Here is a 115,343-nt window from a genome sequence, read left to right on the forward strand (position 1 = left end):
AGTAAAAATAGTACACAATTTAACCTATATCGCACAAAATACGACATACAAAAGAGCAGTGTCTTCATAACAGAAGCACTGCTCTTTTGCATTATTTGTACTATGTTTTGATCCTATTGATATATCAGGATTGCATGACAAACGTCTGTGACTTACTTCTTATCAACGAATCCGCCAGTCAAACGAAGTAGCGCTTCTGGAATCTGCAACCCTTGCTCTCCAGTCAGCTTTTGCATCAGTTCGTATTCATCATCAAGTTCGTCTGCATGCTTGATCGACTCGATCTCATGACGCAGCTTTTCCATTTTCAAATCCAGGGCGGTTGCGGAATCGGCAGCGTCTTTGAGTTCATTGGTCAGCTGCTCTGGTACAGAACCTTCGTATTTGTAAAAGATTTTGTGCTCCAGACTTGCCCAGAAGTCCATCGCAATCGTACGAATCTGCACTTCCACATACACCGATTCTTGACGGTCGGACATAAATACCGGAACCTGAATGATCATATGCAGACTACGATAGCCATTTGGCTTCGGATCGCGGATGTAATCCTTGATCTCAATCACCTGAATATCCGACTGATTCTTCAGCATATCGCACACCCAGTAAATGTCTTCGGTAAACGAGCAAGTAATTCGCAGACCTGCGATATCGCGTACACGCTCACGAATATCCTCCAGACTTTGCACGCCGCCTTTACGCTGAATTTTCTTCAAAATGCTATCCGGCGATTTCACGCGCGACTTGGTATGCTCAATTGGATTGTATTCGTGTAATGAGAGAAACTCGTCGTTCAAAATCTCGATTTTTGTTTCCAGCTCTTTGAGCGCAAATTCATACATCATCATAAAGCGAATGACGTTCTGGCGAATATGTTTTAATTGTTCGATTTGGTTATCCATTTCATTCTCCTGTTTGCTCATCTAGTTTCGACATATAATTGATTCATAATAACTAATTCATAAGAAAAATACTTATATATGTAGTGTACCTAAATAATTGGCTATTGAAAAGTTTTGCTTTGTGATTGGTGTCTTGATTGGGTAGTAGAGAGCGCATGAAGCAACAGATTGGCTCATCTTAACAAACTGCTACATATTTGCAGTTCAGAAGCAGGTATGTTATTTTGATAGCGGATACATAAGTCATCTTTATGGTGCTTAGACGTGCAAAAAATGCAAGTCAGCACAAGATCATGAAGTATGAGATAAGGAGGAGCAAGTAATGAGTATAATCAAGCATATGGTGACATTCTCGCTTCACAGTGGCAGGAATAACGAGCAAGCAGAAGCATTTCTGCGTATGAGCAAGCAGGAGCTAGCAGACATTCCGGGTGTGCAGCAATTTGAAGTCTATCGTCAAGTTAGCGGCAAAAACGATCATGACTACATGTTCTCTATGGCATTTGCCGATCAGGCAGCATATGAGGCGTACAATCAGCATCCGGTACATGTGAATTATGTAAAAGAGCGCTGGGACAAGGAAGTCCAGTCGTTTCAGGAGACCGATGTCGTGCTGTATGAATAACAGCCGCAATTGTTAGTACACAATCGATAATGCTATAGAAACAATCGTTGAGCAAGGTAGTATCCAGATGATCCAATCTGACGGATGCTACCTTATTTTGGTTTGCCATCTATCGATATCTGGATGATCAAAGCTTCATTGAGCACTATTTTATCATCCATAGCTTCTTTCCTTGTGATATCGTATAAACACACGATACGATCCGCGAGGAGAGAGAATCATTTATGATTAGAAAAAGTAGCATTATAGTTGTAGTCCTGCTCAGTATAGCTGCTCTTTGCACGGCTGCCGTCTGGGCAGCGAATAACAAAACTCCGATCAAGTCATCGACTTCGGCAGCTTCATTCGCTCGTCAAACTTCACCGATTGTGCTTGGCTATTACGCCGACGCTTCACCAGAAGCATTTACCAAATACCATAACTATATGAATCAAGTATCCACGGATACGCTCAACACAGATGCAGAGGGCAATCTAGTCGGTACAACGCCCAAGCAAGCCGTACAGCAAGCACGCAATTGGAAGATGGGCACATTTGCGTTAGTTTCCAACTATGGTGAAACAGATTGGGACTCTGACGCCGCACATCAAGCAATCACCGATCCTACTGCACGCAAAAAGCTGATTGCCAGTCTATTGCAAACAGTCAAACAAAACCATTATACCGGCGTTAATCTGGACTTTGAATCGTTGGTGCCAGAAGATCGTGGCGCACTAAGCGCCTTTGTACGCGATACAGCCAAGATAATGAAGAACAATGGATTCCAGATCATGGTATCCGTACCTGCCAAGCAGCAGGACGATCCTGAAGATGGTTGGTCTGGCGCTTATGATTATGCAGCGATAGGCAAGGTAGTTGATTGGCTTCAGGTTATGACATACGATGAGCATGGAACTTGGAGCGAACCGGGTTCTTCCGCAAGCTTGGGCTGGACAGAAGCATCACTTGCTTTTGCCGTCAAACAGGTGCCCGCCCGTAAAATATTGATGGGACTGCCTGCTTACGGCAATGATTGGAATGTGAAGCAAACAGCAGCCGGAGATGATAGCGACAATGCGATGCTGCCATGGAATGAGACGAAGTCGTTACTGACCAAGTATCAGACAACTAGCAAACGTGATCAGACATCCGGCTCCATGATTGCACAATATACAGATAGTAATGGCGATCCGCATGAGGTGTGGTACGAAGATGCAATCAGTATCAAGCACAAAACCAAGCTGGTTCAAGCATATAAACTAGCTGGTGTGTCCATGTATGCGATTGGTATGGAGGATGAATCCTTCTGGAAAGCTGTGCAGGCAGGCTTGCACAAGTGACGTAATTACTCAACAGACATGTTGGAATCAACTAACAAACTACGCATATCCTGAACATTTTGCATCGGTGGTTTGCCGTATAATCTTGCATACTCACGGCTGAATTGCGATGGACTTTCATACCCAACCATGAACGCAGCGTCCGCCGCCTGTACCGCTTCGGTCAACATCAGACGCTGCGCTTCCTGCAAACGAATCGTCTTCTGATACTGCAACGGGCTCATCGTTGTAATCCGTTTAAAATGCTTATGAAACGCCGAGCTGCTCAGATTCACATCCCGGGCAAGTTGTTCCATCTCTAGCGGCTTATTATAATCCTGTTTAATCGACTGAATCGTTGTCGCAATTCGAGAAGAATAACTATCTGTAACCGCAAATGGATATAGAACATGCCCTTGCTCACTTTGCAACACCCGGTATACCAATTCCCGAATGATAAGTGGAGACAGAACAGCGATATCGTCAGGATGATCCAGTAATTGTAGGAGCCGCACTACCGTATTCAGTATGGAAGATGACATCGCATTCACTGTAATTCCTTGACCTGTTTCGGCTTGAACAGGGAGTGTATGGTCCATCATACTCACAACATCCAGGATCACATCGGTATCAAAGCTAAGTTTTAAACCCAAATAAGGCAACGTAGATGATGCTTCGCTAATCCGCCCCATAATCGGCAGATCGACCGAAGTGATGAGAAAGGTGTGAGGATCGTAGCGGTACGTTTGATCAGCGAGCATAGCTGTTTTAGCGCCTTGAGCGACGATACAGATCGAAGGCTTGTAGACGGTAATTAACGGCTCCGATACTTCTTCGGCGCGTACGATAGATAAGAGAGGGATGTTCGTCTGGTGCGTGCCTGTTGTAGGTGTATTGCGTATAATCGTCTGCTGAAGCTCATGTAACGCATGTTGCAGACGCTGCTGTTCATCAAATGGTTTCATAATCAGATGCTCCTGTCGAGAATGACTTATTGTATTATAAAAACAGCGAACAAAAATAGGCAAGCGACATACAGGATTAATCTATCGCCCCTTTTCCAAAACACTCTATACTGTTTACAGACGATCACTACAGAGTGGATCGAATCTTTCGATATAGAGGAGAGTATACATTATGGGAACAACCAGAACAGCAATTGTAACCGGAGCGTCACGCGGCATTGGACGGCAAATTGCGATCCAATTGGCTCAGTCAGCTGTAAACGTTATCGTTAATTACGCATCCAGCAAGGAGAAAGCTGACGAAGTCGTTCATTTGATCCAAACTGCTGGTGGTGAAGCTACCGCTATTCATGCAGATATTAGCAAAGTCAGTGAAGTAGAGCGATTGTTCGCTGAAACAATCAAGCAGTACGGAGCCGTTGATATACTGATCAATAATGCTGGAACGATGAATATGGCAACACTGGATCAAGTTACAGAGGAGGAGTTTGACCAGCATATTGCCCTCAATGTCAAAGGTACGTATTTTGCCTGTCAGCAAGCGATGGAGCATATGCAGGAGGGAGGCACTATTATTAATTTCTCCACCTCTGTATCTGGTGCTATGTTGCCGGGATATAGTTTGTACGGTGCCACCAAGGGGGCTGTGGAGCAATTGACACGTCAACTGGCAAAAGAATTTGGACCGAGAGGCATTACAATCAACAGCATTGCACCAGGGCAAGTAGCAACCGATTTGTTCTTAAATGGCAAATCCGAGGAACTCGTTAATTCGTATCGCCGTATGAACGCATTTGGACGATTAGGCGAACCAGAAGATATTGCCAATGCCGTAGAATTGTTGATCAGCGATAAAGCACGTTGGATCACAGGACAAACGATCCGCGTGAACGGTGGATTTAACTAATTACATTGAATGAAATGGGCAATTTTAATGTTTTTCTTTGCTTTTTGTGCAAAATGCAGTATGATAATCTCAATTAAATGAAGTCACGAGGAAGCACCTCGCTTATAGATATTCCTATATCTATGGCGAGGTGCTTTTTTGTCTTCTCGGAGGCGATTGATTTGACAACAACTAAAAAAGTAGATTCATCACCATATCAACCAAGTAAGCTTACGAATAGCAGTCGGTATGTATTCCGACCCAAACTGATTCAAACATCCCTTTGTATGCTCATTCTCGCATCTGCATTTGGTCCTGTTCCTATAGCTTCAGCAGCAACTGTAGCAGCTGATATTACATTGCTGAAGCCGAATACAAACTCGGTATACTTGGAGTTTTCTGTACCGCTAGCTGATTCTGATGTTCTGTTCAAAACTGGGTTTGAAAGCGGAGATCCACAGCTTAAACTAGATTGGCATGGTACAGGAAATCAAACCTACATAGATACGGGAACATCTCGTGGAACAGCGTTACAATTAACAGATATTATGTCTACGAATAAAGGGAATTTTTATGATACATTAGCTGGGCAAACGGGTGGACAATATAGCATTTCACACTACGGGATTACATCCATTAAAGCTGATAGTAAATTGAGTTTACAATACGATGTGAAATCAACAGGAAGCACCAATAACGTACGTCCATTTTTCGGGAATTTTTGGAAAAGTGTTGGAGAAAAAGTTGTTGATAATTCCGGGAATATTGTTAAGTTTAAAAATGCAACATCGTTTACTGGGTCTACAGCACCGACCAAGTTTTATGTAACAACGGATAGTGGTACTGTGAATTTGGTCAATGGCGCAGTCTATACATTGAGTAGTTCTTCATATAATGATTACAAATGGGGATATTTATATTATACGTTTAATAGTACGGATAATAGCATGACGCTTCGTACAGATGCAATGACTCGTCCATCGACAGTTAGTATTGGCGGAACAAATATATTCTCTACCGGTGAAGGAGAGGCATTTGCTGCTGAAGCACCACTTATTCAATTAGCCAATTATGGAGATATTTCGGTTTACAATGAACGAAATGGTACAAGGGACTGGGAAACACTTAACAATAGTTTTGATTTACCAACTACAAATTACAATCCAGAAAAATATGGGGCTGAATTTAATATATTTTGGCAAACAAATGGTCAGCTCCAGATGGATAATATCAAAATCGGCTATGCTGAAAAAGCGATCATCTACCGTAACGGCGATCAAATCTATTCTGGTTACGATTCTAACTATACCGATACAGGTGCCACCGATCATCGTGGCCCTGATCCGGTTCCAGACGAGTCATTAACGTATAATTATTCCAAACAAACTAAGCAAGTAATCGCTTCCTGGGCACCAGCCACAGATCGTGGTACATACTACAATTATCAAATTCAAGGGCAACTACGCGATGGTACAGTCGGAGAAGTTCACCCTGCACAAACTGCGCTCGTGACTTCAGGCGTCAAAGGCTACATTGTAACGACAGACAAATCCTTTACAACGCAAATCACATCAGGTGCTATCTCGACAACAACTACATCGTATACGTTTACGCCAACTGAAGGCGATGCTTACATCCATATCGCTCCCGTCGATTATGAAGGGAATATTGGCGAAACCAAAACAATGATGCTTTTGGATGGCGATCCACCATTATTAACGTTAACACCGTCGACCCTTGCTCCTACGCAATCAGATGTGCTGATTTCAGTCGATGCATCAGATAATACTACGTGGATTACCAATACAACACTTCCGAATGGTGCAACTGTAATGTCAGGCAATACGTCATTTGTAGTGAATGCAAATGGAATGTATACCGTAACAACACAAGACTTTTTCGGTAACACGACTAGCAAATCCATTACTGTATCGAATATTGATCGAGATCGCCCGGTTATTGCTTTTACTCCCAATGGTTCAGAATGGCAACCGAACACGCTGGACGTTGATGTTCTCACAGAGGATCGCACGCTGAACACCGTAAAGTATGTAGTGAATGAGGAGAGCACACGCCCAGACGAGAATGCAGATTGGAGCCAAGGGAGCGAAACGTTTTCGGTTAGCTTGCCAGCAGCAAAGGAGGGCGTATGGTATATACATGTGGTAGCTACAGACGCTGCTGGTAATGAATCATACAGTCGTTCAAAATCATTCAAAATCAAAGCTCTGCCAGCACAGTTGTCTAATGATGAAGTTCATTTACATTCGTACTCCGCAGACAGTATTACAGGTGTATTGCCGGTTCATTCCGATCAGTCGTATGAAATTGAAAATACCACAACAGGAACAAAGATGATCATTCCAGCAGGAAGTTCTACATTTGCAGATACGAATTTATCTGCCGGAACAATTTACGACTATGTGATTACACCTATTAATGCTTCAGGTAGAGGTCCAAGTACAACATTCCGTTATCTTACACTTCCAGCTGCTGCGACATTCGATGGAGCCTATGCGCATTCCGAAACATCGGTTGAGGTCAAATTGGAGCCTGTACAGTCGGCAACTGAGTATCTCTATACACTTACCGATGCAAATGGGGAAATAGTATCCGTTGGAACGATGGATGTAAGCCATATCTTTAGCGGATTGCTTCCTAACAACAAATATACAGTAAGCACACAAGCTATAAACTCATCCGGGCAAAGTTTGGAGAGCCGCTACACATTTTTAACATTACCGTCATTATCTCATCTTCATGTAGTAACGGTCGGAGTGGATCATGCCAAGTTATCATGGGATACGGTGAGCGGCGACGTTTACTACGATGTGAAGCGCAACGATCAGCATCTCGTGACAGTGACGGGTGAAACGTATTCTACTGTTTCAGATGTTACATATCATCAATATGAACTAGTTTACACTGGCTCCAATGTATCGTTTGGTGATTATCATCTTGCTTCGGGCACAGCTTACAATTATGCGATAGCTGTAACAAACGAGACCGGGCAAAGCAATTTTAAAAATGTATCGTTATGGACGTTACCAGATGCTCCCGATCTCTATAAAAGAAATACGGCAACAGAAGCCGCTACATATGCTTGGAATAGTGTTCGCGGTGCTAAAGGGTATGATGTATACCTAGATGGTGCCAAAGTAGCGGAGACCGATCGTACCACTTATGAATTTACGCATCTCCAACCGGGGAGTGTACATTCTGTAGCGATTGTACCATTTAACGATTTTGGTACAGGAGAGGGTGCTCATGCCTCATTTATTACGTTATCTGCGCCTGCTACTGATTTGCAGCTGAAGAACATCACTTCTACGTCGGCTACTGTCTCTTTTGCGCCAGTAGAGGGGGCTGCTTCTTATATCGCAACAGTGAATGGCTTGGCATTCACAAGCACAACGTCAGAGATTAATCTCATTGGACTAACTGCTGGGGAAAGCTATACCATTCATGTTCAGGCGATGAACGAAAGCGGCGCATCCACGCAAAGTACCATTTCATTTCAAACATTGCCACTTGCACCACAAAGTAGCCAAATAACATCCAATACGAATGATGATTTCAATCTATCGTTTACCCGTTCCTTTGGCGCACAATCGTATCGTATATATGATGGATATGGTCAATACATTGCTACGACAAAGGATCTGGAAGTCACACTTCCAAGCCCTGGCGCGGGTATCTCAGCTTTATTTGGTATTGCTGCTGTAGGTAAGAATGGAGAAAGTTCAGATCTTCGTTGGATCACATACCAAGGAGCGGCAGTTCCATCTGAAGAGCAGGTAATGCATCTCCAAAATGTAGAGCATGATTCAGTAACCATTACGTGGAAACCTTTTAAAGGGGCAGTATCTTACAATCTCTATCATGCAGATCAATTAATCGGGAATGTGGAAGACAGTCTTGTCACTGTTGATCAGCTGCTGAGTAGTACGGAATATAATGACTATGCAATCCGAGCTGTGAATGCAACCGGTATATTGAGCAACGTATATCATGTAGCCTTTGAGACTAAGCCATATTCGAATTTCGATCTGAACGTAGCAGAGATTACAACATCAACTGCGACCATTAACGTTACAGATGGAAGGGATTCCGATATATATGTGTTCGCAAACGAAAAGGGTGAAATTCAACGCTCTCAATCGAAGACACTGACCATCCAAAATTTGTCTGCTGCGCATAGCTATACAATTAAGATTTGGTCTGAGAATGAATCCGGTGTTAGATCGTTTATTCATTCTATCCATTTTAAGACGAAAGAAAAAAATATAGGGAATGTATCTACTGCGATATCACATCCTTCAGTAGGGCAGATTCATGAGCAGGACGAAGAAAGTCCACAACAGGATATGACGGAGAAGCGTTCGCTTCCCACTGTTCCTGCTGAAGATTACAGTACTACGGTTATTCGATTTACAGATGTAATATCCAGATACTCTGAGAATGCGATTAACTTTCTGGCGGATCGCGGTATTATTAACGGCGATGACACCGGCAAATTTCATCCTCAAGCTGGAATTACACGCGCAGAGTTTTTAAGTATGTTACTGCGTTCCAGAGACGAACAACATGAAGTGCATGCAGCAACATTGCCAAGCTCCCATATGTTTCATGATATTGATGGAAAATGGTATACAGCAAATGTACAAAAAGCAGCAGAGATGAAATACATCAGCGGTTATCCAGACGGTACATTCAAACCAGATAAAATTATTACAAGAGCGGAAGCAGCCAAAATCCTGCAAAATTTTATGAATCAAGAGCAATCCCAATCGTATGAATTCACAGATAAAGGAAATATTCCATCATGGGCCAAATCAGCAATTGATCAATTAGGCGGCGAGTTGTTTATCGGTTATGAGAATGGTCAGTTCAAGCCTCAGCGAAAAATCACGAAAGAAGAAACAGCCGTGGTGATCTATCGATTGTTAAATAAGTAAAAGAGTGCGCTGCATGGAATATGCAGCGCATTTTTAATAATATAAGTGTTTGTTTAGTAACATAAGATGGATAAGCTAATTTAGAGTAAACATAGAGTATATACATAACCCTCTGTAAATTTCGGATGCAATATCAGTCGTATTATTTGGTATACTTGAGAAAAGAACGCTTACAATGAAATGTTTCATTTTAACAGAGTTTAGGAGGAGTAGAGAGTGAACGAAACTTTTACTGTATTACGTAATGGTGTGAAAATGCCTTGGATAGGTCTTGGGGTTTGGACAGCAGAACGTGAAAACGCAATAGAGCCAGTAAAATATGCACTACAAAACGGATATCGCAGCATTGATACGGCAACCGCATATCGAAATGAGGATCAGGTTGGACAGGCTATTATAGAATCTGGCGTAAGCCGAAAAGATATTTTCGTCACAACCAAAGTGGCAAACGGAGATCAGGGATACGAATCCACATTAGTAGCATTTAATAAAAGCCTTAGAGCGCTGAAAACAGATTATCTGGATTTATATTTGATTCACTGGCCTGTAGAAGGGAAATCTCTAGAAACATGGAGAGCATTAGAAGAGTTATATCATCAGAAGAAAGTACGCGCAATTGGTGTTAGCAATTTTGAGATTGCTGATCTGGAGCAGTTAAAAGCAGTTGCTACCGTTCAACCTATGGTTAACCAGATCGAATTTCATCCTCACTTGATACGTAAAGAACTTAGTGTATATTGTAATCTTCATCAGATCCAGATGGAAGCATGGTCTCCACTGATGAAAGGGATACTGAGTGACGAACCAATTCTTCTTGAGATTGCAAAAAAATACAATAAATCAGTCGCTCAAATTATCCTTCGCTGGGATATTCAAAGTGGGTTTGTAACTATTCCTAAATCGTTTAATAAAACCAGAATAGTGGAGAATCTTACTATTTTTGATTTTATGTTGACAGATGAAGAAGTAGTAAACATTGCTTCGCTGAATAAAGATGAAAAACTACCAATACCTGACATGAGTAAGTTTCGAGACAATTGACCATGTAAATGGATTCTATAATAAGTAATGGCGATCATATACAAATTTGTGATTGTCATTACTTATTATAATTTAACTATATAAATAGACTGTACTAGAAGCTTGCAATGTTTAGTATGGCTTGAAATCAAGTGAGCGAATTACATTTTTATAGAGTTAGATTGCTAATTCGATTGAAGATAAGTAAGGATATGATCAGTTTAAGTTTATTTGATTCGACACATAAGAGTTGTAATAAATAATAATAAAAATACGATTATAAAGGAGATTATTTTACTATACAAAAGTTATTAAAGAGTTTGGAAATGAGATCAAGAATCTATAGCTAGTTTTTAATTTTATGCATACATAATCACAAAACTCGTATTTTGTACATATGTATAATTTAAGAATCAAAGTCCTATATCACGGTTTCTCAAGAATTAGTTTATCTCTCAGTCTTCGCGTCTTAAAATCCTCATTTGAACTTTATGCACGGCTTTGTTTAGCCAGTATGTCCATAAGAACTTGTCGAACACTGGACAACGCCCTTATAACGTTAAATTGAAATTGTATATTTTCTTAGTTTACATCTGAAACTGATACTATGGTGTTAATGCTTGCTGTTGGGCTGTATATCAGTATATCCCTATCTTTCTTTCACAGTAGCGAATGCTTATTTGATCTGTATTTAAAATATCTGCTTGAAACGAAACTTATTCAATGTCTATAAGAGTTTTAAGAAATCCATATTGTTCGAACTTTTTTGCAATAAGCATTCTAAACCTTCTCTTACTCTAACATTGCTATCGTTTTCATTTCATATCTCTTTCTCATCTAAAAATGAGCAAAAGTAAAGGAGCCAATTAATTCTCTTTCTAACGAATTTATTGGCTCCTTTAACCTTTATTGTTAGGATATGTTCTCAATTGAGTCGTGATTAAATCATAAATTAATTCGTAGGACTAACTATACACTCCCTCCATTCTTCTACTTATTTAAACACATTTTCTCTTTTAATTTTAACCCAAAAATTTACAAAAATTTCTTCTTTTTGTTTACTTAGAAATTAAGTATTTAAATTATTTAAATTTTCTTTTCAAACTATATATTAATAGATTATACTACATCAAGTTCATATAATATTTCAGATTCAAAAGGAGCAAAATTATGGTATTTATTAAAAGAATCGTTTCACTCGTATTGGCTATGCTGATGATTGCGCAGATCATCGATCTATCTGTACCAATAACTTCTATAAGTTATGCAAGTTCATTACCGGATACAAAAAGTGCCCAAGCCAAAATGATACACTGGTTGGCAAAACAACAGGATAAACCAGAGTATGAAATGAATATCCAATTTTCAAAGAACTATTCTGAATCGTATTTAGGAGAAGTCACAGGTAGTGTAGAAGTAAACAAATTAGCTTCAACAGCTTGGAAACCTTATCCATATATTGCTTTATCAAGCGCTTATACAGTGGGTGAATCTTCATCGATTCATGGAGTATGGACAGATGTCAGTAATCCAAGTGAGTATAAAATCGCTATATATGATAAAACTGATATTGAATATTTTAAAAAAGAAGTATCTTTGAATTCTGATGGCTCTTGGAATGCTGGAGATTTGACGATTCGCGGAAGTTTGATGGTGCATCTTATGGATTCCAACGGAAAAATTGTTTGTAGTTTGGGCGATTCAAAGGTGAGTGTGAACTCGGAATATGAAGTTCGGATATATGCCGTATCTGACGTACCATACCTACAAGCTAAAATTCCTTTAAGAAGAGATGGAACGTTCGTCTCCCAGCCAGTTCCCGTATTCAATTCTGACCATGATATTATTGATTATTATCCGACAGTACATAAAGGTACTAAAGTAGCGAGTCTTATTGAAATAGATCATCAAGAAATAGTTACGTCTACAGAAGTCCCGATTTATAACCTTGTACGATCTTTCCAAGTTCCTAATGATGATCCTGATCGATTTTCTAACATCAATAGAAGAAGCTGGATTTATGATGACGCTCTTGCCGTTATAGCTTTTTCTATGGCTGGCGATCAAGAAAGAGCATCAAAAATTTTATCTTCTCTTCAGGTTTTGCAGGCAAATGACGGTTCTCTAGAGTTTGCATACGACGTTTATTCAGGCAGAATGGACACCGTTAAAAGATCCGGTGCGATAGCCTGGGTTGGATATGCCGCTATTGTGTATGAAAAATATTTTGGCGATTCAACATACCGCCCTTTTTCCGAGAAAATCGCAGATTATTTACTTACCATGCAAGATAAATCGACTGGAAGTTTTAAAGGTGGCCCTGACGTAAATTGGTATTCGACGGAACATAATATTGATTGCTATTTCTTTTTTCGAGATTTATATGAATTGAGCAAAAAACCTTCTTATTTCGATGCTGCAAAAGCGGTCCGCGATTCGCTTACAAAAAATCATTGGGTGTCATCCGAAAAGCGTTTTTATCAAGGATTGGGAGATGACGCCTATGCTCTGGATACGAGTTCATGGGGAGGGATTTTTGCCCATGCTATCGGCGATGAATCTATGGCACAAGCCTCAATGGATGTCACAAATCAATTTTATTTGAGCGGTCAAACTCTATCTTCTAGCACTGAAAAAGACTCATATAATACTTCTTTTGTCTCCCCGGCCTCATTATCAGGGTACAAACCTTACTTAAAAAGTGCATCGTATCCCGATGCACCTGATATCGTTTGGTCTGAAGGGACATGGGGCGTTATTGCATTAGGTTTAAGATTGAATCAAGATATGAGTTCTTTGACTCAATCCATGCTAAATATGCAAGCGTCCAATTCTAACGGAGCAATGGTTTATTCGAACAAAGGATACGCTCCCTACCCTTATCAATTTCATGTCTGGTCTTCGGTTGCTGGTACAGCCTGGGGATACATGACGCTCAAAAATTTCCAAGGATTCTGGGAAGAAGACTCGGGTAGTTTTAAACAAGAAATCGAAGACCGCGAAGCAGAGGAGTTTGCTGAAGAAGTATTTCGGTCCTACTACCCTTCGTCTGGAGATGATTCACTGTTAAGAGGTGCATCACCTTGGTTATCTGCAAATACTAAAGTCACCCCCGAAGTAGCTTTAGAGGTTTTAAGAAATCTGTCTAAAGGCGAGCCAGCTTGGAAACCAGAACTTTCAAATAATGGAGGTTCAGCATTTTTCACGCTAGAAGGCAACCCTTATACTGGTATTGATAAAACGAAAGATTTTCAAATTGATGTAAAAATCAAAATGCCGGAACAGGCGCTTATTTTTGATGAGCCTGCTTTACTTGAGATATATAATAAATATAAAGATAAAGATTCTACCAAAGCTGAAGCCGAAACAAAAGTTAAAACCTTCAGATTACAAAAAACTGGTATATCTTTTGATATAGATTTGACCGCCAAAGAAAAAAATTCAGTAGTAAGAATTCAGCATAAAATTGCGGAAAGATTAATGTGGAATGAAGTGGGAGAAAAAGTTAGACTCTCTACATCCAAAGTTGGAGAAGTTATATTAAATGGTAGTCTCTTTTCGAGAAAAGGAAATGGCAAGTTTGCAATAGTCGCAGATGCTTCGAAAATTGAAGTGGACGGTGGTATCAAGAAGTTAACCGAACTTATAAAGGAGCGTGGAATTGTAGCAGAACCTGCATTGATTGAATCTGCTGAAGCTTTAGCCAAATCGCAGCAATGGACAGGTACAGGGACAGAGATCGTGCAAAATGTTTTTCGTTATGGAGGCAAAGTATTAATTGTAGTGGGTGTAGGATCTGATATTTATAAGGTCTATGTGGCAGAGGACAAAGTGAAAGCTATCGTTGAATCTGCGGGTGGTTGGACAGGAGCTACTGCTTCAGCAACTGCTTTTGCGGCCTGGTGGACACCTGCGGATATAGCCGGGCCTTGGGCTTGGGCGGCACATGGAGTAGGGACTCTTGCAGCAGGAGGCGTTGGCTATTGGGTCGGATCTGAAACCTCAAGAACGATTTATGAACTTGTAGCGGAGGAATAATGTATTGAAAGGAGATTATGTATGATAAGAAACGATAGAGATACCATTGTAGCGGGTATCGAACATTTATGCGATGGAATTGGTCCATTCCAAAAAATGGATACCTTTGAGGATTATCTTCAAATGCAAACGGATGTCTACAATACGTTTGGCGACGATTCGTTCGATATTTTAATTGACATTTTATTAAATCCTCCCGATTTGGGACGCTTTGATCCAAATGATTTTGAATACGAATTACAAGAAGCTATTACCGCGATCGGTCGTAGAAATCCTCGTTATGCTTTAGATACACTCAATGATCTGCTCGGTATAAAAAGTATAAGGCTCGTCCTGATCAATATCATTGGTGGATTGGAAAATGAAGATGGTTTGCTTCTATTGGAGCCTTTATTGCAGCCGTCAGCAGAGGTGGATCCCTTGTCGGAAGATGAACTCATAGGTTTGGCTTGTGCGTTCCGTGAGATTAGAGGCGAGAAAGCTATTGAACTTTTAGAAAAAATGAAAATAAAATACTATAATCATTCATCTGATCTATTGCAATATATAGAAGAAGGGTTAAAGGCACTTTAGCAGCGTGTTTTAAATTGCGGAAGAACTTTGAACGTTCATCTTTTAGTGTATAACGTATAATATAGCAGTTTAAAAGACCTCATTTCCTACTTATAGTGGAAATGAGGTCTTTTGCATGAATGTAACAATTAAAATGATCCTTCCCATCGACTGAGGGAATCGCTTGTTTCATAACTTGACTACGAAGATACATATATGTATCTTCAAAAATATTCTTTATATTAGCGTCAACTTGCTGTATCCCTTTTCTGCGTTTATTAGCATTGGCCTAACGTAAGAATAGGTTAATCCTGTATTGGAATCGGTATAGTTTTCAAAATAATGAAATGTATAGATTGCAATCGCTCTTAACTGTTTGTTGAAAGTAGCTTTTTCACTGCACCTTTTGCAGGTGTAGCTGAAGTGAATAACTGAACAACTTTACTTTTGTCATTATTATTTCCTTTCAAAAAAATGCCTAATTCAATACACTATACGTTCATATTTATGCATAATTTAGACGTTTAACCATTTATTTATATTTCAAAATAAGTGTATTTAAGGTATATAGATACTTTAAATTAGATCTGGATTACATTTCCATACGTTATTCTGCAACATCATACAAATGAATCTATGTACAATGACATACTTTTTCCGCTGCCAAAGTTGTACCCGTAGCATGATAAACAATTTCTCAAAACCTGTACATAATGAGATAAGTATCACCTGTATGATCTGTATGCGCAAACAGCTAATTGCACAAAACCGCATACGGGAATACATACTCTCATCATGAAAGGCTGTGTGTTATGAAATTTATTCGTTATCATTGGAAACAAAGTTGTTATGTAGGAATCATTCTCGCACTGCTGATCACCTCTTTTAACATTCCAACGTCTACGGTTGAAGCAGTTCCCGGTCCACGTCAAATGGAAAATTTGGGACGCGGTATTGTTGCCGTTCGCAGCGGCTATAATGTATTCATCAGTTGGCGCTTACTTGCTCTTGATCCTGGCAACATCGGATTCAATGTGTATCGTGTTTCCTCTCCCCCCGTAAACACTACGGTTACTGAGAATGTTTACGATTCGATTCCTCCGACTGTAGCGGATGTATATGATGATTCTGTAGATATGGCTTCGTTATCAGTAACCAATGCTGCATATTCATTACCTGCTGTCAAAATTAATCCTGATGTGCTATTTAAAGGTACAAACTACACAGATACAACAGCAAATCGCAAACTCGATAATACGTATTTTGTTAAACCAGTCATCAATGGTGTAGAGCAACAAGCAAGCGATACCTTTACACTTGCCGCCAATGCAGCTAATCAACCATTAATCACAGTTCCTCTGAAAAAAGGTGCCCAAATTCGCAATGTATGGGTCGGCGATCTGGATGGTGATCACGAATACGATTATATCGTTGACCGCGTGTCCACTACCCCACAAACCTTAGAAGCTTACAAGCGGGACGGTACACTACTATGGACAATCGATATGGGACCTAATAGCAGTGACAAGAACGCGATGAAACCTGGCTCTGCCGCGATCGATGTCGGTATGCTGGATGGAATAAATGTATACGATCTGGATGGTGACGGTAAAGCAGAAGTCATATTGAAAATCGCTAATGGTGTAAGCTTTCCCGATGGGACAGTCTGGACAGATGATAATGATAAAAAACAATGGCTTGCCGTTCTGAATGGCATGACAGGTACGATCCAAAATACGTCTCCTTTGCCAGAAGATTATATTACGAATGGCTCACTGGCGGTTCAACTGGGAATCGGTTATCTAAACGGCACAACGCCAAGTGTTGTCGTCATGGGCAAAAATCGTCGTCCAGATCGCAACTTCAATCTGTTATTTTCTGCATACCATTATGATGGAAGTCGTCTTACGATGGACTGGAAATGGCTACGTGGATCACAGGCAGCGTCGGATGGGCACCAGATGCGCATTAGTGATGTAGATGGCAACGGTACTGACGAGATTGCAGAGGTTGGCTTTGTGCTTAATGGAGATGGTACGCTTCGGTATTCCCTTGCCAAAGACAATGTTGGACATGGAGATCGCTTCTATATCGGTAAATTCGATCCCAATACGCCCGGTCTTCAAGCATATGGAATTCAACAGCTGAATGCCAAAGGTCTGCTCGAATATTATTATAATGCCGATACTGGCAAGATGTACTGGCAACATAGCCAGGAACCGCCTGCACCTGATGTCGGACGCGGCGATGTAGGCGATATTGATCCGCGTTATCCGGGCTATGAAGTATGGTCGTTCTCTGGCATCTATAACGGAACGAATAATACGCAGATTACCGGGCCGGGTCAACAACCTTGGCCTGCGCTTCGACTATGGTGGGATGGCGATCTGTCGAGCGAAATTTATAATAATACTCGAATTGAAAAATGGAATTATGAAAGCAATTCGACTACCCGATTAGTCACTGCCTACAAATATCAGAATGCGATTCAAAATAGTCGCAAGTTCCCTGTTTTTTATGGAGATATTATGGGCGACTGGCGTGAGGAAGTGGTACTCGTGGATCGAGATTATTCTAAACTAATTATTTTCACGACCTCTACTCCAACCGATCAACGAATCTACACATTGGCGCAAAATCCGGCGTATCGCAACAGCATGACGATCAAAGGGTATGTGCAATCTCATTTAACAGATTATTATCTTGGGGAAGGTATGAGTACACCGCCGACACCGAATATTCGGCTCACTCCTTGATGTAATTACAAAAGCCCATAGATCAGGTCGTAACTGCACCTGTCTATGGGCTTCATCATGTCTATCTGTAAGCTTTTATCATATCATACGATTCTCTTACATACTATGCTTTACCGAAGCTGCCATAATATCACCGTAAGCCCAGTACGATGTTGGTACATCGCTCCATTTGGCTGTTGTCGGTGTATAGGCTGGACGATCCAGTAATTTGTTGATCAACGTAACTGCTTCGGCACGGGTGATCGGTTGGTTTGGACGGAATGTACCGTCAGCATAACCAGTCAGAACTCCTTGTGCCTGTGCATTCGTAATTGCTTGCTGTGCCCAGTGACCGTTCACATCGCTAAATGTAGACGATGTGCTCGTATTGGATGTCCAACCATACACATTGGACAGCAATTGTGCCATTTCAGCACGAGTTACTGCTTTGGATGGTTGGAATTTGCGATCGCCGGTTCCTTTTAACCAGCCTTGTTGTACTGCTGTAGCAATATCACTGGCTGCCCAGTTTACTGTTCCCAGATCGGTAAAGGAAACATTGCCACCACCTGCTGATTCTTTGCTCATCATCGTACGACTGAGCACGGCAGCGATTTCGGCACGGCTTACACTTTTGCTTGGTTGGAAGGTGCCATCCGGGTAACCTTTCATATACGGATCGTATTCGCTTGTTGCGCCGTTATCTGCTGGCGATGTAACAGGCGACATTTTGAAGCTGTACTCTACAATCGTTTGACCGACATGAATGTTACCGTCTTTGATATAACTGTCTGTGCCGAAGGTAGCTTCAGCATTGTCTTTGCGGCTGTCAAAAGCGAGATAGCCGTCTTTTTCACCCAGAATGTAATAGTCGCCTTCTGGATAAACCATCCAGCCGTATTGTCCATCTGCATTGCTAGATTGAGGGTCTTTGTTCATATTCGGTGCAAAGTCTGGCAGTTCCGGCAATGTAACCATCGTTCCTGGCGTACGTCCTTTGGAACGGTTCAGCACGGTATCTGCCCAGTACAAGGTAACTTTTGCGCCTTCGATCACTTTCCCTGTCGAAGCATCGGTAATGACACCATATGGGTCAATCAGTGTCGCATCAATCGTGACCGAACCGCTGGAGCTGATACGAATCGTTGCCAACTGTCCTGCCAGACGCTCGCCATTCGGTGCAATCACACTCAGCGCAAGGCGATACGTACCAGATGGAACACTTGGAACGCTAAAGCTGCCATCTGTATTCACTGTAAATTCAGGTACATTCACAGCTTCACCATTGGCGTTGTACAATTTGCCGAGCAATTTCAGGTTTTTACCGACTTTATCGGTAATTGGTGCATTGCTGACTCCACCGTTACTTGTATTCGTAATGACGACTTTCGCAGTATCTCCAGAAATAGAACCTGATGAAGATGAGGAATCCGTATCTTTGGATTTCACTGTTTTGAATGTAACGGTATCTCCGTAGATGATACCGGCAGGTGTCTCGGCATACGCACGTACATAGTAGTTCGTGTTTTCTTTCAATCCAGTCAGATCTGTGGAGAAATAACCACCAGAGTTGATTGGGGCTACAACTGTGAATGTCTCACCAGAGAAGTCGGCACTTGTTCCGTACACGACGCCCGTTACGGTCGCTGTATTCGAGACATTACCACCTACAGTTGCCGATGTTTTCGTAATATTCGTTGCTTCCGCAGTATGAATGGAAATTTGATTGTATGCACGGAAGTTCAGAACAGTTACTTTGCCTTGCTGCGTGCTATCTACGATCGCTACATGTGGCACGCCATTGATAACTTGAATTTTCAGTTCGGACGCAGTACCTGTTGTGAATGTTGCTTGACCAACGGTCACCCATTGCTGTCCACTGAACTTTTTGACCGTGATTTTGCCAGCGTTGCTGCTGTCGGCATACGCGATGTAGGCGACATTTTTGCTGTCAAATGTCAGGGCAAGCAGTTGAGCAGGGCTAGATGTGATGGAGCCTGCACCATAGGAGTACCAGCCTGAACCGTCATATGCGACTTCTTTGACTTGAATTCCATTGGCATCTTGATATGCGATAAAGGAACTGCCGTTACTATTCGTAGTCTGAGTTAACAAGGAGATTTGTGTGCCGGTTTGAGCTGTCGTTTTCCACACATTGTTGCCTGACACATAAGCCAGATGCAGTTCTCCATTTTGTGTAAAGTTGATCGTTGCAGGACTGAGATAGCTTTGCGAGATGAAGAGCGACTCTACTGTTCCCTTCGTGAATCCGCGCTGACCAATATTTTCCCATGTGTTACCGTTATATCCGATGACCGATAACGAACCTGCTTGATCCTGATCGGCAAATGCAAGTAGCGGATAGTTGTAAATGACATAAAAGTCAAACAGTGTCGATGAAGATACAGTGACATTGGTAGCCAGCAATGGAGCCCAGCTAGTGCCATTGAATTTGGACACGACCAGTTTGTTCGTTTCTTTATCCGTATAAGCAGCATACAGGGTAGTATTGTCCGCAGGGTCAAACTTCACAACCGTACGACCACCGACCGCTTTGTCGGAGAATCCTGGTGCACCTACATACTCCCATGATGTGCCATTGTACTTCATAACCGAGATCGCATTGTTATGATTGGAATCGGCAAACGAAACATATGCTTCTCCGCTAGCATTCTGAGCAAAGGAAAGCCCTTGTGCTGGTCCAGCAAATCCTGCTGGTCCTACCAGTTGCCAGAGATACGGAACAACCGTTACGGTCACTGTTGTTGTCAGATTCTTCGGATTGTAATATCCGCAATACGATTGAATCGAATTGCTAATAGATGGCGAAGCCAATGACAGCTCAAAGCAGGACGGAGTTCCTACGAATGTATATGTTCCCGGATCGCCTGTAAAAGCTGGTGTACCGCTATCCCATTTCACTGGAGTAACAGCCGACTTGCCATTGTCAAAGGACATGTTTAAATTTTTGGTGAGCAATCCTTTGACTGTCGACAAGGTGGAGCCTTGCGGAACCGTGATATTTTTCGGTGTTTCTGTAATAGCTGTCAAATTCGGATAATCGACAAAAACATCCAAACGAGGGCGTACATAATAATTAGACGCGTATTCGACGGAACCGTCGCTTGGTAACGTCAATTCGCCGTCAAAGGAGCGATATCCACCGGATTCTTTTAAAATCCAGTCCTCAATACCGGTGTATGAATCATAATCGGACAAGTCCCATGTTACCGGGAACGCGCGAGTCGAATTATCATCCAGTGTAACGGTAATCGTTGGAGGAAGAGTCAGACTGTCCTTGCTAGTCATGTTCGGTACGTTCAGCTGTGGCGGATCTTCTAGCGAAACGATCTGATACACTTTCATCAGTGTAGAGAAGTTCTGGATGCTGCCCAGCACCGTATGCTGAGAAGAATCTGGATACGTCACAACCGCACTTGCCTGATAATCGTAGCTTGTTTGTGGCGTCAGTCCAGTAGCACTACCGGAGAAGTCGCCATTGGGTGAAACTGTGATCGACGATGCTGCCACTGCATTGGAAGGACGTGTTGTGACGCCATCTACATGCGGCCAGTAATAAATCGTTTCACTACTGGCTGTATACGTATTACTCTGTACGGTGACATTCGCATTCAGTGTAGTTTGTGAGCTTGTAATATTCGTTGCCAGTTCGGTATATACATAATTGCCTACCGGTGCTGCCTCCGCTGTACGACTTGCTCCGATATTCAGTCCGCAAGTCAATAACAATACAACTGCCAGTGTAAAACTTAATCCCTTTTGAATACGCTTTACCATTTACTCATCAGCCTCCATAGCGATATATAATCATGTAGATCGACTCATCCTGCGCGATAAACGATGCTATGTTATGAATGTCGGTGCCGTCCCCTTCTTTCTATAATGGAGTCAACTAGAATCAGGTATATGAACAGATACCATACACATACCATTTTTTTACATAAAAGAATCAGATAAACTGGTTTAAACAACGAATTACGTATTAAAATAATTGCATAGCAGTCTTGTGGATATAGATCGATCCACTCGCGAGTCGTGTACATATGTATCTGCTGATGATTTCATCGGAAATATATATTTCAAAATGTATAGCAATTTATAAATATTTTGGAAAATTAACGTAAAAAAGAGCAACTCCTGTTGAAGTTGCTCTTTATGAATAGATGATTGTAGATTGTTAGTGGATTCCTCTTCGTCATTGATCGATTGATCGACATACAAGACAATCTTGGTACACGTCAAGAAGAGGTAGGAGTCTGTTCTGCTTCTGCCTGTTTACGTTCAGCACTAAATTGCTCGAAACGTTCAGGATGTACGACTTTGCGCATCAAATGCATCGGTCCTTCCCCTTGCCATGCATCGCGAACACGGATACTTTCATACCCGCGCCGCTGATACATCGGCAGCAGCCACGGATGTTTCTCTGATGTTCCCAACGTTACAGCAGGTGCCCCCACCTCATCACGGATAATCTGCTGCTCTACCCAATCTAACAGTTTACTACCAGCCCCGGTTCCTTGTACATTCGGATCGACAGCGAACCACATAATAAACGGCAGTCCCGTAGAATCAGTCAATTCCTTGAAGCGTTCTGGATTGGCTAGTGTGATCGTAGCGGTAATCAGACCCCCCTGCTCCAGCACATAGCACTTATTGTGGGTGATATTCTCCTGAATCATATGCACATCCGCATTAGCGGCTGGCCAGCTTAATCCTAATTCGCGAATCGTAACATACGCTTCGTATATAATCTGCTGCACGCGCTCTGCATCGTCCAATGTTGCCAAACGGTATACATCACTCATGGTGTTCACCTCATCATTCCGATGATCTTGATCGGATTATTTATATTCTAATCTATCACTACTATTCGAGCTGGGACTAATTGAATATTTCGAATGAGCGATAGAATATATCAATACATTATACGTTATTTGATGCTTCTTTCGCATAAATGTGCAGCAGCATGTCCTGATCATGATTGCCAAACCCGGCTCCATACAAGGTCAATCCGCCGACATGCTCGGCATCTTCCTCCACTGCAAGTCGCAGCGTCCAATACGGTTCGTACACATTCAGATCAGCAAGCGTGACATCTGACATCCACTCCCCATCTATATATGTACCCATATGATCGATTGTAATGACTTTCAACAGACCGTATTGATTCAGATTGCGATGCCACCATGATGGTGTATACCGTCCACGTGCCGCTCTGCCAAAGTCAGCCGGACTTCTCCATCTGCCAAGCGGAATGTGATTGAGGGTAAATGAAATATCAGACAGCCACGTATCTCGTAATCCGGGCGCTTCAGAAGCAATCTCAACGATCCACTCAATCTTCTCCACCTGCTGTGATGATGTTAAACGATTGCGCACTCTATATTCCACATAGCCGCTCGCAAACCATATAATAGCCGCTTCCACTCGCTCTGGATGATGAAAATATGACGGATCATCCCAGATGCCTAGCTCCTTTTCCCATGTACCAATCCCGCACGTAGGCTGAATATGGCAATCGGTATAATGCCCAAGCGGAATCACATGCTCAATGCTGTGAAGAGATTGCTCGATCGCTGGCAAGGTGATATGAATATGCTGCTCCGACAGAAAACAAAGCTTGTGCGTTCCGCCATTACGACGTACTCTGCGGCTGCCGATCAGTTGTGCCTGTTCCAGCTTACTCACATGCATCGTTACGATCGATGGGCTGAGCTTCAGTTCATTGGATAGTTGTTTGAGACTCATTTCGCTGACGGTAAGTAGCTCCATGATTCGCCAGCGGACGGTACTGGCAAGTGCTTCGTACAAACGGATAGATGATGCGTCGCCGTTGGCTTTCAGCGGTCTTCACTCCTTTTTAGGAATAGGAATATTCTTTTACTTAGCAAGAGCTGTTGAATTCACATGTATATGAATTTAACTCAAATTGATTGCGATAACAAGCGTTATGCTCTTGAAAGGTGTGTGTTGCTGGTGTTTAATGTGTTGAGGTTGCAACCGCTTAATTCCAAATATTTAACTAGGTAAATAATAGTGAAATGGTACGCATACCATTTTAGAAAAGAGAGGTTTTTATGCGCTATAACAATCCGGTTATGAAAGGCTTTTATCCTGATCCGAGTGTTTGCAAGGTGAATGATACGTATTATCTCGTATGCAGTTCGTTTCAATATTTTCCCGGTGTTCCTTTGTTTGAGAGTACCGATCTGATCAATTGGCGGCAGATTGGGCATTGCTTGACTCGCAGCAGTCAGGTGCAATTGAACCAGATTAACAGCTCTGGCGGTGTATTTGCACCTACGATTCGTCATCATCGCGGACGCTTTTATATGACGACGACCAATGATACGACGCGTCATAATTTCTACATATGGACGGACGATATTTACCGAGAATGGTCGGAGCCGATTGAAGTCGATCAGGGCGGGATTGATCCTGATTTGTATTTTGAGGAAGACCGGACGTATTTTATGAGTAATGGACAGGATGTTGAAGGTATTCCTGGTATTGTACAGTGTGAGATCGATATCGAGACAGGACGCAAATTAACACCTAGTCGCACCATCTGGCAAGGTACAGGCGGACGGTACTTGGAAAGTCCACATATGTATCGGATTGATGATATGTATTATTTGCTTGCTGCTGAAGGCGGTACAGAGTATGGGCACATGGAGACGTATGCGCGTAGTTCATCTGTAAATGGACCGTTTACACCGTATCCCCATAATCCCGTGCTAACCAATCGCAATCTGGGCGGGTATGAGCTGCAAGGTGTGGGGCATGGCGATCTAGTGCAGGATCATCAGGGGAACTGGTGGATGTTCCATCTTGGTTTTCGGCAGATTGGGCGCTGGCAGACGTATCATCATTTGGGACGTGAAGTATTTCTCAGTCCGGTGACTTTTCAGGAGGACGGCTGGTTTACTGCTGGAGAGCATGGTACGACACTGCTGACTTTTGAAACAGATCGGATTGCTGATGATGTGATTCAGTCGGAGCTGAAACGGTATACTTTTGAGCATACCGATTGGCAGCTAGATTGGTGTTATCTGCGTCATCCTCATAAGGAGCATTATGTATTAGAAGACAAGCGGCTACTATTAACTGGAACGAACGTGTCATTGGATGACGCAGACTCGCCGACCTGGATTGGTCTGCGGCAACGTGATTTTGATGCTGTTATCTCCTGTGATGTGCAGATGTGTGATGCCGATGGTGAAGCTGGAATGACGCTATATATGGATGAGCATCATCATTATGAATTGGCGATGATTCAACAGGGATCGTATCGTGAAGTATTCGTGCGGCTACGGGTTGGTGATATTCAGTCGGTTCAACAGCGTGTGGCGCTGGATACGAATCAACCGATACAGCTGAGGATTGAAGCAACGCGGGAGAAGTATTCATTTTTCACTGTGCAAAATAATCGGCAGATGTCACTGGGCTATGCGCAAACTAAGTATTTATCCTCGGAAGTGGCTGGTGGATTTACAGGTGTCCTTATCGGGCTGTACGCGTATGGTGCTGGAGCAGTAGCAGAGTTTACGAATTTTGAATGTACGTATGGATAATATTGCTTTGCAGACAATCTCGCACACCGAATTATGATCTGCCTCCTTCTACAAAGATTGACTATATTGAATACAACAATTGATACTCTGAATAGACGATGACATGAAATAATATTAAAGGTTTCAAATGCAGCTATATATGTTGGTATTCAGATTAAAAAATAACAGGCATCCGTACATGGCGGATGCCTGTTTACTGTAATTGATTAATAGATGATATTATCCATTTGGTATACGATGGTTTGATTTAATTTTTGGCTTGTACCACATGAATATTCGGTCGTTCCGGTTGCTGCATATCGTTGCCAAGATAATAACTTGTATGCGGTGGCTGATTGTAGCCAGTGTTCTGCCATGCGATACCCAATCGGTACACCGGATCGTGCATCAATGTAACGAGACGAACATCGGTTGGCGCAGTGGTGGAATAGATGCGCAGTTCGGTACTGTCCTCATTACGCAGTACTACTTCCTCTCTCCAATCGCCTAGAATATCTGCCTGTAATGCCGGATTTCCTTTCGTATCGTTGTTGGAAAGTGTACCCGAAAAGGTTACCAGATTGCTCAATTGATTCGTAGCTGGGTTCCATTTATCAATCTTCGGTACACCTCGGCGCTCCGGTGTTGTCGTCCAGTTATGATCCAGCAGTTCGCGGCTCAGATCGCCGTCCCACCAGATGGCAAAATTGGACGATGGAATGGAATTGGAGATTTTCTGTCCTTGTGTAGTAAACAGACCGCCGGTTGTACTGTTCCATTCGCCGTCAATCGCCCACATCTCCTCGCCAGGATAACGCGAATCGATGTCTGCGCTCAAGCCACGTCCGACATCAATGCCAATCTGTGGCTGACCCCAGATGACACGACCGGTTTTGGCGTCTTTGAGATCGGCGGAGTATTTGGCATTCGTATTCTCTTGTACTGCCCATACTTCCAGACCGAGGCGGGTAGGATCAAGATCGCCGACATGCATTGCATCGCCGTGTCCCAAGCCGGAATTCCATAATCCTTTGCCATTGTCATCAATAGCGGCAGCACCCGTAATAATCTCGTCGCGTCCGTCATGATCGACATCCGCTACTGACAGCTGATGATTGCCCTGTCCGGCATAGCCTTCATTGCCCGGCGTGTTGGAATCAAATGTCCAGCGCTTGGTCAGTTTACCATCGCGCCAATCGTAAGCGACCAGCACTATGCGTGTATAATAGCCACGCTGCATAATGATACTTGGATGCTCTCCATCCAGATAAGCGATTGCCGCTAGGAAACGGTCGCCCCGGTTGCCATACGTATCGCCCCAATCGCCAATATTCCCACGCGCTGGCTCATAATCTGCGGTTGCCAGCTCGCGTCCAGTCGTCCCTTCAAAGATCGTATGGTATTCTGGACCGGTAATAATGTAACCGCCTGAATTGGCATAACGCGCATTCGCATCGCCGATTACATGACCTTGCCCGTCAATTGTACCGTCGGCGGTGCGGAATGTGACTTCGGCTTTGCCATCTCCATCGAGATCGTACGCCATCATATCCAAATAGTGCGCACCTGCCCGGATGTTCGGTCCTAGATTGATACGCCACATAAACGTACCATCCAGTCGGTATGCATCTACTAACGTACTACCGGTATGACCACTCTGAGAGTTGTCTTTGGAATTGCTTGGGTCCCATTTTAAAATGATCTCGTATTGTCCATCTCCATCCAGATCAGCAACGGTTGTATCGTTGGCACGGTACGTATACACCTCGCCAGTTACGGTAACGCCATCTGCTGGCTTACGAAGTGGAATACTCAAGTGATCGCTGCTCCAGACTTTTGCCGTTTCCGAGCGTTTGGGACTATTTTTACCACCGACGGTTTGTACATAATAAGTGGATGTTGCTGTACCGCCTGGATCTTGAACATTCGTCGTTGTGCGAAGGGTAGATGTGTTAACCTTTTTGCCATTGCGGTACAGGTCGAAGCCGACATTGTCCGGGTCAGTGCCAAGTAATCGCCAGCTCACATAGACGCCACCCGGCTGCTGAATAGCGATCAGTCCACGATTCAGATATTCCATCTGACGTGGTGGCAGCTTGACTGGTGTTGCTTGTACGGTTACCCCATCGGATTCGGTACCATCGGTATAGGCTGCTTTCACGATAAAGGTGTAGGTTGTGTTGTTTTTCAGCTTATCGATGGTTGCGATATACGTATTTTTGCTCACAGTGTTCACCAGTTGCGGGCGTTGCTTTTTGTCCAATTGGTAAATGTGGGCTTCTTTGTACGTTGGATCGATATTTTCCTGCCAGCCGATACGTACTTTGCCATTATCCGGCTCCGTATCTACGTATTGCAGCTCTGGTGATGCTTCCAACCGATTGACGGTTAATGTATACGTCCGCGTAATACCTGTGTACGTATCCGAGGTGACATTGACCGGAATCGTTGTGGATGATTCGGAAATAGGCACTTGAATCGATGAGCCGCTGTTTGCTGTTTGTCCAGCTACTGTCAGGCGCACATGCTCTGCATTGCTTGCCTGCGGTGTAACGGACAGAGACTGACTGGAATGTGGAAGATCCAGCTGATAATTCTGAACCGAAGCGTCAAAAGCAGGTGTTAATGCTGGTGTGAACCCGTTACTGCTCACTTTCAAATCTGTTAGCGCCAGATCCAGCGCAGTTACTTTCATATTCGCGAGCTGAATGGAACCGCCGTCACGACCGAGGTAAAAGCCAAAACTGCTAATTCGCGCAGCACTTCCGGTAAACGTCTCCTGCCAGTTGGCGACTACACTTCCAGTTGTGAGATCGGTAATGGAAGTCGTATATGACTTTTGTGGAATATTCAGCACATAATTGAATCGATACCAGTGTGACGTGCTATAAGGAATAGAGAAGGACGAAGAACCAGCGCGCTTGATGATTCCACTGCCAAGCGCATAATTGATGCCGGTGGCGCTGGTAGCATTGATTTTGCCATCCATTGCGTAAAAGGAACCGCCGTTATTGCTCGGGATGCGTGCATCGAATGAGATCGTTACGCCTCCACTCTGCGGCGTAAAGCGTTGACCAACGTATACGGAGCCGGAAGTGGGATTGCTCATGGCAGCATACGTTATGCCTGTAACGGTATCGCGGTTGATCTGAATGTCTGGTGTATTGCCCTCTTTACTCCAAGCATTGCCACTGCCTACTGTGAATGCTCCTTGCAGGTACGTGGCAAAGTTCTCATTTACAAGGTCAGTGTCTGCAGCATGAACAGTAGCAGAAGCGCCGGGCAATGCCGGAACAGATAGGATGATAACAAGTAGGATGATCAGATAGCGGGTATGGCGGCGACCCCGTTTTCTCCGATGTGGTGGTGTTGCAGATGGAACAGAGTCTATCATGTGCGAAGATGATGTAGCAGACGATTGCATGTTGTCATTTGTGTTTGAAGCGGAATTCATCAGCATCAATCCTTTCAGAATAGGTTGATATAGATTTTTGAATACGCTTACAAAAATAAAAAGTTCATTATGTTTACGTTAACATTTTAGGGCGTTATGTGATTGTAACTTCCCTCCTTTGCTGAAACAATCGAAATTTCACTTCGAATTTTAGTGTATCAGCTTGTTGTGCGAAATCTATATCGGAATTCAGATGTGTATAATAATATGGAATCTGGATATGAATGTTCAAATGATACAACATACGCCATAATGAATATAATATAGCGAGTATCGAATACTATTCAACTCGCGGAATTGGAGGAATCTTACGATGCAAACGCGTCAACAAGCGATTGATCACTGTTTGACTCTGGCTCAGAGTTATGAGGACTATCCATTTCGCGATAGCGGTTGGACAGTGATTCGCCATGAGCAGAATCGGAAAATATTTGCCTGGATCTTTGAGCGGCAAGGTCATACATGGATCAATGTCAAAGCGACACCGGAACTGATCGATATTCTTCGGCAGGAGCATGAGTCCGTCATTCCCGCCTATCATCTCAACAAAAATCACTGGAATTCGATCATTCTGGATGGATCTATTTCAGAAGAAGATATTCACGATATGATCTATCATAGCTATACGCTTACCCTGCCGCGCATACGCAAGTCGTCAAAAGAAAAGACATAGATTGGCTGTTGAGCGACTAGATTCGCCTTCCACATAATACAATCCCGATACCAATGCATTCGTGGTTCACACGTTACGCTTGATATCGGGATTTTGTTTTTTCAGATCTACATCTCTTAAAATATACATCTCTTGAGACACACATCCATGCGCATCCTACTCAGTTAGTCAGACTCATCCTGAATCACACGACAACCACCCAGAATATCCGGCTGCAAAGCCATACTATCCGTTTCCGTAATCTCGCGAATGACCCGGCACGGCACACCAGCGGCAAATGTGTTCGGTGGAATATCCTGTGTCACTACGCTACCTGCTCCAATCACGCAACCATCGCCAATCGTTACTCCACCGCAAATGGTCACATTCGCAGACAACCATACATCGTTACCGATCACCACGGGCTTGGCGTAACAGAGCGTCTTCCGCTGCTCATGTTGATCCAGCATCTGCCGCCGCTCGGAAGCGATCATCGGATGAATCGGCGTTACAATGGTCACATTCGGTCCGCAATTCACATGATTTCCAATAGTTACTCTGGCATCATCCTGCACCGTAAAATTGTAATTAGCGAAGAAATGATGCCCAATCTCGGTATGCACCCCATAATGGAAAAAGACAGGACCTTGAATAAAGCTATGCTCTCCCATCTTCCCGATCAACTGCTGCAAAATCTGCTCCCGCTCGTCCGTCTCATCTTCCAAAGTGCGACTGTACTGACTGCTCCAATTATGCGCTTTCAGCTTAATGGCTTTTAATTCTGGATCAGCAGGCGAGAATAGCTTGCCGTCAAAGATGCGTTGCTCCTCACTCATACGTTCAGCTCCATTTGTTCATAATCAGATCATTATTATGAAGTAGATTGTTGTAGCTACTCTATCATCGCAACTGCTATCATTGCAAGATAACTTTATAAATATTATTTATAAAGTGTGCAGTAGTATATGTGCTCACTCACATTTTTCGCATATGTTTTCATATTATAGAGAACACTCATATACTAATTATTCAAACCAGTCATCCGCACAGCGAATGCTGCGGATGACTGGTTCTTCGTTTGACATTTTCATACAGCCGTACGCGCCAATCCATACGATAGCACTCAACAGCGCACAGATGAACACTAATGCAATGATCGAAATCAACATCTTAATTCCTCCCTTTCCGGTACGATAATATTCGGTTTACTCGCTCAGCGCTGTATAACATCAGCACTAAAAATATCAGCACCACCCATGGAAACATGCCAACACTCGTACGTGTGGCGAGCAATCCGAACAATGGCGGCAAGAACGTCGTACCTGTATACGCGACCGCCATCTGATAACCCATCAGCTTGGCAGAATTGGATTTGCCAAACCGCGTAGGTGTCTCATGCAGCAAACCCGGATAGATCGGCGCCAAGCCCAAACCGATCAAGATCAGCCCTGCCAGTGCCAAACCATCTGCCATCGGCAGTAGCAAAATAATCCCGCCAACAATACTAATCAGTTGTCCGCAGCGGATCAGCATCGTATTACCTACACGCAGCGTAATAAAGCCCGTAATGAAGCGACCAACCGTAATGCCGCCATAATACAGCGAAACCCATGCCGCCGCTGTCTGAGCGCTTATGCCTCTGGCACCTACCAGATAACTCGCTCCCCACAAACCAACTGTCATCTCCACTCCGCAATAGAGTAAAAACGCCGCCAGTGTCGGCTTGATCCCGTGCAGGCTGAGAATGCCATTACGGTTCTTCTTGGTTGTGGAATCTTTATGTTGTTCCAAGTTGTCATTCTGTTCTGCTGAAGATAGTGGTGATTCCGCTTGTTCTCTCGCATGAATAGCAGCTACTTTTGACCAGAGTGGTAACGTAATTAGCAAGATAATGACAAGTCCCAGCTGAATGCCTGCTACCGTCAAATAACCGCTACGCCAAGAGTCATTGGTCGCGATAGAATACGACATAATGATCGGTCCCATCGTTGCGCCGACTCCCCAGAAGCAATGCAACCAGTTCATATGATGGGCTTGGTAATTGGCTGCCACATAATGGTTCAGCGCTGCATCGACCGCGCCTGCGCCAAGACCAAGCGGAATCGCCAGCAATATGAGCCACAGCATCGATGGTGCCGCAGAAAAGCCAAACAGCGCCGCCGCTGTCATCAGGCAGCTGATCAGCGTAATCTTGCCCGTACCGATCATTGCAATCAATCTACCACTGAATAGACTAGATACAATCGTACCCGCCGCAATAACCATTGCAATGATGCCCGCTGATCCAAGAGAAGCATGCAGGTCTGGATACATTACAGGCCACGCGGAGCCTAATAAGGAATCGGGAAGACCCAAACTAATAAAAGCCATATAAATGATTATCAAAAACCATGTTGCCATTTAACCCCTCGCTCGCCCGACAATGAATTTGTGAATAATGCCGATGCCCGAATAATACCATAATAAATTAACTTTATAAAGATATTTTATTTAATATTTGTAATGTTAAAGTGATTGTAAATATATATTGTAATTGGAAGATAGATGACATGTGGCGCATTCTGAACTGTAAAAGCAAACATCCCCTGCCGCAATGACAGGGGATGAATACGATGATTAATGCTGAGTTTCATAAATATAGAAGGCATGCGTTTCTAAAAAGGATACGCTCCTATAAGATACGCCAAATTCGATTCCAGATAGAAATGCACGCCATGCTCATTGAAACAGTCGACCATATGACGAACATTTTGCAAATGTAGCTCCATGAAATCCATGCTACAGGGTCGAATGCTACAGCGTTGCATGCTACAGAATCGAATGTGATTCTACATGCACATCTGTTTTATAGAATCTATGAGCCTTTATACAAGCAATCATGCGCCTTCCATGAATATATTCCGTATCAATAATTCAACGATGGAGTCAATTGCTTTAGCGTCAGCCAGCGCATACCTGCTTCAAAATCATGCTGAAAATCGTTTTCCAGAACGACATCCGGGTATGATGGCATCACATTTTGTTGTTGATATGATTGCCAGTGTTGCTCCCACTGCTTATCCGTTAATAGCTCCTGATACATCACCACACGCTGCGGTGCCAGAATAGCATTGACCGACTGAATAATGCGACAAGCAATATCGGCAAATGCCGTAGATTCCATTGACGCATACCAATTGATAGCCAAAGGCAAAAATTTGATCTCGCCCGCCATACCATTTTTGCCACGTACAAGCTGACCGTCCAGATGAATGCCCATACCAGGTGGATGCAGCGGTGGAAAATACACACTCACTACCGTCTCATTCCCCTCCAGCTCATGCCGCGCGCAATAGCCGCTAACGGCAGCATTCACATCATTTTCCAGCAATACAGGTAGACCAAATCGCTGTTCCACCAACTGGATAATATGTACTCCTTCCAGTTCGCGGTGACTGCTGACTGCGACTACACCGTCCATTACTTGTCCTGGCAGACCAATGCCGATCACTTTGATATCGCTATGTTGCGACAGACACTCTTCGATCAGTTGGAACAGCTCCTCTTGCTCAAAGACGGGAATCGATTGTTCCTTTTTGAAAATCGTCTGGTCTTCCAGATTGATTACAGTGGCAGAGATCAGTATCTTGCACTGTGCATCCTTCATACCAATCACCAGACCAAGGCTAAAATCATAATTATAGCGATACGTTAGCGCTGGACGTCCACCATTGGATGGCACGGTTTCGTCCTCATATATTTCACCACGTTCGAACAGCTCGCGGATTAGCGAATTCACCGTAACGACACTTAGCCCGGTTAAAGAGGCGAGTTGCGGTTTGGTCGCTGTCTCTATGCGTTTCATTACTTGACGCACATTGTTTAGATTGATTTCTTTCATCAGATTGGCATTCGCGTTTTTCATAGACACCTCATTCGTTACACGTTGTATATTTCATACCGATCCAGCAAAATGATATCTATATCTATATCTATATCTATATCTATATCAATTCTGCTTATCTATTATTTTCATTTGAAAAAGGGATCACAAATCGTTGTTCTGGTAATGCATCCGGCGAATACACGCGCTCGCGATAGATCAGTTCCTGCTCACCCATGAGCAGAACGGTGGACGAACGTGTGCCGTATGCTTGCTCCTGACTGTGAATGAAGATGGATGATAGCAGTCGCTCCCATTCCAGTGATACGCCAGTATCGGGCAAGCCTTCATCCTCTGGACGATCGGTTAACTGTAGCAGTGCAAACAGCTGATCGCTCAATTGCTGTTCATCGATCTCCTGCTCATCCATCTGGCGAATGATCTGTTCCAGTCCATATTTGCCGGAGCGTACTTTGGGCCAGTCCGTATCTAGCAGATGATTGCTAATTCCATAAATGCCCGGTTGCAGCGGCTGGATCTCATTGCCCACATTGGAGTAATAATACAGGCTCTGCCGATCGCCAACTAGCAAATTGTACCCCGGATATTGATCACGGTCATCTGCCATCTGCTGTATATATTCCGCTGGCGCCTGTTGTTCTTTTAGAAAATGGGCAATCAATTCCCCACGCGACCTCTTCCCATCTGCCTGCTCCAATGGATTACGATAGTTAGTCAGTGCTGCGAATTGCCCGCTATCCGAGGCGCCAATCCATGTCCCCAACTTCAATAGATCACGCCCGGCAATAATATGCGGCGCGTCTTGCCAGCGATGCGCTTGCGCAGAGGGACGTTCATAAAATTCATCCCGATTCGCAGCCATAATGAGTGGATACCGAGGATGTACATGATATGCGAATAAAATGAGACACATGAGTGGATACGCTCCTTTGTCGAAAAGTGAGTACGATGCAATATGTATGCAGTCATTGTACCACAGCAATAGTATCATTCACGATATGGGAGACTTTGCTGAATTCTCAGTCCTATCAATCGCATGACGGCTGGCTTATGTCTGTCGCTGTTTTAGGTTTTATTTCGTATATTTGCCAATCGCGTAGTGAGAGGATACATCGTACTCTCTACACATAGAGAAAGCACATTCGGATTATCGGAATGTGCTTTCTCTGTCATTTGCTACAAGACTATTGTAAGATGCGATACTTTGCAATAGGATGCGTTGTAGAGGTTTTACGAATAATAGCTTGAGACATTTTATAGATAGTGGTTTGGATAGTAGTAGGTTCTGGAATAATAGATTCTATTTTACTTCGCTTGTTGCAAATAATTCGGGATCATCGTCTCGAAGGATGGGAACGCATAGATCAGCTTCGCCGCATCTTCTGCTGTCAGACCGAGTGTAATAATTGGAGTGAGGCTGTTGATCACTTCAAGTGCTTCTTGCGTATATGCCGCAGCACCGACCAGCTTTTTCTCGCTGCTATAAATGAGTGTCAGATGCGCTTCAGTCTCACCGCGTCCGGCAAAGTCCCATTGTTTCCCTAGCTCAATTGGAACGATGCTGTATTCCGACGATTCCTTGGCATCATCTACACTCACACCGATCTGTGCAATACGTGGTGTAGTAAAAGCAATCGTTGCAATCGGCGGATACTGGATTGCATCGGTGCTACTTCCCAGCAGATAATTTGCCAAATATTTCGCTTCAAATACTGCTGTTGGAGTTAGGCGCGGCTGCGTTTTATCCAATACATCGCCAGTTGCATAAATGTGCGGCTGCGAGGTTTGCAGGAATTCGTTAACAACAACGCCTTTTCTGTTATATTCTACACCTGCTGCTTCCAAATTCAGCAGATCGGTATTCGGTTTGCGTCCGGTTGCATTGATCACTAGATCTGCGCTGAGTGTTGTTCCTTTTTCAGTAGTAAGATGCAGCTGACCGCCTTGTTGTTCGATCTTGCTGACCTTCTCATTGAAATGGAATTGAACGCCGTCCTGCTTCACTTTTTCAATCAGCTTCTTGCTGTAATCCTGATGGAAGCCCGACAAAATGCTATCCGTCGCTTGAATGATGTGTACGTCGGAACCAGCCGTCCGTGCAATGGAAGCAATCTCCATCGATACATAGCCTGCACCGATCAGTACAATTTGCTTCGGTAATTCAGTCAAATAGAGAAACTCATTGCTTGTAATCGTCAGTTCTTCTCCCGGTACGCCGAGCGGAATCGGGCGCTGCCCAGCGGCGATGACGAATGTTTCGGATGTATACTGCTCACCGTTCACTTCCACTGTGCGAGAATCAGTGAATTTCGCTTCTCCACGGATGATGTCTACACCGGATTTCTTGAGATTGGCTTCCATCATTTCCGGTAACGGTGTCAGGATGTTGTTCTTATGTTCCATCAGTTTGCCCCAGTCGAGCTTGAACTCGCTGCTCAGTCCGGCTGGCTTGAACAGCTCAGCATCTTCCATCAGCTTGATCGGTCCGTCCAGTACGATTTTGGGATTGCAGCCATAGTTCGTGCAGACACCGAGAATCTTATCGCGCTCGATGATTGCTACTTTTTTACCTGCTTTACTAAGTGGTAATGCTGCGTTCCATGCACCTTGTCCGCTACCGATAAATAGAATGTCGAATGATTTCATTGTTCTTCCTCCCTGATCATATGAATGGTTGATCCAATCAAACACAATTAATAGCGCGTGATTAATTGGTATAGTGAAATGATTTTGTCCGTCTGTTCTACCATTACCCAATAAATCGCCATCGCAATAATATTCAGGACAGAAATATTTGCAATATGTTGATATGCGACATGCTGAACATAACAAAAAGCCTGATCTGCTCGCATCTACGCGGCATCAATCAGGCTAACATTTGTAGTTTCATCGCTTATTATTCTAGCATCTATTGTATCCGCTGAATGACATATATTGTTCAGGAAGATAACGATGCAGACGTTTCAGCAAGCAATCCATGCTTGAGGAAGCTCTTGTACAGGCCGTCCTGCTCCAGCGTATCCGTCACTTCATCAGCAATAGCGATCAAGCCCGGCTTGGCATTGCCCATTGCGATGCCGACGTTGCAATATTCCAGCATTTCCGCATCATTCATGCCATCTCCGATCGCTATCGTATGTGCTTGCGACTCACCAAGATGCTCCAATAGGTCGGCAATGGCAATCGCCTTATGAATGCCCGGAATCATCAGCTCGCCACTATCCTTGCCAAAGATCGGAACTGTACACTGAATCACTTCAAACTTGCCTTCAAACTCCTGCTGGATCATTGCAAACGGCAGGCTACTTTCCAGAAAGCAAACCTTGTTCACATCATCCTTATACAGATCGGTCTCTCCATACGTCAGTCCTTCGATAAATGGATGCGGCGATTGCTCCATTCGTGCTCGCGCCTGTTCATCATTCAGCACATCGCCATAAATGAGCCGTTCCAGCTGTGGACGAAGCATAGAGCTTGCGTACAATGCCGAATTTGACTCCAGATAGAAATGCACGCCATGCTCATTGAAAAAGTCGACCATATGACGAACATCCTGCGACTGTACCTTTTTGTGATAGAGCACTTCGTTACCGATCTCTACATAACCGCCACCAGCGCCGATCAATCCGTCAAAACCGATCTCCCAGATCGAGTCATAGATTTCCGCTTTAGAACGTCCCGTACATAAAAACAACAAGTGCCCATTCGCGCGCGCTTGCCGACATGCCAGCTGCGCTGATTCTGGTACATGACCGTAATCGTCGACCAGTGTACCGTCAATATCGATAAAGATGATCTGTTTTGCATTCGTATCCATCGTTGCTCGCACTCCTTTATTGTAAAAGATGGCTTGCTGTCTATTTCAATGTACGTGTTGGAACGGGTTACATGTCAACATGTATGTTGAAAATAAATAGTTCTTTTACATCTAACATGGCGCAGCAATGTGCCCAACCTTATATAGTAATATGCAAAAAATTACTATGTAAAAAAGCAACAGACTGTTCGTTGCGTAACAGTCTGCTGCTTTGACTTTTTTATTCGATTGTCGTGCATATGAGGACCAGTATTTTGTTCATACCATCCGCTCTACATGTTAATGACTTTATCTTTTGAATGCTTAGGAATGCGGCTGATATTCGAAATAATCAAACCAAGCTTCCTTCTGCTGTTGGTCCAAATCTTGAGCACACATTCCTGCAAAAGCACCGGTAAAGCCAAGCTTGCCGCCATATTCATCAGACAATGTGCCAAAATCTTGTGGTGTACACATCGGAATCCATTGCTCGCCGTCATGAGAAGCGTAAAACATTAGCTCTCGACCATTAATGACAGCACGCAGATAACATCGTTCCCAATCATTGATCGACAGCTGCATAGAAAAGACTTCGTCGTATACACCTGCCTTGGACATGACCACACCAAGCACGATGCCGCGTATCTCGTCACCGCTTGCACGTAGATAGTAATAATCTGCATCATCATAATAACAAACCAATCCTGCCATCTCATAAAAATGATCGGGATGAAATTCCATACATGTCTCTATAGTACAGTGTAGATGTGAAATAGGGCGTGCCACCATACTTTGTTCATGAGCGGATGATAGCGATTCACGTCCACGCAAACGCAAAAATCCCGGTCGGACTTTCAGGCTCGCCCATGATGAATCAAGCGGAACGCGTAAGCTGCTGTACGCGAGACCGATCTCCTGTCTATCAAAATCATCTCTTATCGGTAGCTGAGGAAACGGCTGCGCTGGCAAAGAAGGTGCTTCCACTTCCAATGCAGGTATTTTGCCGCCATGAGCCAAGCGTAGCCACCCCTGCTCATCCCAAATGCACCGCTGAATTGCCGTTTCGCGACCTAGTGGATTCAGTAAGGTCGTGCCTGGCAAAGGTCGTGTACATAGATGTGCCAGATACCATTCGCCCTGCTGGGTCTGTACAAGTGAACCATGTCCTGCCTGCTGAAGTGGATGAACGGGATCATGCGCACTTGTTAACAATGGAAAATGGGGATCGACTTCATACGGACCGGTTAGCTGCCGACTGCGCGCCAGCACAATCATATGATTCAGACCAGTGCCGCCTTCAGCAGTCATAAGATAATACCAGCCGTTGTGCCGGAATAGCTGTGGTCCCTCAGTAACTCCGACTGGCGTTCCTTGATACAAAGTATGAATTGGACCAATCAATTTACGTGCTGTGGCATCATACTCTTGCATAACAATACCGCCAAAGCTAGGATGCTGCTTGCGATAATCCCAGCGCATATTCAGCAGCCATTTACGACCATCGTCATCATGAAACAAAAATGGATCAAATCCGCTACCATTCAGCCTTACCGGCGTACTCCATGGTCCTTCAATGGAATCGGCAGTCATTATATAATTATGCAGATCCTTGTATACACGATGCCTAGATTTTACATTCGTAAATAGCAGATAAAATTGTCCATCGGCATATGACAGCGCTGGTGCCCAGATGGAACCTGAAGCTCCATTACCTCGCAAATCAATCGATGTAGTTTGGGTCAGTGCGTGCGTGAGCAGACGCCAGTTTACCAGATCACGCGAATGATGGATAGCGACTCCTGGCATCCATTCAAATGTCGATGTAGCAATATAGTAATCGTCCTCAACCCGAATGAATGATGGGTCTGGATGAAAGCCGGTCAGTACCGGATTGTGAATCTTCATGTTGGTTTCCATTTCAGAGATCACCGATTATCCTCCTTGCAATAGAATGCCTGCTTCTGTTTATCGTCCATGTATACGGGAAGCCTCATCAGCCTTTCGTTGCGCCTGCGGAGATACCTTTCACAAAGTACTTCTGCATGGTGACGAATACGATCAATACAGGAATGACTGACAGCGCGGTACCAGCGAAGATCATATCCCAGCGTGACGAGAATTCGCCGATATAACGGTAAATTTCGACGACCATTGTTTTCGGTTCACCAGAGGGCAGAACAAGCATCGGCAGAAGGAAGTCATTCCAAATATTCAGCCCGTTCAATACGATCATACTTGCCGTAACCGGTCCGAGCAGCGGGAAGACGATTCGCCAGAAAATGCTGTACCGGTTGCAGCCGTCGATCTCTGCTGCTTCTTCGATTTCACGCGGAATGCCTTTGACAAAGCTAGTGTATAGCAGACAGCCAAAGCCAACTGCCCCGGCAACATAGATTAGAATCGGACCTGCCAGACTTCCATACAGACCGAGTATCTTCAATTCCTTGAATAACGGAATCATATACGCTTGAAAGGGAATCATCATTCCCGCCAGAAAGTACATAAACATCCCATTCGTCCATTTGGCATGATGGCGTTCAATTGCATAACCTGCCATCGGAATAATGAGAATCTGCATGACGATCGATACCGTTGTTAAAATCAAACTATTCACAATCGCACGTGGAAAATCGGTCTCTGTCAGCAAATATTTGAAATTGTCCAGATACAGTGATGTCGGAAAGGAAAGCGCATTGCGCAAAATCTCACCATTGCTTTTGAAGGCAGACATCAAGTTAAAGAAAATCGGGAAAAAGAATACAATTGCCAGCAGCAAAGTGATAATAAACAGCAGAATCTCACTGGCAAGCTTGCGCGTCTGCATATTCATCTCAGTACTGCACCTCCCGTTTGCGCAAAATTCTGACCTGAATGATGGTAATGAGCATAATCATAATAAACAGTACAATCGCCAGCGCCGTTCCAAAGCCTTGTCGCAATTCACCAAAGCCGACTTTGTAAATAATATAGGTCAGTGTCTCGGTAGCAAAACCCGGACCACCGTCAGTCATCACAGCGATTTGATCGAAAATTTTCAATGCGCTGATCATTGATAGCACCATACAGACGGTCAATGAACCGGCAAGCAGTGGAAAGGTAATGAATCGGAATCGCTGCCAGCCGTTCGCTCCATCGATACTTGCTGCTTCGGACAATTCTGCTGGAATTCCCTGCAAGCCTGCTAGATAGATGATCATATAATAGCCTGCACCTTTCCAGACTGTAGACAATATGACCGACAACAGTGCATAGTCAGGATTACCGAGCCAGTCTACCGCCCAGCTCCCTAGACCGATAGCACTCAAAATCTGATTGACTACCCCGAAGTTGTAATTCAGGATCATGGTCCATACAAAGCCCATTACGATGCCGCTCAATAAGGTTGGAAAGTAAAAAATGCTGCGGAACAAGTTTTTGAACCAGCGAATTCGATCCACCATTATTGCCATAGCAATCGCAGCGATATTTTCCAGAATAACGAGACTAATGGTCATGATTAGTGTGTTTTTGAGCGCATTATGCACACGCGGGCTATTCCAAATTTCCACAAAATTGGCAAAGCCGATAAAACGAATGTCATCGCTGATTCCATCCCACGAAGTAAAACTCAAATACACACTGCCAAATGTAGGCACGATTACAAACAAAGTGTATAGCAGAAATGAAGGCAAAATGAATACGAGCGCATACGAAGGGAAGTTCTTTCTTTTTTTATCGACAGAGGCTGCCGAGATACGGGTGCCTGTAGATGAGGGCACGCCCATATAAGCCACTCCTTTCCGAGCAACAATCCTTATGCACTAACCTGTACAGTGCAGCATTATGATTGTCACTTGGGTGATTTTCAATATGATTGGTAGGTCAGGTGCATGATGTAAGCAATCTTATACAAAGATTGTTTTGGTTACATAGCGTTAGCTTTGACTTCATTGTCGTATTCTGTATCGATTTGCTGCATGTACGATTTCACATCACCGTCGGTGAGTACCATTTCCTGCAATTTCTTGTAGAACCAGTTACGGAATTGCGGCGGAATCAGATTATCTCCCCACCAGTTGTTGATTGCTAGTGATTTGTTCACTTTGGGGTCATCCATCAGAGCAAGTACACCCTTCATCGCTTCGCCAGTAGGATAGGTCACTTTTTCTTTCGTAGAAGCAATACCATTAATACTAGCAAGGTATTGCGAATACTGTTCCGGTTCGAAGAAGAAACGGATGAATGTTGTAATCGCTTCAGTTTTTGCCGGGTCTTTGGAAGCTTCGGTTGATAGAGACCAGCCTGCCGGTGACGGTAAACCGATTACATTTACATTGCCCTGGCGATCCGGTACAGCATAGAAGCCGTACTCAAATGTCGGATCAGCCTCTTCGATCTGGGAAAACATCCATGTGCCTGAATACAGCTGTGCGGCTTTGCCAGAGATTAGAAAGGATATCGTTTGATTGTCTGGTGTACTAAGCCAGCCCTTATCCACATAGTTCTGGAAGAGATATTTGTAATCCGTCATCGCCTGCACGACATTCTCATCGGTGAAATGCGCTTTGCCTGCTGTTTTCTTACCATTCCAGTCTGGGTCATGTGCATATACATCATCAATCAGAAACTTGTTCACCCAGAAGCCCATATGGAATATATCTTTGCCACCAACAACAATCGGTGTCATACCGGACGATTGTAACCGATCCTGAATGGTCAAAAATTCATCATACGTTGTGGGTAGCTGCGTAATGCCAGCATCGGCATATGCTTTTTTGCTGTAAATGATTCCTTGTGGAGCGTTGACGGTCAATGGTGCGTTCCATACTTTGCCCTCTACTTTCGGCGGTGAATCGAATAGCTCCACCAGATCGGAAGGCAGCTCAACAATTTTGCCTGCATCCGCGAAAATCTCGGTATCTCTCATTTCGACCAGATCAGGGAATTCGCCGACTGCGTCCTTTGTTTTGAGCCAGTCCAGATAAGAACTGCTGGAATTCTCACTCAAGTCCTTGATTGCGATCTCGGGATGTTGCTGCTCAAAGCGCTCGATCGTATCAGCAATCGCTTTTTTCGCTGCTGGATCGCCGGCAGCATATCCGATCGTAAAGCTGACCTTGGCGTCATTGTTTGCTGCATTGTCATCGCCTGATGTAGAGACATCGGCACTATTTCCGCAAGCGCTGAGAAGCAGGCTTGTCGCCAATACTGCCGCAGTCAATTTACATAAATGATTGTGCTTGCTCCCTTTTTTCATGATTAAAATCCCCCTCTGTTAAGCAGTATAGATTGTTATATTTAAGTAAGCGTTTTCTTATATTCAGCATAGCATCGGTTTTCTACGACTTGAATGAACTTTTTTAAGCGAGGTATGAGGGGAATTTAAGCAGAATCGGATGAGCGTACAGGCGATGGTTCTTGTTGGCACAATGAAGCAGCGGGTGCTTCGGGAAAATAAAGCTCTACCGACGTGCCAATCCCAAGCTGACTTCTGATCGACAAACCATAGTATTCACCATAGGTGGAGCACATACGTTCATGCACATTTTTGAGCCCTACTGATTTGGCCAATTTGCCAGTGGATGATGTTTGCCGGAGTGATTGTGTAAGTTCAGCGAGTGTATCTGGCTTCATACCAATGCCATCGTCATGAAGAGTAATGATTAACATATGATCCTTTTGTCGAATATGGATGCCTACTGTGCCTTTTTTCTGCTGACGAAGTCCATGTTGAATAGCATTCTCGACGATGGGCTGTAGAGAGAGTTTCAGAATCGACCAATTCATATCCACATCCGAATCGATATCACAGCGCAATACATATCTGTTGTCGTAGCGTACCGAAATAAGATAAAAGTAATCCCGCAAATGTGCTAGCTCCGCAGCTAAGGTCACCTGTTCTTCACCATAATCGATGACATATTTCAGTTGATTGGACAGCGAGTGAATCATGTCGGCGACTTCATCTGCTTCCTTGTCAACCGCATTCATGCGGATCACTTCCAGCGTATTGTAGAGATAATGCGGACGAATCTGGCTTTTGAGTGCATTCAGTTCGGTTTGCTTTTGCTTGATCTGAGCGATATATGCTTCGTCGATATAAATTTGCAGCCGCTCCACCATTCGGTTGAAGCTTTGCGCCAGTCGTCCCATTTCATCATTGCTCTCAACAGGCAATCGAATATCCAACTGACCGGATTCAACGATAGCCATCTGCCGAATCAGCCTGCGGATGGGAGCAGCCAGACGACGTGAGAACCATGTCCCCATAATAATGAGTGCCAAGGAGCAGATTAGAATCGCTATATATACCGTCGTTCTAGCTGCGAACAGCTGCTCAAACAACCCTGCCCTATGTATACCGACGATCAATTGCCCGTTCAGAAATGGAATATCTTCTTTCAGTACTAGCATATCTCCGTCAGGATCAGCAGAGCGTAATGAAGCAAGCTGCTGGCTATCCTGATTGCCAAAATACACATGCCCTTGGTTGTCTACGAGTGCAATTTCATTCTTGCCGCTTACATACAGATCGCCGAGAAACGGATTGAACATCTTCGTATCAATATCGATAAACAAGGTGCCAACAACTTTCGGTTCGGCAGACATTCTGCCAGATGTATCGATCAGATTACGAGCCATAGTGAATACCTGCTGTCGGGATCCGGTAAAGTAATTCGCTTGATGTGTAGGGAAAATAGCAATCTTGCTCGGTTGCTCCACCATTTTCTGCTGCCACTGCTGATAAGGTAACAATTCTGTTTGCAAACCGCGATTTTCCCGTTCTTGATCATACAGACGATCATCGGATGCTCTTACAAAATAGGCGCTGCGAATATACGGATCGCTAAACACGATCGTTTTCAAAAATGAATCGATCGGTATGGAGTTAATCTGTTCCAGCTCATTGACATTGTATGCCTGATTCTCACTCGCTGTGTCACCCAGCTCATTATTATAGCGATTGCTATACATCAGCTTGGAAATGTCGTTGTATTGCTGAAACGCCGAATTCAGATTGTAACTCATATACAGGCTCATTTGCTGCAAGTTGCCAGTAGTATACCTTTCTACATAACTGGAGAAAATTTGAACCGACAAATAACTGAGTGCAAACAGGGGAATCAGTCCCACGAGTATAAATGAAGTGGAAAATTTAATGAAAATACTACTCGTGAACCATTGTCGAATATTCATATCACCTCGCCTCCTGACCTGAATTACGATTTGCAAGCTTGCCGGTATTCCTGTGGAACTCTCCCATATTGCTTTTTGAACATATCGCTAAAATGACGCACATTGTTGTAACCTACCAGCTCGGCGATCTCATATACAAGATTGTCCGTTTCTAGCAGCAACTTGAGTGCATGTTTCATTCGAATATCAGTTACATAATTTTTGAAGTTTTGTCCGGTATGCTTTTTGAAAAAACTGCTGAAGTAATAAGGATTCATATAGACGCGGGCAGCTACAGTTTCCAGCGTAATATTATCGTTGTAATGCTGTTCGATATACAATTTGGTTTCAGTCAGCAGCGTCAGCTCCTTGCCACCTGATTTGTTGGATGATTGCTGCAATAGTGAGCGGAGAATATGGCACGCTTCGTAGGTCAATTGCTCATACGTAGCACAGGCATCCAATCTACTCAGCCAGTCGCTATTGGTATGATCCTGCTCAATACCACCGCCACGCTGAAGCAGTTCACGATTCAATGTCAAAATGGAATTGTACGTACTAGTGACAGCGGTATAACGCTGCGACTTCGCCTCTCTGCGAATGCACATGAACAGCTGTTCCAGCAGCTGCTCCATACGCATCGGTTCTAAAGCGGTCCAAGCACGAATCAATTCTGTATGTAGATCGGGCAACGAGGAGATTACTATCGAATCGGTCATCATCTGTTCATCATCTACAGCGATATCATACTCGATAACAGACCCCGTACGCGCAAAATATTTACGTTTCAACGCTTCAAGAGCAGATTGGTATGATACTGCTGCTAATGACAATTCTGCACACGTCTGTCCAATAGCGCAGCCCATTTCGATTTTGAGATATTCCGCGATGTTGGCTTGCAGCAAATGCATACATTCGCGTGGTGTATCTTCATCCGTATGCTGGATCAGAATCACAAAGCGATCTTCCTTGAATACAAGTAGCCCACATTCAAGCTGTTCATGTTGCTGTAGATTCTCACGAATAATATTGGCTATAGCAAATTGCACTAGATTTCGTTCCTGTTCTTCCCAACGTTCATGATGAATCTGCTCTTCCACTTCCAGTACGCACACTGTTACTGGCACTGTATTGTTTAACGCTTCCGTCTCAAGCAATGAAGGAAGCGCGCGTCTATCGCCATCCAGTAGTCCATTCACCAACTTCTCCGTAGCGTCTAAACGACTCTTCTGTTCGTAATAAGATAGTCGCTCCTGTGTCAGCTCTTCGTTGCATTGTTCGCGGATAATTCCAATAGCACGGCGCACAACTTGCTCTAGTTGATTTTTATCAATCGGTTTGACGAGATAATCAAGCGCTCCCAACTTGACTGCATCACGTGCATAATCGAACTCCTGAAAGGCACTGATGAAGATGACGGGGATTCGACTGCCTTGCGCCTGCAATTCACGCATAATCTCAATCCCACTACTGCCGGGCATGCTAATGTCACTGATCACCAGCTGTGGTTGTAGTCTGACAATCTGTTGACGCAGCTCTTCCCCATCATTCGCTTCACCTATAATGGATAGTCCCATCTCTTCCCATGGCAGCAGTTTTTTCAAACCACGCAATATAACCGGCTCGTCATCAGCAATTAATAACGTCATATATTCCATTTCGATATCCCTCCCTGTATATATGGAAAAGCCGTGCCTGCACATATGGCGTGCAGGCAGCGGCTATAGTATGTCGATCTATTGTTGGAGTTGTACATGTGACACTTCGTGACGAATACCATAAATACGGAACTCGCCCAGCTCCAACAAATTGTTGGTGTTACCGGACAACACATCCGGCTGCGGATGAATCATTTCAATTTTGATATATCGATATCTTTGATTTTGCTGATCAGCAGATACATCGAGCATATCCATTTCATCGGTGAATTTACTTTCGTTAGGCGTCAGCCGTGTCCAGCTGCTGCGATCATTGGAGCCGTAAATAACCGATCCTGCCATCCGATCCACAAAGTTCATCCGGCTCTGTAAACCGAAGCGGGTCGCTGATATATTATAGTCCGGTCCAAAATCAAGAATGTGATACAGATTCGGATACCGTGCCAGTGTATAAACAGGATACGTATTATTATTATCATCTATCAGCATAGAAATAGATGTACCAAATGTGGACGTCGTTACCGCCGCGCTGTAGTCCATACTGCCATCCGCCAAAGTCGGTGTAAGCAGCTCCAATTGATCAGCCTGCTGCTTCAACCGAATAAGCCGATCAAAAAACTGCACATCACTATCGCTATTCAGACTGCGAACCGTTGCATCATATACATCTGTGAACACACGTACAGAGGATGTGGTATAGAGGGTATGCGGATCATACGTAGCTGCTGCAACCCCAATCGCTTCTTCGCGGCTATATTCCACTGCAATACGTATCGGTTGCGTACTCACTGTCACTCCGTCTGATGCTGTAACCAAGAATGAGTATGTTCCTGCTGTGTCCGGTGTCCAGACTAACTTGCCAGTTTGATGATCCAGCACTGCGCCTATCGGCAATTGATCTGCTGTGTATTGAACCGTATCGCTTGCCAGACTGTCATCCGCTGCAAGATCGAGTGTTACAGGCGCTCCGGTAAAAGCAGGAATGACCTTCGTATCGCTACCGCTGTCAGAACGGAAAATTGGCGGTGACAATTGTTCACCCGCACGCACATTCAGATGATCCAGATCTACTGCTGCATCATCACCGACAACGGTCAAATACAGCAAATTATAATCATTATCCAATTGTCCGTAACTTACATGATCAATGCCCATATCGTATGTGATATAACGCCATTGCCCTTCTGTATTAGGTAAATGTAGCGTGTGATATGGAGTCGAATTCTTTTCCTTGCTCAATGAGATGGTAGCAGGCTTATCACTACGAAAGCGCAATCCAATCAGGCGTGAGCCAGAGCGATCGGCGTAAGACAGGTTTTGAAATGCCAGACGGCTTCCTTCTCGTACCGCTTGAACACGAACAAAGGACGTCGCCCCCTCGTGCTCCGTTGCCGATCTCGCATCCAGCACGATATACCGATCTTCAAGTTCTACAATAGCTGCATCTGTCTGTGAATTCGGCAGATTGGTGCTGCCCTCCTGTACAGCTTCCTGTGGTAAAGACAACCAGAAATCTCCTCCGCCGTCTGGGTTGTCCCAGTTTATATTCAAAGCTCCTTTATGATAAAAGTTAGGTGGGATTCTTTTTTGAAAAGCTTCTGCGTAATAATGTGCTTTTTCCTTTAGATCGACGCCTTTGACATACGTATAATAATAATACAAACCCCAGAAATTCGCTGTGTTCATACGACCTCGATAGGAATCCGAGAATCGATAATAGATGCCTTTGGCTTTGCCGTCCGGCTCAGAGCTGTACACGACCGGAATCCAATCGGAATCGTAACCAAGCATATATTTCCAGAAGAAATCAGCCGCTGCCAAAATACGATCATTCAAAAATTCATACGGTCCTACTGCATTGCTAGCAGTTGATACTGTACCATTCACTGGATCAACCTTCGTCGATTGAGACAGCATCATGCGAGCGATAATGGTTGCATTGGTCAGGTCGCCGCCGCCATGTGCCTGATCGCGTCCCATCTCAACATGCTGCACAACTGGTGGATTAATAGCTTCACCGGTAGCAGAATTATGGTCGACCAGTCGGAACAGCTGTTGAATCGAACCATTGAAGCCCTGATTCACTGCTGTTTTATTGACTGTAAACCATTCGACCGCTTCATTGTACCGCTCTCGATTATTGGTGAAAATATAACCTGACATCGCGCCTATCAGCGGATACGTATGCTGATTCATAAATCGATTGTTCGTATGCATAAATGTCTCTGTCACGGGTACAATCAAATTGTTGGTGAATTGCTCTGTATCGTTGTCCGTCCATACCAGTTCTTCGGTTGGGCTACTTGTATAGCGTAAAATTTCCGCTGCCGCGATCATTCGATTTGACGGAATACCAGTATGAATATGTGCATCTGTGAAATAGACATACTGATTTGGGTCCATTTGTGACCAGATACGGATAATGTGCATGGCATTGGCTCGGTATACTGCTTCACCCGTCGTATAATATAGGATCGCCTGAGTATAGGCTTTCAAACCATCAGCTATATAACGAGAGTTGAATCCTTGACTATTGAATGCAACACTTGCCGGCTTGGATGGATCGGATGAATCCTGATTGCTGGAAGTGACGGTCTTGGAAGCGGATTTGGAGACTAGCATTGCCTGATAATATGAATACCATGGCTCTTTCTTTTGCTGCACCATACTGCGCATCGTCTGCAACTGCTCTGCGGTCACATTGACACCTGGATGCGTAAAGCCATTCGTTATCGTTTCCTGAATCTGCACTTGGTCACTCTGTGCACTTGATAACACCGTAGAATCGGCGGCAGTTGTGTCCGATGTCGCTGCTACATTCTTCATTTCATCCGCATATGCTGTCGTAATCGGCAGCAGAACAGCGATTAGCAGCAGACAGATGGATCGTTTACACCATACCTTTACAGATCGAGCATGCATACAGTTCCTCCTTCAATACATTTGTTTTTGATAACGCTTACAATTTATGGTTTTATTGTATGTAAAATATACATACCTGCCCATGCCAGTTTTTTAAGACCGATATGGGCATTTTTTTAGAATATGTCGGATTACCAGAAGTATAGATCCTGGTCCTTTAACTTCAGAATCGCCTCCATAAAATAATAATCTCCGTAAATGATCGACTGATGATGCTGAAGATGATGATAAGCTGCCGACCCATTTTGTAAAAAACAATCGCAATCATGGCTCCAATCGGTACTTTGTTCATCCAACGTTTTCAATAAACGGATTGCTGTACGAAGATACATGTCCTTTTCGCCTTCATCTACGGCGCGCGCGATTTCGATTAAACCGCAGGCGGCAATGGCAGCGGCTGTAGCATCCTGATATGCCGGTTCCATAGGCTGTCTAAAATCGACTGGAACGATCCCGTCTTCTGGAATACTTGCCATAAAATAATGCGCAATGCGTTTGGCGGTGTACAAATACTCTACTTTGCCGGTATGGTTGTAGCTCATCATAAATCCGTATAATCCCCACGTCTGCCCGCGCGTCCATGACGAACCATCCGCATATCCTTGTCCGCCGTATGTTTGGACAACACCGCCGTGAAACGGATCGAACTCTACAATGTGATGAACCGATCCGTCCGGTCGAACAAAGCTGTTCATGACCGTATCTGCATGCTTCGTCGCGATCTGTGCAAAGCGCGGATCGCCTGTTTCTTCGCTTGCCCAGTACAACAGCGGAATATTGAACATACAATCGATAATTGCCCAGCCACGGGTATCTTCTTCCGGCAGATCATTCCACGCACGTATAAATTCGCCGACTGGATTGTAACGTCCGGCGAGCAGCTGTGCTGCCAATAGTGCCCGTTTGCGCGATTGAAGATTACCGGTTAGTTTGTAATTAGCTACGCTGGTTGGCAGCCACATAAAACCGACATCATGATGCAATCCGTAAAATTGTTCAAATGCTTCATCAAGCTTATTTTCCGTACGTTCTGCATATTCGCGGTACTTCGACTCGCCAGTGGCATGATACATCTGCCAGAGCATTCCGCCCCAGAAACCGTTTGTCCACCAACAGATGCCGTCGGCATCACTGCCAGAAGGATTGGAAGAGGAGCGGTCATCATGAATTCCATTGAGTGTTGTATAAGGGATTTTATCCTGTGACTTGTCGCTTACCCAGTCCATTTTATTACTCATTTTACGTACGACTTCATCGATCCATGTCATCGTTATTTCCGTTGTCTGCATTATTATGCCTCCGTTGGACAATATATGTTGTAGGAATTATCAATATCAATGTAATGATATTTTCCTATATGAGATTTACTATATCATGCTTGAAACGGCTTAATTATTGCCTTCTGTAACAAAAATAACGTTTTGTTGCACTTGAGTTATGCTGTAGCCCAATGTTACACTGACACCAATTGATGGAAAATGGAGAGGATACGCATGACCGCCGGATTTGAAGCGATTCCGTTTCATGGACAGCCAGTTGTCTGGACAAATCGTCATACTACGACTACACAGGGACCTGGATTTTATCACTGGCATCCATGCTGCGAGATGTTGTTAATTTTTGCAGGAGAAGGAACCGTTGTGATTAACAATCAAACGTATGCAATGCAGCGGGGCATGTTATTTTTCTTTCAGCCTTTTGAAATTCATAATGTACATTCCCGTGTTTCGGAACAAATGCCATATGAGCGTGCAGTCATTCATATCAATCATGTTCATATGGAACAAGCGTTGGATGCTTTTCCTCGTCGACAGGAATGGTTTCGTCGATTATGTCGCGAGCATGATATACAGCGCGTCTTTCAATTAGGCGATCAGTTGGAACGCCTTAGTCTATATGTAAGCGATTATGAACAAGCGATAGCTACAGGACGTGCCATAACAGAAGAAGAATTGAATGTATTCATGTTGCGTCTGCTCGGTATGCTGAATGAGCATCTTCCTTTACCCCAAGACCGTACGGTATCGAAGCGCCAACCGCTCTATTCAGAACAGATTATGAATTGGATCGAAACTAACTATATGGAGTCAGATATTCTAAATCGGCTCGCTCAGAAGCTTCATTTGCACCGTTCGTATGTGTCACGCATATTCAAAAAAGAAACCGGTAGCAATCTGAGTGAATATTTGACAGCCAAACGGATCAAAGTGTCTGCGCATCTACTTGAATCCACAACCTTATCGGTAGAGACAATCGGCAATGAGGTCGGATTCCACAATATTCCGCATTTCATTTCCTGCTTCAAGAAAACATATTCGGTCACACCGCTGCAATATCGGCTAAAGATCGACAAGCAGCTGGAGTCGTATCCGATTTCGATTCCTGACCAGCATGATAATCTGTAGATATCGAATGCTTAGCCATATGGAAAAGAGCGAAAGGCATCTGTGCCCTTCGCTCTTTTGCTTGTATACTAGCGATTCTGTACGATACCACCTGAATGCGGTATAGCAACAGTTTTACAAAATCACCTTATCACTCGTTCACGAAACGTCCAACCCATACAGTCTGCACGCTTCCTCCAAGCCGCCGACAAAATACGAATCTGATGTCGTGAACGCCCATTCGCCGTCGATTTTGCGGAATTGTCCGAGCACCAGTGTATCGCAAACTGCACTCGGCATATATTCAAAGGTGTGATACAGATCAAGTTCATTATCAATCGTTAGCTCGACCTTCTGCTTGTACGCATCCAGTGAACCGACAATAATCACACGATGGCAGTGATCCGGTAGCTGCTCCAGATTGAGATACATCAGCTTCTCCCATGCAGTATCGTTGATGATACGCACGCATCCGCTCTGATGCTCCGGCTGATTGTAAAAGACAAAATCTTCTTCGCCCACACACCGATCATGATCATCCACCAGAAACGCGGAGATATCAATATCGATCTCATCGTCTGCTTCTTGCTTGGAGAGCTTGAGCTTCAATTCATTATCCGGTGAGATACCGATACGCGAACGCAATCGATCTTCCACTTTACCCAGTTGCGTCTTATCCCATACTTCCACCTGTAACTGTTCGGCAAGCTGTAATGCCGCACGGCTAAAATAGTTAGTTGCCACGACCATATATTTGGAGCATTCATACATACGTGCACCAGCATACACTTCTTGAATCGCCTTAATTGGCACGACATTGCTGAAGCATTTCAATTGTACAGCTGTACGAATCTTCGCTTTGGTAATGATCAGATCGACGCCATAATCCGGCGCATACGGATCACTGGTCGGCATCTCGACCTCATAGCCGAGCTTGGTGAACAAATCCTGCATATGATATTCAAAGCTTTTGCCGTCCAATGCGATCTCTTCCAGCACCTGAGCGGTAAAATCATACGTTTCATTCAGATCGGGGACTCCATACTGCGCACCAATCTTCTCCATACCAGAGTTGTAGCCATTTCCAATCGCGTGGAACCGCCACTCCTGCTTGTACTGATACAAAGCGCCAAGCTCCAGTGCCGTATTGCCTTCGCAGGTGTGCATATCGACCGTATACCGCAGCAGCTCACGGTTATCGTAGGTAAGCAGACGAATATAGACTTCCTCCGGTATACCGCCCGGCATCACGAGCGAGAACAATACCCGATCCTGCTGTGCCTGCTCAATTGCCGACAAGTTCACAATATATTGCTCCATATCGGCTGTTGGCAACTCACGACCGTCAATATGCGTCATACCAATCGTAGATTTATTGCCGAAAAAGGCGATATTTTCCGCATTATTCAGCTTTTGATTGTTCAGCAACATGGCAGCGCTCAGGCATTCCTGTTCGGACGTTTTCCAGCCAATTCCGATCTTGATATTCGTTTGCTGAATTTGCGTTTTGGAGCCTTTGACTAGCGGCACAGAACCAGATACATCTTCCGTCCGACTCATGCGCACACGACCATTTAACGGCAGGTCTGTTTTGTTAATATACTGTGTGAATTTGTTCAGCAGCTTGCGGTACAGCTCCGATGTTCCCAAGCTCGAAATCTTCGGAATATGACTCAAGTTCATATTTTTGAGCGGTTTTACCGTGCAACGTAGCGGATACCCTTTGATTGAAACGAAATTCCAGAACAGATGTGGTGCATTCATGGATTGGATAACCGTTATGTACGGTGTTACTTCCTCGTCGGTAAACCAGATAATGTGTGTTAATTCGCTCGTATGAAACAATTCGGAAAATAAATCTACTTGTTCGCCGCGTTGCGGGTCTTTGCCATAAATCTGATCTTTCATATATTTGGTAGCATTGCTCTCTGTAAATTCCGGTAACCGGTATAAGTCACCATCTTGCTGTGCTAACGTCTGCACCGGATGATGCATCGACAATGGAGCTAGCTTGTTGAACACGGTCTGCATATTGCCTCGCCGCATATAGCGTTGCAGCCCTTCCGCTGCGTTCATAATAAAGATGTATTTGATCTTGGTACCATCTACGTCCTGTCTTGTTAGATACGAGCTATAGGACATACGGTGTTTGTGCACGGAACTCATGATAAGACCCCTTTGAATGAAAGATATTGGAACGATGTGAAGAAAATGCTATCTTCTCATACTATCTTTTTATCGGCAGGAAATAAATGAAATATATGGGAAAGGTACAAAATGTCTATGGAGATTTTCCAAATCGAGAAATAAAAGATGAAAACATTGTAATGGTTTTGACATTGCTTTTCTCATAAGACAGTTGTATTATCGTAGATGTAGCAAACATACTACAATTGTCTTATAGAAGAAACAAGGTAGCTTGACCGCCGCCGCAGGAAGGAGGCAATCATGGATAAGCTGAATCTGGTGGATTCTGAACTGAAGGTTATGTCTGTTCTCTGGGAAGAAGGTGACTCGCCCGCACGGCATGTTGCCGGTATCCTGTCAGAGCAGTATGGCTGGAATGTGAATACCACCTACACGCTCATCAAACGCTGTATCAAAAAAGGAGCGATTGCCCGCTCCGAACCGAACTTTGTCTGTCATGCGCTTGTCACGCGCGAAGAAGTACAGCGAAAAGGCACGCTTGATCTGGTAGACAAGATTTTCGACGGTTCTACGAATAAGCTGTTCGCTTCGCTACTGGGCAAAAAGGAATTATCCGATGCCCAGATCGAACGTCTGAAGAAGATGGTGGATGATCTGGATGAATAATCTCCAGCATATGAACTGGCTGCAAATGGATCTGTCCGCAGCCCTGCTCATCGCAGTCGTCATGATCATTCGTGTATTCTTCCGTAACAAATTGCCACGGCAAACCTTTATCTGGCTCTGGGGTATGATCTGGTTACGATTGTGCATCCCCTTATCGTTACCTTCCCCATTCCAGCATCTAGCATTGCCGTCATGGATGACATGGAGCGGACACAGTGGAACTACCGGAACATCCTCAGCGGTTCATTCTACCGCTGCCGGTGGCGAATCTGTATCTGCCAGCAGTCATCTATCTGGTAGCACGACTCCTGTCATTACTGGCACATCCTCTACTGAACATGCGTCTTCCAGCGTCAACGGCTGGATGGGCGGCTTTCATGCCCGACCGGCTGCCCCGGTCGATCTGATTGCTGTCTGGCATGTGATCTGGATTGCTGGTGCGATTGCCTGTGGAGCCTTTCTAACCCTTGCGTATATGCGCTGGTATCATCGCTTTGCGCACGCAGAAATCGTAGATCATCCCTTCGTCAACCATTGGCTGTCTCGTCATACTTTACGTCGTCGCATTCAAGTTCGTCAGAGTGCAGACATCGTGTCACCGTTAACCTATGGCATTTTCAAACCTGTGATTATCATGCCCATAACAACGGATTGGGACGATCAAGATCGATTGGATTATGTGCTTACTCACGAATACGTGCATATCCGCCGCATGGACAGTTTGATCAAAATGCTCATGCTGCTGGCACTCTGTCTGCACTGGTACAATCCGCTTGTCTGGATGATGTGTGCGCTCGTGAATCGTGATCTGGAATTAAGCTGTGACGAAACGGTTGTGCGTCTAGTCGGTCATGAACATCGTGCCGATTATGCCCGCACCCTCATTTACATGGAAGAACAAAAAGTAATGCTGCCTTCTACTGCCAACTATTTTAGCAAACTTGCGATTGAAGAAAGGATTGAATCTATTATGAACATGAAAAAAATGACTGCTGCTGCCGTATTGTCCGCTTCGCTACTCGTCGGAGGGACTGCTGCGATCGTAGCAACTTCGCCTGCCAATGCCGCTGTCACTACACCAGCTGTTGCGAAATCGACAACTCCAGCTGCCACAGCGTCCCATACTCTACAAGTCGGCGACACATGGAAAGTGAATAACGAGTGGGAATTCACCGTGAATTCTGTGAAAACGACGACTCTACGCGGGAAAAAGGAAGATGGTTATACAGACGCTAAACAAGCTGTTATCGTTAATTATAGCTACAAAAACATTCGTCCAGCCGGCGGCGAAGAACTAGCCTTTTCCAAAGCGAACTTTGACTTGACCGATGCCAACGATGCGAACAATCTGGTAGACGGCGCGCACAATGGAATCTACCCGGCTGGTTCCGACAAAGCAGTCGGCGTAGCACCGGGCAAAAGCATTGAAGGCGCTACATGGGCATACGCATTCTACGACAAAGCTGCCAAAACTATAAAATTCAATGTAACCGGTTATGATGCGAAGCTGAATCTGCACGAGACTACATTTGTTGTGCCTGTTGAAGATGGCACGGCAACATCCGGTAAATAAGCGATATTAGATAATCGATAATTGCAATACTGGATATGCTTTCATGAATACTGGATGTTGATCCGTCGATTGATCCATTTCTTTGTACTACATGCATCGAGCTGAACGGATGCATCGTTATACAACAATATCAATGCCAAATAAAAAGCAGGAACAGACGGTGTATATAACCTACACGCTGTTCCTGCTTTTTCGTTTCTACCTAGATTCTATAGCGATTCCACATACAGAGTAAGAGAAGTACCTATCGGTCTTGGAACGATTATGTCTGCAATCGCTTCATCGCTTCGTCAATATTCACTTCCATAAATAGCGCACCGTCCAGCGGATTATAAATATACGCATCAATCTCTCGAAAACCAAACGACTCGTACAACCGACGTGCCGGAATCATACTTTCCAATGTATCCAGACGCATAGTCGCATATCCCAGTGTCTGTGCATGCCGGAGTGCTGTCTCTACGAGCAATCTCCCTAACTTGAGCCTGCGAAACCGATCATCCACATACAATCGCTTCATCTCGCAAGCATCGTCTGACTCCGGGCGAATGCCGATGCAACCTGCTGCCTGACCATCCACAGTGACCAATAACAAGGCTCCTTGCGGAGCAGCATACTTGCCTGGTAATAGCTTCAGCTCAGATTCTATATCTTGAAAAGCAATGTCGACTGGCAACGCATAGACATAGTCAGTAAATAGCTGGCGGATCATATCCAGCGCTTCCGGTTGTTGCGCGTCCACCTGCTGAATCTCAACATGTGGCGGCGAAGCAGCATCGATGGATGTAGATGCAGCAGTTGCCTTATTGTCTTCCGGTGTTGTCATAATTAAGTGTACCCCCTGCCAACATAGTAGTATTATCGTACACTATGTTGCTAAGGATGTGTATCATTTGCAAATGTTGATACAGGGCAGTCTCGTCCCATCAGTTGATCATTGCCCATTCTTCTTCCATCAATGCAGCGTGGATCATCGCACCTGTACGGCTTCCAGCAGCGGCGGCAATAATGAGCTGAGACGGTCCACTAATCGTTGTATCACCAGCACTGTATACACCATTTGCTGTAGTCATACCGGTAGCATCGGTGACGATACCACCGTTCTCGTTCACTTCATATTCCAAGCTGTTCTGATAATCCGCTTTGGACAGAAACTCCGGTACAATGAAGCCACCGCTGCGCTCTACCTTTGTCCCATCCTCTAACTCTACTGCTGTCAATTGTCCATCCAGATGCTGCAATGCTGCAATACGTGTACTTACAACTGGAATATGATGCTGCTCCAATTGTTGCAGTTGCTCCTGATCCAGCACATCCAGTCCATTCGTAAATACAACTAGCTCGCGATTCCAAGCATATAGCATTTTGGTCAGATGCATCACGCCTGCTGGACCCGCGATGACAGCCAGCTTGTGATGCTGCATTTCCCAACCATCGCAAAATGGACAGTTAAACAAGCTTGTGCCATAACATTGCTGTAAACCGGGTAACGATGGGAAGGCTTCCTTCAACCCAGTGGCGATTAGCAATTTGCGAGCATACAGGGTGCTGCCATCAAGCAACTGTACACCAAATGTATGATCTGCCCGCTTGTCTACCGTCTGAACACGCTTGACCATATGCTCTACTGTCGGATAACGTAGCACTTCTTCATATGCAATTCTCCGAAATTCTGCGGGTTTGATCCGATCGCGTGTAAGATACCCATGCGACTCATGGGTCACTTTATTTCGAGGATCGCCATCGTCGATAATCACTACCTTTCGTTTCGCTCTGCCCAGCACTAAAGCTGCATTCAGTCCAGCAGGACCACCGCCAATAATAATGCAATCGTATATCGTCGTCATATTTGTATTCCTCCTGAGGTGTAGATTGTGGTTGCATGATCGTGTAAGAATGGATGTTAGAGAAGTTAAGAAATGTAAGGGATTTTCAGAGATATTAAAGACTTATTATGTCCGTAATTAGGGCGCGATAAAACATGATCCCAATCCATTCGACAGTCTGCCAATGTGCCAGACTTGCTACAGACTTCTGCTGATACATTGGTTGATATAAAGCGGCTCATCTATGAAGATGAGCGCGCATTTGGGCTGTTAGATCGGATAGCTTTTGCTGCCGAAGGTAATCTTCCATCGTACCTTCTGCTTTCATCATGACCTGCTCAATCAGACACTCCGATCCGTGGTTCAGATGACACTCGAATAGAGACGTTGTGCCCTCAATCGCATGAATGACATCAAGAAACGAAAGCTCTTCCCAATTTCGCCGCAGTCGATAACCCCCATTGGCACCGGATGAAGACTCGACCATACCAGCCTTCGCTAGCTTGGTCAGAATTTTGGATAGGTACGTTGGAGAAACCTGCTGCTGATCTGCAAGCTGCTGCACTCCGGTCAAGCGGTTCGGTTCTGCTGCCGACAGATGTAGCATCGTATGCAGAGCATAATTGGTTGCTTTGGAAAATTTCATACTGTATCGCCGCCTTCATGACAGACTAATTGAATATCATGCAGAATGAACAACATTTAATTACAGACTTTACGGGTCTATAATATACGTATCCAGATCAAACGTCAATGAAAATCTCTGCTGCAAATTAGACAATCAAACGATCAATTCCTGCTTATGCAACTGTTCCAGCACTATCTTGCTAACAGCAGATACGCGCTCCAGATCAGCGTAACTCAGCCATGCCAGTTCTTGAATCTCGCTTTGTGGTGATAGCTCACCTTGATAATCGGCAGTATAACAAGTGAGTCGAACAGTGATGCCTTCCGCTTTGCCATCGGCAGCTGCTTCGAATGTTCCAGCGTGTTCAATCGTCTCCTGCGACAGCTGCACATTCAATTCTTCCTCTACTTCGCGAATTAGCGTTTGTTGATCCTGTTCACCTGATTCGCGCTTGCCACCAGGAATGTAAAATAATTCTTTGTCTTTGGAGCGTACGCATAGAATCTTTTGCTCGTTCAGGTAAATCCAGGCGATTTTATCAATAGTTTGAGTCATGTGAAAGTCTCCTTTGGGGTATATTGTATGTTACAATGCTGCCTTAGACGCCAATTCTTCCAGTTGCGGTCTGTCCTTGATCACAATCAATCCGCGCTCACGCCGGATCATTCCTTGCTCGCTAAATTGACGGATGACGCGGTTGAGATGGCGGTAGCTCGTGCCGATCAGATTGGCAATATCGGTTAGACTATAATCAGATGGATGACCGGTAGATAGTTCACTATACTGCTCGGTTGTGACTGAGAGCAAGTAACTGGCAAGGCGCGTCTCCACCGGGTACATCAGATTGAAGCTCATCGAATCGGATTTGACCCGGAATTTGTACGTGATGATATGCAGCAGAAAACGTAGCAATGGCGGGTGATCCTGACCGTACCGGTATAACCATTGATAGCGAATGCCGAGTACTTCCACTGGCGTTACCGCCTGCACCGTGTTCATCAGCTCTACCTGTTCGACGTACTCGATATCGCCGATCATTTCCGGTGGTGTCTTCAAAGACAGCACTAGCGTTTTGCCTTCTGGTGAGGTGAGTGATGTTTTGGTTGTGCCTTTGACTAGTACATATAGAATCTCCGAGCGCTCTCCTTGCGCGCACAGCACCTCGCCCGGCTCAAATGCAAATAATCCTACATGCGGCAATAGCGGTTCATGAAACACATCCTCAATTCCAAATTGCTGCAAATACGCGTGCAGCCGCTGTTGATTGTGAATCTCCTGCATGATACCTACCACCGTTCTTTCGTTCTTGCTTTTATTATACCGAAACGTATCACAGTGTAGACTAGGACATATGTCCTTAAATCACAAATTTGAAATGGATAGACAGATTCAGCAGCATTATGTATCGTTTATGATATTTGATATACTGCAAGAGCATAACTCTAAACAGACTGGAGGCATCGATATGGCTCTCGAACTCAATACACTGGATCATTGGGATGAATCGCTATGGCAGCAGATGAAGCCCATTTACGAAGAAGCATTTGAACATGGTGCCAAGCCGGAGCGCATTCTCAAAGTGATGCTGGAGCGGCGATTGGCTTGTATGCATGCCGCATATGACGATGGTGAGCTGGTGGCAATGGCATTTACCGGATTAGGGGATTCGCCGGAGCAACCTGCGCTAATTATTGACTATATAGCGATTCGTAAGGATCGGCGTGGTCGCGGAGAAGGCAAGTTATTTTTCGAATTGCTGCGTGATTGGGCGGTATTGACGTATGATATAGCCGCGATCATTATCGAGGCGGAAGCAGCAAATACGCCGGAGAATCGGGAACGGATTGTATTCTGGGAGAAATGCGGATTTACTCCAACCTCGTATGTGCATCATTATATTTGGATACCGGAAACGTATCGTGCACTCGTATTGCCGATTGATCCTTCATTTGCAGTTGCTGATGATGGAGAGTCATTATTCCGACAGATTACCCACTTCCACGAGCAAGCTTTTCGTAAAAAATGGGATGATTCTACAGCGCAGCCACGCTCTTGATGCAAGCTGCATTGGTTTGCCATGATCGGAGATTTCCAGAGATTTTAGACTTGGCTCAGCATTCACCTTTCTAAAATTGTTGAGATTATATTCATACCCTGGGTCTGATACCCCTTGTCCAAACGCAAAAAAGACTCCTTCTAGCATGGAGTCTTTTTTGCGTGCAATTTAGAGTGAACCGTAACACAGTAAGATCAGTCTCAACACAATCAGCTCAATCGTAGTACGATGACACCGATAATCATCAGCCCGATACCGAGCAGATGCGTGATACTAACACGTTGCCGAATCGTCCCGAACCAGCCTCGGCTGTCGATCGTAAACGTCATACATAGCTGTGAGATGAGCAAAATAGCAATCGTCAGCGTTGCTCCGATCCGGTGCATGGATGTAATATTGCTAAATACGATCACCGCTGCAAAAGCACCGCTAAACCAGTACAGCTTTTTTACTTGTAACAAGCCTGTCCAATGATTGTTGCGCATGAACAGCATAATGATACCTGCCAGAATAAAGCCGCCTAGCTGGTTGATAATGACGGCTTTCCAAGTACCGACAAACTGCCCGGTATGCGAATTCACAATTCCCTGCAAGCCAAGAAAGATACCCGCCAGCAGCGAAAAGATTACGCCTTTCATCTGTCCGCCTCCTCTGTCTTCTACCTCTACAGTATACTAGAGTAGATGCAGCATGTAGTTAGGACATACGTCTTGTCGTATTGCATGTGCTACAGCTTTTGCCCAGTTGGTGGTAAATTGTGCATCCGACGTCTGCGGCGGCGATACAGCTGATATCCTTTGCGTACGCCTTCAAGCATGAACGCAGGAATCGGGAAAATCAGATGCGAAGCAACTGGCCAATATACGCGATAATATGCCTTTTTGAAATCGTCCCACATGCGACAGGACTCCTGCTTGGAAAAGTCGGATACATCAACGATCAGACCGCGTCCGTGATGCACCATGACATTTTTGGCGTGTACATCATGCGGACGTAAGTGGACAGAACGTGCATAATCAAGTGCAAGGTCAATATCGCGAATGGCGCGTTCTGGTACAACGACGCCTTTTTGCAGACATTCATATACGGTCATGCCCATCAGTCGCTTCAGAATTAGAAATTGTTCTCCTGCATAATAACAGGTTGAATATGCCGGATGATCACCCAGCAGACGATATACACCATATTCCTCTTCCAAACCGGGCTTGCCGCCAGCATAGACTTTGACCGCATGCTCCGGGTACTGTGGATGGTAGAGCACAGCAGCATAATTGCCCGCGCCGAGTAGCACCCACGGCTGGGGATAAGATACAACTTGAATCGGCTCCAGCGGATCAACACTCTCAATGATCAACTGAGGCAGCAAATCAGTATATACATATTGGATTAACTTTTCCATACATGGCACTCCAGTCGTTAATAGATACGGATGATTGCAAAAGATAAACGTAGAATACAGTACGAATTTGAATACGGTGTGAAGTAATGCGTGATGATGCTATGTTGGAATATATATAGGAACTACAGCAAGAATCGTCATAGTGGCAAAGCATAGATGGTATGTAGTTCAAATTTGACGCTTTGTATACTATATCGGCAATGCACAATAAAATAAACAGCTGCCCTAATACAGGCAGCTGCTCAGATATATGCTCACATTCTTCCCATACAGAATAGATCAACGACCCTCTTATCTAAATATATCCAAGGTAGTTAGCATGGTTGCCCATTCATGAATACATGTATAGATTCCAATCCGTTATCCACACATTAGCTCAGCTTGATGCTGCTCAGGCTACCGCCACTCGCAAATAATCGATCAATCTTTTTCTCCACATCCGCATCCGGTACAAGCGGTGGTGCCTGATGTGGCTTGATACGAGCGTCGATTATCATATTATCGCAGCCCCAGTGCTTGTATTCGTACGAGCTGTTTGTTCCATAGATGTCATGCGATGGATTGCTACGCGTGAATGTTACCCAGAGGAAGTTGCTCAGAGTGGCACTGACCATTGAACTATCATCGCACAAAATGATCATCGGCGCGCCTTCCAATCCTTCCTGTGCTTCCAGACTGGCACAGATGTCGGCGAGTTCCTGACGAGCAGCTATATAATCGGTAAATGGCTTGCTCTGTATCACCACTACACCCGGCATGACCAGATATGGATCATGCAGTGTACGCAGCCCTTTTAGTGCTTCTGGTACTTCACGGCATAGCTCGCGGCGCTTGTCACCGTAGGCAGCAAAGATTACTTTACTGCCTGTATTCAAGCCAGTACCAGAGTAATCCAGCGTATCTATCGTTGTGTTTGTTTGAAAATGAATATCCCGGCGCAGATCCATCCGTTCCAGAATGTAACCGATAAATTCGACTTCCTTGTGCGTATCCAGCGGCTGCTGATCCTCGGCAGTGATAAACAGGTATTTGGCAAGGCTAACTTGACCGGTGCCAAGAATTCGATTGGCAATCGTCAGTAGCTCGGCGGGCTGCTTCACTTGCTGATATGGCGTATACCGTTCACTCCCGATAGCGAATAGCAGTGGATGCACACCTGCGGCATCCACGGCGTGGACTTCTTTGACACCCGGAATCTCCTGTTTGACTGCATCGCCAGTTAATTCATGGATCAGCTCGCCAAACACCGTATCTTCCTGCGGCGGGCGCCCCACGACGGTAAACGGCCAGATGGCACGCGGTCTCGCATACACACCATGCACTTTGAGCACTGGGAAATCATGTACCAGACTGTAATAGCCCAGATGATCGCCAAATGGCCCTTCTGGCTTCGTATCCTGCGCATGAATCTCGCCCGTAATTACAAAATCAGCATCGTTGCTGATCGCATAACCATCGAGATAGCTATAATTGAAACGACGACCTGCCAGCAATCCGGCAAACGTCAATTCGCTCAATCCTTCTGGTAGGGGCATTACCGCGGATAACGTATGCGCGGGTGGCCCACCGACGAAGATACTTACTTTTAGCGGCTTGCCATGTTGATTCGCCTTCGACTGATGCACACCAATTCCGCGATGAATCTGATAGTGCAGACCGATCTCACGATTCAGCTCATAGTCATTGCCCGTTAGCTGAATGCGATACATGCCAAGATTGGAGTTCATAATGCCCGGCTTATCCGGGTCTTCACTGTAGACGAGCGGCAACGTTACAAACGCTCCGCCATCCATCGGCCAATGCTGAATGAGCGGCAGATCGGAGATCTGAATCTGCTCGGCTGCGGCAGGAAGACTGTTGCCACGTTCATTCGGCAATGCTTTGTAGGCGGCAAGTCCGTTACGTACATTGGACAACGGCTGCTTGATCGCCTTCATCGGGTCGTTACGCAGAGCAATGACATTGCGTGTCGATTCCCATGTATGTCGGAAAATAAAACGGCTGCGATCCATCGTACCGAAAATATTCGATGCCGCCCGAAAACGCGAACCTTTTACATTTTCAAATAATAATGCCGGTCCACCGGCTTCATATACACGCAGATGAATCGCCGCCATCTCCAGATGAGGATCGACCTCTTCCTTGATTCGGAGCAGATGACCATTCTTTTCAAGATCAAGCAGACATTCTTCGAGATTGCTATACATATCATTTCTCCATTTCATCATGACAGAGATAGTTGAAATTTTCGTTATTCACTTTATTATAATCGGATTACGAAGCAGAGACAAAAGCCTAACGGCTGATTGTTCGACAATTTTGCAACAGCGACTGCCAGATCTACCGTTTCCTATGTATAAGCAGATATATATCCGCCTGTTTCCAACACAGATTCTCCAAAACGAAAAACTCCTTGTGATACAAGCAGCTGTCTACGTATCGAGTCAGCACTTGTATCATAAGGAGTAGATGAATATCGTATGGATGCGAGCATCATTGTTGATTCTATTGCATCTTTGCTTGCATCGTTCTTGTTTACGCTTTGCGCAGCAATCGCGTCATTGCGTTGATCATACCAGAATGAGCCGCTTCGTGCGCAATATTCATCTCCAGCAGATCGTGAACGATTTTGGCACCAGCAAAGTTATCCTGTACCGCCACTGGTTCGTCCAGCTTGCTACCAAATGTCTCGCGTAGCTCATCTACTTGACTGTTGAAGACGTTCAGTACTTCTTCCCAGCTTGGCGGCTCGCCGTGCCATTCCGATGGACGCGTATTCGGCGCGAAGAATGTGGAATATTCCACAGGCAAGCGACGCGTCTGACCTGCAAACCCATAAATGATATTATCGGCGATCGTCACGATGTGACCGAATTGCCAGTGAATATTATTATTAAAATCCTCCGGAATGATCTCGATGTGTTCCTCGCTGATCCGGTCGAGATATTTCAGCATATTTTGGCGTGTTCTCGCCATCCAATCAAAAACAAATGCATTGGACATAATTATAATTCCTCCTGTATGTTCTGCATCATGACCTGTCATCAGGTCCTTGAACATCGTAACCCGAATCCGCAGGTCATGTCCAATCTGGTACTATCATTTCCGCTGAAAATACACTTTGTCTCCTTCTGTCACGGACTCTACAAAGCCTTCATTGCGCAAATATACGAGTCGCGCCAGTGCTGTATAAAATTCCAACAGCTCTTGCGACGCTGGTCTGCCAGTACCGTAAATCTCGCGACATAGCTGTCCGGCGGTTCGTCGCCCTTCTGTCAGACTGCCTAGAATCTGCTGCATACGAAAGTGATGTGCATTGCGAATATCACGAATCCGCTGATGCAGATCATGAATCACATGATCATGTCCGGGCAATACCAGCTCCGCTGGATACGTCTCAATCAGATCAAGCGAATGGAAATAATCCTCCAGCGGATTCACATCCTCCTCGCTCCAGAACGGAATGACAGGCGCCGTATCCGCAAACATCAAATCTCCCGCGATCAATAATTTGGATGGAGCATGCCAGAAGCAGAAATGATCCGCCGCATGTCCCGGCGTCCAGATCGCTTCATACGGTTCATCGCCGAGCATAACGATATCATGATTTTTATACAATTCATCCGGCTCCAACCATACGCTACCCATATAACGGTAAAATTGCCGTTCTTCAATCTCTGGTCCATCATATTTACGGTTAAATGCATAAGGTGTATGGTCATCCGGCTGCTTTTGCTCCAAAAGACGGTGATACGTGCTCATCAGTTCATAGCTGTTACGTGAACAAATGACGGGAACGTTCCACTCCTGTTGGAACCAAGGTGCCAGTCCAATATGGTCGGGATGGGTATGGGTAATGATCACCTTTTCGATCACAAGTCCGTTGTCGCGTAGCTGCTTCCATTCACGGCGTGTCGCTTCATCCTGTACGCCAGTATCCATAACGGTATATCCGTTCTTGCCTTCAAAGAGATAGCTGTTCACTGTGCCTTCCCCATAAGGAAGCGCCAGTCGGTATACGTGGTCTGCCAGTCTAACAAGTCGTTTAACCATGATGTCTCCTTTTGAAGATAAGATGAGGCATGCGGTAATGCCGATGGTTCATGTTATAGTTTAATATACTTGTTCTGGCATCACCATAGCGGATTATGTGGAATTACGGCGACATAACAAAGAACCGCCGATATTCTCTCTGCATGACCAGACCATCAGCAGATGGCGGCTATGTAAAAAGAGTCGGCGGTTATTTGTAGTCATGAAAGCGATCCTGTCGGCAGGGTGCGTGCCAGTGATGCTTTTGACTGATCCGTAGTGGATGTGTTTGCCCGCAAATGGCAAGAGACTGGACGACAGAGCGACACTGCACGCACGGCTTTACGGAGCCGGGTGCACTTCCCGCAGAGACTTACGTATCGGCTCGGCGGGGTTGAGATACATTGGAGCTAGATGCTGTTGTGTACGGTCATGATGTAGTGACATAGGGATGGACGACATGTGAAAAGGGGAAATGCAGATCCTCCTCATTGACCGGCATCTTCCGTTGGTGCCTGCTTTGTTCCTGTTTTCTCATGCAGGAGTTGTAAGCTGTTGTATAGCCACTCGGCGGCTTCGCCACGAGTGAGCTTTTCGTTTGGCTGGAAGGTGCCGTCCTCATGCAATGTGATGATCTTGTAATGCAAGGCACGCTGGATCGCTCCCTGATTGCCGGCGGTAATGTCGGATTCATCCTTGATGTCCGCCGGAACGAGATTGATCATCGGCAAACCGGCTTTACGCTCCAGTGTATCCATCAGCAGTGTCGCAAATTGCTCGCGGCTGATGGAATCTGCTACATTCACGCTTTTGTCCAGCTTGACGTCGTTGTAATACGCGAATACGAGAGCATCTGCATACCATGCTTTGTCGGATACATGGGTGTACAGATCGGTCGCTACTGGCATTTTGATAAAGCGCATATTATCGATGTTGAGATCATATGCGTTTACCAGTAACGTAATCGCCTGTGCATAGCTGAGATCAGTTTCCGGTTGGAAGCTATCCTTGCTCATACCGGCAATCACTCCCTGCTGCTGTAGGCTCGTAATCGCTTGCTTTTGCTGCTGATTCACATCGTCAAATGCTAGTGCACTTCCGGTGCCGCTCAGCAGTAACGTAGCCGATAGCGCTGCCGTGATTACTGTTTTCATGTGCATTTCCTCCTTTCCATGGAGCTGTGTACTTGCCTCTTCATGATGTACACAATACAAACGGAAGGAATGTTGCAAACGTTATTATTTTTGTAGAAAATATTTTTGCAGTTTCGGTACGCGTATATGCATATTGAACAGACGAGTAAGGAACATGTACATTTCGTTATGGACTAAGGACGGCTTGGCGACAGATCGTACATGCAAAATAGCAGTATACCTACTTCAAGTAGATATACTGCTACTTTGTATGCAGATTGGCATCATGCTCAATCTGCACAGATATGTTCAAACGATGGATATGTGGCGATGATTACTCAGCGTACTCAACGTTGTGGTACACCTGTTGTACATCTTCCAGATCTTCCAGTGCGTCGATCAGCTTCTCGAATTGTGCTTCAGCCGCTTCGTCTGGCAGTGTCACAAATGTTTGTGGCAGCATAGTCAGCTCTGCTACGCTGAATTCTTCGATACCGACATTTTTGAACGCTTCTTGAATGGCATGGAATTGATCCGGCTCCGCGTAGACGATGACAGACTCGTCTTCTTGCACGATATCGCGTGCATCGACATCTGCTTCCATCAGGATTTCCAATACTTCTTCTTCGTCCTTACCCGACACGCCGATCACAGCGGTCGATTCGAACATGTACGCAACAGAACCGGCTACGCCCATGTTTCCGCCGTTTTTGTTAAATGCGGAACGCACTTCCGGGGCGGTACGATTGACGTTGTTGGTCAGTGCGTCGACGATGATCATTGAACCGTTCGGACCGAATCCTTCGTAACGCAGCTCAGAGTATTGTTCTTCTCCACTGCCTTTTGCTTTATCCAGCGCGCGATCAATGATCGCTTTGGGTACATTATATGTTTTCGCACGCTCAAGTACGACTTTCAGAGCACTATTGGATACGGGATCTGGTTCGCCTTTTTTGGCAGCAACATAGATTTCCACACCAAATTTGGCATAAATCCGGCTTGTATTGGCGTCTTTATTCGCCTTTTTTTCCTTGATATTATTCCACTTACGGCCCATACGATCCGCTCTCTTTCTGCTTGTGAATTTATACGCTATTCATTATAGCGCGTTTTGCAGCGTAATCAAAATATTTTACCTATTCCAAAAGAAAATCCTGTTCAAGTCGTAACTCAAACAGGATGTCCATTCATGATGTAACTACAAATGACTAAGCGCTATTGCTTGATTAGAATACTTTTGTCGTCCACGATTCGCAGTTCCATGTCTCCGTCACGATGTCGCGGTAAAATTCCGGTTCGTGAGATATCATCAGAATGCTGCCTTTGTACGCTTGCAGCGCACGTTTCAATTCATCCTTCGCATCCACGTCCAAGTGGTTGGTCGGCTCATCGAGTACGAGGATATTCGTTTCACGGTTGATCAGTTTGCACAGACGAACTTTGGCTTTTTCGCCACCGCTCAGAACGGCGATTTTGCTCTCGATATGCTTGGTCGTCAGACCGCATTTTGCCAGTGCCGCACGTACTTCAAACTGGGAGAAGCCTGGGAACTCATTCCAGATCTCTTCAATACAAGAGTTGTAGTTGTCCGACTTCATCTCCTGCTCAAAATAACCGATCTGTTGGTGCTCACCACGTTCTACTGTACCGGAGAGGGCTTGAATTTCGCCGAGAATGCTGCGCAGCAGCGTCGTTTTCCCGATACCGTTCGCGCCGACGAGAGCAATCTTCTGCCCGCGCTCCATACGCAGATCCAGCGGACGGGACAATGGATCTCCGTAACCGATGACCAGATCTTTCGTTTCAAAAATAACCTTGCCCGCTGTACGTCCAACTTTGAAGTTAAATTGCGGCTTCGGGCGCTCCTGCGCCAGCTCGATCACTTCCATCTTATCCAGCTTCTTCTGACGAGACATCGCCATATTACGGGTAGCTACGCTTGCTTTGTTACGTGCTACAAAGTCTTTCAGCTGGGAAATCTCCTGCTGTTGACGTTTGAATGCCGATTCAAGTTGTTGCTTTTTCATATCATATACTTCAAGGAAATAATCATAATCGCCGACATAACGATTCAATTCTTGATTTTCCATATGGTAGATGATGTTGATGACACTATTCAGGAATGGAATATCGTGAGAAATGAGGATAAACGCATTCTCATATTCCTGCAAATAACGAGTCAGCCAAGTGATATGCACTTCATCCAGATAGTTGGTCGGCTCATCCAGAAGCAGGATATCCGGTTTCTCTAATAGCAGCTTGGTCAGCAGGACTTTGGTACGTTGTCCGCCAGACAAGTCATTGACGTCTTTGTCCAGACCGATATCAGTCAGACCAAGACCACGCGCGGTTTCGTCAATCTTGGCATCGATCAGGTAAAAGTCCTGTGCGGTCAGTGTATCCTGAATCGTACCAACCTGCTCCAGCAGGTCTTCCAGTTCTTCGGGCGTGACATCACCCATTTTGCCGTACATATCATTCATTTCCTGCTCCATATCGAGCAGATATTGGAATGCACTCTTGAGTACGTCGCGGATGGTCATGCCTTTTTCCAGTACAGCGTGCTGATCGAGATAGCCGACACGCATCCGCTTCGACCACTCAACTTTGCCTTCATCTGGTTGCAGTTTGCCTGTGATGATATTCATGAAGGTGGATTTACCTTCACCGTTTGCGCCAATCAGACCGATATGCTCGCCTTTTAACAGACGAAACGATACATCTTTAAAAATAGCCCGGTCGCCAAACCCGTGGCTTAACTTTTCTACATTTAATATGCTCATTCATTACACCTTTTCTATTGGACTTTATGCCTGCGTGGATTGCGGATCAATAGGGCAGGGACATCTCGTCTTATTATAGTGATATATGTGAGACAACTCAATGGAAAGTTGATTGATTTCATCGATTTTCCTGAGAATCCGTATTCTATATCACAATAGATCTTGTAACCTTCCAGTTGCTGACATGCAAATCAGATTGCAATCCAATCGTTATTGATCAAACCTTGGAATACTACATATAGCAAAACATATAGCAAAAAGTCTCCTGTCATCAATCATACAGGAGACTTGGATGATACTAAACAACACAATGTACTAAAAGCCATATACCAAAAGCTGTGTGCTAGCCTCTTTTTCTGCGAGTCATAACGTCAAAGATTACGGCGAGTGCCAGTACAGCACCGCGGATCATATATTGATAGGAAATGCCTACGCCGAGCAGGTTCATACCACTGGAGAGCGATGCCATAACGACGGCACCGATGATAGAGCCGGTGACTTTACCGACACCGCCAGCTGCGGATACGCCGCCGACATATGCTGCTGCGATGGCATCAAGCTCGAACAGTGTACCTGCTGTTGTCGTTGCAGATTGCAGACGGGACGTGTACAGAATACCGGACAGCGCGGACAACATGCCCATGGAGCCGAATACGATGTACGTAATCTTTTTGACATTGATCCCGCTCAGGTGAGCAGCTTCCGGGTTACTACCAACAGCGTAGATGTGACGACCGAGTACAGTACGTGTAGTTAGGAAATGGTACACGATGACAACCGCAAGTGTAATAACGACCGTCCATGAGAAGCCGTGATATCCGGCGAGAATCCATGTTACGTAGGCAATAATGAGAGAAACGAAGATTAATTTGACAGCAAAGATCGGTTTGGACACGACTTCGAATTTGTATTTCAGCTTCTGGTTGCGTTTGCTGAATTCGGAATAGATGAAGAATAAAATAATCAGTCCACCGATGATGAGAGACAGCAGGTTGAGTCCGCCTACTTGACTAAGTGCTGGCAAGTAATCATTACCGATTGCGTTGAAGGTTTTGTCTTTGACGATGATCGTACCGGTATTCTCCGTCACTTGCAGCAAAGCGCCGCGGAAGATGAGCATTGCAGCGAGCGATGATACGAATGACGGGATACCTACGGAAGCGACCAGTACACCATTGAACATACCGATCACGATACCGAGTACCATAATGATCGGAATCGTCAGGTACACCGGCATACCGAGCTGGGACAGCATAATGGCGGCAATCGCACCCATAAAACCAGCGGCAAAGCCGACAGACAGGTCAATATGACGAATAACGATAACGAGTGTCATACCGACAGCGAGTACTGCGATATATCCGGTCGCATCGAGCAGGTTACTAATGTTGCGCGATGACATGAACAGACCGTCAGTCAGAATGGAAAAGGTCAGCATGATGACGAACAGGGCGATATACATACCGTAATCGCGGATATTCACTTTGAGCAGGGATCTTGCTTCAGTAAAGAAGTTCACGGCCAGTCCTCCTATTGTGTGGCAAATTTCATAATTTTCTCTTGATCGGCTTCTTCAATCGGAAGTTCGCCCTTGATGCGTCCTTCCGCCATGACATAGATGCGGTCGCTCATGCCCAGCACCTCGCCCAGTTCGGAGGAGATCATAATGATGCTCATGCCTTCACTGATCAGCTTGTTCATGATCGTATAAATTTCAAATTTGGCGCCGACGTCGATGCCGCGTGTTGGCTCATCGAGAATGAGCAGCTTCGGTCCGACGAACAGCCATTTGCCAAGCGATACTTTTTGCTGATTGCCACCGCTCAAGTTGCCCACGACCTGCTCGATAGACGATGCTTTGATGTACATCGAGCTTTTGTAGCCACTAGCAACGTGAACTTCTTCGTTTTCGTTCAAGATACCGCCAGAGGAAATGCCTTTCAGGTTAGCGGCGGTGACATTGCTCTTAATATCCTGAATGAGGAACAAGCCGTCGCCTTTGCGATCTTCAGTTACATAGGCGATACCAGAGCGAATCGCATCGCTTGTATGCCGGAAGTTCTTTTTCTGACCATCGACGAACAGTTCGCCTTCTAGCTTGTAGTGCTTGGGATTGCCAAAGATGCTAAGTGCAAATTCAGTACGCCCCGAGCCCATCAGTCCAGCGATACCGACGATTTCACCTTTTTTGACATGCAAATCGATATGTTTGGCGACATGACGACCAAGTTCCTGATCGTAAGCGCTCCAATTTTTCACTTCAAGAATATGACTGCCAAACCGTTTGTCCGGGCGCTTCGGATAAATGTCTTCGATATCGCGTCCAACCATGTTTTTGATAATCACGCCTTCGGTCAATTCGCCTTGGGACGCATCTAGCGTACAGATCGTTTTCCCGTCTCGCAGTACGGTTGCTTTGTCTGCAATGGAGATAACCTCTTTGAGTTTGTGCGAGATCATAATGCAGGTTATGCCCTGTTGCTTCAGATCGCGCAGCAGTTCGAGTAAGTTCTCGCTGTCATTTTCATTCAGTGCTGCTGTTGGCTCATCCAGAATGAGCAATTTTACATTTTTGCTGAGTGCTTTGGCGATTTCGACGAGTTGCTGTTTCCCTACACCTAGATCACGGATGAGCGTCTCCGGGTTGACGTTCAGTTTTACTTTTTTTAGCAATTCGCGTGCTTGGATAATCGTCTCATTCCAATCAATCACGCCGCCCTTTTTCACTTCATTACCGGCAAAGATATTCTCGTACACGCTCAGATCAGGGAATAGTGCCAGCTCCTGATAAATGATAGCGATGCCTGTCTTAACGCTGTCGCTGATCTTGGCAAAATTCTGCACATTGCCTTCAAAAATAATATCGCCTTCGTACGTGCCATAAGGGTACACACCGCTGAGTACCTTCATTAGCGTCGATTTGCCAGCTCCATTCTCGCCGATCAGACAGTGAATTTCGCCTTGAGCGACTTTGAAGTTAACGTCAGATAAGGCTTTGACGCCTGTAAAGCTTTTGGAAATGCCTCTCATCTCCAGTATGTTTCCGTCCATTGATACTCCTCCTTACCCGCCTGCTTGCTCTCGTTTGTTTACTTATTCGCCGTTCATTTTGTTCATTACATGATAATGTTCACCATGTGTATTTAATTGGATGGAATTGCAAAACAGGAACAGCATCCCGTCCCTGTTTTGCCGTTTGCCATCTGTAGCTGATGATGCCCGACTGAGCTTACAGTCCAGTAAAGTCGGACGCTTTGTAGTAGCCGGAATCGATCAGTTCTTTTTTCACGTTGTCTTTGTCAACGACGATGACGTTGGTTTGTTTTGCTTTTACGTCAACGCTGCCGTTATTGTAGGAGCCTGTTGTTTCTGGTGTTTTGCCATCCAGAATTTCAACAGCCATACCCATTGCATCTTTGACAAGTGTACGTACATCTTTGAATACAGTCATCGATTGTTTGCCGTCGATGATGTATTGGATCGAAGCTTGCTCAGCATCTTGTCCAGTGATGACATAGCTCTTAATTGCTGTGTCAGCGCCGAATACGTCAGCGATCGAACGAGCTGTACCATCGTTTGGTGCCAGAACCGCTACATCGCCTTTCATATCAGCTGCTGCGGCAGTTAAGTGAGTTTGTGCTTTGTTTTTGGCTTCGTTTGGATCCCAGTTCGTTGTAACTTGACCGATGATAGAGCCGAGTTGGTCACGAGACAGTTCTTTTGTAGCTTTCAGAGCTTCTGCTTGTGAAGAGTTAGCAATTTTGAATGTGCCATCAGCGATTTTTGGTTGCAGTACTTCCCATGCACCTTGGAAGAACAAGAATGCGTTATTGTCAGATGCTGCACCTGCATACAGGTAGAGCGGTTCGCCAGTACCTTTGGCATGGTCAACCAAGTATTTCGCTTGTGCTGCACCAACAGCCAGACTATCGAATGTTACATAGTAGTCAACAGCATCAGTGTCTGTGATCAGACGGTCATAGGCGATAACGGTAATGCCTTCTTTTTTGGCGGATTCAACAGCGGCTGCTGCGGCTGCACCGTCTTGTGGACAGATGATCAGCACTTTGATTCCTTTATTGATCAGTGTTTCCACGTTTTCTTTTTCCTTAGCGGATGAACCTTGACTGAACAGAATCTCTGTCGAGTACTTCGTGCCGGACAATGCTTCTTTGAAGCGCTGCTCATCCTGTACCCAGCGTGGTTCGTCTTTGGTCGGCAGGACGATACCTACACTGATCGCTCCATCGCCACCACTTCCGCTACTGCTAGTGCCTCCGTTATTACAGGCGGACATAATGAGCGAGAACATCATCACGATGATCAGCAGGGAGATTCCTTTAACATGTTTCTTCAATGGTAGTTGCCCCTTTCGATGCTTGTCTGTTTGCTTACAGGTCAATCATAGCATCGCTTCCTGGTAATGTAAGCGCTTAAATATAGCACTCTTTTGCGACCTTCTGTACTTTTTTATCCTAGTTAAAATTATACCCGTGTCATATTTAGCTGCTTGGGATGAATAACAAGTCTATGTGCGCTGACTTTGCGACAACTCGGTACGACAAAAAGCATCGATCTCGCGCAGTGCGATACCGATGCTTAGGAATAGTACTTGGATGTGCTGGTGTCCGATCTGACTGCTATTACATAATCTTATTTCCCGTACACTTCTTGTCTGGAATGAAATCCGTCGGCAATGACCGTCTGATCGATATTGTTGCGGTTGACCTCAATCGGGCTGAGCAATATAGACGGAACTTCAATCTTGCCATTATTCACGTATTGTTTGGCGGTAATACTCTCATCCTTCGCTAGCTTGACCGCCATCTCAGCAGTAATCTCGGCAAGCTTACCAATAGGCTTATACACCGTCATCGTTTGCGTTCCTGCTACGATGCGCCGTATAGCAGCGAGATCGGCATCCTGCCCTGCAACCGGAATGCGTCCGGCAAGTCCACGTTCCTCTAATGCAGCCACTGCTCCCCCAGCGGTACCATCATTCGCTACAATGACGGCATCAACTTTGTTGTGGTTGGCAGTCAGCGCTTCACGCATGTTATTCTCCGCATTGGACGGCTTCCAGTCTCTTGACCATTGATCATATACGACACGAATCTGCCCGTCATCAATCCGTGGCTGTAATACGTCGAATACGCCTTGCTTGAACATATGTGCGTTATTATCTGTGTCTGCACCGCCGATATATACATATTTGCCCTCTGGAACTAGCTTGGTTATCGCTTCTGCCTGTAAACGACCGACCTGCTCGTTATCAAAGGAGACATACAGATCGACATCGGCATTTTTTACCAATCGATCATATGACAGAACTTTGATGCCTGCGCGATGAGCACGATTCACGATAGCTGCTGTCGCTTCGGCATTATGCGGTACGATGACCAGCACATCTACCCCTTCGCTGATCATCTGCTCTGCCTGCTCAATCTGGATGGCATCATCGCTATTCGCAGATTGTACGGTAACTTCCGCTCCAAGGCGATGTGCCGCCTGAATGAACAACTGACGATCCTTTTTCCAGCGTTCTTCGACCAGTGTATCCATTGCAAAGCCAATTCGAATAGGGCGGTCGGCTACAGACTTGCCAGCAGCTGCCGAACGTTGACTGGATAATGAGCTTGTGGAAGAGTTGGTAGATGGTGTGTATTGTTGCTTGGTAGACGGCGATCCTGCTGTAGAACCGTCAGTGGCAGAGTTCGGTAATGCCGTTGTTGCTGATGAAGTCGGTGGTTGCGGTTGTTCAGAGCTGGTTGTGCCGGGTGCCATAGTACAACCGCTCATGAGCAAGATGAATACTGTACTTATAAAGATGAGCCATAGACTGTTGGTGAGACGATTGGTAGTCGATGTACAGCAGGTACTTTGCTCAGTTCCTTTTTCATATGATAAATATGCTATATCTGCTTTCTGTATCACGGTAATTGCTGCGTCATCTAACTTCATTCCCGTGCTCCCAGCAATGCCTTCCGATATTCCGTCGGCGAAACGTCACAGGACTTTTTGAATACTTTGCTAAAATAGTTCGGGTCACGGTAGCCGACCTCATAGGTGATCTCCTTGAGACTTCGCTGTGGATCTCCCATCAGCTTTTTCGCGCGATTGATTCGGCACTCGGTGAGAAAATCAATATAGTTCACACCCAGCTGCTCTTTGAACAATTTACTAATATAAAAAGGACTCAGCCCAAATTGCTCGGCGATGCCTTCTAGCGAAATATCCTGATGCGAATGTTCTGTAATGTACTGCTTCATTCGTCCAATCGTATCCGGCTTGACTCGCTGGGCGTATGCATCCGAAATACTGCGCATCTGCTCAATCATCAGCGACGTTTCATGACGCAGCTGACGATAATCCTGTACTGGGGAAGAATACACGGGCGGTTCCAATTCCACTCCCATTTCGGTCAGCATGCGTGCAGCAATCCAGAGCCGCTGTAAAATTAACTGCTGCGCCTGTAACTGATCTCGCCCAGCCTGCTCATACTGATGCACCGCCTGCAAAATATCCTCTCGAATATGATCCCAATCGCCAAGGCGTACCTGATCAAATAATCGCTGCTCCGCCTGACGCGCCAGCGTACCTGTACCCGGCGAAGCAGTAGACGCATAATCATCATAAAACCGATACTTTACTGGCAAGTATGGATTGCTCGTTGCAATCAATGCCTCCTGATACGACTGCCGCAATCGCCCAAGCGAACTGCACGGATTGCCAATTCCGATAAAGCACTGCTCCCGCAGCTCCTGCCCGGCAACCGTCAATAGCTCGCGCGCCATATCTGATGCCTGTGCGCGAAACGATTGTCCAGCACGTCGGAAGCCGATGATCGGCACCTGTCGCCCGTTCAATGCACCGACCAGACCATTGCCAGTACGACTGATCGTTTCCCGAATCGCTGCATACAGATGCTCGGCGGCATCAGGAATAATGACCGCAAGTGCAAATTTCTCACTGTCGGGATCAACATCCAGCCAGCGCACCGTTTCGTCCAGATGCACATCATGTACATAGTCGAACAGCAGTTGGGTGACCATATCGGTTTCAATGACCGGCAGTAGACGTTCCAATGTATCGTCGCGCTGCTTGCTCTGCTCACGGCTTTGACGTTCGGCATCAATCTCGGCGAATACCTTTTGGACCGTTGCCGTAATTTCGCCCGCTTTGCTTGGCTTGAGCAGGTAATCTTTCACTCCCAGCTTCAATGCCCGACGTGCATAATCGAAAGTATCATATGCTGTGATCATAATGAATTTGATCTCTGGAAACGACGCTCCAATCTGTTCCGTCGTTTCTAGCCCGTCCATACCAGGCATTTTGATATCCATCAGAATGAGATGTGGCTGGAAGCTGGCTGCTAGCTCTATCGCCAGTTTGCCATTTTTCGCCTGTGCAATCTCCAATTCCGGGAAACCTCGCTGCAAAATCGCTTCCAATCCTTCCCGCACCACCTGTTCATCATCGACGATAAGCAGCTTCATCATACGCGTCCCGTCCCCTTACTTTCGGTATTTTTAAAAGCACGCGTACGCCGCGTCCCTCAGTACTATGAATCTCAATAATATCGCGCACCCCATAAAACAGCCGCAATCGCTGCACTACATTCGTAAAACCGATACCCGTCGAATGCCCTTCACTCTCTACCTGCTCTTCATCCAGAATCTGCTGAATCTTCACATGACTCATACCGGGTCCGTCGTCAGCAATTTCCACCGTGACCGTCTCCCCGCTATCGCGGATCACAATCTCGATATTGCCGCCATGCTCATCTGGCTCGACCGCATGAGTGATTGCATTCTCAATAATCGGTTGCAGCGTTAAACCGGGAATCTGAATGGATAGGCAATCTTCGTTAATATCAGTATGCAAATGCAGCCTATCGGTAAATCGTGCTTTCTGAATTTCCATATACTGCCCGATCACTCGCACCTCGTCGTATAGCGTAACAGAACGATCCAATCGCTTGAGATTGTAGCGCAGCAGTCCGGCAACACTAACCAGCAGATCACTCGTCTCCTCCGCTCCTTCCAGAAATGCTTTCTTCGATAGCGTATCCAGAATATTGAATAGAAAATGCGGATTGATCTGACTTTGCAAGCTGCGTAGCTGGCTCTCCTGAAGCAGCAGCTTGTTCCGCTGCAATTCATTTTCCAGCTGTGCCTTCTGCTGAATCTCGGAGATCAGCCCATTGATGCTAATGCGCATATGCTCAAACATCTTTGCCAGAAACGAAATCTCATCCGACGAATTGACTTTCACTTGTAGGTCAAACCGCCCCTTTGCCAGTTCCTGTGCTGCTTGAGTGAGCTGCTGAATCGGGCGTGTGATGCTGAGTGAGAACCAATAGGTGAACAGCAACAACCAGCAGGTCATCGTCAGCAGAATCCAAATGCCCAGTCGCTTCAATTCGCTGGATTGCTGAATAATTCCTCTGTAAAATTGCTCGTACGTCGTCAGTTCCCGATCCAGCAACGTAAGTGTCATATCAGAAATGTATTTGGAAATGCGTGTTGCTTCGGAAAAGGCATCCGCCGAATCTTCGGTTTCCTTTTCCGAGTGGAACATGACCGCACGCTCTGACGTTTCGATCAGACTGTCGATTAGATTGATATAGCTCGTCAGCGCAAAATCGTTACCACTATTGCGTAGATTACTAATATCCAGCTGGGCTTCCTGCAACTGCGTTTCTCGCCTGCGCAAACTGCTCAGATTGCCTTCGGTCGGCGTAATGAGATAACTGTTGAGCGAGGTAATCACCTGCTGGCTGGATGTTGTTACTTCATTCATGCGCAGGTAGCGCTGTAGAATCTCGTTATACTGATTCTCCGTCTTCTGGTTATAGTACATGAGCGTCACCCAGATCATCAGCATGATGAACATGATGATCGCCGTCAGTGTCCATATTTTCCGTTGGATGCTGATCATTGGACTTGCGCCGCCGTACGGATTGAAATGTCGGTCAGATACCCGTCTCTATTCAGAGGCAGCGTCTTGCCATTCAGCCACTGTATCATCATATGTACGCTCACCTTTCCCATCTCGTCGGGCGATTGCTCCAGTATGCCATCTAGCTTGCCATCACGTAGCAAGGGCAGTACATCCGGGTTATCGTCAAAAGAATAGATTTTATACGATTCTATGCTAGAGCGTCGACTGATCTCCTGTACCATCGCTTCCGTCAGATTGGAATCAATCGATATGAAGGCGTTTACATTCGGAAAGCGGTTCATAATGTTTTGAGTAGCTGCGACGATCTTGTCGCGTACTTCCGGGGTTTGTACATATTCGGTATGAATACCGGGATATTGTTTGAGGATATGCTCCATGCCTTTGACACGCTGCTGCTGATCGTATTCATTGCGGTTATCGCCCATCAACACGACTGTGCCCTTTTTGCCCATATCCTGAATGAGCTTCTCGGCGATCAATTGGCCGGCAGCATGAGGGTCGGAACCGACATATGTTTTGCGCAGACTGCTCTGCATCGGTACATCACTAGCAACGGTAATGACGGGTATGCCGTAAAATGCTGCTTTTACCTTCGTCAAATTAACAAATTCGTCTGTGTCCAGTCCCTGCACGATAATACCATCTACCCGTGAATCGATGGCAATCTCCAATTGCTTGAGAAAGCTCTCCCGGTCACGTCCGTAACTGCCCCATACTTCGAGCTTGGCATCAAGACGCTGCGCCTGTTGTTCCGCTGCATTGCCTAACTGCTGCCAGAATGGAGTGCCCAGGTCAAAGGTGATCAGAACGAGCCGATACTTCGGTTGTTGTTGCGAACGGGTCAAAGGCAATTCATGCTCGGATTGAACAAATCGCATCGCTGCCATAATCGTAAAGATCAGCAGCGTCAAGGCGACAATCGCTAGTAAAGCGCTTACTTTTTTATGCAAATGAAAGATCCCTCATTTCGGCTACGATATCCGTATTATAGCACCGGGGAGGGTCAGGCTAGAAGATAGGAATAGATAATTTTTTGATGAGTTTTCGTGGTAGGGATGTAGAGCAGCTAAGTGGAGGGAAATAGATATGTCAAAGCGGAAAAGCAGAACAACATCTATTCGCTGTTCTGCTTGTATCTATTGTTATGTGTTGGAAAAAGTATAAATTTTATATACTGAATGGCTTCAGTCGAATCTTAGATTGTAATGATCCAACAACCTCTCTAAATGATGGCGTGGTTGAGATCAATTAGTGCAAGCTTTTCGCCCACTCTTTTACTGTAACGACTTCTGCTTGTACCGGAAATACCTTTTCCGTTAACACACGGTGTACTTCTGGGTCGGCATCAATACACGCATCGGACAATACCGTCAGCACATAATCTTTATCGGATGCTTCACGCAGTGTAGACAGTACAACACCACTGGTAGCAATCCCGCTCAACACAAGATGCTCGATACGGTTGGAGCGTAAAATCACTTCCAGATCACTGCCGGTAAACGCACTAAATCGCTTTTTCATGACAACTGCTTCCCCCTCCTGCGGGGCAATGGCATCGTGAATCTTGATCTGCTCTGGATCTGCGTTGCCACCACGTGCAGCAACACCACCAAACATTTTGTTGCTTGGATGCACTTCCGGGTAACCATCGCGGAAGCCGACATGAATATAAATGACTTGGATTCCATGTTCACGCGCGACTGCAATCGCTTGCTGGAATGGCTCCAACTGTTGCTCCTGCTGAACGAATCGGGATACGATGCTATTTTGCATATCCATGACGAGTAGAGCTGTATTATCTGCTGCCATATAGATATTCACTCCTTTAATTTGAAAATGGATGATCAGTACATTTTATGCTACGAGCTGAGATCACGATTTTAACTGCGACCAAATTATACTTGATCTTAGTATGACCAACCGGAGCGGGAAATGCAAAATGCTTGCTATTTTTATTTACAATCGAGCTCATCCATCACATGGAGGTCGATATCGATGCAGTCAATGAGACAACAGACTTTCCGCTATCCTTTGAAATATTCAGCTTCAGCGATAACGCTTCTGCCAGTTGCCGAACCGGTACATACAAAGTACCATCATATACGATTGGACCTGTATATTTCGAAGTGATCAGCTGACAAATGTCGCTCTCTTGCTGGCATTGCATTGGTGGCTCGTACACTTTATTGTTATTGGGGCCACTGCCTTTGGACACGGTGTACGTCTCAATCTGATATCCCATGTCATGGCTTCCCCAAAAAATGGCAGCTTTGCCGTTGTGGGTTACTGTATATTTGTGATATGTAAACAGTTCATCTTCTATACTACCGCTAAACGAATAGCCTAATTTCTTGACGGTATCTCTGAGTGGTGCATAGAGAGTTCCGTTGTTCTCGTATACTCTGATCTTGCTACTGGTAGTAGTTGTATTACTACCAGAGGAAGTATACAGGCGAAGCTCATATGCTGCTGAGACTGGAGTAGGCAACATACTTAGGAACAAAGTAGCGAGCAGAACGAAGGACAATAGTGATTGGATTCCTGATCTTATTGTTTTCATTATGTGGATTCCCCTTTCAAGATATATAGTATCTGTTTGAGGATATCATACGAAGCTAATGATGAGGTGTTTTGACTAACATTTTATTGAAATCTTATTGTCCAAATACAATCTCCTCAACTGATTGTACTGTAGCAAAACGTCGATGCCATACATTCTCATGATGACGCATAATTTGCTCTGCTGATAATATACAGCTATCTAGCGTACTATGTGCATCGGCTGCGACAATATTATGCTGATAGCCAATACTGTACGCATTACGAAGTGTCGTATCCAGGCAAAATTCTGTTTGTGCACCAGCAAAAATCATTTGTTCAATCTCATTTCGGCGCAACCAGTCCAATAAGCTTGTCCGATAAAAGGAATCCCAGCGCGTTTTGCGAATGACTGTGTCTTCTGGCTTACGCGACAACTGAGCACTGATCTCCCAATCTGGCGTACCTGGATATAATTCGTCGCTAGGATTCTCGTCACTGTGTTGGATAAATACAATCGGAATCTCGTTATCCCGCGCTTTACCGATCAAAGTGTTCACATGCTCGACTAGCGATTTGCGTTGATATAATGCGTTGTGCTTACTATTAAAAAAGATTTCCTGCATATCAATAATGATTAATGCCTGCTTCATTACGTATCCTCCATTCAATTGGGAATGCAATATAATCATGTTGAAATTTTAAATCGTTTGTTGTAATTGTGCAATGGCTTGTGTTTCGATTGATTGTGTATGGGTTGATTGTATTGGTCGTTGATACAGTAATTTAGGTTTCATTATTGTGAATTTTTCATATGTTGAAATATTTATTTTAGGGTTGCAATCCTCAAAATTGCCGAAAGATTGCTACATTTAATATTTCTTCTAATTTGTTCTCTTCCTCAGATCTTACTTAATGGCTTTGTTCGCTGGTTCGCTGGTTCGCTGGTTCGCTGGTTCGCTGGTTCGCTGGTTCGCTGGTTCGCTGGTTCGCTGGTTCGCTGGTTCGCTGGTTCGCTGAGCAATTATGACTTCCCATTTGGTTTATAGCAAATTATTTTCTGATTTCACTTCTCATTTTGAGTTTTACTGTTATGAATTTTTCATGTATTGTTTTTTTATCATTTTAGTATCGTAAAATTCTATTTTCTTTTCAGTCCATCATTTTTGCTCAAAAAAATCGGAAACACCCGCCTCATTAAGCGAATGTTCCCGATTGGTTGATTGCAAGATTATTTTGTTTGCCTTTGTAAAACTCTCATCCCTGCTTATGCCGATAGTGCACGAAAATCCAGCACTCACACGGTTGCTCCCTCAGCATAACAAACACAAGCACTAGCTCGTCTTGTCACATCCAGCCGCGAGAACATTCATCAAGCATGAAACTGCTGACCGTCGTACACCGCTTCCACGTACCCTGCACGAATAACAAAGTCACCGAAATGCTCATTGCTTTCGCGTTCTGTTGCATAGCGTTGGATGATCGGCTTCAGCGAAGACAAAATTTCCTCTTCCCCGATATTTTCACGATATAGTTTGTTCAATCGACTGCCGTCAAAGCCGCCGCCCAGATACATATTGTATTTGCCGGGTCCTTTGCCGATAAAGGACAGCTCTGCCAGCATCGGACGGGCGCAGCCGTTCGGACAACCAGTCATACGTACGACGATATCTTCGTTGCGCAGTCCTGCCTGATCCAGCTCCAATTCCAGCTTGTCGATCAGCGTTGGCAGGTAGCGCTCCGCTTCCGCCATCGCCATACCGCATGTTGGCAAGGATACACATGCCATCGAATTGCGGCGCAATGCGGAATAATGTGCGCCATCAGTCAGATGATATTGAGCGATGAGCGATTCGATCTTTTTCTTCTTCTGACTGCTGACGTTGCCGATAATTAGATTCTGGTTTGGCGTCAAGCGGAAGTCACCAGTGTGGACTTTGGCGATTTCGCGCAGTCCAGTCATGAGCGGATAATCCTCCAGATCGACGATACGACCATTTTGTACAAATAATGTGAACATCCATTTGCCATTGTTGCCTTTGACCCAACCATATCGGTCGCCATTATGGTCAAATTGGTATGGACGCGCTTCCTGCAACTGCCAGCCGAGACGTTCATGCAGCTCGGCTACGAGCCAATCCAGCCCACGGTCGTCAATCGTATATTTGAAACGAGCGTGTTTACGTACAGCACGATCGCCATAGTCGCGTTGAATGGTGACTACTTTCTCCGCTACATCGATCATTTGCTCTGGTGTAATAAAACCGATCACTTTGGACACCTGCGGATAGGTCGCAATATCACCATGTGTCATTCCCATACCGCCGCCAACTGCAACGTTAAAACCAGCCAAACGACCATTTTCTACAATCGCGATAAAGCCAAGATCTTGTGAAAAGACATCTACATCGTTAGACGGTGGAACCGCGATTCCAATCTTGAATTTGCGCGGCAGATAGACTGCGCCATAGATCGGCTCTTGCTCGGTTTCAGTGTCGCGGCTGTCGATAATTTTCTCCTCATCTAGCCAGATTTCGTGATAGGCACGCGTCTGTGGATCAAGATGGGTACTGACTTTACATGCCCAATTGTATACTTCGGCATGCACATACGATTGATCCGGGTTGGTGTTGCACATGACGTTACGGTTCACGTCACCACAGGCTGCCAGTGTGCTGAGTAGTGCATCATTCACTTCGCGGATCGTGTTTTTCAGATTCCATTTTAGTACGCCATGCAGTTGGAACGATTGACGGGTCGTGAGACGAATCGTTTCATTGCCATACTTGTGCGAAATGCTATCCATCATCAGCCATTGTGCAGGTGTAACGATACCGCCAGATGCACGAACACGCAGCATGAATTGGTACGCGGGTTCCAGCTTTTGCTTGTTCCGTTCGTTACGCAGATCACGGTCGTCCTGCATATAACTGCCATGGTGCTTCATCAAGCGGTTGTCATCCTCGGGGATGGAACCGGTAATAGGGTCTTTGAGCGTTTGCTCCAGACTACCACGCAGGTAAAAGCTATTTCGTTTAATATCCTCGACGTCACTATGCGGACGGTCATGAGGTGGAAATTTTTCATATTGGACCATGTTCAGTTCTCCTCTCGTAATCGCGGGCGTTTCCCCATTCAGCCACTGTCGCTCAATATACGTCCCGCTGATAACGTTTTTGCTGCAACATATTGCTCATATATTGTGCAGCTTCTTCCTGACTCATCTTGCCTTCTTCTATTAAAATACTTTCCAATGTCAGATGAACATCGTTTGCCATATGCTTCTCATCACCGCATACGTACACGACGGCGCCCTGCTCAATCCATTCGTACAGTTCACGGCTGCGCTCCTTCATCCGGTGCTGGACATACACCTTCTGGTCGCTATCACGGGAAAAGGCTACATCCATTCGTGTGAGCACGCCATCTTTGAGCCAGCGCTGCCATTCCGTTTGATACAGGAAATCCGTGCCGAAGCGGCGGTCGCCGAAGAACAACCAGCTCTTGCCCTCTGCTCCTGTCTCTTCACGCTCAGCGATAAAAGAACGGAATGGCGCTACACCTGTACCCGGTCCAATCATAATGATCGGAGTGGAGTCATCATGTGGTAGCTTAAAGTTGTCATTGTGCTGAATGTATACCGGTAGAGAATCGCCTGCTTCCAGTCGTTCAGCCAGATGCACAGAGCAGACGCCATAGCGTTGACGACCGTGCTGCTCGTATTCGACTTTGCGTACAGTCAGATGCACTTCATCCGGTGACGCTTTGAAGCTGCTAGAGATCGAGTACAATCGTGCCGGGATTTTACGCAGCAAGGATAATAGTTCGTCTGCTGGAATGTCGCTCAGTGCGAAGTCGCGGATCAGATCCAACAGATCGCGCCCCTGCACATACGTCCGCAGATCCTGCTGTCGTTCCTCTGCTAGCAGATCCTCCAATTGCTCGTTATCCGCTAGTCCAGCGATCTTTTCCAATAACGGTTTGCTTAATGTTGTAATCTCATAATGATGCAGCAATGCTTCGCGGATGCTCAACTGATCGCCATTCTTGTTAATCGTAATGGATTCATCAGCATTCCAGCCCGTTTGCTGCAAAATATCTTCTACCAGCTGCGGGTGATTTTGCGGATAGACACCAAGACTGTCGCCCGGCGCATAGCTTAGACCGGAGCCTTCTAGTGACAGCTCTACATGCCGGGTTTCCTGATCTGAGCCGCGACCGTTCAGATTCAGATTTTCCAGTACTTCTGCTGGAAAAGGGTTCGTACGATGGTAATCCGATTCCACTGCGGAACCAGCAGTACCTTCCACTACCGCAGGTGTACTAGCAGATGCTGCACTGACTTGACCGAGGGCAGATAGTACCGCGCTAATCCACTCGCCTGCCGCTTCTTCAAAATCCACATCACAATCAGCACGATCTACAATGCGCTGCGCGCCGAGCTCTTCCAATCGTTTATCAAAATCCTTACCCGTCTGACAGAAAAATTCATACGATGTATCGCCTAGACCGAGAACAGCAAATTTGGCTTCTGACAGCTTCGGTGCTCGCTTGCTATTCAAAAATTCATAAAATGGAATCGCATTATCCGGCGGATCGCCTTCTCCTTGCGTACTGGCGAGAATGAACAAATTGCGGACCTTTTTCAAATTGTTCGTTTTGTAATCACCCATGGACGACAGTGTAACGTCGAATCCTTGTGCGGTTAGTTGCTGAGATAGCTTTTTCGCCAAGCCCTGGGCGTTACCGGTTTGCGAACCGAATAGAACGGTTACTTCTTTTGGTACGTCCGGTACTGCTGGTGTTGCAGCAGCTGATGTTGTTGCTTCATTCGCTGTGGTTGGAGCCGCTACGGTATTACCCGCTTGCAGTGAAGCGCTCAGATAACCGTTCAGCCAGATGCGCTGTGTGTCGTTCAAAGTTGGCAGCAGACGATTCAGCAGCTCTGCTTGCTCTTGTGTAAAAGGACTGTTAGTAGCTTGAAATTCCAACGATATCCACCCCATCATTTAGTAACGACCGTCATGTAGCCGTTACTAATTCCTAGTATAATGCTCAGATTAATTTATGCTTATTTGAACTTATCATAGTCCAGCAAAGTGGTCAATTAGAATGCCTTATAGGTCTTATCAGTTCTGCTGATGAACGGGGAAATCACAACAAATAAGCCTTTTCCGCAGCGTGATCCAACGGCGTAATGACTGTTGAATTTGCTGGGAAAAGGCAGTTTGTTATTTTACATAAACACCGAATCCGTACGTGATATTATGAAACTCATCCCATTTTGCAGATACACTGTACTCGTAATATCCGGGTTTGGCTGGAACTGCGAAGCTACGATTGTTCAGCTTTTGTGGGATGTATTTGTCGTCTTTGACCATGAAGACATTCAATTGTGTGGGTGTGCCAGTTAATTGTACGTTCAGTTGAGAAGAAGGCTTGAGCTGTAGCGCCTTCTCCTTGATCTCCTGATCTGTTGTTCCGGGCAAATAACCGACACCAGCCACGCCCACCTCGTTGCCAGAATAATCGACCGTTGTCCAGATCGAAGCTAAATATTGTAGCGGCAGTGGTTTCGTTCCGCTGTTAATCTGCACTTTGTTTACGGCAAAGGTAAGTGGAGACTTGGTCTTCAACAGCAGATTGCGTAATATGTCCGCTTGTTTTGCCGAAATCTCCTGTACGATTTGAGATGAACCTCCTGAGATTGTAAGCAGCGCTGGTTGACTATATGTATGTCCAAGTGATAGTTGATACGATGCGACTTCGTTGTCTGTTGTTTTCATCGATAACTCATAGTCAGTTGCTTGCTGTGCACTACTTTGTGAAGGTGTACTATGAACAATCGCCTGCTGGAACAATTCGATAATCACTTTGTCGGTATACGTTCTTGAGGTACAGGTGGTGGAGCTTGCTTCTACAGGTGCTTGAATTTGCTCAGAACAGGTCGCCGTGATGGATTGTGTGCGGTTGACTATGTCCAGCATTTGTTCTGGTGTCGCTGCCCATGATGGAGTGGAAGTTGCGAGCAGGCTAACTACAAGCGTCGTCAGCGCAAGCCAGACCGTGCTTTTACGTGTGATGATGTGCATTCATGAATCTCCTCACTATATTCTATATTATGTATAACATTTAAATTATAGAATATTTTGGGATATCATGCATCATTCATTTGATATGCATATGACGCGGAATAATCAATCCGGCTTTAATCAACCTTTACGAAGAGAGAAAATGTGCTGGATAAACTGTTCCTTATATTCTGTATACTCCGCAATGCCGTGCTGTTGCCGAGTAGTAAAGTCCATTTTCAACTGTGCGTACTGCTGCCTCGCTTCCTCGTGTGCATTCATATAATCGCGAAAAAACAACATATCCAACCAATGCTCGCTCCCATACGGAATCATATGAATAAAATGTGTTTTCACGCGAAACTCTGCATCGGCAAAACGGGCAAACACTGCTTCTTGCTGGCGCCGTACCTGTAACCGATAAAATCCAATCGCACGCAGCGGTTGATCATAAACCGACCATTGCGACTCCTGTTTCTCTACACCAAGGGCAATGTCGATAATTGGCTTTGCCTGTAATCCCATAATCGCCGTACTGCCAATATGCTGAATGCGATCTGCGTTAAAAGAAGGTAACTGCTGTAACAGCTCACTGCTTATCTGTTCATATTCCTTTTTCCATAATGGATCATGCTCTACCAGCAGCACTTGATCCGGCTGCAAGCCAAGCTGCGGACGCTTCATAGCCAACCTCCTAGTCTACATTCCTTTGAAGTGTCAATCTAACGAGTAGCTTCCCTTCGGATCACAGGCATCTCCGCATCTGTATCTTATAGAATCTAGGCACCTGCACCTTACGGAACCTAAGCATCTGTACGATTACTTTTTAGCCAACCCTGCTTGCTTGAGAAAGGCATTCTGTTTACTTGTACTTCCAAACAGCAGGTACAAGATCGATTCGCGTTGATAATCTTCCAGCGTTTGTAATTGCTCTGCGACGAGCGGAATCCATGTACCCTGCTGCATCAGCTGATCTCCCAGCCCTTTGACGGGTTTGGCAGATTGACCGCTACCTAGCAAAATGTTCAATAATACCGGTAACGTTTGTTCGTCCAGCCCGTAAGCTTCGATGAAAGCAGCAGCATATGGATTATGCGCCGATTGATGCTCTGTATCTACCAATTGCATATACTGACTTAATAATGGGAAATAGTCACGACTGTACAATCCCAGCCCCAAAATAGCATACGTACCCGGCATGACTGATTTCTCGCCCGGCTCTACATCCTCATACCATGCAAACTCCTCCATCACCTTTTCGCCGTATTGCGCAAGTAGCGGATACAGATTAGGATATTGCAGCGCATTGGCGAAGAAACGATGTAACGGCGATTTTGCTAGACTCTTCACTGGTAGTAGGTGCTTCTCTTTACTGCTGAACTTCATTTTATATTGATGTGGAAATCCTTCTTCCAGCAGATCGCACAGATAGGTCAGCGCTTCGCGATAGGCCGCTTCCTCTTCCGCTGCCAGTCGAAGTTCAATCTGTTGCAGCACATCGTTGGCTTTGCCGCTAAAATGTTCATTTTTACGCTCATGCTCTACATTGCCGCTGCCTTGTTTTATATACATAGCAGCCCGCTGGCTATGCAGCTGTACTGCATATTGCAGATAAAGCTTACGCTGCTCTGCATCCTCCTTGCCAATTCGCATAGCAGCATACAGGAACATCTCCAGTTCATCAGGATCAACCTCTTCCGCAGTTACTTCACGTCGCAGCGTTAGATCGACTGTATACTCATTGTCCGAATCAAAATATTGCGGCAAAAAGATATCATTCGCCCAAAACTTCAATGCCATCGAAGATGTAGACTGCCATCTCTCATATTGCGACCGGAATGGAAATAACTTCAGATCGACATACTCAAATAGCGGCGCCAGTGTCTGTACATCCGTCGGTGTAATATCCTTATTCAGCATCAGATTTGCAAAGAAATACAGATCGCGTTCGTCAGGCAAATGATGCAGATCCGCATAAATCTTTTCATCAATAAACAGCTTTAACTCCTGCTTCAAAGCCTCTAACTTGACTGGATTAATAAAGGTTTCGCTATATTGATATGCCTCACCTGGCTGTTCGCTGTCGAATGCAAGCTTGCATTGCAATCTGTAATCGAACATTCGCTTGCCATACTGATCCGACAGGAACAAATTATGCAGCTGTTCACGAAACGCAGGCATGAATTCTTGTTCCAATAATGTAGTTGTCAATTGTTCCCGATCCACATCGCTGTCCCATGTATAAGCCGTATCGCTCCATGAGAACGGCTCCTCGATCTCTACGAAATATTTCCCTGTTTGCTGACCTGAACCTCTGAATCCTGAACGCCCTATCTGATAACCAACGCGCACATAATCGCGAAATCCTACCTGTAACGGACTGTGCTTGCTCATCTCGTCAATTCGGCGCTGCTCCTTGCTGTAGACCTGCTCTAGCTGTGTCCATGTTTCGTCCAGTAACTGCTTTATATGCGGATTCATTACAATTGCTCCTTTGTTATAACGTAGTTTCTGGTCACCTATGCTATACCTATGTAGACCTACATATTGATCGCAATATGTAAGCTGATTTCTTAAAACTGTCTATCGTCTTTCCCTGAACTTTTTCCTTGCTCTAGCCCAATAGTAAAGCGCGCTACTCCGCCTTCAGCAGCTCCGACTTGGCAAATGTACAAAATTCCTGCAACTGTTCGCTCGAAGCAAAGCCAGCCTGAGCGATGCGGTCGTTACCGCCACCTTTGCCGCCGTACGTAGATAGATGCTGCTTGAAGAAGCCACCACAGGTCAACTGCGGATGACCGTTTTGTGCTAGCACGATTTTGTAATCTTGCTCACTGGACAGCAGTATGGTCAATGTCCGGTTATCCAGCAATTGTGCAGCCAGACGCTGCAAATCTTGTAACGATTTATCGACAAAATGATGCGTAAGCAGCGGTTGCTCCTGCTGCTCATTGATTGACGAGAGTAGGGTATGCAGCAGATACGTATCATTTTCGCTACGTAGACGCTCCAGTTCCTCACGTTGTTGGCGCTGCTCCTGCTCCCATTTGTCAAAGCGTCCTACAATATCGCGCCGCCCCGTATTGAAGCGTGCAGCGATATGATCAAGAATGTGCAGACTTTCGCTATAATCGTTCCAGACGCGCCAGCCATATTTAAAATAGAGCCGGATATGCCCCTTCGTTTTCTCCGCTTTGTATAGCTTGATCATGCCCAGCTCGCCAGTACGCGATACATGTGTACCGCCGCATGCATTGTGCTCAATGCCTTCGATCTCTACGATGCGTACATGATCGGTCACCGATGGCGGCTTAACAAGCGTCAGCGTCGCTAACTGCTCTGCATCGACAAAGTAGCTGTTTACCGGAATATTACGATAAATGATCTCGTTGATCTTCTTCTCTACTGCCAATAACTGATCAGCTGAACAATCTGGCGTATCCATATCAATCGTCGATTCCTGCTCACCCAGATGAAAGCTCAGCGTTGGCGCAGACAATATCTCCAGACAAATCGCTGACAGCAAATGCTGCCCGCTATGCTGCTGCATATGGTCGAAGCGACGCTGCCAATCGATCTCACAATACACCTCTATACCGTTCGGCTGCTCTGGTAAACTTGGCAGCTGATGCAACACTTGCCCGTCTCGACGCTGCACATCCAGCACCGGAATCCCATCAATCGTACCGGTATCGCACGGTTGCCCGCCGCCATGCGGGTAAAAGGCAGTCTGACTGAGCGTCACATAATACTGCCCATCCTGCTCTACTATATGCTCAATGACCGCACTCCAGCTGGTCAAATACGATGAGTCAAAATACAGTTCCTTCATGCTTCCTTCTCTCCTTGACGATAATCTGCTGCTGCCAGTGTTTTGATCATGTTACGATGCGGAATGCCCACCTCGATAAACGGTTCATCAAAGACGGTATAGTTCAATTTTTCATAAAAAGGCAATGCCACTTGGCGTGCATGTAATACGATGTGTATGTACCCTAGTTCATGCGCTACCTGTTCCGCGTGCTCCACCAATCTGCGACCGATGCTCTTGCCGCGCAGTGATTCGTCGACTGCAACCTGCTTCATCTGAACGGTATCATCGTCGACCTTTTTGAGCAGTAATACACCGACAATGCGACCTTCATACAGCGCACACAGATGCACCGCCTCATCTTCTCCGATCAATTGCTCGTTATGAATGCTCATGCCGAGCGGCTGACGAAGCACCAGATCACGCAACTCTAGCGTCAACGGGTACAGCTCACTAGTCGTATTGATTTGTTGAATGATAACTTCCTTCATCTCCCGTTCCTCCTACATCCATAAAATCATCTACGTTTATGACAAAGTTAATCATATCCACCGCCGAAGATCAAGGATGCGCAGGCAAAAGCCGCTGCTTGCCGTACAACAATCAAAAACGATGCGCCTGAATAGACGCACCGCAAAGAAAAATTATATTTTGTTATATGTCCTTATGATGTCATGCCCGTATACCAAAACGTGCATTATTAACTTTGTAATATCAAAAATCAAAATTGTCGGGATCTGCACCAAAGCGCTGATCTTTGTTCAGATCATCAATGCGCTTCATATCAGCAGCCGACAGCTCAAAGTCATAAATATCGGCGTTTTGTATAATACGCTCCTGCTTGATCGATTTCGGAATCGTAACGATGCCACTCTGGATATCCCAGCGCAGCAACACCTGCGCAATCGACTTGCCATACGTATTGGCGATCTCCTGCAAAGTGGGATCATTCAGTAGACGACCCTGTGCAAGTGGTGCCCATGCTTCGATCTGAATACCGTTTTCTTTGGAGAACTTACGCAGCTCCACCTGACTGAGCAGTGGATGCAATTCCACCTGATTGACAACCGGCTTGATCTCCGCATCAGCAAGCAAATCTTGCAGATGATGTACTTGGAAATTAGATACACCGATTGCACGCACTTTGCCATCCTTATGCAGCTGCTCCAGTGCTTTCCATGTTTCTTTGTATTTGCCTTTGACCGGCCAATGTACGAGGTAGAGATCGATATAATCCAGACCAAGTTTGCTGATGCTCTGGTCAAATGCTTGTAACGTGCTATCATAGCCCTGATCAGCGTTCCACACTTTGGTCGTGATGAATAGTTCTTCCCGCGGTACGCCAGACTCACGAATCGCCTGACCAACACCGTCCTCGTTCTGATACAGAGCAGCGGTATCAATTAATCGATACCCTGCTTCAATCGCCCATTTGACCGAGCGGATTACTTCATCGCCTTCTTCGACCTTGTACACACCTAGACCGAACCATGGCATCTTCACGCCATTGGATAGTTCAACAGTAGATTGCAAATGTAGCATACTCATTCTTCCTCCTTCAGCGCTTACGATGTGGAAGCGCAATCTTCGATATATAGTCATAGTAGATGCTGTTGATCTTCCTTTTCTCATTATACCTTACATGAATATCAACTTGGAATTGAAGGAAATACAGATCACCTGAATCATTTACAGCTGTGATATACTTAGCTCATATCTGTGCGACTGTTACGCCCGGCTTGTCGTTTGAAGATTCGCTTCACACCCGGCTCGACCAGCCAGCTCGACATCACCCGTACACTGCTCAGTGACAACATAACCGTAATCAGCAATCCTAATGGAATTAACAACAATCCGCGTACCGGAACATCCACAAACCATTCATAAAATCCGCTCACCGTCAGTGCCATCACGAGAAACCCATGCAGCAAATACGTATACAGCGTATTGCCGCCCATACCCGACACTCCGGCAATGCGACGCTGCGGCATCAGGCTCATTACCGATGCACCTACAAGCACAGCTAGCGCATATACACCGACCCGATAGATGCCGGCAGACCATTCGTTATGACCGAGCGATTCATACGAGAAGCTTCCATATAACCATTCTTTATCAATCTGCGGCGCATAGATGCCTAGCATAATGAACGCGCCAACCAACACCAACACCGCCATAATCCGCATCACCGGCGTGCGCAAACGTTCAATCCACGACCGATCCATATAATATCCAAGCAGGAAAAACGGGAAAAATACAAGCGTCCGCGATACACTGGCATAATATTCCGCATCATTCGCATAACCTGCCCATAGCGCCAGCACAACGGTCAGCGGTAACGCATACTTAATACGAATCATATACGGCATCGCCGTTTTCCACAGGATCATGCTGAAGAAGAACCACATCAACCAATACGGTGTGAAAAAGGAAAATACCAGCTGCTCACGTCCATATAACCAGTAATCCCATACCGAATATAACGATTCAAAAATGAGATACGGCAAGATCAGCTTGCTAACCACTTTATCAAAATAATCGCCTGTACCGATATGTTTGGCAAAATAACCGGATATCAGCACAAACAGCGGAATATGAAAACTGTAAATCAACAAATATAGCGGCTGTAACAATGGATTGTCATACAGCGGCTCAATCAAATGTCCGATCACAACCAGCGCAATCAGTACAAATTTTAAATTATCAAAATACGCATCCCTCGTCGGCATATTATATTGCACACTCCCTTCGCCCACAGACGGCACCGCCTCATTGTCGTCATACGACTGCTGATGCCTTCCGGTTTTGTGATGATGCGATGGAGGGAAATCATCACGCTTGCTTTACATTTCTGGTATGATTAACAGCAACCAACGCTGTACAATCGCTTTGGGGTCTTATACCCTACCTCGCCGGACATGAACCCCATTATACCAACCTGCCGGCTTGATATCCAATTTGGAACATATTGAGGTTGATGATCATGATGAACCATGCTGAACTGGATCAATACTTGCGCAGTATCAATGCAATCGAAGCGATCCAGATTCATACCGGGCAAAATGTACCTGAATTTGGTGGCATCGAACTGCTGACACGAGCAGATGAGAAGTACCCGCGTATGCCAGAGGAGCTGTTTTTTGATAACGGTTCCATTTTTATAAGCAAGCACCATCGCTTTGCACCGATGCCGATTCATGTGCATTCGTTTGTCGAGATCAATTATATGTATGCCGGATGCTGTACACAGGTGATCAACGGTCAGCGTATTACATTGCAATGTGGACAGATGTGTCTGCTGGATATGGATGTTCCGCATGAATTGGAGCCGCTCGGTGAGCAGGATATTCTCGTGAATATTATTATGAAAAAAGAGACGCTGTCCGCTGCCTTCCTGAATCGACTCAGTCGCAACGGTCTAGTCGGGCAGTTTCTGCTGAACGTGATTACCGAGAACAGTCGACATGACCGATATGTTATTTTTCATGCGCAGGATAACGAAAATCTGCATTATATGCTACGCAATATGATGTGCGAGTGTTTCGATCCGACTGCGTATTCGCAGGAGATGATCTATAGCTATACGTTGGTCATGTTTACCGAGCTGATGCGTGTGTACCAGCATGATACGAATTATCAGGTGGCAGGCGCTTCCGGGCGTACAAGTCTGCTGGAAGTGCTGCAATATATCGAAGAGCATTATCGTACGTGCACACTCAAGGAGCTGGCACGTCAGTTCAGCTTTAACGCCAATTATTTAAGCAATCTGTTGAAAAAGCAAACCGGGCAAACCTTTTCCCAGCTTGTGCGTTCCCAGCGAATGCTGCATGCCGCCGAGCTGCTACGCCAGACAGATCGCAGCATTGAGCAGATTGTCGAAGAGGTCGGGTATGAAAGTCTGAGCTTTTTCTATGATAAATTTGCCGGATATTACGGTATGACTCCAGCTCAATATCGCAAACAGCACCAAAATAGCCGCAATCCTCGCTGACGGATGATTGCAGCTATCTCGCTAGGATCGTGAATGTAAATGTGCGATTTATAGTAAAGCGTATGGAACGACATTATGATACGACTTATAGTACGACATTACGGTATAGCAACGGTCAAACTTATGATATGAGGTTACGGTATATTTTGTATCTCTAATAACAGAGTCTTAGTTCCAATAATAGAGCGATGACTCTCTATTCTACTATTGTGCCGTAACTACAAATTATATTTGCGCAATAGATAAGTCGGTGTGCAGCTCCACGCATGGCAATAGCTGTTGATCAGATGACTGCCATAAGGCGAAAATTCCTTATCCTGCGGATCATACAGCTCCCAGAATGTATCTGCTCCATCGTTTAACATGCCGCCCCAGTAAGCTTTCATCTCGGAAATGGCAGTGTCATGATCCCCTGCAAGGATCAACGCCTCGATCAGATGATGCACCATATACGGGGTCGTCAGTGGAACGGCAACGTTCTCCTGCAACATGCGATTCAATAGCTTGCGATTCTGACGTTGATCCAGCACACCAGCAAGCACCATCCAGATTTGCGATGCTTGTGACACCTGTCGCTCATGACCGCTGATAAAATAGCCCTGCTGCTCGTCCCACAGTTGTTCCAGTGTTGCCGCCACGATCTTGTCCAACCATTGGCGCAGTTCGGCTTCCTGTTCATCATGCAGTAGCTGTGCCAGTTCCGCCGCTTGTCGCAGTGCATAGATCAACACCCCCTGACTTGGTGCTTGCTTGTTCAGCTGCGGACGCCAGTCGATAAATGACCACCATTCTTCTGTATCGCGTACCATCAACTGTTCATCCAGCCGTTGTAGCGCTAGCTCTACTTGTCTATGCGCGGTGCTCCATAATTGCGCTAACGTCTCCATATCCCCAGTTGCCTGCATATAGTCATACAACACCGAGACAAAGAACAACGAATAATCAAACAAATACGTATCATCTGGAATGACATGTGGCTTGATAAACAGATTAGCGCTCACCTGCCCCTGTTCATTCGGATACGCAGCGAACAGATACAGACAACGTTTCACAAGATCAGGCTGCGGCAGACTGGTATAACTCGCCAGCGCCTGCAAACGTAGATCGCCTAACCATAGACGGCGATCACGCTTCGGTCCGTCCTCGAATACTTCCTGCATACAATCCGCCAGCGTCTTGATGCTGACTTCATCCATGCGGTTCAGCTCGGCATCCATATGATTCAATAGCTGTACGTTGCTCACATCCGCTGAACTGACTGTTCGGCAATTCACATGTCGAAATGAAACATTGTACTTTACTGAGGAAGCGATCACTTCTAATTTCACATACCGAAAGCTGTATCGACGCTCCAATACAAGTGAAGTCGGCAGTACGTCGATATAGACCGACTGCTCCTGTAACCATGAACTGCTTAACCAGCCATCATACTCGGCAAAAGGCACCGCCAGCTCTACCGGCATTTCTCCAAATATCAGCTTTAGATGCAGTGGTGCATCCGGTGGACTGCCAACTGGCTCGATGTGCAGCGACAATTGCCCTACCAGATGCTGGCCAAAGTCTAATACGACCTCGTCTCCTTTACCAAACGTCATCTGTTCCAATTGCTCTGGCTCACCAGCATCTGCCGTCCGCCAGCCATGAATCACCTGATCATCTGGCAGTAGCGTAACAAGTCGTACGGGCAATACATCGGTATGATGCATGACCGGCAGCAATGATTCTGCTGTAGTAGCAAAAGCTTTATTTTCAACAATTCGCTGTTCTGTAATCCTTTGTAGGGAAGGGTGGCTCATGAGTGGTTCCTCCTCTGTTGGAATATGAATAGTTTGGTTTCTGTTTGTTATACCATTTGGATACTGACTTGTCGTACGGGCTTCATAACTTGCTACCGCACTATGTGCGTCACTTGTTGCCACATTGTATGGATTGCGTGTTGCGTGTTGCGTGTTGCGTGTTGCGTGTTGCGTGTTGCGTGTTGCGTGTTGCGTGTTGCGTGTTGCAGCATTGTATTCATCAATTGTCATTTGTCAAGACGAAGTATTGTCATGAAATACTACGTTTCCCTGCGCAGCTGCTGGAACTGAAGCAGATGGTGTCGGTGCTTCGTTTTCACGACCAGCCGTCAATTCGTCCAGCTCCTGACGGATACGATCAAACTTTTTGTCTAGATTGTAAAAGCACATCACAATCATCGAGATGATGACCAGCACGAGCGGAATCCAGATATAGTTGAGCTTGATTGCGAACAATGCCTGCGGTGTTTGCTGCTGATTCGCCACATATCCGCCCCATGTAAGCAGCCAGCCGGATACCGCCCCTGCTACCGCCATAGCGATTTTACCAATAAATCCATTCAGAGATGAGATAATGCCTGCCGCATTGATACCTGTTTTCCATTCTCCATAATCGACCGGGTCTGCCTGCATGGAAAAGTAAATACTTTGCCGCAATCCAAAGCCAATGGCTGACACGACTACACCCGTCATCAGAATAGTCAAATTCGTATTGCCAATCGCCATAATGATCAAACCGACCAGATTGATAGCACTCGCGATCATAAATACGGTCTTTTTGTACATCAATCGAGCGATTAACGGAGTGGCGAATACGCCAACCAATGGCACAAATGAACCGATGCCTGCTGCCAGACTCGCCAGCCCCGGCTCCCGCAAATAATACGTAAAATAATAGATCAATGCTCCCTGCTGGAAGAAGTACGATCCCCACATAAAGATAATATTCAGTGCAAAGATTAGCCACGGCGGATTCTTCGTCAGGCTGGCGAATGCTTGCGCTACCGGGACTTTTTTCGGACGCAGCACTTTCACCTTTTCCTCTACATTGCGGAAGGTAACGAAGAACATCATCATGCCGACAATCGCAAATATAACAATCGTCCAGAAGTACCCGGAAGCTGTCGAGCCGCCGCCCAGACTTTGCACAAGTGGCAACGTACACAGACTCACAATCGTCGCCCCGATACAGGAAAAGATAATTCGCACCGTTGCCAGCACTGTTCGCTCCTGCCCATCACTAGTCAGACTTGGCAAAATCGACGCCATCGGAATATTAACCATCGTATACGCAATCGAGATGCCCAGATACGTCAGATACGCATAGACGAGCCGTCCGGTCTGCCCGACATCCGGCACATAAAAAGCTAGAATCGCCAGCACTCCAAACGGAATCGCTCCCCATAAAAAGTACGGACGCGACTTGCCCCAACGCGTGTTTGTTTTGTCGATAATTACGCCCATCGCCGCATCTGCCACACCATCCACGATCCGGGTTACGAGAAACAGAATACTAACCTGCGCCGCTGCCAGACCGACGACGTCGGTGTAATAAATCATCAGATAGAGTGTAATCATCTGCCAGATCAGATTGCAGGCAAAGTCCGCCAATCCGTATCCAATCCGCTGCTGCCACATTCCTGTAACCGCCTTCATAAAACTCACTCCCCATTTCGCATCAATCTATTCAGCTGCATCCTTCCGACCATACGTTGTACAGCCATGCTCTTATTAAAGCGCTTTCTCAAAAGAGCAACAATGTGGGAAACACGGCTAAACTTCCTCTTTTTACAGGTGTGTTGTTTTGCAGGAATTTTGCAGAAGTTTTACAAAAGTCTCGTAACAGACTTCCTTTTCACCACCTATAATTTCCATGCAAAAAAGCAGGCACCGTCATAATGACAAGGTGCCTGCCCGAATATAGAAAGCATATTTTTGTAGCATAGAATCATGATTAAAAATCATCAATGAGAGGATTAATGAACAGCAATCCTTACTCCGCTGTTACCGATTCTCGCAGTCCAGCAACACGACTAATAATATCGTACGAATGCAGTCGTGCCTGATGATCATGGATCATGCTTGTAATGATCAACTCGTTGACACCCGTTTCCTGAATATACTGCTCCAGCCCGCGTTTAATCGTCTCAGGTCCACCCTTGATCGACGAGCGAAGCTGTTTCTCCACAGCTGCCTTTTCATAATCCGTCCATTTACCAGACATATCGGCTGGCGGCTGAATTTGACCAGTGCGACCGCGAATGATGTTCAGAAATTGCTGCTGCATCGTTGTACTCAGCCATTCTGCTTCTTCATCTGTATCCGCCGCAACGATGTTGACGCCAAGCATCACATATGGCTCTTGCAGCACATCCGATGGCTGGAAGTATTCACGATACATGCGGATCGCCCGCTGCAAGTAATCCGGCGAGAAATGACCAGCAAATGCGAATGGTAAGCCTTTTTGCGCTGCCAGCCGTGCACTGAAATCACTAGAGCCGAGCAGCCAGATCGGCACATGCAGACCTTCACCCGGTACAGCTCGCACTGGTGCGTGATACGATGTCGCTGATTCGTCAAAAAACTTCGTCAGCTCATCCAGCAATTCCGGGAAATCCTCACCGCTGTTTATATCCCGGCGCAGCGCCAGTGTTGTGCGGCGATCGCTACCCGGAGCGCGTCCCAGCCCCAGATCAATCCGACCCGGATACATCGATTCCAGCGTACCAAACTGCTCCGCAATGACAAGCGGGGCATGATTCGGCAGCATAATACCACCTGCTCCAATACGAATCGTGCTTGTGCCCGCAGCCAGATAACCGATTACGACGGATGTAGCGGAACTGGCTACGCCCGGCATGTTATGATGCTCTGCCACCCAGTAACGATGATAGCCCCATTTCTCAGCGTGCTGCGCGAGATCGAGGCTATTTTGAAACGATTGAGCGGCGGTTGATCCAGCGTTGATCGGTGCCAGATCCAGAATAGATAATTGTATATGTCCCGATTGATCGGGTTGATAAAATGATGATGCAGACATTGAACTGCCTCCTTTGAAATGAATGTCTAGAGGTTCAATATCCTATTATGATCTTGTTGAATCGCAAAATCCAGCTTTTGCATTAACTGACGGGCTTGCAACCGACCACCCGATTGCGTCCGCCGCGTTTCGCTTCGTATAGATTGTGATCAGCAATGGATAACAGTTCTGTACGCGTAATGCGCGTCCCGTCCGTTGTGCTCACTCCGAGGCTGGCTGTCACTGACATCTTACCAGTGATTGAACTCCAATCCGCCGAACGAATCGCCTGACATAATCGATTGGCATAGAGCATACCCTGCTCCGCATCCGTATCCTTGAATACCGCTAGGAATTCCTCACCACCAATTCGTGCCAGTGCAGAAGAAGATGGAGCTGTCAGCGACATAATTTTGGCAAGGTGAACCAGTACGGTATCGCCGACCTGGTGAGAAAATGTATCGTTGATTTCTTTAAAATGATCCAGATCGATCAGCACTGCCGTCACCGGTTGTCCGCTAATAAGCGATTGACTAAGCAACTCATCCAGATAAGGGTCCATAAAGCGACGATTGTGCAATCCAGTTAATGGATCACGCTGCGCCATCTCCTTGAAATACTCACTATCTCGCCTTGCTTCTTCTGCATCGAATGTAATTTGCAAAATCCGTGCCCGCGCTTCCCGTTCAGCGGAGCGCTTGGCTTCATTTTCCTGATGATACAGCTTGTGCTCCTCATAAGCACGGCGATAATCACCAGTAGCGGCATACATCTCCGATTGCTGCAATCGCACCCGTACCATCAATCCAGACAATCCTTGCTCCCGGCACATATGTCTCGCTTCATTCAGCGTTTTCTGCGCTTGCTTGAGATTGCCTTGCAGTCGCTGTGCTTCTGCTGTAGTCAGCAGGCATTCCGGCAAGACGCTCAGATCGCCCAGACGACGACTAAGCGGATCATTGACAAGTGGAGCAAGTGTGGCTTCTGCCTTTTCCGGATGACCTAGCAACAATTCGATCACTGCAATCGTATCTAGGTGGGAAGCATTCAACTCTACATGATTGCGTTTGGCAATATCACGCAATTCGCATGCAAGACGATATGCTTCTTCCCCCTTACCTTCTTCACAGCGGCTGTACGCCATATTGTTGAGCGCGAACAACGCCAGCTGTACATCGTCTGTAATGGTAGCGATCTCCAGCACTTCGTTAAAATGCTTAATAGAATCTTCATATGCTCCCACTTCATCCAGCGTTAAGCCAATCATCATCAGATGGTCGGCGCGCAGCGAGAGTAGCGCATGATCTGGTAACTGCTGCATACTAATAATCGCATGCTGCAATGCGCTCTCATTATCACCAAGTCGGCGGAAGAATCCTGCCAGCAGGCGATGGCTACGCGCCAAAATATGCTTGTGTCCGTTACGCTCCGCCCACTCATTACTCTGACGGATAATACGACCAGCTTCTGCTACTTTCCCCTGACGTGCCATGATATCGGCTTGAATCAGCTTTGTCCGAATCATCAGCGCCTCATCACCAAGCTCTTCCGCGATTGCCAGTGCAGGCTGTACAGCCGATACCGATGCATTCACATTACGATAAGGAAGCAATTCGAGTGTATCCAGCATGGCTACAAACGCTTCTGACGAGTGAAGATCGACCGACTCTCCTATTTGTTGAGCGGTATTCTCTCCTGACTGCGGCGTTTGCTCCTGCCGGGGTGAGGTTGATTGGTTATGGATTGGTTTGGACATACTGCTTCCTCCTTCATGACATGCACAGCACCAGCTTGCTTCGTTTATTCATTCGTAGTCGGTATAATCTGGATAATGTATTTAAAAAATATAAATCTATATAGGACAAATGCTTGTGTTATGTAATCCAAATGGGTTAAAAAACAAATATTTTTAATAATATACACGTTTATATAGTAACTCACGCATCATTTTATAAATCTATTACTAACTATAGCTCAATGGATTATGTATGATAAGTCCTTTTTTTCACTTTTCCTTTACATTCTGCAAACATTTTTTTATTTTGAAGTCATTTGCATCTTTTCCATTTGCCTAATGGGGTTTTTTTGCGGTACATTGGGTACATTGGAAATAAAACATTGCAGAAAGTGAGAGCACATGAGACGTTATTCGCCATACATCGAATTTGATCGTCAGGATTGGGCTGACCTGAGCGATCATTCCACACCATTACCTTTAACCGAACAGGAGCTAGAGCAGCTCAAAGGATTGAATGAGCATGTCTCACTGCAAGAAGTGCAGGAGATCTATCTGCCGCTCACACACCTGATTCATCTCTATGTAGGCGCTTCACAGCAGCTGCATGAAATGACCAGCCATTTTCTAGGCAAAAAAGCACGCAAAACGCCATTCATTATCGGTATCGCCGGCAGCGTCGCTGTAGGCAAGAGCACAACAGCTCGTTTGCTGCAAACGCTCTTATCGCGCTGGCACACTCATCAGAAGGTCGATCTGGTAACGACAGACGGATTTCTGTACCCGAATGCTATCTTGGAAGAGAACGGCATTATGAACCGTAAAGGCTTTCCAGAAAGCTACGATATCAAGCGGCTAATTACGTTTATGGGCGATATCAAGTCCGGTAAACCGAATGTACGCGCTCCACGCTACTCGCACCTGACTTACGATATTTTGCAAGGCGAGGAAAGTGTGATCAACAACCCCGACATCCTGATCGTCGAGGGTATTAATGTGCTGCAAGTGAAGAAGGAAAGCCCGTTGTTTGTCAGCGACTTTTTCGATTTCTCCATTTTCATTGATGCGGATGAGAAGAATATTGCCCGCTGGTATATCGAACGATTCCAATTGTTGCGTCAGACTGCTTTTCAGAACCCGGAATCCTACTTCCATGGACGATTCTCCAACTTATCCGAAGAGGAAGCACATGCGGTTGCCAAGCATACATGGAGCAGCATTAACGCCAAAAATCTGCATGAGAATATTTTGCCAACCAAAGGACGCGCACAGCTAATCCTCAAAAAAGAAGCAGATCATGCCATTCAGCACATCTATCTACGCAAATTATAACAAAAAAGATTATTGTACTTAATACTTACATTTTTGATGGAGGATGTATTTATGCACATACTTATTGTCATTGGCGCGATTATGATGTTTCTTGCCGTAGCGATCGGCGCATTCGGCGCCCACGCGCTCAAACCAAAGCTCACCCCCGAAATGTTAAAAATTTATGAAACTGGTGTTCAATATCATCTCATCCACGGGCTTGGTATTATTCTGACTGCGGTGATTGGCATCGTATTGCCATCCGCAAGCGGATTGGCTACAGCCGCAGGTTGGTGTCTGCTCGGCGGGATTGTACTCTTCTCTGGTAGTCTGTATGTGCTGAGTCTGAGCGGCATACGGAAGCTGGGCGCGATTACACCGCTTGGCGGTCTATTATTCATCGCAGGCTGGATTGTGCTGGTAATAGCAGCAGTTCAGGCATAAGTTCTTCACTCTGCTGATTGCTCTGTATGAACATTTCTTATGTTCATTTTCCCGATTGACTATAGAGACTTCCTACTCAAATTCACGTTCTCTCTATACATTTAATAATGAATACTTATGAAAAGTATGTAAGGAAACGCCCCGGCGATTGCTGCCTGACCCGTAAGGGATGGAGCAACTGTTCAGGGCGTTTTGAATATTATGCAAAAATCATTGCTTGACGATTATTGTGTAACGTTTACCGTCAGTGGCTCACTGGATGTGGAACCAGAAGCATTTACCAGCTCTGCCGTGTATACATACTGACCCGGTGCTTTGCCGGAAATATGGGATACAGCGCTCTGCGCTTGCGGTGTGGCAGACTTCAACTGCTGTGTATCCACCAGCTTGCCATTTTCATATAAACGGTATTCGGTTGCATTGGTGCCCCACCATAGATTGGTCGTCAGCTGATAGTTGCCATCGCCATCCCAGTTGTCGCTTGCCAGCACAGGCTTGCCTGGATTCGCATCAGTCACTTTGACGGTTAGCGGCTGGCTTTTTGTTGTGCCATAGCTATTCGTCAATTCTAATACATACGTATAGGTGCCATTGACTTTGCCAGTAACGGCAGTGCTGATCTGCTGCGCGTTAGGAGATTGGTCAGACAGCTTGCCACTGGATATTACTTGATCATTTTCATACAGTTTATACGATGAACCGTTGTTGCCCCACCACATATTCATCGTAATATGGTAGTCGCCATCCAACAAGCCAGTATCATGACCATTATCATCGGACAGGACAGGAGTACCCGGTACGCCTGTTGCCTGCGGTTGTTCAGTTGGTGGTTCTGGCGTCGGTTCTTCTTCAACTTTCTCCAGATCACTCAGTCCGCGCGGCTTCAGCTGGAAGCTGTCTTTGAAGATCGCTGCAACGCCGCTAATATTCACCACATCCCCTGCTTGATAAGGAAATGCTGATTGTGTCAGACCAGTACGTGCATCGACACGTACATGCGTCGTAACTGCCTGTGGTGTATATACATCACTCGTCACATCAAATTCAAAAGAACCTGTCGGTGTAGCACTTACGATATTGCTAATGGTTACTTTGTTCAGTTGCACCAATTGCCCTTGATTGTACGCATCTACCGTTACAGCGCTAACTGGCTGCGGCAATGCGGATGTTCCTTTTTTCTCCAAAGCAATTGGATCGGTTAATTCCAGTTCTGCATTGTAAATAGTCGTCGGTGCCGTAATGCGAATCACATCGCCTGGAGCAAATCCCGTTTGATTCTGATATACATAAATGCCGCCTGTTTGATCTTGAATATAAAATGCCTGTCCGCCAAAAGAACCCGGCGTTGTCGTTACAACACCTTCAACAGTTACGAGCGTATTGGCACTCTGGCTACGTGCACTGGAAATGGTACTGAGTGCCGGAATCTGCACACCGCCATTATCCTGTGGCAACGGTTCAGCCGGTACGTTGGAAATCGTAACCTGCTTGGTCAGCAGATTACTGCCATTTTGACGCAGACGCAGACTTGCCGCTCCAGTTGTACCCGGTTTGATGCGCACAGTCAGGTCTTTGATCGCATGACCTTTACTGTCTGCGGTCAGACTGTAGCTAGAGCTGTAGCCGTACGAAGTTGGCCATGTGCCATCTGCATTTTGAATCTGTGCAACTTGTGTACCACCCGTTACAAAGATACCTGCACTGAAGCCGGTTACGGTACTGTTAGGCGTCAGATCGTCAGCTACGATGCGAATCTGGAATTGCTCAGCATTCGGCAATTGCTCCTGATGCACCAGACTGTAGGTTGGGTTAGAGACGCTGACTGTGCTACCGAACGAACCTGGTTTAAATGTGGACGTATCCCACCATTTGTATCCAGCTGCCGGTGCTGCCCACGGTTCTGCCTGCGGCTCGGTTGACGTCTGTGGCGTTTCAATAGCCAGCAGTTGAGTCGGTTGATCCAATTGCAGTCCGTCCACTTGATCCAGACTTGTGTAGCTCTCATCACGAGACAGCCAGTTCACTGTGTTGACGAGCAGCTTGCCATCATCTACTTCTTTGAAGCCGTCATATGTCGTTTTCTTGGCACCTGTTTCCTCGCGCAGGTATTTGGGCGTTACATCTTCGACCGGCGAAGAATCACCGATAAAAGCTGCTTTACCGCTACCTAGCTTGGATACTGCTACATAAGGTCCTTCGGCTACGCCGCCACCATTGTAGATACCCTGATCAACCGCATTGCCCCATGCTTCTTTCGTTTCCGGCAGATAAACGATACCTTTGGCTTTGGTTGGATCGGTAATCGCCAGTGTAGAGCCAGCGTGCATCGCTACACTGCTTACCCCTTCTGTGATGCCAAACGCCTGAGCTGGCGCTACGATATTGTTAGCGTTAATATCGCCAAGTGCATTGTAACGGAAACGCACGCCAAAGTTGTTGGACAGCCAATCAGAGCTGACAACATCTTTCATCGCAGCCGAATTGCGTTCCTCGTCAGACATGCCTTTTGCCGGGTCTTCCCATGCACCGCGACGATAACCGTTAATAACTTCGGAGCCGTCCCAGCGGTTTTTGTTACGATCCGCGTTGTAATGATCGCCAATGAAGAAGATGCTGCCGCCATTTTCCACGTATTGCTTCATCGCAGCCTGTTCACTCGTTTTGAACGGGACGTTCGGCTCCGCGATAACAAATACATCATATGGACTCAGATCGGCATATGTAAATGAAGACGTTTTGCGCAGTTCTTTGACATAATACCCATCATTCGCCAGCGCATTGGCAAAGTCGGAGAATCCGCCATCAATGACCCAGTCTGCTGCACCCGCCGTCTGTGCATGCGTATTATCGAACAGCACCTTTTTGCCTGCATTTTGATTGACAACTTTGGCTTCGATATACGGAGCCGGATCGCTTGCCGTCTCAGCGTGCGCAACGCCGCCCCCTGTCAACAGTGCCGTCGGCAACGGCATCGCCAGTGATAATGCCAGCAGACTTGTTGCCCATTTGGATCTAAATCCATTCCATGTAAGCATACATTTCCTCCTATGTATATAAAATTGAGATAACATTACTATATTATCATGGAAATATAGTAAAATGTATTTCTTTTTGTAAATTTTTAATCAATAAGGATATGTAAATTTAATGTTTACTCACATGAATATGAGAAAATGATTGAATATTCAGTTTGAATTTACTGAAAACGTGAATATAGTTTACACAAGGAGCGATCTATTTTGTTTTACTCATCAAGCTATACTCCAACAAGCGCTGTTATATGAAAAACACAAAAACACGCCCCACTTTCGGAGCGTGTTCCTATATTTAGTATGTTCCAACTTGTTATTCTGGTAATTTCTCCGAAGCAGTGACGCCTGATTCTACAGAATGGTCGGCTGCAACTGGGGCAGGCGGATCTTTGCGCTTGTTGCCACGATTCACTCCGATCAGATCAAGGAAGAACACAAACAGCGGAATACCGATAATCAATCCCCAAGGTCCGATAAAATGTTCGGAGAAGATTAGAATGACAAACGTATAAAATACCGGCAGATTCGTCTTGCTGGACATAAGCTTCGGATTGAGCAGATAAGCCTCAATCGCATGAATAACCAGAATCAGAATGAACAGATATAACAAATATTTGATACCGCCTACACTTAGCGCTGTCAATCCTAGCGGGATCAGCGAGATGAATACACCTGCTACCGGCACAAGACCGAGTACGAATACGATAACGGCAAGTCCGATCAGATTCGGGAAGCCCATAATCCAGAGTGCGCTAATCGTCAGAATCGTATTAATAAATGAAATCAGCAGCTGCGCTTCGATAACTTTGCCAAATGTATTCAAAAACATACTGCCAAAATAGCCCACTTCTCGGAAAAACCAGCTCAGCTTGCTATCCTGAAAGGAAGCCGTAAACCGTGCAATATGCGAGCGATCCAGCAAGAAAAATAGACTGAGCAGCAGCGCGATAAACAACTGCGAACCAATCTGGCTGATCTTCAGTAATACAGTAAAGCCCGGACCGATAAACTGTCCAATATGCTCCAGCATCTGCTCAATATTAAGCGTACGCAGTAATTCCACTACATAATGATTCCATTTGGTATCCTGTGGGTTCGTATATACTCCTTGAATCAGCCCATATACTTGAGCAACCTGCATGCTAATGGTCGGCACCATCCGATAAATCCCCCAGCCGATCACACCAAGCAGTACTACATAGACAAGCGGTATAACAAAAAATGGCGATACATTCGGTACGACCTTCTGAAATGTCTTCATCACACCATTGTACAAACTGCCAATCAGAATGGTCAGCAGCAATGTCATCAGAAGGATATTCATCATACTCGACATTGAATAGATGATCAGAATCAGAATCGCTAGTACGATAATCCGCCTGATTCCCTCATGGTTAATCCATTCCCTAAACTTCATCCACAGACCCCTTCTCTATTTCAGTCCACTACCTCCATCATACCGTGTTTAGCGTTTGCTGTCACCGCATTCCTGTACTAGACAAATGTATTGGTCAATTGACCCAGCTTTTCAATTTCAATCGTAACGGTATCGCCAGCGGTCAGCCAGTGTTGCTGTTCCTTCGGCTGTCCGAGAATAACGCCTTCCGGTGTACCCGTTAAAATTAGATCGCCCGGCTGCAACGTCATATGACGGGATAAATAATGGATAATCTCATCACAATGGAAGATCATATCGGATGTATTGGATTGCTGCACGATTTCCCCATTACGACGTGCTGCAATATGCAACTGATTCGGATCACCGACTTCATCTGCGGTAACAAGATAAGGACCAATCGGTGCAAAGCGCTCGCATGTTTTGCCAAGTAACCACTGACTGGTACGCATTTGCAGATCGCGTGCGGACACATCGTTGGCAGCACAATATCCGAAGACATAATCCAGCGCATCCTGATGGCTCACATTGCGCGCTTGTCGCCCGATAACGATACACAGCTCGGCTTCGTAATCGACCTGTTTGCTCTCCTCTGGCAGCGGCACGTCATCACCGTGCGCCGCAACCGTATCCGAGAATTTGCTGAATACAACCGGGGTTTCCGGTTCAGGCATGTTCGTCTCTGCTGCGTGCTTGCGATAATTCAGACCGATGCAGATCACTTTGCCCGGCTGTGGTACACACGGTAACCAACGCAGCATATTTTCATCCAGCAACTCGGTTGTTAATTCAGACAGATGGGTATCCAGTATCGTCTGGATATCGGTATGTAGGTTGGATGCGCTTAGCAATTCTTCAATACGTTGCGGCAATGGTTGACTGCTGTAGCGAGCCAGACTTGGCAAAGGAATAATACCTTGCTCCAGTCTAATGCCAATCGTAGGCTGTCCGTTCCATTCATAATGTACATATTTCATCACAAATACACCTCCAACATCTATGATGACAGGTTGGAGGTGCGGATACAACTTTTTCGATCACAATGCAATGCAAGTTTTATATCCAAACGTATCTCACTAGCATGATTTATACTATGCGCTTGGCTTCCACGAGTGATTTGGCTGTTACGAGTGATAATGAAACACTTCTGGAATATCATGCGATGTACTACCATGTTCATTCACGATCAGCAGATCAGACATATACTCCTGCCAGCGCTTGTTAGCAGGGTGTTCGGCAAGCGCATCCATCGCTTTGCGATAATTCTCCACTTCCATATAAGCAAACAGTGTACCCTCATGCAAAAAGATACTATACGTGGAGATGCCCACTTCGCCAAATGCCTGCAACAATTCTGGATATACTGCTTCATGACGCTTGATATACTCGTCCCGATCCTCCGGGCGAATCTTCAATACAAATGATACTCGTTCCATCCATCATACACTCCTTTGATTCATAGTCTTAGCTTACTTTCTAAATTGTAAGCGTTATCTCAATCAAAATCAAAGGGTATCCAACATTTGTTTATTTCTGCTTTTTTCTATTTATTTGTTTACTTATCATCCAATCCCGGTGGTGTATCTGTAGGATGATCGATATATTTACCGTGCGCTGGTCTTGCCCATTCGTCAAAATGCTCCGCCAATCCTGTCAGCGATGCCGCTAGCTCAGGTCCAACGATTGGCTGTCCATGACCAGTCAAGGCACTTTCCGGTTCGAGCGAAGCCAGACGTTGTACCGATTCGCGAGCCGCATCCCAATCGGTTGTCGCATAACGCGGCGGTCCACACAGTTCCCGTTTCTGAATCAAACTATCCCATAGCTTGTCCTGATCCACTGTGATGAAGGCATCGCCTGCCAGCAGCATCTTATCCTGCTCACGGAACAACGAGATATGACCAGGAGCATGACCCGGTGTATGAATCCAGCGCCATTCTGGTAAACCCGGTACACTGTTATCAACTGGCAGATTGTGAATATACGGTCGCAGATCAATCGGCTGATTCGGGAAGACGGCTGACAATTTGGAATTGAGTCCACCTTCGACACCCGGATCATAGCTAGGGTAGCGTGATTCACCAGTCAAAAATGGCATTTCCAGTGCATGTGCATAGACAGGCACATCCCATTTTTCCGCCAATTCTACAACTGAACCAGCATGATCAAAGTGCCCATGAGTCAGAATGATCGCCTTCGGTCTTGCTCCTGTACCGAACCGTTCATTGGCAACTTTAATAATTTTGGACGCAGATTGCGGCAAGCCTGTATCCACCAGCACCCAATCGCGCAGACTGCCCGGTTTTCCAATAAATGCTACATTCACAAATTGCAGCGTCAGCCCGTACACATCTTCCCGCAGCTCTACTTCATCTCCACTACCTACGGTCGTCATCGGAATTTTCAGATGTTTGAGTGGATTCTCAGCCATGTCGATCTCCTCCTTTAAATTTGAATTGCTTATGGTATTATTACCCAACTGTTGCATACGCATTCACTTTGCGATAATATGCCGTTTACTTTGTAACATTCATACTTGTAGACATACAAAAACCGGCTATGCTCCCAAGAGCACAGCCGGTTTGATCGATCCATATATCGCTTGGATCATTTTTTTGATACTTGGATATCGTAGTGCAATGCTGTTAGGCATTAGGATAATTCGTATACGTCCAAAAGCGTTCGCGACTAAAGCGTTCACGTAGCTCCCGATCCAGCTTTTTGCTTTTACCCAGTTCGCCGGGAGATGGAAATTGGGAATGATGCGCATGGATGGAGTTCAACTTCGTTTGTACAAAATCACCCACATCATTTTCCACATCAGGGAAACCAATCTCATCTGTGCAATTACGGGAAAACGCCATCGTATACAGCGGCGGACGTTCCGCTTCCGGTAGACGGCTCATCGCACGCACAACCGCAGCCCCAGTTGCATCGTGGTCGGGATGTACACTGTACCCCGGATAAAAGGTAAATACCGCAGATGGCTTCAACTCATGGATCAGATCCAGAATTGAGCCGTCCAGTACGGTACGATCTTCAAATTCGATTGTTTTATCGTGAAAGCCCATCATGCGCAAATCTTGAATCCCGATTGCTTCGACGGACTTTTGCAATTCACCACGGCGAATATTCGGCAATTCTACACGGTTTGTAAATGGTGGTGTACCCATATTGCGCCCCATTTGACCGAGTGTCAGGCAAGCATATGTTACTTCGCCGCCATCTTGAATATGTTTGGCAAGCGTGCCGGACAGACTGAAGCATTCGTCATCCGGGTGCGGAAGCACGACGAGCACGCGTGAATTGGCAGGAATGTGTAACTTCATCTGTTTCATCTCCTCACTCATTAGAACGGCTCCTTGCTCAGTTGCAATGCTACAACCAGTTTGCCTTGGGCATCATGACCAGCAAGCAGCAGACGCTCCTGTTCACTATCTTCATAATGAGTCAGTCCTTCTGAATAGACCCAACCTTGTTCCATCTTCAATCCGACACGGAAAAACGGTGATTTTTCGGAAATGGAGCCTGTGCTGTAACGAATCTGCGCATTGTTGATAAATGTCGCGGACGGGTGCTTGCTGCTATCCAGATGAGAGGCATAAGCACCAGTCGTCATTTCGAGGTGAATATACAAATCCTGATCCTGAAGCTCGTTCAAACGGCGCTGGATCAATACCGGATCGATTAGCTGCATTGTCATCTTTATCTTCCTCCATATCCTTGCAAAAATACTTATCATATTATACTACATTATTTTTCGTATGTATAAGGCTCGTTTGAAGCGGCAGGAAAAAGAGGACAGCCCAACGCCTACTTCGCGCTGTATCCCGCTGTCCTCACATGTACATTCACAAAATGTTTACGTTAACATTTTAACATATCCATCATCTGAAATCGGATACTTTGTAGTCTTGTTACTGTTGCTGCTACTGTTGCTGTTATTGTTCATAACAAGCAGGAATTTACGCCGTCAGATTACTGATACAATCCCTGTCGTTTCAATTCTTCTACCACAAGCCGAGCAAGTTGAGCAGCTCCCGCACGGTTTGGATGCAGGGTATCACCCTCCATGTACAGTGCGAGTGTAGCATCTGCGCCAATCGAGGTAAAATAAGCGGAACTGAGTACATTCAGATCGACCAGCGGCACACTTTCCTCCGAAGCCAGTGCAACGGTGGCGGCGCGATACCATCTGCCCTCGGCGTTATGTACGCCTGCGCTGTTAAAATCGGTTGCACGTCCCTGCGGTGTCGATAATACGACGGTAGCGCCTTTTGCCTTCACCTGTCGGATCATATCGCGCATAATATCTTTGAATTGCGCTTCGGTTGTATTGTTTTTGGCATTCGTATCGTTAATGCCTAGCTGCACGATAAACATATCGCCCGGCTTGATATATTTCAGGATTGCTTCCAGCTGTCCGTCATCACGGAAGCCACGAGCGATTTGACCACCGGATGCCATGTTGCGGACGAGGAAACGCGTTGGATTAATGTACTGTGCAAGCATCTGCCCCCAGCCGCCCTGTACGCTGGAATCTAGTGGATAATAGTTGGCAACTGTAGAATCGCCGCCTACATAGATCGTCGGACGAGTGACAGCAATCGTAGATAGCTGCTGAATCTCGAGTGAGCTTAATGTGAATGCCGCTCCTGCCTTACCTTCGGTTACGAGCAGATTCAATTGCCCATCTGTCACCGGAATTTGAAATTGATCGACTGCATTGTTGCCTGTCATATTAATGATCTGATAGACGCCTTCTGCCGCCACGCTGGAACGCGTCGTATTGCCAAGTGTGACTTTGACATTGTACAAACCGTTAGGCAGATCGACGTTGAAGGTATTCGTACTTTTCGTGCCAAAGGTAACGAATTGTACCGCATCACTATTCACGCCGGTGCCAGAAGACGTGACATTACGCATATTGGCAGGCGTGTTGAAGCCGTAGCCTTTTGCCGAAGTATACGCGTCTTCCGCGCGTACGCCTGTGTAACCCGCTTCCACCGATCCACTGCCAAAATCGAATTTGTACGCTAAGGCGGCTGATGCCTGCTGCGCCGGAGCGACCGTATACAGAGCTGCCAGCATCGTTGCACTCATTGCCAACATCGTCGCCTTTTTCCAGATGCTGCGTTGTTGCTTGTATGGTGCTGAATGTTCTCTTACCGCGCGATTTGTGCAGCGATGTTCTTCCTTTGCATAATGTACCATCTAATCCCTCCCATTAATGTAAGCGTATTCATATTGCATGTTATACATTCGACTGTTAGACGTCGCCATCCTTTGTCCATATCAGTAATTGATTATGATAATCGGGAAATGACAGGCATAAAATTATGGATAACGATATTGCAGCCATCGATGTTCAAGCCAAGCTACTTATATGTCGATACCAATATACCTATGCCAAAAACCCCATACCTACACGCACATGGCAATGCAGATCCTGAGGTTTCTGTATCATTCCGTTCCATTACATTGCAATTCCAGTTTTATTACATTGCAATTCTAGTTCCATTCCATCGTTTCATTTTGATGCTATTTTACGATTTGATACTATTTTACGATAGTTACTGCACACTGAGCATGTTGAGCTACATAATGGCTAACACTGCCAAGCATCCACTCTTGAATCGCTCCTAGACCACGGCTGCCAATTATGATCAGGTCCGCATTCACATGAGCGGCGTAGCGGACAATTTCCTTGCCTGCATGTCCCTGTAATACTGTGACACGCGAAGGATGTGCAGATTGGGTCAACGCCGTCAGTCGCTCTCTCACATCCTCTTCCTCCTCAGCAAAATAAGCATTCAGCTCATGCGTCGGGATGGCGAGCGGTTGCTCCAATATCTCCGATTGTGTGGGATCGACATACACAATATCCAGCGTAGCATGTAAGCCCTCTGCCAATCGTACCGCATGCTCCAAAGCACGCTCTGCATGCAGAGAACCGTCATACGGTACAACAATATATTGAAATGCCATCGTTTGTGCCTCTTTTCTATTCATGATTGCCTGCGGGCTGTGTCAAGGGACTGATTGCTGGCTTGACCAACGCTGTACTCAGCACGGTAATGCCCCATGTGATCAGCGCAATCAGCAGCAGATGTGCAACAAAACTACCGATTGGTGCACCGTTGTAGATCAGTCGTAGATACCCTTGAATAGCATTCGGTGCAGGCAGGAAGGAACCGATATAACGGTAAAATGGCGTTAGCATCGCAGACGGAATAATATTGCCTGCTGTCATCAATTGTAGCGGAATCAACGCTACATTAAATAGCGGTGCCGCATTGCCAAACAGGGCAAATGCCATCTGGGTGACACCAATGCTGGCAGCATATACTAGAATGTGGAATCCCCACATTTGCCAAAATGAAGCAGCTGTATCAGCGAACAATAGCGCGACACTCGTTACAATCAACGAACCGACGACAGCCACGCCAAGCAAGAGAAGCTGTCTGCCCCAGAAAATCTCCCATTTACTCCGAGTCCGCTTGAGCATCATAGATGCTAAATTGAGCTGGATATTCATCGTCATCACACCGATGTACGTAACGAATCCAAGAATCATTGGCAACATCGATACAGCAAAATTACGAATGTCATGCGTCTTGACCACATTAGTCGTTACCACCTGCTCCTGCATATCACCAAATGCCTCTTTGCCAATCGCTGCTGAGATAGACGGCGCAGAGCTTTCCACTATCGACTTGGCTATATCTGAATTTGCTTGATTGACGTAATAAGACAGCTGCGTTTGTTGCTTGCTGCTACCCTGCTCACTGAACCCTGCCGGGATCTCAATGACCATCGTCAATTCACCGTTGTCCATTTGCTGCTGTGCTTGTTCAAGCGAGGTATACAGTTCTGATTGATACGGCAATTGTGAGGTCATTCCACTGGCAATCGTAGCGCCGTTCGTACCATCTTCATTGACAATTCCGACCTTTAACTGCGATATGCGCTCAGTCGCTCCGTTATAACCAGTCATCCATACAATCGTGAATAACAGCGGTACGAATATAGCGAATACAAGCCCGATCTTCGTCTGTACAATGTTCAAAAAGTCTTTTACTGTGTGTAATGCGTTCATTCTATCTCTCCACTCCAAGTCTTATATCAATTTTAAATAGATGGTTAGCCAATAAAAGGTTGTGCATCTATTATCCCAAAAAATTTGCCGACCGTATTCAGTCGGACAAACTTTGATGAATATGATGGATCGCATCGCGTAATTGCTGCTCATCCGTATGATCCAGTCGATCATATATATCCCGATCCAGCTGCTTCATAATCGGCGCTACTTCCTGCAACAGCTTCGTACCGTCAGCAGTCAGATGCAAAATAACAGCACGGCGATCTGCCGGATCGACATGACGGGAAATCAGCTGCTTATTTTCCAGCCGCTCCAACGTTTTGCCGATGCTCGTCTGGTCACGCTCATGAATACTGGCAAGCTTTTTTTGCGAAATGCCGTCGTATTTGCTAAGTTGATGCATAATGCCAAATTGCTCCGGGGTGATATCGAATG

86 protein-coding genes (1 of these 86 cut by a window edge) are annotated in these 115,343 nt (G+C 45.6%); 17 read left to right on the plus strand and 69 right to left on the minus strand.

All coding sequences use genetic code 11. The annotated features are described in order from the left end of the window. Positions 1-152 precede the first annotated feature (152 nt). Entirely contained in the window at positions 153-899 is a 747-nt protein-coding gene (locus ACE3MZ_RS11750; RefSeq protein ID WP_411346612.1) for a GTP pyrophosphokinase family protein, read from the minus strand. Positions 900-1,221: 322 nt separating this feature from the next. Between ACE3MZ_RS11750 and ACE3MZ_RS11755 the strand changes: the two genes are divergently transcribed. Beyond that, positions 1,222-1,524, plus strand: coding sequence for a Dabb family protein (locus ACE3MZ_RS11755; protein WP_411346613.1), 303 nt, complete (start codon positions 1,222-1,224; stop codon positions 1,522-1,524). A 224-nt stretch (positions 1,525-1,748) separates the two neighbouring features. Further along, positions 1,749-2,843, plus strand: coding sequence for a glycosyl hydrolase family 18 protein (locus ACE3MZ_RS11760; RefSeq protein WP_411346614.1), 1,095 nt, complete (start codon positions 1,749-1,751; stop codon positions 2,841-2,843). 5 nt (positions 2,844-2,848) lie between these two features. On the opposite strand, the gene ACE3MZ_RS11765 is transcribed toward ACE3MZ_RS11760, so the two are convergent. Beyond that, the gene (locus ACE3MZ_RS11765) at positions 2,849-3,787 is read right to left on the minus strand and encodes an AraC family transcriptional regulator N-terminal domain-containing protein (protein WP_411346615.1); all 939 of its coding nucleotides are present in this window, start codon (positions 3,785-3,787) and stop codon (positions 2,849-2,851) included. A gap of 172 nt (positions 3,788-3,959) precedes the next feature. On the opposite strand from ACE3MZ_RS11765, the gene ACE3MZ_RS11770 reads away from it, so the two are divergent. The 6 genes from ACE3MZ_RS11770 (at position 3,960) to ACE3MZ_RS11795 (ending at position 17,997) form a co-directional block, all read left to right on the plus strand. Beyond that, the gene (locus ACE3MZ_RS11770; protein ID WP_411346616.1) at positions 3,960-4,694 is read left to right on the plus strand and encodes an SDR family oxidoreductase; all 735 of its coding nucleotides are present in this window, start codon (positions 3,960-3,962) and stop codon (positions 4,692-4,694) included. A gap of 161 nt (positions 4,695-4,855) precedes the next feature. Further along, a complete protein-coding gene (locus tag ACE3MZ_RS11775; protein ID WP_411346617.1) occupies positions 4,856-9,631 on the plus strand; it encodes an S-layer homology domain-containing protein in 4,776 nt (1,591 codons plus the stop codon). Positions 9,632-9,886: 255 nt separating this feature from the next. Then, entirely contained in the window at positions 9,887-10,672 is a 786-nt protein-coding gene (locus ACE3MZ_RS11780) for an aldo/keto reductase (protein ID WP_411346769.1), read from the plus strand. A gap of 1,149 nt (positions 10,673-11,821) precedes the next feature. Then, positions 11,822-14,689, plus strand: a complete 2,868-nt coding sequence (locus ACE3MZ_RS11785; protein ID WP_411346618.1) for a hypothetical protein — start codon at positions 11,822-11,824, stop codon at positions 14,687-14,689. A 21-nt stretch (positions 14,690-14,710) separates the two neighbouring features. After that, positions 14,711-15,262: a hypothetical protein gene (locus ACE3MZ_RS11790; protein ID WP_411346619.1), complete on the plus strand. Its 552-nt coding sequence runs from the start codon at positions 14,711-14,713 to the stop codon at positions 15,260-15,262. Between the two features lie 791 nt (positions 15,263-16,053). Then, positions 16,054-17,997, plus strand: a complete 1,944-nt coding sequence (locus ACE3MZ_RS11795) for a hypothetical protein (protein WP_411346620.1) — start codon at positions 16,054-16,056, stop codon at positions 17,995-17,997. A gap of 96 nt (positions 17,998-18,093) precedes the next feature. Here ACE3MZ_RS11795 and ACE3MZ_RS11800 read toward each other — a convergent pair whose 3' ends face one another. From ACE3MZ_RS11800 to ACE3MZ_RS11810, 3 genes are all read right to left on the minus strand, one after another. Further along, positions 18,094-21,774: an S-layer homology domain-containing protein gene (locus ACE3MZ_RS11800; RefSeq protein WP_411346622.1), complete on the minus strand. Its 3,681-nt coding sequence runs from the start codon at positions 21,772-21,774 to the stop codon at positions 18,094-18,096. 461 nt (positions 21,775-22,235) lie between these two features. Further along, positions 22,236-22,802 carry a GNAT family N-acetyltransferase gene (locus ACE3MZ_RS11805; protein WP_411346623.1) on the minus strand — a complete coding sequence of 189 codons (567 nt, stop codon included), beginning with the start codon at positions 22,800-22,802 and terminating at the stop codon, positions 22,236-22,238. A gap of 118 nt (positions 22,803-22,920) precedes the next feature. Then, positions 22,921-23,769 carry an ArsR/SmtB family transcription factor gene (locus ACE3MZ_RS11810; protein WP_411346624.1) on the minus strand — a complete coding sequence of 283 codons (849 nt, stop codon included), beginning with the start codon at positions 23,767-23,769 and terminating at the stop codon, positions 22,921-22,923. Between the two features lie 305 nt (positions 23,770-24,074). On the opposite strand from ACE3MZ_RS11810, the gene ACE3MZ_RS11815 reads away from it, so the two are divergent. Continuing rightward, a complete protein-coding gene (locus tag ACE3MZ_RS11815; protein WP_411346625.1) occupies positions 24,075-25,571 on the plus strand; it encodes a glycoside hydrolase family 43 protein in 1,497 nt (498 codons plus the stop codon). A gap of 247 nt (positions 25,572-25,818) precedes the next feature. Here the strand turns inward: ACE3MZ_RS11815 and ACE3MZ_RS11820 are convergent, their stop codons facing one another. Continuing rightward, positions 25,819-28,944: a cadherin-like beta sandwich domain-containing protein gene (locus ACE3MZ_RS11820; RefSeq protein ID WP_411346770.1), complete on the minus strand. Its 3,126-nt coding sequence runs from the start codon at positions 28,942-28,944 to the stop codon at positions 25,819-25,821. Between the two features lie 373 nt (positions 28,945-29,317). On the opposite strand from ACE3MZ_RS11820, the gene ACE3MZ_RS11825 reads away from it, so the two are divergent. Continuing rightward, complete coding sequence (locus ACE3MZ_RS11825; RefSeq protein WP_411346626.1) at positions 29,318-29,677, plus strand: MmcQ/YjbR family DNA-binding protein; 360 nt, start codon at positions 29,318-29,320, stop codon at positions 29,675-29,677. Positions 29,678-29,841: 164 nt separating this feature from the next. Here the strand turns inward: ACE3MZ_RS11825 and ACE3MZ_RS11830 are convergent, their stop codons facing one another. From ACE3MZ_RS11830 to ACE3MZ_RS11900, 15 genes are all read right to left on the minus strand, one after another. Beyond that, entirely contained in the window at positions 29,842-30,492 is a 651-nt protein-coding gene (locus ACE3MZ_RS11830; protein WP_411346627.1) for a sugar O-acetyltransferase, read from the minus strand. A gap of 189 nt (positions 30,493-30,681) precedes the next feature. Further along, the gene (locus ACE3MZ_RS11835) at positions 30,682-30,825 is read right to left on the minus strand and encodes a hypothetical protein (protein ID WP_411346628.1); all 144 of its coding nucleotides are present in this window, start codon (positions 30,823-30,825) and stop codon (positions 30,682-30,684) included. A gap of 1 nt (position 30,826) precedes the next feature. Then, positions 30,827-32,056, minus strand: coding sequence for an MFS transporter (locus ACE3MZ_RS11840; protein WP_411346629.1), 1,230 nt, complete (start codon positions 32,054-32,056; stop codon positions 30,827-30,829). Between the two features lie 505 nt (positions 32,057-32,561). After that, positions 32,562-33,560, minus strand: a complete 999-nt coding sequence (locus ACE3MZ_RS11845; RefSeq protein ID WP_411346630.1) for an ROK family protein — start codon at positions 33,558-33,560, stop codon at positions 32,562-32,564. Between the two features lie 94 nt (positions 33,561-33,654). Further along, the gene (locus tag ACE3MZ_RS11850; protein ID WP_411346631.1) at positions 33,655-34,452 is read right to left on the minus strand and encodes an NRDE family protein; all 798 of its coding nucleotides are present in this window, start codon (positions 34,450-34,452) and stop codon (positions 33,655-33,657) included. 392 nt (positions 34,453-34,844) lie between these two features. After that, positions 34,845-36,185 carry a dihydrolipoyl dehydrogenase family protein gene (locus ACE3MZ_RS11855; RefSeq protein ID WP_411346632.1) on the minus strand — a complete coding sequence of 447 codons (1,341 nt, stop codon included), beginning with the start codon at positions 36,183-36,185 and terminating at the stop codon, positions 34,845-34,847. A gap of 292 nt (positions 36,186-36,477) precedes the next feature. Then, positions 36,478-37,356 (minus strand): Cof-type HAD-IIB family hydrolase, encoded by an 879-nt coding sequence (locus ACE3MZ_RS11860; protein ID WP_411346633.1) that lies wholly within the window; start codon positions 37,354-37,356, stop codon positions 36,478-36,480. Between the two features lie 303 nt (positions 37,357-37,659). Then, the gene (locus ACE3MZ_RS11865) at positions 37,660-39,240 is read right to left on the minus strand and encodes a glycoside hydrolase family 43 protein (RefSeq protein WP_411346771.1); all 1,581 of its coding nucleotides are present in this window, start codon (positions 39,238-39,240) and stop codon (positions 37,660-37,662) included. A gap of 88 nt (positions 39,241-39,328) precedes the next feature. Beyond that, positions 39,329-40,165 carry a carbohydrate ABC transporter permease gene (locus ACE3MZ_RS11870; protein WP_411346634.1) on the minus strand — a complete coding sequence of 279 codons (837 nt, stop codon included), beginning with the start codon at positions 40,163-40,165 and terminating at the stop codon, positions 39,329-39,331. A 1-nt stretch (position 40,166) separates the two neighbouring features. Further along, complete coding sequence (locus ACE3MZ_RS11875) at positions 40,167-41,099, minus strand: carbohydrate ABC transporter permease (RefSeq protein WP_411346635.1); 933 nt, start codon at positions 41,097-41,099, stop codon at positions 40,167-40,169. Between the two features lie 140 nt (positions 41,100-41,239). After that, positions 41,240-42,571, minus strand: a complete 1,332-nt coding sequence (locus ACE3MZ_RS11880; RefSeq protein ID WP_411346636.1) for an ABC transporter substrate-binding protein — start codon at positions 42,569-42,571, stop codon at positions 41,240-41,242. Between the two features lie 125 nt (positions 42,572-42,696). After that, complete coding sequence (locus tag ACE3MZ_RS11885) at positions 42,697-44,511, minus strand: sensor histidine kinase (RefSeq protein WP_411346637.1); 1,815 nt, start codon at positions 44,509-44,511, stop codon at positions 42,697-42,699. A 23-nt stretch (positions 44,512-44,534) separates the two neighbouring features. Beyond that, positions 44,535-46,148 carry a response regulator gene (locus ACE3MZ_RS11890; RefSeq protein ID WP_411346638.1) on the minus strand — a complete coding sequence of 538 codons (1,614 nt, stop codon included), beginning with the start codon at positions 46,146-46,148 and terminating at the stop codon, positions 44,535-44,537. A 78-nt stretch (positions 46,149-46,226) separates the two neighbouring features. Further along, positions 46,227-49,070, minus strand: a complete 2,844-nt coding sequence (locus ACE3MZ_RS11895) for an Ig domain-containing protein (RefSeq protein ID WP_411346639.1) — start codon at positions 49,068-49,070, stop codon at positions 46,227-46,229. Between the two features lie 131 nt (positions 49,071-49,201). Next, positions 49,202-50,359, minus strand: a complete 1,158-nt coding sequence (locus ACE3MZ_RS11900; protein ID WP_411346640.1) for a glycoside hydrolase family 88 protein — start codon at positions 50,357-50,359, stop codon at positions 49,202-49,204. A 204-nt stretch (positions 50,360-50,563) separates the two neighbouring features. On the opposite strand from ACE3MZ_RS11900, the gene ACE3MZ_RS11905 reads away from it, so the two are divergent. Then, the gene (locus ACE3MZ_RS11905; RefSeq protein ID WP_411346641.1) at positions 50,564-51,475 is read left to right on the plus strand and encodes an AraC family transcriptional regulator; all 912 of its coding nucleotides are present in this window, start codon (positions 50,564-50,566) and stop codon (positions 51,473-51,475) included. A gap of 138 nt (positions 51,476-51,613) precedes the next feature. On the opposite strand, the gene ACE3MZ_RS11910 is transcribed toward ACE3MZ_RS11905, so the two are convergent. Then, on the minus strand, positions 51,614-53,620 hold the full coding sequence (locus ACE3MZ_RS11910) for a TerD family protein (protein ID WP_411346642.1): 2,007 nt from the start codon (positions 53,618-53,620) through the stop codon (positions 51,614-51,616). A gap of 282 nt (positions 53,621-53,902) precedes the next feature. Here ACE3MZ_RS11910 and ACE3MZ_RS11915 point away from each other — a divergent pair, with 282 nt between their 5' ends. Further along, positions 53,903-54,268 carry a BlaI/MecI/CopY family transcriptional regulator gene (locus ACE3MZ_RS11915; RefSeq protein WP_411346643.1) on the plus strand — a complete coding sequence of 122 codons (366 nt, stop codon included), beginning with the start codon at positions 53,903-53,905 and terminating at the stop codon, positions 54,266-54,268. Further along, positions 54,261-55,841, plus strand: coding sequence for a M56 family metallopeptidase (locus ACE3MZ_RS11920; RefSeq protein WP_411346644.1), 1,581 nt, complete (start codon positions 54,261-54,263; stop codon positions 55,839-55,841). The genes ACE3MZ_RS11915 and ACE3MZ_RS11920 overlap by 8 nt, the downstream gene beginning before the upstream one ends. A 262-nt stretch (positions 55,842-56,103) precedes the next feature. Here ACE3MZ_RS11920 and ACE3MZ_RS11925 read toward each other — a convergent pair whose 3' ends face one another. The 5 genes from ACE3MZ_RS11925 to ACE3MZ_RS11945 all read right to left on the minus strand — a co-directional run bounded on the left by ACE3MZ_RS11925 (position 56,104) and on the right by ACE3MZ_RS11945 (position 59,576). Next, positions 56,104-56,667 carry a GNAT family N-acetyltransferase gene (locus ACE3MZ_RS11925; RefSeq protein ID WP_411346645.1) on the minus strand — a complete coding sequence of 188 codons (564 nt, stop codon included), beginning with the start codon at positions 56,665-56,667 and terminating at the stop codon, positions 56,104-56,106. Between the two features lie 100 nt (positions 56,668-56,767). Then, the gene (locus ACE3MZ_RS11930; protein ID WP_411346646.1) at positions 56,768-57,688 is read right to left on the minus strand and encodes an NAD(P)/FAD-dependent oxidoreductase; all 921 of its coding nucleotides are present in this window, start codon (positions 57,686-57,688) and stop codon (positions 56,768-56,770) included. A gap of 217 nt (positions 57,689-57,905) precedes the next feature. Further along, positions 57,906-58,313 carry an RrF2 family transcriptional regulator gene (locus ACE3MZ_RS11935; protein WP_411346647.1) on the minus strand — a complete coding sequence of 136 codons (408 nt, stop codon included), beginning with the start codon at positions 58,311-58,313 and terminating at the stop codon, positions 57,906-57,908. Between the two features lie 135 nt (positions 58,314-58,448). Then, positions 58,449-58,850, minus strand: a complete 402-nt coding sequence (locus tag ACE3MZ_RS11940) for an NUDIX hydrolase (protein ID WP_411342396.1) — start codon at positions 58,848-58,850, stop codon at positions 58,449-58,451. A 30-nt stretch (positions 58,851-58,880) separates the two neighbouring features. Then, entirely contained in the window at positions 58,881-59,576 is a 696-nt protein-coding gene (locus tag ACE3MZ_RS11945; RefSeq protein ID WP_411342397.1) for a Crp/Fnr family transcriptional regulator, read from the minus strand. A 184-nt stretch (positions 59,577-59,760) separates the two neighbouring features. Here ACE3MZ_RS11945 and ACE3MZ_RS11950 point away from each other — a divergent pair, with 184 nt between their 5' ends. Continuing rightward, the gene (locus tag ACE3MZ_RS11950) at positions 59,761-60,351 is read left to right on the plus strand and encodes a GNAT family N-acetyltransferase (protein ID WP_411342398.1); all 591 of its coding nucleotides are present in this window, start codon (positions 59,761-59,763) and stop codon (positions 60,349-60,351) included. A gap of 209 nt (positions 60,352-60,560) precedes the next feature. Here the strand turns inward: ACE3MZ_RS11950 and ACE3MZ_RS11955 are convergent, their stop codons facing one another. The 27 genes from ACE3MZ_RS11955 to ACE3MZ_RS12085 form a co-directional block, all read right to left on the minus strand. Beyond that, positions 60,561-60,989 carry a DMT family transporter gene (locus ACE3MZ_RS11955; protein ID WP_411342399.1) on the minus strand — a complete coding sequence of 143 codons (429 nt, stop codon included), beginning with the start codon at positions 60,987-60,989 and terminating at the stop codon, positions 60,561-60,563. Positions 60,990-61,078: 89 nt separating this feature from the next. After that, on the minus strand, positions 61,079-61,750 hold the full coding sequence (locus ACE3MZ_RS11960; RefSeq protein WP_411342400.1) for a serine/threonine protein kinase: 672 nt from the start codon (positions 61,748-61,750) through the stop codon (positions 61,079-61,081). Positions 61,751-62,121: 371 nt separating this feature from the next. After that, positions 62,122-63,957, minus strand: a complete 1,836-nt coding sequence (locus ACE3MZ_RS11965) for a UbiD family decarboxylase (protein WP_411342401.1) — start codon at positions 63,955-63,957, stop codon at positions 62,122-62,124. Between the two features lie 328 nt (positions 63,958-64,285). After that, entirely contained in the window at positions 64,286-64,753 is a 468-nt protein-coding gene (locus ACE3MZ_RS11970; RefSeq protein ID WP_411342402.1) for a DinB family protein, read from the minus strand. 96 nt (positions 64,754-64,849) lie between these two features. Beyond that, positions 64,850-65,803: an MBL fold metallo-hydrolase gene (locus ACE3MZ_RS11975; protein ID WP_411342403.1), complete on the minus strand. Its 954-nt coding sequence runs from the start codon at positions 65,801-65,803 to the stop codon at positions 64,850-64,852. Between the two features lie 467 nt (positions 65,804-66,270). Further along, positions 66,271-66,936, minus strand: a complete 666-nt coding sequence (locus ACE3MZ_RS11980; protein WP_411342404.1) for an S-layer homology domain-containing protein — start codon at positions 66,934-66,936, stop codon at positions 66,271-66,273. Positions 66,937-67,249: 313 nt separating this feature from the next. Further along, entirely contained in the window at positions 67,250-67,972 is a 723-nt protein-coding gene (locus tag ACE3MZ_RS11985; RefSeq protein WP_411342405.1) for a YebC/PmpR family DNA-binding transcriptional regulator, read from the minus strand. A 169-nt stretch (positions 67,973-68,141) separates the two neighbouring features. Further along, positions 68,142-69,698 (minus strand): ABC-F family ATP-binding cassette domain-containing protein, encoded by a 1,557-nt coding sequence (locus ACE3MZ_RS11990; RefSeq protein WP_411342406.1) that lies wholly within the window; start codon positions 69,696-69,698, stop codon positions 68,142-68,144. Between the two features lie 343 nt (positions 69,699-70,041). Next, positions 70,042-71,217 carry a sugar ABC transporter permease gene (locus ACE3MZ_RS11995; RefSeq protein WP_411342407.1) on the minus strand — a complete coding sequence of 392 codons (1,176 nt, stop codon included), beginning with the start codon at positions 71,215-71,217 and terminating at the stop codon, positions 70,042-70,044. An 11-nt stretch (positions 71,218-71,228) separates the two neighbouring features. Then, positions 71,229-72,749: an ATP-binding cassette domain-containing protein gene (locus tag ACE3MZ_RS12000; RefSeq protein WP_411342408.1), complete on the minus strand. Its 1,521-nt coding sequence runs from the start codon at positions 72,747-72,749 to the stop codon at positions 71,229-71,231. Positions 72,750-72,927: 178 nt separating this feature from the next. Then, entirely contained in the window at positions 72,928-74,055 is a 1,128-nt protein-coding gene (locus ACE3MZ_RS12005) for a sugar ABC transporter substrate-binding protein (RefSeq protein WP_411342409.1), read from the minus strand. 296 nt (positions 74,056-74,351) lie between these two features. Further along, entirely contained in the window at positions 74,352-75,482 is a 1,131-nt protein-coding gene (xylF, locus tag ACE3MZ_RS12010) for a D-xylose ABC transporter substrate-binding protein (protein ID WP_411342410.1), read from the minus strand. A 173-nt stretch (positions 75,483-75,655) separates the two neighbouring features. Beyond that, positions 75,656-77,197, minus strand: coding sequence for a response regulator (locus ACE3MZ_RS12015; protein WP_411342411.1), 1,542 nt, complete (start codon positions 77,195-77,197; stop codon positions 75,656-75,658). Beyond that, positions 77,172-78,638, minus strand: a complete 1,467-nt coding sequence (locus ACE3MZ_RS12020) for a sensor histidine kinase (protein ID WP_411342412.1) — start codon at positions 78,636-78,638, stop codon at positions 77,172-77,174. The genes ACE3MZ_RS12015 and ACE3MZ_RS12020 overlap by 26 nt, the downstream gene beginning before the upstream one ends. After that, positions 78,635-79,612, minus strand: coding sequence for a sugar ABC transporter substrate-binding protein (locus ACE3MZ_RS12025; protein WP_411342413.1), 978 nt, complete (start codon positions 79,610-79,612; stop codon positions 78,635-78,637). Before ACE3MZ_RS12025 ends, ACE3MZ_RS12020 begins: the two co-directional genes overlap by 4 nt. Before the next feature lie 298 nt (positions 79,613-79,910). Then, positions 79,911-80,471: a cysteine hydrolase family protein gene (locus tag ACE3MZ_RS12030; protein WP_411342414.1), complete on the minus strand. Its 561-nt coding sequence runs from the start codon at positions 80,469-80,471 to the stop codon at positions 79,911-79,913. Between the two features lie 166 nt (positions 80,472-80,637). Further along, positions 80,638-81,222, minus strand: coding sequence for a hypothetical protein (locus ACE3MZ_RS12035; protein ID WP_411342415.1), 585 nt, complete (start codon positions 81,220-81,222; stop codon positions 80,638-80,640). Between the two features lie 94 nt (positions 81,223-81,316). Beyond that, positions 81,317-81,853 (minus strand): cysteine hydrolase family protein, encoded by a 537-nt coding sequence (locus ACE3MZ_RS12040; RefSeq protein WP_411342416.1) that lies wholly within the window; start codon positions 81,851-81,853, stop codon positions 81,317-81,319. A gap of 719 nt (positions 81,854-82,572) precedes the next feature. Beyond that, on the minus strand, positions 82,573-84,297 hold the full coding sequence (gene cysI, locus ACE3MZ_RS12045; RefSeq protein WP_411342417.1) for an assimilatory sulfite reductase (NADPH) hemoprotein subunit: 1,725 nt from the start codon (positions 84,295-84,297) through the stop codon (positions 82,573-82,575). A 52-nt stretch (positions 84,298-84,349) separates the two neighbouring features. Continuing rightward, positions 84,350-86,191 carry an assimilatory sulfite reductase (NADPH) flavoprotein subunit gene (locus ACE3MZ_RS12050; RefSeq protein ID WP_411342418.1) on the minus strand — a complete coding sequence of 614 codons (1,842 nt, stop codon included), beginning with the start codon at positions 86,189-86,191 and terminating at the stop codon, positions 84,350-84,352. A 240-nt stretch (positions 86,192-86,431) separates the two neighbouring features. Then, positions 86,432-87,292: a hypothetical protein gene (locus tag ACE3MZ_RS12055; RefSeq protein ID WP_411342419.1), complete on the minus strand. Its 861-nt coding sequence runs from the start codon at positions 87,290-87,292 to the stop codon at positions 86,432-86,434. A 120-nt stretch (positions 87,293-87,412) separates the two neighbouring features. Then, positions 87,413-87,955 carry a GrpB family protein gene (locus ACE3MZ_RS12060; RefSeq protein WP_411342420.1) on the minus strand — a complete coding sequence of 181 codons (543 nt, stop codon included), beginning with the start codon at positions 87,953-87,955 and terminating at the stop codon, positions 87,413-87,415. 135 nt (positions 87,956-88,090) lie between these two features. Continuing rightward, positions 88,091-89,752 carry a DUF6138 family protein gene (locus ACE3MZ_RS12065; RefSeq protein ID WP_411342421.1) on the minus strand — a complete coding sequence of 554 codons (1,662 nt, stop codon included), beginning with the start codon at positions 89,750-89,752 and terminating at the stop codon, positions 88,091-88,093. A 154-nt stretch (positions 89,753-89,906) separates the two neighbouring features. Beyond that, entirely contained in the window at positions 89,907-91,103 is a 1,197-nt protein-coding gene (locus tag ACE3MZ_RS12070; protein WP_411342422.1) for an alanyl-tRNA editing protein, read from the minus strand. Next, positions 91,100-91,573, minus strand: coding sequence for a GNAT family N-acetyltransferase (locus ACE3MZ_RS12075; RefSeq protein WP_411342423.1), 474 nt, complete (start codon positions 91,571-91,573; stop codon positions 91,100-91,102). The genes ACE3MZ_RS12070 and ACE3MZ_RS12075 overlap by 4 nt, the downstream gene beginning before the upstream one ends. A 223-nt stretch (positions 91,574-91,796) precedes the next feature. Beyond that, complete coding sequence (locus tag ACE3MZ_RS12080) at positions 91,797-92,624, minus strand: aldo/keto reductase (protein WP_411346772.1); 828 nt, start codon at positions 92,622-92,624, stop codon at positions 91,797-91,799. A gap of 164 nt (positions 92,625-92,788) precedes the next feature. After that, complete coding sequence (locus ACE3MZ_RS12085; RefSeq protein WP_411342424.1) at positions 92,789-93,838, minus strand: acyltransferase family protein; 1,050 nt, start codon at positions 93,836-93,838, stop codon at positions 92,789-92,791. A 227-nt stretch (positions 93,839-94,065) separates the two neighbouring features. Between ACE3MZ_RS12085 and ACE3MZ_RS12090 the strand changes: the two genes are divergently transcribed. Continuing rightward, entirely contained in the window at positions 94,066-95,073 is a 1,008-nt protein-coding gene (locus ACE3MZ_RS12090) for an AraC family transcriptional regulator (protein WP_411342425.1), read from the plus strand. Between the two features lie 218 nt (positions 95,074-95,291). Here ACE3MZ_RS12090 and ACE3MZ_RS12095 read toward each other — a convergent pair whose 3' ends face one another. From ACE3MZ_RS12095 to ACE3MZ_RS12110, 4 genes are all read right to left on the minus strand, one after another. Then, positions 95,292-96,869 (minus strand): sugar hydrolase, encoded by a 1,578-nt coding sequence (locus ACE3MZ_RS12095; RefSeq protein ID WP_411342426.1) that lies wholly within the window; start codon positions 96,867-96,869, stop codon positions 95,292-95,294. 234 nt (positions 96,870-97,103) lie between these two features. Then, on the minus strand, positions 97,104-98,525 hold the full coding sequence (locus ACE3MZ_RS12100; protein ID WP_411342427.1) for a glycoside-pentoside-hexuronide (GPH):cation symporter: 1,422 nt from the start codon (positions 98,523-98,525) through the stop codon (positions 97,104-97,106). 337 nt (positions 98,526-98,862) lie between these two features. Then, entirely contained in the window at positions 98,863-99,909 is a 1,047-nt protein-coding gene (locus ACE3MZ_RS12105; protein WP_411342428.1) for an LLM class flavin-dependent oxidoreductase, read from the minus strand. An 82-nt stretch (positions 99,910-99,991) separates the two neighbouring features. Beyond that, positions 99,992-101,644: a diguanylate cyclase gene (locus ACE3MZ_RS12110; RefSeq protein WP_411342429.1), complete on the minus strand. Its 1,653-nt coding sequence runs from the start codon at positions 101,642-101,644 to the stop codon at positions 99,992-99,994. A 381-nt stretch (positions 101,645-102,025) separates the two neighbouring features. Between ACE3MZ_RS12110 and coaA the strand changes: the two genes are divergently transcribed. Both coaA and ACE3MZ_RS12120 read left to right on the plus strand, forming a co-directional pair. Next, positions 102,026-102,955, plus strand: coding sequence for a type I pantothenate kinase (coaA, locus tag ACE3MZ_RS12115; protein ID WP_411342430.1), 930 nt, complete (start codon positions 102,026-102,028; stop codon positions 102,953-102,955). Positions 102,956-103,006: 51 nt separating this feature from the next. Further along, positions 103,007-103,378 (plus strand): DUF423 domain-containing protein, encoded by a 372-nt coding sequence (locus ACE3MZ_RS12120; RefSeq protein WP_411342431.1) that lies wholly within the window; start codon positions 103,007-103,009, stop codon positions 103,376-103,378. 224 nt (positions 103,379-103,602) lie between these two features. Here the strand turns inward: ACE3MZ_RS12120 and ACE3MZ_RS12125 are convergent, their stop codons facing one another. The 11 genes from ACE3MZ_RS12125 to ACE3MZ_RS12175 all read right to left on the minus strand — a co-directional run. Further along, the gene (locus ACE3MZ_RS12125; protein WP_411342432.1) at positions 103,603-106,413 is read right to left on the minus strand and encodes a chitinase N-terminal domain-containing protein; all 2,811 of its coding nucleotides are present in this window, start codon (positions 106,411-106,413) and stop codon (positions 103,603-103,605) included. Positions 106,414-106,723: 310 nt separating this feature from the next. Next, positions 106,724-107,827 (minus strand): AI-2E family transporter, encoded by a 1,104-nt coding sequence (locus ACE3MZ_RS12130; RefSeq protein WP_411342434.1) that lies wholly within the window; start codon positions 107,825-107,827, stop codon positions 106,724-106,726. A 77-nt stretch (positions 107,828-107,904) separates the two neighbouring features. Then, complete coding sequence (locus ACE3MZ_RS12135; protein ID WP_411346773.1) at positions 107,905-108,783, minus strand: fumarylacetoacetate hydrolase family protein; 879 nt, start codon at positions 108,781-108,783, stop codon at positions 107,905-107,907. Positions 108,784-108,930: 147 nt separating this feature from the next. Beyond that, complete coding sequence (locus tag ACE3MZ_RS12140; RefSeq protein ID WP_411342435.1) at positions 108,931-109,242, minus strand: L-rhamnose mutarotase; 312 nt, start codon at positions 109,240-109,242, stop codon at positions 108,931-108,933. 119 nt (positions 109,243-109,361) lie between these two features. Beyond that, positions 109,362-110,237 carry an MBL fold metallo-hydrolase gene (locus tag ACE3MZ_RS12145; RefSeq protein ID WP_411342436.1) on the minus strand — a complete coding sequence of 292 codons (876 nt, stop codon included), beginning with the start codon at positions 110,235-110,237 and terminating at the stop codon, positions 109,362-109,364. Between the two features lie 214 nt (positions 110,238-110,451). Next, entirely contained in the window at positions 110,452-111,135 is a 684-nt protein-coding gene (bshB2, locus tag ACE3MZ_RS12150) for a bacillithiol biosynthesis deacetylase BshB2 (protein ID WP_411342437.1), read from the minus strand. Positions 111,136-111,155: 20 nt separating this feature from the next. After that, entirely contained in the window at positions 111,156-111,503 is a 348-nt protein-coding gene (locus tag ACE3MZ_RS12155) for a YojF family protein (protein WP_411346774.1), read from the minus strand. 281 nt (positions 111,504-111,784) lie between these two features. Next, positions 111,785-112,897: a rhamnogalacturonan acetylesterase gene (locus ACE3MZ_RS12160; RefSeq protein WP_411346775.1), complete on the minus strand. Its 1,113-nt coding sequence runs from the start codon at positions 112,895-112,897 to the stop codon at positions 111,785-111,787. A 468-nt stretch (positions 112,898-113,365) separates the two neighbouring features. Continuing rightward, positions 113,366-113,794: a universal stress protein gene (locus tag ACE3MZ_RS12165; RefSeq protein WP_411342438.1), complete on the minus strand. Its 429-nt coding sequence runs from the start codon at positions 113,792-113,794 to the stop codon at positions 113,366-113,368. A gap of 16 nt (positions 113,795-113,810) precedes the next feature. Then, positions 113,811-114,905, minus strand: a complete 1,095-nt coding sequence (locus tag ACE3MZ_RS12170; protein WP_411342439.1) for a YhgE/Pip domain-containing protein — start codon at positions 114,903-114,905, stop codon at positions 113,811-113,813. A gap of 97 nt (positions 114,906-115,002) precedes the next feature. Beyond that, positions 115,003-115,343: the 3' portion of a MarR family winged helix-turn-helix transcriptional regulator gene (locus ACE3MZ_RS12175; RefSeq protein WP_411342440.1), read on the minus strand. Its footprint extends 91 nt past the window's final position; only the last 341 of its 432 coding nucleotides appear in the window; the start codon falls outside the window, past its right edge — the gene reads right to left on this strand; it ends in the stop codon at positions 115,003-115,005.

Source organism: Paenibacillus sp. WLX1005, from assembly GCF_046603685.1.
Taxonomy (GTDB): Bacteria; Bacillota; Bacilli; order Paenibacillales; family Paenibacillaceae; genus Saccharibacillus.

Coding starts and splice junctions, on each gene's coding strand:
- bshB2 (WP_411342437.1), bottom strand. CDS start 111,135: ATGAAGTTACACATTCCTGCCAATTCACGCGTGCTCGTCGTGCTTCCG.
- ACE3MZ_RS11810 (WP_411346624.1), bottom strand. CDS start 23,769: ATGGAGCTACTTACCGTCAGCGAAATGAGTCTCAAACAACTATCCAAT.
- ACE3MZ_RS11965 (WP_411342401.1), bottom strand. CDS start 63,957: ATGTATAGCAATCTCGAAGAATGTCTGCTTGATCTTGAAAAGAATGGT.
- ACE3MZ_RS12170 (WP_411342439.1), bottom strand. CDS start 114,905: ATGAACGCATTACACACAGTAAAAGACTTTTTGAACATTGTACAGACG.
- ACE3MZ_RS11830 (WP_411346627.1), bottom strand. CDS start 30,492: ATGAGTGAGGAGCAACGCATCTTTGACGGCAAGCTATTCTCGCCTGCT.
- ACE3MZ_RS11850 (WP_411346631.1), bottom strand. CDS start 34,452: ATGTGTCTCATTTTATTCGCATATCATGTACATCCTCGGTATCCACTC.
- ACE3MZ_RS12100 (WP_411342427.1), bottom strand. CDS start 98,525: ATGAAGGCGGTTACAGGAATGTGGCAGCAGCGGATTGGATACGGATTG.
- ACE3MZ_RS11935 (WP_411346647.1), bottom strand. CDS start 58,313: ATGAAATTTTCCAAAGCAACCAATTATGCTCTGCATACGATGCTACAT.
- ACE3MZ_RS12020 (WP_411342412.1), bottom strand. CDS start 78,638: ATGATCAGCATCCAACGGAAAATATGGACACTGACGGCGATCATCATG.
- ACE3MZ_RS11925 (WP_411346645.1), bottom strand. CDS start 56,667: ATGACAACACCGGAAGACAATAAGGCAACTGCTGCATCTACATCCATC.
- ACE3MZ_RS12145 (WP_411342436.1), bottom strand. CDS start 110,237: ATGGCTGAGAATCCACTCAAACATCTGAAAATTCCGATGACGACCGTA.
- ACE3MZ_RS11890 (WP_411346638.1), bottom strand. CDS start 46,148: ATGGAATATATGACGTTATTAATTGCTGATGACGAGCCGGTTATATTG.
- ACE3MZ_RS12040 (WP_411342416.1), bottom strand. CDS start 81,853: ATGAAGCAGGCATTAATCATTATTGATATGCAGGAAATCTTTTTTAAT.
- ACE3MZ_RS11865 (WP_411346771.1), bottom strand. CDS start 39,240: ATGAAGATTCACAATCCGGTACTGACCGGCTTTCATCCAGACCCATCA.
- ACE3MZ_RS12110 (WP_411342429.1), bottom strand. CDS start 101,644: ATGTCCAAACCAATCCATAACCAATCAACCTCACCCCGGCAGGAGCAA.
- ACE3MZ_RS11955 (WP_411342399.1), bottom strand. CDS start 60,989: ATGAAAGGCGTAATCTTTTCGCTGCTGGCGGGTATCTTTCTTGGCTTG.
- ACE3MZ_RS11755 (WP_411346613.1), top strand. CDS start 1,222: ATGAGTATAATCAAGCATATGGTGACATTCTCGCTTCACAGTGGCAGG.
- ACE3MZ_RS12140 (WP_411342435.1), bottom strand. CDS start 109,242: ATGGAACGAGTATCATTTGTATTGAAGATTCGCCCGGAGGATCGGGAC.
- ACE3MZ_RS11835 (WP_411346628.1), bottom strand. CDS start 30,825: ATGTTGATTTCGATCATTGCATTAGTGTTCATCTGTGCGCTGTTGAGT.
- ACE3MZ_RS11980 (WP_411342404.1), bottom strand. CDS start 66,936: ATGAAAACAGTAATCACGGCAGCGCTATCGGCTACGTTACTGCTGAGC.
- ACE3MZ_RS11885 (WP_411346637.1), bottom strand. CDS start 44,511: ATGAATATTCGACAATGGTTCACGAGTAGTATTTTCATTAAATTTTCC.
- ACE3MZ_RS11840 (WP_411346629.1), bottom strand. CDS start 32,056: ATGGCAACATGGTTTTTGATAATCATTTATATGGCTTTTATTAGTTTG.
- ACE3MZ_RS11750 (WP_411346612.1), bottom strand. CDS start 899: ATGGATAACCAAATCGAACAATTAAAACATATTCGCCAGAACGTCATT.
- ACE3MZ_RS11930 (WP_411346646.1), bottom strand. CDS start 57,688: ATGACGACGATATACGATTGCATTATTATTGGCGGTGGTCCTGCTGGA.
- ACE3MZ_RS11845 (WP_411346630.1), bottom strand. CDS start 33,560: ATGAAAAACGCGAATGCCAATCTGATGAAAGAAATCAATCTAAACAAT.
- ACE3MZ_RS12160 (WP_411346775.1), bottom strand. CDS start 112,897: ATGCTGGCAGCTCTGTATACGGTCGCTCCGGCGCAGCAGGCATCAGCC.
- ACE3MZ_RS11975 (WP_411342403.1), bottom strand. CDS start 65,803: ATGGTTAAACGACTTGTTAGACTGGCAGACCACGTATACCGACTGGCG.
- ACE3MZ_RS11825 (WP_411346626.1), top strand. CDS start 29,318: ATGCAAACGCGTCAACAAGCGATTGATCACTGTTTGACTCTGGCTCAG.
- ACE3MZ_RS11915 (WP_411346643.1), top strand. CDS start 53,903: ATGGATAAGCTGAATCTGGTGGATTCTGAACTGAAGGTTATGTCTGTT.
- ACE3MZ_RS12105 (WP_411342428.1), bottom strand. CDS start 99,909: ATGTCTGCATCATCATTTTATCAACCCGATCAATCGGGACATATACAA.
- ACE3MZ_RS12060 (WP_411342420.1), bottom strand. CDS start 87,955: ATGAAGCGTCCGCAGCTTGGCTTGCAGCCGGATCAAGTGCTGCTGGTA.
- ACE3MZ_RS11815 (WP_411346625.1), top strand. CDS start 24,075: ATGCGCTATAACAATCCGGTTATGAAAGGCTTTTATCCTGATCCGAGT.
- ACE3MZ_RS12125 (WP_411342432.1), bottom strand. CDS start 106,413: ATGCTTACATGGAATGGATTTAGATCCAAATGGGCAACAAGTCTGCTG.
- ACE3MZ_RS12155 (WP_411346774.1), bottom strand. CDS start 111,503: ATGCAGCTAATCGATCCGGTATTGATCCAGCGCCGTTTGAACGAGCTT.
- ACE3MZ_RS12165 (WP_411342438.1), bottom strand. CDS start 113,794: ATGGCATTTCAATATATTGTTGTACCGTATGACGGTTCTCTGCATGCA.
- coaA (WP_411342430.1), top strand. CDS start 102,026: ATGAGACGTTATTCGCCATACATCGAATTTGATCGTCAGGATTGGGCT.
- ACE3MZ_RS11760 (WP_411346614.1), top strand. CDS start 1,749: ATGATTAGAAAAAGTAGCATTATAGTTGTAGTCCTGCTCAGTATAGCT.
- ACE3MZ_RS11805 (WP_411346623.1), bottom strand. CDS start 22,802: ATGAGTGATGTATACCGTTTGGCAACATTGGACGATGCAGAGCGCGTG.
- ACE3MZ_RS12120 (WP_411342431.1), top strand. CDS start 103,007: ATGCACATACTTATTGTCATTGGCGCGATTATGATGTTTCTTGCCGTA.
- ACE3MZ_RS11950 (WP_411342398.1), top strand. CDS start 59,761: ATGGCTCTCGAACTCAATACACTGGATCATTGGGATGAATCGCTATGG.
- ACE3MZ_RS11800 (WP_411346622.1), bottom strand. CDS start 21,774: ATGGTAAAGCGTATTCAAAAGGGATTAAGTTTTACACTGGCAGTTGTA.
- xylF (WP_411342410.1), bottom strand. CDS start 75,482: ATGGCACCCGGCACAACCAGCTCTGAACAACCGCAACCACCGACTTCA.
- ACE3MZ_RS12075 (WP_411342423.1), bottom strand. CDS start 91,573: ATGAAGGAAGTTATCATTCAACAAATCAATACGACTAGTGAGCTGTAC.
- ACE3MZ_RS11880 (WP_411346636.1), bottom strand. CDS start 42,571: ATGAAAAAAGGGAGCAAGCACAATCATTTATGTAAATTGACTGCGGCA.
- ACE3MZ_RS12065 (WP_411342421.1), bottom strand. CDS start 89,752: ATGAATCCGCATATAAAGCAGTTACTGGACGAAACATGGACACAGCTA.
- ACE3MZ_RS12055 (WP_411342419.1), bottom strand. CDS start 87,292: ATGCACATCATCACACGTAAAAGCACGGTCTGGCTTGCGCTGACGACG.
- ACE3MZ_RS12080 (WP_411346772.1), bottom strand. CDS start 92,624: ATGCTACATTTGCAATCTACTGTTGAACTATCCAATGGCGTGAAGATG.
- ACE3MZ_RS11985 (WP_411342405.1), bottom strand. CDS start 67,972: ATGGGCCGTAAGTGGAATAATATCAAGGAAAAAAAGGCGAATAAAGAC.
- ACE3MZ_RS12035 (WP_411342415.1), bottom strand. CDS start 81,222: ATGAAAACAATAAGATCAGGAATCCAATCACTATTGTCCTTCGTTCTG.
- ACE3MZ_RS11780 (WP_411346769.1), top strand. CDS start 9,887: ATGCCTTGGATAGGTCTTGGGGTTTGGACAGCAGAACGTGAAAACGCA.
- ACE3MZ_RS11920 (WP_411346644.1), top strand. CDS start 54,261: ATGAATAATCTCCAGCATATGAACTGGCTGCAAATGGATCTGTCCGCA.
- ACE3MZ_RS11795 (WP_411346620.1), top strand. CDS start 16,054: ATGAAATTTATTCGTTATCATTGGAAACAAAGTTGTTATGTAGGAATC.
- ACE3MZ_RS11895 (WP_411346639.1), bottom strand. CDS start 49,070: ATGCATGCTCGATCTGTAAAGGTATGGTGTAAACGATCCATCTGTCTG.
- ACE3MZ_RS11870 (WP_411346634.1), bottom strand. CDS start 40,165: ATGAATATGCAGACGCGCAAGCTTGCCAGTGAGATTCTGCTGTTTATT.
- ACE3MZ_RS11900 (WP_411346640.1), bottom strand. CDS start 50,359: ATGCAGACAACGGAAATAACGATGACATGGATCGATGAAGTCGTACGT.
- ACE3MZ_RS12000 (WP_411342408.1), bottom strand. CDS start 72,749: ATGGACGGAAACATACTGGAGATGAGAGGCATTTCCAAAAGCTTTACA.
- ACE3MZ_RS12070 (WP_411342422.1), bottom strand. CDS start 91,103: ATGAAGGAACTGTATTTTGACTCATCGTATTTGACCAGCTGGAGTGCG.
- ACE3MZ_RS11790 (WP_411346619.1), top strand. CDS start 14,711: ATGATAAGAAACGATAGAGATACCATTGTAGCGGGTATCGAACATTTA.
- ACE3MZ_RS12090 (WP_411342425.1), top strand. CDS start 94,066: ATGATGAACCATGCTGAACTGGATCAATACTTGCGCAGTATCAATGCA.
- ACE3MZ_RS11945 (WP_411342397.1), bottom strand. CDS start 59,576: ATGCAGGAGATTCACAATCAACAGCGGCTGCACGCGTATTTGCAGCAA.
- ACE3MZ_RS12135 (WP_411346773.1), bottom strand. CDS start 108,783: ATGAAATATGTACATTATGAATGGAACGGACAGCCTACGATTGGCATT.
- ACE3MZ_RS11855 (WP_411346632.1), bottom strand. CDS start 36,185: ATGAAATCATTCGACATTCTATTTATCGGTAGCGGACAAGGTGCATGG.
- cysI (WP_411342417.1), bottom strand. CDS start 84,297: ATGGTCCAATATGAAAAATTTCCACCTCATGACCGTCCGCATAGTGAC.
- ACE3MZ_RS12015 (WP_411342411.1), bottom strand. CDS start 77,197: ATGATGAAGCTGCTTATCGTCGATGATGAACAGGTGGTGCGGGAAGGA.
- ACE3MZ_RS11970 (WP_411342402.1), bottom strand. CDS start 64,753: ATGTCCAATGCATTTGTTTTTGATTGGATGGCGAGAACACGCCAAAAT.
- ACE3MZ_RS11960 (WP_411342400.1), bottom strand. CDS start 61,750: ATGGAAAAGTTAATCCAATATGTATATACTGATTTGCTGCCTCAGTTG.
- ACE3MZ_RS11765 (WP_411346615.1), bottom strand. CDS start 3,787: ATGAAACCATTTGATGAACAGCAGCGTCTGCAACATGCGTTACATGAG.
- ACE3MZ_RS11875 (WP_411346635.1), bottom strand. CDS start 41,099: ATGGGCGTGCCCTCATCTACAGGCACCCGTATCTCGGCAGCCTCTGTC.
- ACE3MZ_RS11820 (WP_411346770.1), bottom strand. CDS start 28,944: ATGATAGACTCTGTTCCATCTGCAACACCACCACATCGGAGAAAACGG.
- ACE3MZ_RS11910 (WP_411346642.1), bottom strand. CDS start 53,620: ATGAGTTCCGTGCACAAACACCGTATGTCCTATAGCTCGTATCTAACA.
- ACE3MZ_RS12130 (WP_411342434.1), bottom strand. CDS start 107,827: ATGAAGTTTAGGGAATGGATTAACCATGAGGGAATCAGGCGGATTATC.
- ACE3MZ_RS11860 (WP_411346633.1), bottom strand. CDS start 37,356: ATGGATACGAATGCAAAACAGATCATCTTTATCGATATTGACGGTACA.
- ACE3MZ_RS11770 (WP_411346616.1), top strand. CDS start 3,960: ATGGGAACAACCAGAACAGCAATTGTAACCGGAGCGTCACGCGGCATT.
- ACE3MZ_RS11990 (WP_411342406.1), bottom strand. CDS start 69,698: ATGAGCATATTAAATGTAGAAAAGTTAAGCCACGGGTTTGGCGACCGG.
- ACE3MZ_RS11785 (WP_411346618.1), top strand. CDS start 11,822: ATGGTATTTATTAAAAGAATCGTTTCACTCGTATTGGCTATGCTGATG.
- ACE3MZ_RS12095 (WP_411342426.1), bottom strand. CDS start 96,869: ATGAGCCACCCTTCCCTACAAAGGATTACAGAACAGCGAATTGTTGAA.
- ACE3MZ_RS11905 (WP_411346641.1), top strand. CDS start 50,564: ATGACCGCCGGATTTGAAGCGATTCCGTTTCATGGACAGCCAGTTGTC.
- ACE3MZ_RS12030 (WP_411342414.1), bottom strand. CDS start 80,471: ATGGCAGCAGATAATACAGCTCTACTCGTCATGGATATGCAAAATAGC.
- ACE3MZ_RS11940 (WP_411342396.1), bottom strand. CDS start 58,850: ATGACTCAAACTATTGATAAAATCGCCTGGATTTACCTGAACGAGCAA.